Origin of the sequence: Acinetobacter sp. AOR43_HL, assembly GCF_027854635.1 — a bacterium.
Taxonomy (GTDB): domain Bacteria; phylum Pseudomonadota; class Gammaproteobacteria; order Pseudomonadales; family Moraxellaceae; genus Acinetobacter; species Acinetobacter pittii.
Genome location: NZ_JAKTHX010000032.1, coordinates 115,343 through 230,685, shown reverse-complemented (window position 1 = coordinate 230,685; position 115,343 = coordinate 115,343). Strand labels below are relative to the sequence as shown.

Below are 115,343 nucleotides of genomic sequence, written 5' to 3'. Positions count from 1 at the left end.
CGTGTCCGTGTTATGCCTCGCCATGCTATCGCTCGTTGGGGAACAGGTCGCTTACTAAGTGATGGTGGCGATGTATTTAGTGAGGCAGAGCCGACGAATCATCCTGAACTTCCGTTGCTTCATGGGCCGGTAAGTCAGTCAAAAATGATGATGCGACGCTATAATGAAATTAATCAATTATTCCATCCTGTTAATTTACGCTTAAAAGAGTTATATCTGACTGAGCGAATGACTTGGTTTATGCAATTTGATTCTGGTTTACGCATTATTGTTGACCAAGATCAAACAATGAATAAGTTGCAACGTTTAAGTCATCTGGCACAATCTGACTTAAAACCGGTGTGGTCGAAAATCTCAGCCATTGATTTACGATATCGTAATGGATTATCTATTCAATGGAAGAACGCAACACCACCTAAAATTGTGAATGGTCAGTTTGTTGTAACGAGTGATGACACAAGCATTGCAGGTGGAACAAAAGCAAAGCCATAATACGTGGCTTTAAAATAGGCAATTTGCCTGGTATTAAACAACAAAGAAATGGTATGAGTGATGAGTGAAGCTGTTCCCTCAGTTGTTGCGATTGACATTGGGACGCATAAAGTTTCAGTTTTGATTGGAAAAATTCATGCGCCGGATAACATTCAAGTTATCGGTATGGCAACTGCTCGCAATCGAGGCATGAATAAAGGAAAAATTGTAAGCCTCGATAAAGTCATTGCTGCGATTAAAAATGCTGTTGCTGAAGCGGAAAATATGGCCGAATGTCGCATTCATAGCGCATGGGTATCTATTCCGAGTACCGAGTTGCAAAGTTTTTATGCCTCTGGTCGCACACCAGTATCTAATCCAGCACATGTGATTACAACAAATGAAGTCGTGCGCGCGTTAGAATTGGCAAAAGCAAGTCATGTGACTTCTGATTACTATTTAGCAAGTGCAGTGCCGTTAGGCTTTGAATTAGGTGATTCTGCTGAATGGGTGCAGAATCCAATTAATATGACTGCCCATAGTATGACTGGACATTATCAGTTAATGATGATGCCTATAGCGACTATGCAAAACCTTGATCGTGCCATGAAAGGTGCAAATATCGGGGTTGAAAAAATGGTGGTGTCTTGTCTGGCAACCGCTGAGGCAAGCTTACTGAAAGATGAAAAAGAGTATGGTGTTTGTCTAGTTGATATTGGTGCAGGCATTACCAATCTTGCTGTTTATCTAGATGGCCGTTTGGCTCTAGCGCGTACGTTGCAGCGTGGTGGTGAACACGTTACACGTGATATTGCTGCTGTATTGCAAACCACGACAGAAGAAGCCGAAAGAATTAAAATTCTGCATGGTTGTGTCGATTTAAGTGCTGTTAAGCCAGATCACATGATTCAGGTAGAAGGAATTGATGGCCCTCAAACAATTAGCCGGATTGAGTTGTCAGAAATTATTATTGCCCGTTATGAAGAGATCTTTAGCCAGATTCGCGATGAACTCGAACAAAGCGGTGCAATTCATGGTTTATACCATGGTGTAGTATTGACAGGGGATGCTTGTCAAATAGAAGGTATGGTGAGTTTAGCTCGTCGTATGTTGGGTGTATCTGCACATTTGGGTAATCCGCCGTTACAGGTTTATGCTGATGATCAACATCAAGCAGCCTTACGTCGTTCTATGTATGCAACAGCAGCTGGTTTGCTCATGTTTAGCCAAAGTGAGTTGCAAGATGCTGTTGAAGAGCCTGAAGAGGCAAATGACCGTTCGGTATGGGAACGAATGGTAAATGGCTGGAATGCGTTTAATAGCAAATTAAAAGCCATTTTTTAGGATGTATGTATTTATTGGTAGAATTGTTAGGAAGTTGTAAGAGAAAACCGCTGTACTTGACAAGGTTGGTATTGCACAGCATTCTTAAAATTAGTTATTTTTGAAAATCAAGGCAGTATACGGGCTGAAGTGACTGCCATAATGTATTAGGAACCCTAAAGGTCATGGCCTCATTTGAATTTATAGAAGATGAACTAAACGATGGCAACGGTCAAGCCCGTTTCACTGTATTTGGTGTAGGTGGTGGTGGCGGTAATGCCGTTCAACATATGGTGCAGTCTGATATTCAAGGTGTTAAATTCGTTTGTGCCAATACAGACAAACAAGCACTGGACTGTATGAATGCACCTTTCAAAATTCAGTTAGGCGAGCAAAGTACACGTGGTCTAGGTGCTGGTGCTAACCCTGAAGTAGGGCAAGTTGCAGCAGAAGAAAGCCGTGAAATCATTCGTCACCACCTTGAAGGTACCGATATGGTTTTCGTTACCGCTGGTATGGGTGGTGGTACGGGTACTGGCGCAGCGCCTGTTGTGGCTGAAGTTGCCAAAGAAATGGGTATTTTGACTGTTGGTGTAGTTACAACTCCATTTAACTTTGAAGGCCGTCGCCGTTTAAAGTCTGCTGAGCGTGGTATTGAAGCACTTGAAGCACATGTTGATTCATTGATTATTATCCCTAATCAACGCTTATTAAGCGTATATGGTGATATTTCAATGAAAGATGCTTATAAAAAAGCTGATGACGTGTTGTTAAACGCTGTACGTAGTATCTTTGACCTGGTGGTTAACCGTGGTCACATTAACCTTGACTTCGCCGATTTGAAAACTGCAATGAGTACTCGCGGTTACGCAATGATGGGTGCTGGTTTAGGTCGTGGTGAAGATCGTGCGCGTCAAGCTGCTGAACAAGCGATCCGTAGTCCATTACTTGATAACGTAAATATTATTAATGCCAAAGGCGTGTTAATTAATATTACGGGTGGTGATGACATTACGTTACGTGAGACTGAAATCATTACTGATGTTGTGAACCAGATTGTTGACCTTGATGAAGGTGAAATCTTCTACGGTACAGTATTTGATCCAGATGCACGTGATGAATTACGCGTAACAGTGATTGCAACTGGTTTAACTCGTAATGCAGCAGATGCTGAACCGAGAAAACGTAATACGGTAAGCCATGCATCGTCTCAATCAGCTCAATCTGTTGATGAAGATGATGTTCCTGCAATCAATAAGCGTCAAAACGCTGATAATGAAGTCAGTAGCACAGCAAGTTCTACTCCGCGTTCTTCTCCAATGAGTATTCAAGATTACTTGAAAAATCAGCAACGTAAGTAAATAATCGTTAGATTTAATGAAAGGCAGTGTTTAAACACTGCCTTTTTTTATTTTTGATCAATGACTAAATATGCTAACGTATAGCGGTTTTAAAAAAGAAGTTACAAAGCATGGTGAAACAACGTACTCTCAATCGTGTGGTAAAAGCGAGTGGAATAGGTCTTCATAGCGGTCAAAAAGTGATGATCAATTTCATTCCACATACCGTGGATGGGGGTATTGTATTTCGCCGTATCGATTTGGATCCGCCAGTCGATATCCCTGCTAATGCATTGCTCATCCAAGAAGCTTTTATGTGCTCCAACTTGGTAACCGGAGATATAAAAGTAGGCACAATTGAGCATGTAATGAGTGCGATTGCAGGTTTAGGAATTGATAACCTGATTGTTGAGGTATCTGCTTCTGAAGTTCCAATTATGGATGGTAGTGCTGGTCCATTTATTTACCTCTTAATGCAAGGTGGATTGCGTGAACTGGATGCACCGAAAAAATTCATAAGAATATTAAAACCAGTTGAAGCACTCATCGATGATAAGAAAGCAATTTTTAGCCCTCACAATGGTTTTCAATTAAATTTCACGATTGATTTTGACCATCCGGCATTTGCTAAAGAATATCAATCTGCGACTATCGATTTTTCGACTGAAACGTTTGTTTATGAAGTCAGTGAAGCACGTACTTTTGGTTTCATGAAAGATTTGGACTACCTGAAGGCAAACAATTTAGCACTAGGCGCAAGCTTAGATAATGCAATTGGTGTAGATGATACAGGGGTCGTCAACGAAGAAGGCTTACGTTTCGCCGATGAATTTGTTAGACATAAGATTTTAGATGCAGTTGGTGATTTGTATTTGCTTGGTCATCAAATTATTGCCAAGTTTGATGGCTATAAATCAGGACATGCTTTAAATAATCAGTTGTTACGCAATGTTCAAAGTGATCCGAGTAATTATGAAATTGTAACATTTGATGACGAGAGTCAATGTCCAATTCCATATGTGAGCGTGACATAAGTCCTTGTCTTTACTTGGCTATGTTATAATGTAACATTTAAAAGTGTGATTATAATCACATAATAATAATGATTCTAATTAAGAAATAGAAAGCTCGTCATTTTTTATTGCTTGCCAAACGTAGTAAAGCTTGGCTAAGCTTAGGGTCGCTCACGAAGTCGGCTGCACTACGTAACATTTCTTGTGTTTCCGGGGGAATGGGTTTAGATGGCTCAGATGAGGGTACATTTGGAATATTTTTATTTCTCAATCGGACCTGAATTCGTTGTAAGTCTTTTAACCCTTCAAGCTGAGATAATTTAGATACATATTGGTTCTGTAAATAGCTGAGTTGACTAATCATTGCTTGATTTTCACCAGTAATGATTAAAGAGCCATTTTGATAACACACGACCTGCCATTGTTCCGGTTGGGGCAATAAGGGTTGGATAATTTTCGTAAGTCTTTGCCATTGCGCGACTTGCGTTGTTAGAAACGTAAGGTTTCCTGTTTTTATGTGTTTTCCGGTTTGTTGAAAAACGTTATCGGGTTTAGACATGGTCATTCTCGGATGGATTCTTGTCTTAATCTTAAGCGTTCATTTCAATCGATATCAAGGAAGAGATCATAAGGAACTTGAGTAAGAACAGTTTCAAGAGGTTTTTATGCACACGCGTCGTATTTTATTAGCGTTTTCACTTGCCGCTTCGGCAGCATCAGTTGCTTTTGCAGATTATCAAACAATTAACCAATCTACTGACTCAGATCGATTGGAACAGCTATCAAAAACATTATCTCAAGGTTCATATACTCATCCCGATGATTTAGATCTTCCGGCGAGTGCGAAAGTTTCAGTGACCTTACGCCAAAAAACAGTTGAACTCAACAATGAGTCGCTCGCAAAGAAGTACGGTAACACAACCGCAAAAAATTCTTTTAATGCCTCTTCTTCAAATCCTTACTCTTGGTTAGTTTCTCACCCTCTTCCTGATACTGTACGAGTTTCTTCAAACTTTGGTGGCCGCACTATGGGTGGTCGTGCAGAACATCATGGCGGATTAGATATGGCTGCTCCGAGTGGTACGCCAATCTATGCTACAGGCCCAGGTATTGTAACTAAATCTGGCTGGGGCACTGGCTATGGTCAATATGTTGAAATTAACCACGGCAATGGTTATTTAACGCGTTATGCTCATGCTTCACGTCTAATGGTGCGTGTAGGCGACCAAGTCTCTGCAGGTGAACATATTGCTAATGTAGGGTGTACAGGTCGCTGTACTGGTCCACATTTGCATTATGAAGTAGTAAAAGACGGTCAACGTAAAAACCCAACGACTTACTTGGCGATGCTTCCATAAAAGCATAGTTAAAAAAGTAAGGTTATTAAATTTATGAATCTAAAACTAAGCTAAACCTTTTTTAACGCAAAGATTGTATAAAAAAACGCCATTATTGGCGTTTTTTTGTTATTTTGTTTACTGCTCGGTCAATGACTATTCATTCAGAAAATAATAGGACCCCCTCACATTCACCCGAGGCAATAACTTGAAAGGGGTAAAACGTGGTAAAAATACAAAGTAGATTAGAGAACAAGGAACAGGTGAATTATGGCGTTTTACGGTGACTCCGACGCACAAGAAACCCAAGAATGGCAAGATGCATTCGATTCAGTTTTACAACATATGGGAACTGAACGAGCGGCATTCTTGTTGGAAAAACTTTACCAACAAGCAATTGCTAAGCATGTTCCAATTCAACGTCTCAATACACCTTACTTAAATACAATTTCTGTTGAAGAACAACCTGCAATGCCAGGCGACCAAGATATGGAACGCCGTATTCGTGCATTGATTCGTTGGAATGCCTTAGCAATGGTACTTCGCGCGAATAAAACAGGTGATGATTTAGGTGGACACTTGGCGAGCTTCGCATCAAGTGCAACATTATATGACGTAGGTTTTAACCATTTCTTCCGCGCAAACAGCAATAGCTTTGGCGGAGATATGATTTATTACCAAGGGCACTGTGCTCCTGGTATTTATGCACGTTCATTCCTTGAAGGACGTTTAACTGAAGAGCAGTTAAGTAATTTCCGTCGTGAAGTTGGCGGTAACGGTTTACCAAGCTATCCACATCCATATTTAATGCCTGACTATTGGCAATTCCCAACCGTATCAATGGGTCTTGGTCCAATCATGTCAATTTATCAAGCGCACATTCAAAAATATTTGATGAACCGCGGCTTGATCAAAGAAGAAGATCGTAAAGTTTGGGCTTATCTTGGCGATGGCGAGATGGATGAGCCAGAAAGTACTGGTGCTATTTCACTTGCTGGTCGTGAAAAGCTTGATAACTTGATTTGGGTTGTTAACTGTAACTTACAGCGTTTAGATGGTCCTGTACGTGGTAACGGTAAAATCATTCAAGAACTAGAATCTTTATTCCGTGGTGCGGGCTGGCGTGTTATTAAAGTGGTATGGGGCCGTCATTGGGATCCACTACTTGCAAAAGACAGCACAGGCGCTTTAAAAGCGGTAATGGAAGAGACAGTTGATGGTGAATACCAACGCTATCAAGTAAAAGGTGGTGCATACACACGTGAAAAATTCTTTGGCAAGTACCCAGAAGCTGCGGAACTTGTAAAAGATTTAAGCGATGAAGACATCGATAATCTTAACCGTGGTGGTCACGACCCTTACAAAGTGTTTGCTGCATATGCAGAAGCAATGAAAGCTAAAGGTCAACCAACAGTTATTCTTGCGAAAACTGTTAAAGGTTACGGTTTGTCTGAAGAAATTGAAGCGGTGAACAAAACTCACCAAATCAAAAAAATGCAGATCGACTCTTTGAAATATGTACGTGACCGTTTCAATCTTCCATTTACAGACGATAAGTTAGAAGAGCTTCCATTCTACCGCCCGAGTGAAAACTCGCCAGAAATGAAGTATATGAAGGCGCGTCGTGAAGCGTTAGGTGGTTACCTGCCTGCACGTCGTAAAGAGAGTGAAATTCTAGCGATTCCTGAATTATCTGTATTTGATGCTGTATTAAATGGTTCAGGTGGTAAAGAACAATCTACCACTATGGTGATGGTTCGTTTAATTGCTTCTTTACTCAAAGAAAAAGCGATTAAAGACCGCGTAGTACCAATCGTTCCAGATGAAGCACGTACTTTTGGTCTGGAAGGTATGTTCCGTCAGCTCGGTATCTATGCCGCTCACGGCCAAAAATATACTCCAGAAGACCAAGAACAGTTAATGCATTACCGTGAAGCAAGTGACGGTCACATGCTTCAAGAAGGGATTAACGAAGCTGGTGCAATGAGTGCATGGGCTGCGTTGGCAACAAGTTATTCAACGAATAACTTACCAATGATTCCGATGTACATGTACTACTCAATGTTCGGTTTCCAACGTATTGGTGATATTGCATGGGCTGCGGGCGATGCACAAGCTCAAGGTTTCTTGTTAGGTGCAACAGCTGGTCGTACAACGTTGAATGGTGAAGGTCTACAGCACCAAGATGGTCATTCACATATCTTGGCGAACACTATTCCAAACTGTGTATCTTATGATCCATGTTTTGGTTATGAATTAGCTGTAATCGTACACGATGGTTTACAACGTATGTATGTGAACCAAGAGCGTGTGTTCTACTACTTAACTGTAATGAACGAAAACTACGAGCATCCTGCAATGCCTGAAGGCGCTGAGGAAGGCATTAAACGTGGTATGTACTTATTCGAAAAAGATGAAAAAGCAACTGTCCAATTACTTGGTTCAGGTGTAATTCTTCGTGAAGTAATCAAAGCTGCGAAAATCTTACGTGATGAATATCAAATCCACTCAAACGTTTGGAGTGTAACAAGCTTCAATGAGTTGTCACGTGATGGTATGGCATGTGAAGAATATAACCGTTTACACCCACTTTCTGAAGAAGTGAAAGAATCTTGGGTATCTAAACAGTTACGTGGTACAGAAGGTATCGTTGTTTCAGCAACAGACCATATGCGTGCTTACAGCGAACAAATCCGTGCTTATCTTCCAGATGGTCGCCCATTTGTTGCATTAGGTACAGATGGATACGGTCGTTCAGATACACGTGCTAACTTACGTAGTTTCTTTGGTGTTGATGCTGCACATATCGTTGTTGCTACTTTGAAAAAATTAGCTGACGAAGGTGAAGTGGATGCACGTTTAGTTAAAGACGCAATTTCTAACTTTGAGTTAGATACTGACCGTCCAGTGGCATGGGCTCCTCAAGCGCATCCAGAAGTTCAGGCAGTTGCTGAATATAATGAAACGCAAACAGGTGAGGGGAACTAAGCATGCAAATTAAGACCCCTGATATTGGTGTAGATAAAGCAGTTGTTGCTGAAATTTTAGTAAAAGTTGGCGACAGCATTGCAGAAAATGACAGCCTTGTTTTGCTTGAGTCAGATAAAGCCTCTGTTGAAGTGCCTAGCACTTCAGCAGGGATGGTAAAAAGCATCTTAATCAAAGAAGGTGATAGCGTAACTGAAGGTACGGTATTGCTTGAACTTGAAGCTGAGGGTGCTGCACCAGTAGCTCAAGCAGAAGAAGCACCAAAAGCTGCACCAGCAGCTGAACAAACAGCAGCACCGGCAGCGGCTCAACAGCCTTCAACTGCTGCTCAACCAGCAACGGCAACCACTAGCCAAGTGGTTGAAGTTCAAGTTCCCGATATTGGTGTTGAAAAAGCACTAGTTGGTGAAATTTTAGTAAAAGTTGGCGAACAGATCGATGTTGAACAAAGCATCGTTGTGGTTGAGTCTGACAAAGCAACTGTAGAAGTACCAAGCAGTGTTGCAGGTACTGTAGAAAGCATTCAAGTTAAAGAAGGCGATACAGTTAAAGAAGGTGTTGTGCTCATTAAAGTGAAAACAACGTCTACATCAAGTGCGCAAGCAGAAGCTCCTGCTTCTACAACAGAAGCTCCAGCGGCAGCACCTGCACCAGCTCAGCAAGAAACTGTAGCATCGACTGCTGCTCAATCTGGACCGGTTGATATTAACGTTCCTGATTTGGGTGTAGATAAAGCAGTTGTTGCTGAAATCTTGGTTCAGGTTGGTGACAAAGTTGATGTAGACCAAAGCCTTGTTGTTGTTGAGTCAGATAAAGCAACTGTGGAAGTTCCAAGTACTGTTGCTGGTGTTGTGAAAGCAATTCACTTGCAAGCAGGCCAACAAGTTTCACAAGGTGTATTGCTGGCAACAATTGAAGCTGAAGGCCAAGCACCTGCTGCTGCACCAGCGACGAAAGCAGAATCAGCTCCAACTCCGCAGGTAGCAGCGCCTAAAGCAGCAGCTCCTGCTGCGACTCAGTCTGAGCCTGTACCGTCAACATCTGGTAATGATAAATTAACCAAAGAACAAGAAGCCGAAAACGCTAAAGTTTATGCAGGCCCTGCTGTGCGTAAGCTTGCTCGTGAACTTGGTGTAGTTTTATCTCAAGTTAAAACTTCTGGTGAACATGGCCGTGTTGTTAAAGAAGATATCTTTGCTTATGTGAAGACTCGTTTAACTGCACCGCAAGCGGCACCAGTCGCTTCGGCTGCACCAGCGGTTTCGGGTTTGCCAAAGCTTCCTGACTTTACTGCGTTTGGTGGTGTGGAAGAAAAAGTACTGACGCGTTTGCAGCAAGTATCAATTCCGCAATTGTCGTTGAACAACTTTATTCCGCAAGTCACCCAGTTTGATTTGGCTGATATTACTGAGTTAGAAGATTGGCGTAATGAACTGAAAGGCAACTTCAAAAAAGAAGGTATCAGCCTGACAATTATGGCATTCATTATCAAAGCGGTTGCGTATTTGTTGAAAGAAGAGCGTGAATTCGCAGGTCATCTATCTGATGACGGTAAATCAGTGCTCTTGCGCAATGAAATCCATATGGGAATTGCGGTAGCAACACCTGATGGTTTAACTGTGCCAGTACTTCGTAACCCAGACCAAAAATCAATTAAGCAAATTGCAGTTGAATTGGGTGTGTTAGGTCAAAAAGCGCGTGATAAGAAATTAACACCGAAAGATTTACAAGGTGCGAATTTCACCATTTCAAGTTTAGGCGCAATTGGTGGTACAGCATTTACACCTCTTGTGAACTGGCCACAAGTTGCAATTTTAGGTATTTCACCTGCAACAATGCAGCCAGTATGGAATGGTAAAGACTTTGATCCGCGTTTAATGTTGCCGTTGTCATTGTCTTATGACCACCGTGTAATTAATGGTGCAGATGCAGCTCGCTTTACAAATAAACTTACGAAACTTCTTAAAGATATTCGTACTTTATTAATCTAATATTTTTAAATGGATCATTAAAACCTCGCTTCGGCGGGGTTTTATTTTGATATTTAATTTAATTGGTTTTAAGTTAATCTAAAGACGAAAAATGAAGTGTCGAGAGAGGAGAAATTTCTCGTTAGTCGGTAAAGGAGAAAGAATAAATGGTAGGATTTTTAAAAATCATGGTGCCGATTCTATTAATTGTATTTTTATTAATGGGGTTGTGGGTCAGTGTTTTACACTTTCCTTGGGAATGGATGACTTACGTTGCAATGGGCTTGGAAGTATTTGTAGCAATGCTTATTTTGCCATTTGAATTTCAGTCTCAGCACGTAATTGGCATTAATCATTTTGGATTTATTAACTTAAGTATTTGTTTAGCTTTACTATTGGGTCTAGGACGATTGTTGATTTGGGTGTGGATAAAATTTTTTGCCTGAATGTTTGAAAAATAGAACTACTCGAATATAATAAACGCATACTTCATTGGGGAGTAGCCGCTATTCATTTCTAAATGAATAGGTGATGATCAACATAATTGTTCAACAGAACATGGTCATCATAGCTTAAACGTCTTATCGTTTCCGAGTTGGCAAGACCTTTGATTTACCACTCTGCAGATATTTGGCTAGCAGGAGGGGTAGGTCATGGGCATTTATGCTAGCCAGAGAAACGACATGCAAGAATTTCTGATTTCTACCTCGATTGTTGCCCTTGCTGAAATGGGCGATAAAACCCAATTATTGGCCCTTTTACTGTCTGCACGTTTCCGTAAGCCAATCCCTATTCTTATTGCGATTCTTTTAGCTACTCTAATTAATCATGGTATTTCTGCTGTACTTGGACAGTGGATTACGACCGTGTTGAGCCCCGAAATCTTAGTCTGGGTTCTTGCAGCTGGTTTCATTGGTATGGCGTTCTGGATGCTTATTCCAGATAAGCTCAATGATGAAACAGATAGTATTAATAGATGGCAAAAGTTTGGTGTTTTTGGCGCAACCTTTATTCTATTTTTCTTGGCTGAAATTGGCGATAAAACCCAAATAGCAACAGTCGCTTTAGCTGCACGTTACGACAGCATCTTTTGGGTGATGTTAGGTACAACCTTAGGAATGATGATTGCTAATGCACCTGCTGTATTTATTGGTAATAAATTAGCTGAACGTTTATCTATCTCTCTCATTCATAAAATTGGTGCTGCGATTTTCTTAATTGTAGGTATCTCTACTTTAGTACAGCATTACTTCTTCTAACGCATTTTAAGCTGCCAAAAAACGCACTCGAATCGAGTGCGTTTTTTTATAGGTCATTTTAGTAGTTAAATTTCACGGTAAAGTTAATTTGACGTGGATTACCTAAAGTCACCATATTTTCATTTAAGGCGCCTGCATAGTAATCTTTATCGAATAGATTACGGATCGCAAGTTGAGCACCCCAATGTCCTGCATCATAGCCAGCTTCTGTATCAAATACGGTATAGCCTGGAATATGGACATCTAGCTTATCCATAGTTTTATAAGTTTCACCTCGGAATCCACCGCCAACATACCAACCAAGTTTTGAGGCAGGGTCAAATTTATAACGAGCCGACAGGCTGTAAGCATGCTCAGGAATATTGTCGAGTGCTTTTCCTACATTGCTCGCGTTTGCATCTTTACTAATTTTTGCATCTGCGGTGTAAGTATAAGTTGCCGTAAGTTGTAAGCCATCTAATACATCTGCATTTAACTCAGTCTCAATACCGCGAGTTAACTGCTCACCGCGCTGTATTTTGAAAGTAGTATTACTAGTAGTTGGATCATTGACTAAAACATTTTGACGTTTTAGGTCATACCAGGCAATGCTACCTTGTATCCGCTGATCAGGACTTTGTAGTTTCATCCCAACCTCAACTTGTTTACCTTTTTCAGGATCAAAAGTATTTCCGGCAGAGTCTGAGCCGCTAGTTGGGAAGAACGAGGTGGCATAGCTGACATAAGGTGCAACTACATCATTAATTGTATATAACAATGAGGCATTACCCGTAAAAGCCTCTTCTGATTTTTTTGTATTGGTATTTTTAACTAAATCTACGGTTTGTGTTTGAGCCCAATCTTGACGACCTGCGAGATTTAAAATCACTTGATCATTGATCTGAATACGGTCACGTAAATATAACCCCATATACTTTAAACGGTTAATATCATGATTTGTGACTTTCTCTGGACAAGTAACGGTAGTCCCATATTCCGGTGAATATAGATTTAAATTTGTGGCAGTACAGCGATTATTCAGATAATCATTCTTATCTTGTAGGCCATCAAGTCCGATCGTTATTTGATGTGCCATATCTGCAATCTGAAAGGTCTTTTTAGCACTATTATCGATTGAGAAACTTAGGTTGCTGACATCCTGATAGCGAGCTTGACGTTTAAGTGTTGTATAATTCTTATCGGTCCAACCATTATAAAATACAGCAGGGCCAATCATTTCTGTTTTTTGAATTGCAAAGTTTTGCTTAAACTCCCAACCATTATTGAAAGCATGCCTAAAGTTATAACCTGTACGAAATACATCAGCATCATAAGCTCCGTAACTTGGTTCACCAATAAATAAGTCTTTAGGTAAACTTCCATTTGGATTGTCTTTTAATGTGCCAATTACAGGCAAACCTTGCTGTCGAATATATTCGCGGTGCTGATAGCTAGCGATGACAGAAAGATCAGTGTTATCCCCTAAGTCAAAGTTATAAGAGGGGGAGATGTAGTAATTTTTAAAATATACATAATCTGTTGGGTCATCTTGATCCGAGATACGGCCATTTAAACGGAAAGCACCTTTTTCACTATTATTAGGACTATAGTTTAAATCGAACGTTCCTTCTTTAAGGTTATAGCTGCCATAAGTCATAGTAGCCCGAGCAAAGCTTTCGGCTTGAGGGCGTTTAGTCACTAAATTGACCATACCGCCTGGTTGTACTAATCCAAAATTAACTGAAGCTGGGCCCTTTAAAATCTGTACCTGATCCATGCCTGATATTTCTGCGGCAACAAAGGTGTTTTGCTGAGCTTGGCGTAAACCATCTATAAAAATTTGATCAGAAGAAGTTTGCCCACGGATAATGAAATCATCCCAACCGCGACGACCAAGTTTCCCAGCTCCAACACCAGCAACACCTTCAAGTGCATCTGCTAGAGTTCTAGCTTGTTTCTGGTCGAGCTGTTCACGAATCACCACAGAAACCGATTGAGCAGTTTTAAATAAGGGTGCGTCTGATTTTAAGGCAGAGTTTGCTTTCGTTGCGACATAAGATGAAGTGCTGTCTTTTTGTGCTTTAACAGAAATCGTGGGGAGAACACTGGTCGAATTTTGTTGTTCTGTTATTTCTTCAGCGTGACTTGCTGTCATCGAAGTAAAAATAGCAACTGCTAACAATGTTTTTGATGTTGAAAAACGGAAGGGTTGATTCATGGGAGGCCTAAGCAGCACAAAAAGTAAATTTGATAATGAGAATTATTTTAATTTATTGTGGGTTAATTTTAAATAACATTATGATTCATTTATAAAATAAGAAAAGCAAAATCAATTTTAAAATATTATTAGAAAAATAAAGTAGTTTATTGCAAGAGTTACTGAATCCCTTTATTTTAGTATGGATATAAAAATATCTAATATTTAAAGTTTTTTTGGGGAATTGTATGGGGTTTGAAAAAACAACATCGCAGATATTATTTGATAATGGCGTACATAAATGTATTAGTTTTACCACCTTGGTTAAAGGGGAAGGCATCCAAGCCAATCAATTTTTAATTATTGACCATGAGCGCGCTGCTGTAATCGATCCGGGTGGCGATTTGACCTATGTTCCATTAACGATGGAATTAAATAAATATACACGTTTGAAAAATCTAGACTATGTGATGGCCTCGCATCAAGATCCGGACATTATTACTTCAATGCCACGCTGGCTGGTTTATACCGATGCTAAAGTCGTTGCATCAAAATTATGGGCACGTTTTTTACCGCACCTAAATTCCTCATTTATGAGTGAGCGTATGAAAGGGAATTGGGAAGATCGTCTTATTGAATTACCTGACCGCGGCCAAGTGATTACTCTAGGAGAATCCAAGCTTGTGGTAGTTCCCGCTCACTTCTTACATTCGGTGGGTAATTTTCAGTTTTATGATCCAGTTGCTAAGATTCTGTTTTCTGGCGATATGGGTGCCTCGATTGTTGAAGATGCTAATCAGCCTTTAAAAGATTTCGATACGCATGTCATGAAAATGAAGGCTTTTCACCAACGCTATATGTGTTCCAACAAAGTTATCCGTTTGTGGGTCAATATGGTGCGCCAAATGGATATTGAAATGATTGTGCCTCAGCACGGTAGTCCATTTATGGGTAAAGAAATGGTCAATCAGTTTTTAGACTGGATTGAGACCTTGCCATGCGGCGTAGATTTAATGACTGAGCAAATTTTTAGCTGTCCTACCTAAATATTATGACTAATGATCAACCCAGATAAAATTCTGGGTTGCAAAAACCTCGATTAAAAAATAACGTTAAAACTATAATAAGTGGGAATTATTTGGAGAAGCTCTATATCTATTGCTGAAAAAGGCAAAGATAATATGAAAATTGCATTGAAATTTGTTTATAATAGCTCACGGAATTTACCAGTGAGATTGTTATGCTGACCATCGTTCAAGAAGCGCTAACCTTCGATGATGTCTTATTACTTCCTGCCTACTCTACTGTTCTCCCAAAAGATGTCTCTTTAAAGACACGTTTAACTCGCGGCATTCATTTAAATATCCCATTAGTTTCAGCTGCAATGGATACAGTGACTGAGTCACGTATGGCGATTGCTATGTCACAAAATGGTGGTATCGGGATTTTGCACAAAAACATGGATATTGCTGCTCAAGCTGCAGAAGTACGCCGTGTGAAAAAATTCGAAGCGGGTATGGTGAAAGATCCTATCACTGTAACGCCTGAAACTACAGTACGTGAACTCATCGCAATTACCAGCGCTAATAACATTAGTGGTGTACCTGTTGTTAAAGACGGCAAGGTTGTTGGTATTGTGACAGGCCGTGATACGCGTTTTGAAACCAATTTAGAGCAACCTGTTAGCAACATCATGACAGGCCAAGATCGTTTAGTGACTGTACGTGAAGGCGAGTCTAAAGAAAATATTCAAGCATTATTGCAAAAACACCGTATTGAAAAAGTCTTGGTCGTTGGTGAGAGCAACGAACTTAAAGGCTTAATTACAGTAACTGACTTCCGCAAAGCTGAGAGCTATCCAAACAGTTGTAAAGATGATCTTGGTCGTTTACGTGTTGGTGCTGCGGTAGGTACTGGTGCTGATACACCAAGTCGTGTGGAAGCATTGGTTGAAGCTGGTGTTGACGTAATTGTTGTTGATACAGCGCATGGCCACTCTGCTGGTGTAATTGAACGTGTACGTTGGGTGAAACAAAACTTCCCTCAAGTACAAGTAATTGGTGGCAACATTGCAACTGGTGATGCTGCATTAGCATTATTAGATGCAGGTGCAGATGCTGTAAAAGTAGGTATTGGCCCTGGTTCTATCTGTACAACACGTATTGTGGCTGGTATCGGTATGCCACAAATTTCTGCGATTGACAGCGTTGCTAGTGCACTAAAAGATCAAATTCCTTTAATTGCAGATGGCGGTATCCGCTTCTCTGGCGATATGGCAAAAGCGATCGGTGCGGGTGCAAGTACGATCATGGTTGGTTCATTACTTGCGGGTACTGAAGAAGCGCCGGGCGAAGTTGAGTTTTTCCAAGGTCGTTACTACAAAGCATATCGTGGTATGGGTTCATTAGGTGCAATGGCGGGAGCAACTGGTTCTGCTGACCGTTATTTCCAAGATTCAAAAGCGGGTGCTGAGAAGTTAGTACCAGAAGGAATCGAAGGCCGTGTTCCATATAAAGGCCCAATGGGTAACATCGTTCATCAAATGATGGGTGGTTTACGTTCATCGATGGGTTATACAGGTTCAGCTGTGATTGAAGATCTTCGCCAAAATGCGAAATTTGTGAAAATTACTTCAGCAGGCATGTCTGAGTCACATGTTCATGATGTAACGATTACTAAAGAAGCTCCAAACTATCGTGTTGGTTAGATTTTCGTAACCAAAACAATGAAGAAAGCCGTCATTACACTGACGGCTTTTTGTTTTTGGTGTAAAGTAAATCTGACGAAAAGAGATATGGCGGAATTGCCATATATGAAGTAAGCCACGGCTGAAGTGGCGTAAAAATGAGATAAGCTATGAGTTATTTTGGAACGGATGGTATTCGTGGAAAATTTGGGCAAATGCCTATTACTCCAGAGTTTGCTTTAAAACTCGGTTTTGCTGCAGGGAAGGTATTAAAACGAACGAGTCCAAAAAATAAGCCACTTGTTGTATTAGGAAAAGACACTCGTTTATCTGGTTATATTTTAGAGTCTGCTTTGCAGGCGGGGTTAAACGCTGCTGGCGTATATGTTCATTTGCTTGGCCCATTACCGACCCCAGCAATTGCGCACCTTACTCGTGCTTTACATGCGCATGCAGGTATCGTGATTTCTGCATCACATAACCCATATTTTGATAATGGTATTAAATTTTTCTCAAGCGAAGGTAAAAAATTACCAGATGCTCTACAAGAAGAAATTAACCTCGAATTAGAAAAAGATTTGTTTATTGAGGACACGGCAAACTTAGGTAAAAGTGTTCGTGTAAATGATGCGAATGGTCGCTATATCGAATTTTGTAAATCTACTTTCCCTTACCACTTTGACTTAAATAATTTAAAGATTGTGTTGGACTGTGCTCATGGTGCGGCGTATAGCGTTGGTCCTTCGGTTTTCCGTGAGTTAGGGGCAAAAGTTGTTGCTTTATATAATGAGCCAGATGGTTTAAATATTAATGAAGGTTGTGGTTCAACACATCCTGAAAAACTACAAAAAGCTGTAGTTGAGCACGAAGCAGATTTAGGGATCGCCTTTGATGGTGATGCTGACCGTGTCGTGATGGTGGATAAGTTTGGTAACTTAATTGATGGCGACCATATCTTATATATTTTAGCGACTCAGGCTCAAAATAAGCCAGCAGGCGTAGTGGGTACTGTCATGAGTAACATGGCACTCGAAGTCGCACTTGAAAAAGCGAATGTTGGTTTTGTTCGTGCTAAGGTTGGTGACCGTTATGTATTACAAGCCCTAGAAGAAAATGGTTGGGTTACTGGTGGGGAACCATCTGGCCATATTCTAACTTTAGACAAGAGTACGACAGGTGATGCGATTATTGCAGCACTTCAAGTTTTAACCGTGATGGTCGAGCAAAATAAGGCTCTTCATGAACTGGTTCAAGACTTTAAACTATTCCCACAAATTCTTGTGAATGTACGTTTAGAACAAATGCTTGATCCGTATTCTATCCCTGCATTGGTTGCCGAGTTTGATAAAGCAGAAGCACAGCTCAAAGGACGTGGACGAATCTTGATTCGTAAGTCAGGTACAGAGCCTGTGATCCGAGTTATGGTCGAAGGTGATGATGAGCAAGAAGTGAATGCTTTAGCTCAGCATTTAGCAGATTCAGTTCGTTCACAAGCACAAGTCGCATAAGGTGCATGACATGAGTGATGTCATTAAAGATTTAAGTGAATTACGCTTAAGCTACGAGCAAGGAGAATTGCATGAGGGGCAGGTTGAATCTAATCCTCATCAGCAGTTTCTTGGTTGGTTTAACCATGCTCTAGCAGCCAATTTGCATGAACCCTATGCAATGTCATTAGCGACAGCAAGTGCGAATGGCAGACCTCATGTTCGAACAGTTTTGTTACGTGGGGCTACAGAGGCTGGGTATGATTTTTATACTAACTATGACAGTCAAAAAGGTATCGATTTGGCAGAAAACCCATATGCCGAATTATTATTTTACTGGCCAAGTCTAGAGCGTCAGGTGCGAGTTGGTGGTCATGTAGTCAAAATTGCTGAGCAAGAGTCTACAGATTACTATCGTAAACGACCACGTGATAGCCAGATTGCAGCGCATATCAGTACGCCGCAAAGTGGTAAGATTGAAAGCCGAGAGCTGTTACAGCAACGTTTTCAAGACTTACAACAGCAAGTTACAAGTCGTGAAGTGCTTGATAAGCCAGAGTTCTGGGGAGGTTATCGTCTGCAGCCAGATTACTATGAATTCTGGCAAGGACGACCAAATCGTTTACATGACCGCTTGAGTTATGAAAAAATCGACGGTCAATGGACGTTGCACCGACTGATGCCTTAAATGACAAAAATACAAATCAAACAAAGACCTTTATTGACACGCCCTGAACAGTTTCAGGGCGTGCCTCCGTTTATTGCCGAAATTTTGGCAAGGCGTGGGGTACAATCTGAACAGGAATTAGAATTAAAGCTTAAGAATTTATTAGCTCCACAGCTCAAGGGATTAGAAACTGCTGTGGCATTAATAGATCAAGCTATTGATGAGCAGAAAAAAATTGTTATTGTCGGTGATTACGATGCCGATGGAGCAACCAGTACAGCGTTAATGGTATTGGTGCTTCGCGATATGGGAGCACAAGTCGACTATTTGGTTCCAGACCGATTTAAATACGGTTATGGACTTACTCCAGCAATTGCAGAGCTTGCACATCAAACTTATCAACCCGATTTATTAATTACTGTCGATAATGGGATTTCCAGCCATGCTGGTGTTGATGCTGCACATGCACTGGACATGCAAGTGGTTATTACAGATCACCATTTAACCACTAAAGAAACACCGCTTGCAGAAGCAGTTGTAAACCCAAATCAGTTAGGTTGTGAGTTCCCAAGTAAGGCGCTTGCAGGTGTTGGCGTTGCATTTTATGTGCTGGCCAATTTAGCAAGTTTACGTAGTAAGCAAGGTAAAAGTACGAGTAAAGTCACTCAATATCTAGACTTGGTTGCTTTGGGAACGTATGCCGATGTTGCTGTCCTAGATTATAACAATCGCATTTTGGTTGATGCAGGTGTAAAACGTATTCAACAACATCAATGCCGAGTCGGAATATTGGCGTTGCTAGATATTGCTGGCCGTGAAGCTTCATCTTTGCGTGCACAAGATTTAGGTTTTGTTTTAGGTCCGCGTATTAACGCTGCTGGACGCATGGAGAGCATGCGTATAGGCATTGAATGTTTATTAGCTGACACTATGGAATCTGCCTATCCAATCGCGAGACAGTTAAATCAATTAAATATAGAGCGCCGTCAAATCGAAGGGGAGATGAAGCAACAAGCCTTGTCTGCTTTAAATAGCCTGCAGCTCTCAAAGGAAGACGTTCCTCCAGCTCTTGTACTCTTTGAAGAAAACTGGCATCAAGGCGTGATTGGGATTGTAGCGGGGCGTTTAAAAGAGCAGTTTCATCGTCCCACTATTGTGTTTGCACCTGATGAAGATGGTATTCATATAAAAGGGTCTGCACGTTCAATTGATGGGGTGCATATTCGAGATACGATTGAACAGGTTGCTGAACAACATCCAGAATTGGTGAGCCATTTTGGTGGGCATGCAGCAGCAGCAGGTTTAACCATACGTAAAGAAAACTTCGAAGCTTTTAAAACTGCATTTACCAATTGCATTGCAGCAATGGAAGAATCTTTGTTTCAAGCAACGCTATGGACGGATGGAGAACTCCCTGCTTCGGCTTTGCAACTAAATACATTAGATTGGATAGAACAGTTGGGGCCTTGGGGACAAAAATTCCCTTTTCCTCAGTTTGAGGGGCATTTTAAAGTTATTGATTATCGCTGGCTTAAAGAAACGCATTTGAAGCTTAAATTAGCACTCGACCAATACAGTTTTGATGCAATTGCTTTTAATGCAGCAGGCCGTTTTGAATTTGACCCAATGCGGGATTATGTACATTTAGTCTATGAAATAGATCGTAATGCATTTAATGGCAATGTGAATTTACAATTACGCATCGTACATTTAAACCAATAAAAAAATCCGCTCAATTGAGCGGATTTTTTATGACTTTAGGCTTGATTAGAAGCGGTATGCTGCACGAACACCATAAGTGTTGTCGTTATCACCAAATCCAACACGGCCTTCAACACTTACTTGCTGATTTAAGAATTTTTTAGCATTGATACCAAATTCATCTTTATCAGTTAAGTCGTTGTTGTAGTAATCAGCACCAACACTTAAAGTTTTGTCGATGTAGTAGTCACCACGAACTTTATATTCGTCTAGGTCACCGAACGCACCGAACGCTTCAAGGTTTACGTCATGTTGACCTACTTGAGTTACGTATTTAGCACGAACTGTTGGATCAGCGCCGTCTTTGCCGTCTTTTTCGTCGTAGCCTTTAACACCTAGAGCAAGTAATAAACCTGGAGCTGGTAAATAACCTACTTCAGCTGCATAAGTAGTTACTTTGCTGTCAATATTGGTATTGTCGACTTCACGCTCATTTCGACCTACATCACCACTAAGGTAGAAATCTGAGTTAGGAACGTAATATTCAACACCTACGCCATATTGAGTATCTTTTGTACCGCTGTTATCGCCATAGTTGATAAGGGCGTTAACGTTACTTGCACGGCTTAAGAAAGCTGCTTCAGCAAGTGGAGCGTTACGAGTTTGAACAGGATTAAAGTAATAAGTCCCGTCAACACCGAATTTACTTACGCTGCTACCGTTGTCTGGATCAAGATAATTGTAAGAACCACCAACTTCAGCTTGGTAAGCGTTTGCTGCGCCACTCACTGCGAGTGCAGATAAAAGAGCTGATGCAATTGCTAGTTTTTTCATGGAATCTCTCCCCTCTAAAAAGCGATTTTATAAATGTTTTGTTACAACTTTTAGTCTAGACGAAAAAGCTTTGTCGTCAATCTTGCGCAAGTAACCGTACTGTAACCGTGTGATATTTATGTAAAGTAATTTAATTTAAGATATTGATTTTAAAATATAAAAACATAATGTTTTATTTTATTAAAATTGAGGAGATTTTGTGTAGATCATAAAAAATGCTGTAAAAGTACCCAATTTTGTATGAGGATGTTACTAATTAATCTTAAGATAAAATGAAAAATGCCCAAGGAAAATTCCCTTGAGCATTCATATTTTTTAATAATAGATACTTATGGCTTAGAAACGGAATGTTCCATTAATACCAAAAGAGTCAGCATCATCAACAGTTGTATAAGTTAAGCCTACTGCTACTTGAGGTGTAAAGAATTTCTGTGCGCGAACACTAAAGATTGTATCTGAATCTTCTGCTGTTGAATCTGCAAAAGATGCTCCAATACTTAAAGTAGGATCAAGATAGAGATCTGCACCTAAACGATAAGTGGTTTCATCACCAATATAGGTTTGTCCTTCAAAATTAGTATAAAAACCTGAAATTTGAGTAACATACTTGGCGCGTAAAGTTACGGCAGTATCATCATCTTCACCAGTTACGGCTACGGCATTTGAAACCGTAGTAGTGAAGCCATATTTAGCGGCTTGTATTGGATCAAAGCTTTCAGATAAATCCGTTACACCAGCAGCCAATAACAAGCCATCGGTTGGTAGGAAACCGACCTCTACAGCATAGCCGTTGCCACTATCATCAACCGAACCAAAATCATTTGCAGAGACTTCGGTTTTTGTGCGGTTAAATGCGCCTGATAAATAGAGTGGGGTATTCGGAATAAAGTATTCACCTGTAATGCCTACAGAACTAAATTCGAGTTTTCCAAAGTCTTCATCATCTTCTAGTTTGCTATATGCATATCCTATTCCAATATTTGAAGATTTATTTAAAAAAGCAGCTTCAGCTAAAGGGAAAGTTTTTGCTTCCACAGGATTAAAATAATATTTACCGTTAATCCCGAAGCTATTATTTTCTCCACCATCCATATCTGTAAATTCGTACATTGTACCAACTTCAGTTTGATAGGCATTTGCGTTGAAAGCACATACAGTTGTGACAAGTGCAAACAAAAATTTTGATTTTTTCATGGATAAAGCTCTAGAGTAATATATGTTATAAAGTTATTAAGATTTAAGTTGTTAATTTTAATGCATTTTTAATGGGTAAATCAATAATATTATATTTATTTTTCATTAATGAGATATTGAAAATCAATATGTTTGAGGGCTTTTGTTTGAGTATGGCAAGCTATGCTAAAATAATTGACTGTTTATCTGCTCTTATGGGAACACTCGCGTGGAAATTAATCCTTATCTAAACCAATTGAAAGACTTAACTGATCGTAGCCAAACACTACGGGGGTATCTTTGACTACGATCTGAAAAAAGAACGTTTAGAAGAAGTTTTACGTGAGTTAGAAGACCCTGCGATCTGGAATGATCAAAGCCGTGCTCAGGCGATGGCGAAAGAAAAGGGCGAACTAGAAAACGTTATTAATGTATTGGATGGCTTATCTACACAGCTTGAAGATGCAAAAGCGATGTTAGATTTGGCTGTAGAAGCGGACGATGAAAGCCTGCTTGAAGATGTTCAGTCTGAGCTTGGTGCTGCCGAAGATGAACTGGCTAAACTTGAATTCCGTCGTATGTTTAGTAACCCGATGGACCCGAATCCTTGCTATGTCGAGATTCAATCAGGTTCAGGTGGTACTGAAGCACAAGATTGGGCGTCTATGCTTTTACGCATGTATATGCGCTGGATTGAACGTCATGGTTTTAAAGCAGAACTTATGGAAGTGTCTGACGGTGACGTAGCTGGTATTAAATCAGCAACGATTCGTGTTGAAGGTGAATATGCCTATGGTTGGTTACGCACAGAGTCAGGTGTACACCGTTTAGTTCGTAAATCACCATTTGACAGTGGCAACCGTCGTCACACTTCATTCTCTGCGGTATTTATTTCACCAGAAGTTGATGACAATATTGAAATTGATATTAACCCTTCTGATGTTCGTACCGATACTTACCGTGCGTCTGGTGCAGGTGGTCAGCATATTAACAAAACCGACTCGGCTGTACGTTTGACTCACATCCCAACAGGTATTGTGGTGGCATGTCAGAACCAGCGTTCGCAACATGCTAACCGTGACCACGCATGGAAACAGTTACGTGCGCGTTTATATGAATTAGAAATGCAAAAACGTAATGAAGCAGCTCAAGCTCTAGAAGACTCGAAGTCTGATATTGGTTGGGGAAGCCAAATTCGTTCATATGTATTAGATGATTCTCGTATTAAAGATTTACGTACCGGTGTTGAAAACTCTAATACAGGTGCTGTTCTTGATGGTGACCTTGATCGTTTTATCGAAGCGAGTTTAAAGCAAGGTTTATAAGAGTCTGCTGAACTTTTAGTTTAAATACAGTTCATCTATGAATATGTAGAACTCTTGGATTTTTAGCGATTAAAACGGCAAAGCAGTTCAGTTTTCGAATATTAATCGAAAAAATACGATATGAATATCGAAAAAAATAGATATGAATATCGAAAAAATGCGATATTATATTTTCGAAATGCTGAACAAAGCTTTGTTCGTTTAAAAGACGTGTTGAGCCTATGGATATTGATGCAATTAGCAAAGCCCTTTCCAATCCGCTCCGTCGGCAGATTTTGCAATGGTTGAAAGAACCTGCGCATTATTTACCGGTGGAAGAGTGTGGTGGTAGTTTTGAGAAGGGTGTTTGCGCAGGTCATATTGAACGTTTGGGTAAAGTAGCTCAGTCTACGATGTCTAATCATTTGTCTGTGTTACAACAGGCGGGGCTTATTCAGGTCCAAAAATATGGTCAATGGTCTTATTTTTCACGTAACGAAGCTTTGATTCAGCAATATATCGAACATTTAAAACAAACACTTTAAATTATTAAAAGTGTAAGTCGAGGCGATTATGGCTGAACTCAATACTCCTTTAACGGTTGGTGATTTTGAAATCAAAAATCGATTGGTAATGGCTCCATTAACGCGTGCGCGTAGTGGTGAAAGCCGAGTGCCTAATGATTTAATGGTTGAATACTATCAACAACGTGCAAATGCTGGCCTAATCTTGACCGAAGCAACAGTAATTGGTTCAAAAACTGTGGGTTACGCAGACACCCCAGGGTTATGGTCACAAGAGCAGGCACAAGCTTGGAATAAAATTATTGAGGCAGTTCATGCTCAAGGTTCAAAAATTGTAGCTCAACTTTGGCATGTAGGTCGTATTTCGCATCCTGAACTTTTAGATGGTGATATTCCTGTTGCACCAAGTGCAATCCAACCTGCGGGTGAAGTGAGTTTATTGCGTCCTAAACGTCCGTATGTAACACCGCGTGCACTTTCAATTGAAGAGATTCAAGAAGTTATTGCTCAATACAAACATTCAGCAGAACTGGCTAAAGCAGCAGGTTTTGATGGTGTTGAATTACACGCAGCAAATGGTTATTTAATTGACCAGTTCCTTCAAAGTAATACCAACCAACGTGATGATGAATACGGTGGTCCTGTTGAGAACCGTGCACGTTTATTATTAGAAGTCGTTGATGCATTTATTGAAGTGTGGGGCGCTGGCCGAGTAGGTGTTCATATTGCACCGCGTGGTGATTCACACGATATGGGTGATGAAAACCCATTAGCAACTTTTGGTCATGTAGTTGAACAACTTAACCAACGTAATGTTGCTTTCATTTTCTCTCGTGAATATGAAGCTGCTGACAGCATTAGTCCTAAACTTCGCGAAAAATTTAATGGTGTATGGATTGCCAATGAGAACCTAACACCAGAATCAGCAAAACGTATCTTGCGTGAAGGTCAGGCAGATGCCGTATCTTTTGGTAAAGCATATATTGCTAACCCAGATCTTTTACAGCGCTTAGAACAAGACTTGCCATTAAATGAACTTCAACCAACGACTTTATACGCTAAAGGTGCTGAAGGTTATACAGACTATCCAACGCTGGAAGCGTCATAATATCTTTGAGATTTCGATTTACTGACCTATTTCATTTCTTAAGTCAGTAAATCGCTTTTCTTGTAATGGTAGAGTTTAGGTATCGAAACTCTGCCATTTTTTCTATCTATGTTATATTTTCCCCAGTTTTAAATTTTGACTATTTGAGGCAAACCGCTTGGCGACCCCTTTTTGGTATAACACCGCACTCCATTTATTAAAACCTTTTTACCAATGGCGGATAAAAAAACGTGCAGAAAGCCAGGAATTATATAATCAGGAATGTCTGGAAAGATTTGGGCCGTTTGAATCTCCGAAAAATTTGAGAGCAATTTGGTTTCATGCTGTTTCGGTCGGAGAAACCAATGCAGCGCAGCCCTTAATTGAACATTATCTTAAACTTGGTCAAGCCGTATTAGTTACCAATACAACGAAGACTGGGCAGGCGCGTGCTAAATCGTTATTTTTAAAATCACCTTATTTAGATTTATTTCAAGCAGTTTATTTGCCGGTTGATCAAAAGCACCTCTTAAAGCAATTCTTTGAGTTGTACCAGCCAAAGCTTTTAGCATTGGTTGAAACTGAGCTTTGGCCAAATCTAATTGATCAAGCCAAGCTACAGCATGTACCTTGTTTATTATTAAATGCGCGGTTATCAGAAAAATCAGCGAAAGGTTATCGCCGCGTTTCAGGTCTAACAGCGGAAATGCTGAAACAAATTGACTGGGTGCTGGCACAAGATAATGCTACTCGGCAACGTTATATCGAACTTGGCTTAGATCAACAAAAAAGTCAGGTGGTTGGAAATATTAAATTTGATATTCACGCACCAGAAGTATTTATAAATCAAGCTGAAAAGTTACACCAGCTATGGTATTTGGGGCAACGCAAAATCTTAACAATTGCCAGTACACATGCACCTGAAGAACAACAAATTTTGCAAGCGCTCGAACCTTATCTAAAGTCAGATCCAAATTTAGTTTGTATTGTTGTACCTCGGCATCCTGAACGTTTCGATGAAGTTTTTGAAATCTGCCAAGACCTAGATTTAATTACTCATCGTAGAAGTTTGAATCAAAGTATTCATACGAGTACACAAGTTTATCTGGCTGATAGCATGGGTGAGCTTTGGCTATGGTATGCCTTAAGTCAGGTCTGTTTTGTTGGTGGATCACTTAACGAACCAGGCGGGGGACATAATATTTTAGAACCTATGGTTCTGAATGTGCCGACCGTAATTGGACCGCGTTATTTTAATTTCCAAACCATTGTTGATGAATTTATTGATGAAAATGGTGTACTGATTGCCCAAGACGCCGAGCAAGTTGTAGCAATCTGGATGGCTTGTTTAGCCGAGCCGGAAGAAGCAAAGCAGGTGGTTGAGCAGGCGCATAAAGTTTTGCAGCGTAACCAAGGTTCATTACAGAAACATATTGGAGTAATTAACCGGTATTTGGCCGAAAAACCATGAATATCGTTTTACTAGAATCTGAAGATGTTCAGTCAGAGTTGTGGTCAATCCGTTCAAAGCGCCAATTACAGCATTTGCGTGAACACCTTGATATTACGGTTGGCCAAAATCTAAAAGTTGGTATTCGTAATGGTGCACGTTATACCACTGAAATCGTTTCGATGAATGAGCAAGAAGTTTGTATACGGCCTATTCGTGATGAAGCAGTACCTGCAAAGCTTCCAGTACATTTAATCGTAGCTTTGCCAAGGCCCAAAGTTTTACGCCGTTTAATTATGGACAGTGTGACTTTAGGGGTTGAAAGAATTAGTTTGATTCATAGTTACCGCGTAGATAAAAGCTATTGGCAAACTCCATTTTTACAACAACTTGATAACTATGTGACTTTAGGTCTCGAGCAAGCAGGCGACACCATTGCTCCTGAAATTCAATTATATAAACGCTTTAAACCTTTTGTTGAGGATATCCTACCAAGCTTAATTTCAAAAGAAAGTCCCGCTTATGTGGCTCATCCTTATGCCGGGCAGAGCATGCCAGTTAATATTCCACATGCTTGTAGTGTAGTCGTTGGACCCGAAGGCGGCTTTATTCCGTATGAAGTTGATTTGCTCACAAAAAACGGCTGCCAAGCTGTGAGCTTAGGCAACCGTATTTTAAGAACTGAAACGTCTATTTCTTATATTTTAGGTCGTCTCTTTACTTGATAGTTCAGGGTTTAACGGTGGCTGATTTGCAGCCATTTTTAATTCCTGAATAGGGTAAGGAATATTAATGCCATTTGCATTGAACGCTTGTTTGACTTGAGCTTGAATAGTGCTCGTAGATGACGAAATGTCAGTTTCAGTGGTATCCACCCACCAACGGACAGTCAGGTTAACCGAGAAATCTGCTAAAGCTGTAACGTTAACCGAGAAGGCTGGCTGACTCAGTACATTTCGGTCATTATTAAGAATATCTAAAATAATCTGTTTGGCTTTTTGTTCGTCGTCATCATAACCAATTCCGACTACAAACTCACAACGTCGTTGTTGATAGGCAGTATTTACAGTTAATGCACTTGTATAAACAGTTGCATTTGGAATAACGATACGGCGACCATCGGGTGAGCGTAAGAATGTTGCACGAATCTGAATATCTTCAACAGTTCCTTCAAGTGAATTGACTACGATGGAGTCACCAATACGGAATGGCTCACTTAATAAAATCAAAATACCCGAAAGCAAGTTTTGGAAAATATCTTTAAATGCGAAACCAATTGCAACCGAACCGATTCCAAGTGCACTCATGAGTTGTCCTGGTGTAAACCCTGGAACCATGATGACTAATGCAATTAAGAAACCAAAAAATAAAATGGTCGTACTTCCTACACGATTTAGAACCAAAACTAGGTTTTGACGCGTGTAAGAGCGGTTTTCTAAAGTTTTACGAACAAAGAATTTAAATAATTTGGTCAGTAGCCAAAAAATAATAAAAACGATAATCGCGATACAAATATAAGGTACACGTTCCCAGAAGCTATCCACGATTTTATCAATAGTGGTATAGGCATCATGATACTTTTCGGTATGCGCTAGAACCGTTTGAGTGGTTTTAGTACCTGCTTCTTGCAAAAGTTCACCTGTATTTTTTGCAACATCCGTTAAGGAGTTTTGTTCATCAGCCACGACAAGTCTCTATTTAAAAAATGATGAAAGCGATGATTGGCTTTCATTATAGTAGGAGATAAAATGTGCGCCTACTATAATGAGTTCATCTAAATAATAAAGTGTTTTTTAATTAAAAGTATTCCGTTCCTTTTTGTAAGATTTGTGTCGGCGTTTCTATAGTATCGGTACCAGAGAAATAGTAAAAAAAGCCTGCGGTAGAAATAAGGCTAATTAAAATAGCGAATAAGATAAACCAAGCCATTAACTTTTCGATGAACGTTGATGATCGAGCTGGACCATATTGATTTGGACCTGCTGTACCTGAGGCAAGCAGTAAATAAATCATAAAAAAGAATTGAATAATAGGAATGAATAACAGCAACCCCATCCAGCCACTTTTATTTAGATCGTGCAAACGTCGTACTACGAGAACAACATTTAAATAAATCAGGAACAGCCAAAAAGCCCATACCACCAAAGCACTGAGGCCAGAAAGAGAGCTATAAAACTCAAAATTAAATAAATTACTTGAAAGTTGAAAACTTCCAAGAAGTGAGGACAAAATAAAATAGCCCACAATTGTGACTAAATAAATCAGTCCATACCCACCTAAATAACTCATACGGTTAAAACGGCCATGAATTGAAAAAGGGCTATCTTTTAAAGGGAGTTGTGGTGGACGTGAGGAAGTCGTTTGGGCAAACATATTATTTTATTCCTAGGTTGCATATGAGAGACAAAATAATCTTTGTTGATGATCAAAACCATCAAATATTGAAAAAATTATAAAAGTAAAAGCTATAGACAAATGTTTTAAATCAACTTAATTTTATAAAAATGTTCATAATTTCGTATGCTTGAGTAAGTGGTTAATATATGACCAAAGTCGCATTGTCTAGGCTTTGAAAGAGTCATCATACTGAAAAGGCATACAAATAAGATCCAGTAAAATAATAGCCACAGTCTCGAGATGGGATGCACAAGATCAAGGAAGTTGCGTATGAATGAGATCTATCCAGTACCAGAGGAATTTAAAAAGACAGCTCGTACTGTTGAAGCAGACTACTTTAAACGTTATCAACACTCTATCGAGAACCCGGATGAATTCTGGGCAGAGCAAGCTAAAATTGTCGATTGGATAAAGCCATTTACCCAAGTTAAAAATACCAGTTTTGACAAAGACAATTTCAAAATTGAATGGTTTGCTGATGGTGAGTTGAATGTATCAGCAAACTGCCTAGACAGGCATCTTAAAGAACATCCGCATAAACCTGCAATTATTTGGGAGGGTGACCATCCTTCTCGTCATAAAATTGTCTCTTATAAAGAATTACACGATGAAGTCTGCCGTTTTGCTAACGTTTTAAAGAAATATGGCATTGGTAAGGGTGACCGCGTTGTGCTGTATATGCCGATGGTGACTGAGGCTGCAATTGCCATGTTAGCCTGTGCACGTATTGGTGCTGTTCACTGTGTAGTGTTTGGTGGGTTCTCGCCAGATTCTTTGGCAAGTCGTATTGAAGACAGCCAAGCGAAACTGGTGATTACCGCAGACTCAAGTCTACGTGCCGGAAAACTATTACCACTTAAAGAAAATGTTGATTTGGCTTTAGCGTTGCCGGGTACTGAGTGTGTTGAAAATGTGATTGTGGTTTACCGTAATGCAAACCCAATTGAAATGAAGCCGGGCCGTGATTTGTGGTATCACCTCATTATTATGGAAGTGGATGCAGACTGTCCTCCAGAACCAATGAAGGCAGAAGACCCTTTATTTATTCTCTATACCTCAGGCTCAACAGGTAAACCGAAAGGTGTGTTGCATACGACAGGCGGTTATTTAGTTTATGTAACCAGTACCTTTAAAGAGGTTTTTGATTTAAAACAAGACGATGTGTACTGGTGTACAGCTGATATTGGCTGGATTACAGGGCATAGTTATCTAATTTATGGGCCGCTGGCAAATGGTACGACGACTTTAATGTTTGAAGGTGTGCCTCAATATCCAACATGGGCTCGTCTTGGTCATGTGGTCGATAAACATAAAGTTTCTATCTTATATACAGCACCAACTGCGATTCGCGCCATGATGCGAGAAGGCGATTCGTATGTACGCGAAAGTAACCGTAGCAGTTTGCGTTTACTTGGTTCGGTTGGTGAACCAATTAACCCTGAGGCTTGGAACTGGTACTACAATGTCGTGGGTGAAGGCCGCTGTCCAATAGTCGATACATGGTGGCAAACTGAAACAGGTGGTATTTTGATTGCGCCATTACCGGGGGCAACAGCGTTAAAACCGGGTTCGGCAACGCGCCCATTATTTGGTGTTCAGCCAGCGATCGTAGATGGTGAAGGAAATGAGCTAGAGGGTGCGGCTGAAGGTAATCTTGTGATTAAAGATTCATGGCCGGGCCAGATGCGTACTATTTGGGGTGATCCAGACCGCTTTATTGAGGCGTATTTCTCGACCTTTAAAAATACTTATTTTACGGGTGATGGTGCTCGCCGTGATGAAGATGGTTATTACTGGATCACAGGGCGTGTTGATGATGTCTTAAACGTTTCAGGCCACCGTTTAGGTACTGCTGAAATTGAAAGTGCTCTTGTTTCACATGAATCAGTAGCAGAAGCAGCAGTGGTGGGCATGCCGCATGACATTAAAGGGCAGGGTATTTGTACTTTTGTGACCTTGCAAGCGGGCGTTCCAGAGTCGGAAGAGCTGCGTAAAGAGTTAATCAACTGGGTACGTAAAGTGCTTGGACCTGTAGCTTCACCAGATGCATTACACTGGGCACCAGCATTACCTAAAACGCGTTCGGGTAAAATCATGCGCCGTATTTTAAGAAAAATTGCAGCGAATGAATTAGATAGTTTAGGTGACACTTCAACTTTGGCTGAGCCTGCTGTGGTAGATCAGTTAATTGCAACGGTTTATCCTGATAAGCAAAATTAATTTTAAAAAAAGCCCCAATGGGGCTTTTTTTATTGAGCCTTATTTAAGATTTCGCTAGAAAATCCGCAGTATTTTGTACATTTGCAAACGTACTCAGCGCAGTTAAAAAAGCAGTTTGTACGTCTTCAGCTTTTACAGTTTTTCCGTCATGACTTAAATCGCGAGTTGCGGTTGCATCTGCAATTAAGATGGGTTGATAGCCAAGTTCTTTAGCTGCACGTGTACCTGAATCAATACACATATGCGTCATCATGCCTGTAATCACGAGTTGCTCAATTTTATGTTCTTTTAAAAGCTCATCTAAATTGGTTTCTAAAAAACTGTTTGGATAATGCTTTGTCACGATTAATGAATTACTGCCAGCACTAAGTTCAGGATGAAGTAAAACCCCATCTGTATTTTCTTGGAAGAAACTCGCTTGTGGTGGATTAATATGTTGTACATAAATAATCGGTAAGTTTTTCGCTTTAAAATATTGTTCAAGCTGCTTTATTTTATCGAGCGCTTGCTCTGGTCCAACTAATTCCATTTTGCCATTTTTAAAATAATCATTTTGTACATCGATAACTAGTAGTGCTTGTTTCATGAGGTCACTCTTGTTGATATGAGATAAAACAAGATTATTCTCTGCTTGAAAAATCGGCTATAGTCAGATGAAAGCATTATCGCCAGTTTTCTTTCGCCATGAAAAATGAATATTGAATTAGACCCGATTGATCTAAAAATTATTGCATTGCTTAAACAAGATTCCCGTCTGACAAATAAAGAAATTGGGCAGCGTGTCTATCGAACAGGGCAGGCGGTGGGCGCTCGAATTGCTCAGTTAATGGATGCTGGTGTTATCAAAAACTACACCATTGCTGTTCAATATTCGCATAAACAATTTATTCACTTGCATTTAAATGAACAACGCGCATTTGAAGAAATTGAAAATTTGGTTAAGCAATATGAACAAATCGATGAATGCTTTAAAGTCATGGGCAATGCTTGCTATATGATTGTCAGCCATTTTGAACCCGCTGCCTTAAATGAATTTATCGAAAAACTTTCAAAATGGTGCCGTTACTCAGTTGAAACTGTGATTCGAGAAGTCGAGAAATCTTAAAAAATAAAGGCTCCAAGCCGAGTCTTGGAGCCAATAAATTCTTTATTTTTAATTTATTGTTTTTATTATCTTGCACTGTTTTAACTGTGGGGTGTTTAGGCTGATTTAGCTTGAATTTCTACCTCCTTTTCCTGTTGAAGTTCTAACTGACGAACGAGCGGCAGAACTTTTTCTCCGAAATATTCCACCTCTTCAATAAAGTGTAAAAATCCGGAAAGAATCAAATCAACACCTACATTTTTGAGTGCCACAATACGCTCTGCAATTTGCTGCGGCGTACCAATTAAATTGGTTTTAAAGCCATCGTTGTATTGCACTAAGTCTTCAAAACTTGATTTTGCCCAGTTACCTTGTTGCTCTGGTGAAGCAGCACCTGCTTCACGTGTAGCATCTCCAAATGCATTTACGGCTTCAGTGTTGGCTTTATCAATAATTTCTTGAAGTACCGCTTTTGCTTCTTCTTCAGTATCTCTAGCAATAATGAAAGCATTTACCCCAATTTTGACATAGTGATTATTTACTTTTGCTTTAGTACGAATGTCTTCTACTTGTTTTTGAATTTCTTCGACCGTATTGCCGTTGGTAAAGTACCAGTCAGAAACACGAGACGCCATGTCACGTGCAGCACGTGAACTACCACCTTGGAAAACTTCTATATAAGGCTTTTGCAGAGGTTTTGGTTTAAGTGTGTAGTTTTGGAACTGATAGTATTTACCATCGAAACTAAAGTTATCGGTGGTCCAGATTCCTTTTAGAGTGCGAATAAATTCTTCAGAGCGAACATAACGTTCATCATGCTCAGGCCACTCTTCACCAATGGCATCAAACTCTCCTCTAAACCAACCACTCACTACGTTAATCGCAATACGGCCTTGAGTTAAATAATCAATCGTTGCAAGTTGTTTAGCGGCAAGTGCCGGTTTCCAAGGGCCGGGGAGAATCGCCGCAATGACTTTCAGTTTTTCAGTTTTTGCTAGTAATGCATGACTGAAACTTACCGATTCATGTTGGTTTTCTGCCCCGTACCCCGCCGTAAAACGAATTTGGGTGAGCGCATATTCAAAACCATTGTTTTCGGCAGCCTGTGCAAGTCGAACATTGTAGTCATAACTCCAGTCTGTACGCTGTTCGATGTTACTCACTACAAGGCCACCGCTTACGTTTGGTACCCAATAAGCAAATTTAATTGGTTGTTGTAATTGCGTCATGGTTCGCTCTCCCCATTCGTTCTTTTTATTTAGCTACATTGCGCTTAGGCAACATGTGTTAATGATTTGCCAGACTTGTGATGCAAACGAGATTCTGCCGCATCAAGGTCTGGTACAGCCGCTGAAGGTAATACTTCTTCTTGTTCAATTTGCTTGTTAATACCAAGCTCTTGATTTGCTTGCTGTGATTTAGATTTAACCACTTCAGCGCGTTTACCTTTCGCTGGCGCCCATTCTAAAATTGGCAATGCGCGTGCCACTGCTAACGTAATCCGGTCTGATAGTTGCTCGCTTTTCACCGTATATTCCGGAGTAAAGTCACGATCTGTCGCATATACGCCAATTGGTAAAGTTTGTGCTTGGAAGAAACTGAACAATGGGCGAAGTTGATGTTCAAGTACAAGTGCATGACGATCACTACCGCCCGATGCTGCTAAAAGTACAGGCACATCGACTAAAGCAGTCTGTTCAACAAAATCGAAGAAATGTTTGAAAAGACCTGTAAAAGAAGCACGGTAAACGGGTGTACCTACAATTAAAGCATCAGCTGCTTCAACTGCTGCAAGGTCATCTTGTACACGCTGTGGAAGTTGGTTGCGATAAAATGCGCCGCCTAATAGAGGCCCGATTTCGCTTAATTTAATAAAGTGAACTTTAATATCGATTGCTTCTGATAATTCATCAAGAATGGCTTGAACCAGACTTTCCGTTTTAGATGGGGTATTTAAGCCACCAGAAACAGCAACGATATTTAAAGGTTTTGGTGATGTGATACCAGTCATAATTTGGTTCCTAAGCCTAAAACAAGAGATTGGACTTATTAATCAACAACGACGGTAAACTGTAAAATAACGAAATTGGTCAACCTTATCAGTTTTAAATATAAAAGATAAATAGTGGATTTTTATACTTTGTTTTTTTATTAAGTTGCTGTTTTTATTTTATATAATTATAGGTGATATATTTTTTATAATAAAAAGGAAGCTTATATAAAAAACAGATTAATTTTGATTAAAAGTTAAAAAACATCTGAAAATCTTGGCTAAGTTCTGCATTTATCAACATTTTGCATAAAAATGGATAAGATGAACGTATCTTTCATCTAAATAGTAGGGTTACAATAGGCCATACTTATGCTCAAGATTACTTTAATCGCTTATGAATATTTTAATCGTTGATGATCATCCTTTGTTTCGTCATGCTTTAATTCAAGCAGTACGTTATAGCCTGCCACAGGCACAAATTCATGAAACAGCCTCGGTTGATGAGTTTTATGAGCGTTTGGAAAATGGGGCAGAACCTGATCTAGTATTACTCGATTTAAATTTACCGGGTGCTTCAGGCTTTTCGGCTCTGGTTTATGTAAGAGCACAGTATCCATCTATTCCGATTATTGTTGTTTCTGCACATGAAGAAACTTCAATTATTCAGCGTGCAATTGCACATGGTGCAATGGGTTATATTCCTAAGTCGGCTCATCCAAGCCATATTGGTGAAGCGATTCGTCAAGTCTTAGAGGGTGATATCTGGTTGCCACCTAACTTGCCATCTAATCTTAACCTTGACCCAAGAGCAGCAGATGAAACTGCTTTAGCTGAACGTATTCAATCGTTAACACCTCAGCAATTCCGTGTTTTGATGATGGTTGCGGAAGGCTTGTTAAACAAACAGATCGCATACGAGCTTGATGTTTCAGAAGCAACGATTAAAGCTCACGTAACGGCTATCTTTAGAAAATTAGGTGTGCAAAACCGTACACAAGCCGTATTGGCAATTAGTGCACTCAATATTGAAGATAAGAAAATTTAAAAGAAAAAAAGACCTCGATTGAGGTCTTTTTTATGGGTGCTACTTAAGCAAGGCAATCTTGCTTTGGTGTTAAGCTGTCGCAGTACAATGGATTAAGCGCGCATTGCAAATCATCAATTTGTTCCTGAGTCACATAGCGTTTCATTTTTAAATATTCAGCCACGCGGTCATCACGCAAGCTTAAGAACGCCGCATCATAAACACCTAAATCAACAAATAGAGCAGCTGTTTCTAGGCTGTTGAATCTATCAAGGAAAATATCGTTGCCATACATTAAGAAGATGTGGTCGAGTTTTGCTTTTTCATCAACATGTAGACGTTCAGCAAGTTGATCTGGGTGCGTTTTAATAAAGAGTAAATCAGACAATTCATCAAACTGCGTCATATCTAACTGATTCTCGCCGAGTTTGACATGACCAAGCCAAGCTTTGAAAACGAGTACAGCACCGCCACGAAGTAGCATACTCCAGATTTGATGGCGTGTGTCATGGTCAAGATTTTCACTTTCAGCACTAAGAACTTTTAAGAAATTTTCTTCTTGTTGTGCCAATTTATCAAATAAACCTAAACCTTGGGGATGATAAGCCGCAGGTGCAAATACATCAAAATTTAGATCATGAAATACATTAAGTGCTAGCGGGACGGCACATTGATAAATTGTATTTAACGCTTTGATGTTTGCTTCATTGAGCTTGCTGTGAGGGAAAATACTTTGCCAATCTAGTTCAGGAAGTAAAGCATTGGCACTGTATTGGCGATAAAACTGTTGAGACGAAAGTTGGCCTTGTGGGCTGTTATCAGAAATATTCATGGCAATTGTCCTTTGCATTAATTCGTGAGCAGGGGTGCTTAATATGGAAATGGGTTATAAAAATGACTGTACATTTAAGAAATAGGTTTTGAATATTTATGTGTCAGGAAGAATGCAAGTAGAATACGACTAAAGTCTTATATGGTTGTTTTTGACTAATTATAATTTTAAAAAACAGTAATTTATGAAATTGTAACTAAGTATACAAGTGTTCACTTACAAAAAAGGTGAGCTTTGCCATAGAAAAAGATTCATTGGAAATTTTGGTCAATGATTTACTGGGTAAAAGTAGACTTTTTGAGCAGTTCTGCCTATTGGCTTAAATTAGGTCAATAATTTTTGCCAAAAATCTCTCCCAAACTTATTAAAAGGTTTGGGAGAGAAAATATTTAATCTACCTCACTGGCAATTTTAAGTCCCGATAACCATGCTCTTAGAGAAGCAGGCTTAAGTGGTTTTTTGAGTAAAACAATATTCAGTTCTTTCAATTGTTGAGGTAACTCAGGATGAGAGTCAGCAGTAATTAAAGCAACTGGAACATCATGCTGGCGATTTTGCATAATAAAATCGACACCGAGTTGGTTGTTGTTTAAATGCTGATCGATAAGCCAGACCTGAATATTTTCTTTTTGAATAATTTCAAGTGCTTGTTCAGGTTCAGTGGCTTTAAAAACCTCATACCCCCATCGACCTAATAAGCTACTCATACCCTCAAGAATGGTTTCATCATTGTCTAAACATAAAATCCGATAGGCTTTGGTTTTTAAAGGTACTGCCTGTACGGTTGGGGTTATCATTTTTGGAGCTTCTACCACCGGAACCTCAATCATAAAGCAGGAGCCTTTATCGAGTTGTGAATAGACATGGACTGGATAATTCAACAAACCAGTCATGCGTTGCACAATAGCAAGACCCAAACCTAAACCTTGCTCACCCCACGGTGATAAATGCCCACAGCGTTCGAATTCTTGAAATAGTTTAATACGTTGCTCTTCGGCAATTCCGGGACCTGTATCCCAGACACCAATTCGAATGTGTCCAGGTTTTTGTGCTGAACGTAATACACCAACAATCACTCGGCCTTTGGCTGTATAGCGTAAAGCATTACTTACAAAGTTTTGAATAATGCGTCGTATCCACTGTGGATCTGTGTCAATCCAGAATGATACATCGTGAACTTTTAATAAAATATTTCGCTGTGCAGCAATCGATTTAAACTGTAGTTCGAGGTCGCTTAATAAATCGTGCAGAGGATAAGGCTGTCTTTTGGGTTGTATGGTGCCGCCTTCCAAACGCGCAATATCGAGTAGAGCAGAGAGCATGCTTTCTGCACCATACAAAGCACGGTCAAGTTGCTGTAGAGTTTGACGGTCTTCTTCGGTCGCAATGCTTTGTTCAAGAACAGTACTAAACAGACGGGCAGCGTGCATTGGTTGTAATAAGTCATGACTTGCCGCAGCAATAAAGCGGCTTTTTGACATATTAGCCATATCGGCTTGTTCGCGCGCGAGCTGTTGCTCGGTTAAGGCATCGGCAAGTTGTTGGGTTCGGTCTTTTACACGGGCTTCGAGTATTGCCTCATTCGCACGGAAAGCAGTAATGTCAGCGAAGGTAGTTACAAAGCCTCCACCTGAAATAGGATTACCGCGCATTTGAATAACGCGTCCATCTTTACGGATTCGTTCAAATTCATGCGCACTTCCGACTTTCATCCAGTGCAAACGTTTGCGAACATGTTCTTCGACTGAACCGGGGCCGCATTCGCCACGTTCAGCGTTATAACGAATCAGATCGGCAATTGGACAACCCACATAAACTAAATCTTTAGGGTAGCCAAATAGTTTTAAATATTGGTTATTCCAAGCCACCAAACACATGTTTTTATCAACCACGCTCACCCCTTGAGTCATGTGGTCAATCATGGTCATCAGTAAGTTTTGATTAAAACGTTGCCATTGCGAGGCTTGGTCTAAAATATTGGCGACTTGGCCTAATGCCAAACCATTGTTAATCATTGCTGTGGTAAGTAACGTACGTGCAGAAGCAGCCCCAATAATGCCAGCTAGATATTGCTCGGTGAATCGCCACCACATCCCGTTGGCGATACTATTTGGATTAAGCGTGAGATGATTTTGCTCACAAAAGTTCTCGAACGCTTGTGTTGTGGGTTGCTCACCTGTAATTCTTTTAGCAAGGGCGAACAAATCGCCTACTTTTAAACGTGCAGCATCGTGCGGTAAATAAGTTAAGTCGGTAGAAGTGTGCGGTGATGGCAGGGGCTTAGTTTCGTAATAAAAAAAGCTTTCTGCCTGAATTTGTTCTGCCACACTTGGGCGGTAAAGTTTAGAAATCCAAATATATAAAACAATATTTAAACCGAGTGACCAGATTACACCGTGTGTAAGTGGTGCAAATGACTCAAAGCCAAAAAGTGACTCTGGACGTAAGGCGTTAATTCTAAAAGGGCCAAAAAGCAAAATACTTTGGGCTGTTTCTTGATAGGCTTCTGGTAAACTACGTAAGATGGTTGGAAATAGTAATGTGTAACTCCACATTAAAAAGCCAACAATAAGACCTGCATAAACGCCTTGGCGACTTCCACCTCGCCAATACAATCCTCCAATTAGTGCAGGAGCGAATTGAGCAACCGCACTAAATGCCAATAAACCAAATACTGAAAGCTGGTTAATATCATTAAAGAAATGGAAGAATAAAAAGCCAAGTAACATCACCGCGACAATACTAATACGACGGCTGAATTTAAGAACTTTAGGTAAATGTTTATCGTGACGTGATAGCAGCTTAAAACGCCATAGTGCGGGCATAATCAAGTCATTACTGAGCATGATAGATAATGCAACTGATGACACCAGTAACATGCCTGTTGAGGCAGAGAACCCACCTAAAAAGGCCAGTAGGGCTAACCATTCTTGGTTATAACTCAATGGTAATGAGAGTACTGCCACATCAGGCACAGTTAGGAACTTTGGCGCTGCATGCAAAGCCCAGCTTGCAATCGGGATAATAGCTAAAATCGTTAAAATGAGATAAGCCGCAAACCATTTACGTGCACCACGAATATGCTTTTCATCGCGTAATTCGACAACAGCCACATGAAACTGACGGGGTAAACAGATAATTGCCAGACCTGCCAATAATGTCTGAATCCAGAAAGTTTCAGGCACCCCGAATAACTGAACTTCTTGAAAGGTTTGGTTTACGTCGGCTGAGACTTGTACTAAGTTCGCGGGTGCTTCAAAAATAAAAAATAAAGCGACACAGATTAGGGCGAATAATTTTACAAAAGATTCAAATGCCACCGCTAACATGAGGCCACCATGCTGCTCAGTGTTTGCAATCTGCCTTGTACCGAAGATCATGGCTAAAATCGCAAGGACACTAGTTAAAAGCAAAACGCTATTGGTGGTCGTATGAATATGAGCATTTTGCTCCAATATGACTGATGTACTTAAGGCAATTGCGCGTAACTGTAGGGCAAGATAGGGAATAATCGCAATAACTGCCAAGATCGTAACCAGTGAAGCCAAGACGCCGCTTTTGCCATAACGTGCAGCAACAAAGTCAGCAATTGAGGAAATCGCGTGGTGTTGACGTACTCGGCCTAAACGTCGCCAGATATCGTAACCAAACCAAACAAATAACAGCGGGCCTAAATAAATAGGTAAGAAAATGACGCCTTCTCGGACGGCAGCTCCGGTTGCACCATAAAATGTCCAAGATGAACAGTAAACACCTAAGGTTAAGCTGAACAAAAACATGCGGCCACGTGTACTTAGGCGACTGGCATGCTTTTCGCCAAAAAAAGCACAAATGAATAAGAGTGCTATATAAAGTGTGAGTACCCCAATAATCAGCCAGCTGTTCATATGACCTACATGATTAAAACCTTGTGCCTATCATACCGCAAGCAGAAACAAAGCTATAAATTGATTAAATTTTAACGACCAAAGTCTAAGTTACGAATTACACGTAATTTTGCTAATTTGAATAATGAGAAACTACTATTAAAAAAGTGGCCAAGGTTGGGCACAGGGCAAGGAGTTTGGTTATGGATCAAAGCCAAGTAGAAAAGATTCTACACAATCCAAAGTTTCAGAAAATGGTCAAGAAAAAAAGTGCATTAAGCTGGACGCTCACAATCATTATGTTAGTGCTTTATGTGGGCTTTATGCTACTTGTTGGCTACAACAAAGAATTTTTGATGAGTTCATTTAGTGGTGGTGTAACGACATGGGGTATTCCACTAGGCTTAGGAATTATCGTTTTATCTTTCCTACTGTGTGGCGTGTATTCCTATATCGCAAATAATACCCTTGACCAGTTGAGTGAAGAAGCGTTGAAGGAAGTTGAAGCCATCACGCATGAGAAAGGATTACACTAATATGAAATGGAATTCATTAAAAGCGAAAGCCTTATTGGCAGCAGCATCGCTATATTCAACTGTTGCTATGGCTGGTCCAGATTTGGGTGAAGCCGAACAGCAAGCCACTAACTGGCACGCTATCATCATGTTTGTCATCTTTGTTGGTTTCACTTTGTTTATTACTAAGTGGGCTGCAAAACAAACTCAATCAGCACAAGATTTCTATACCGCAGGGGGCGGAATCAGCGGTTTTCAAAACGGATTGGCAATTGCCGGTGACTATATGTCAGCAGCATCTTTCCTTGGTATTTCCGCGATGGTGTTTAGTTCGGGTTTTGATGGCTTACTTTATTCTCTTGGGTTTATGGTAGGTTGGCCAATCGTTTTATTCTTGGTTGCAGAGCGTTTACGTAACCTCGGTAAATACAACCTTTCAGATGTAGTGTCATTCCGTCTCGAAGAAAAACCGGTCCGTACTTTAGCTGCCTTAAGCTCGCTTGTGGTTGTGGCATTCTACTTGATCGCTCAAATGGTAGGCGCGGGCCAGCTCATCAAATTACTATTTGGTTTGAACTATAACATCGCTGTTGTCATCGTTGGTCTATTAATGATGGCATACGTAATTTTTGGTGGCATGTTGGCAACGACATGGGTACAGATCATTAAAGCGGTTATGTTGCTTAGTGGTGCGACTTTCATGGCATTCATGGTGATGAAAGCGGTTGGTTTCAGCTTCAGCAACATGTTCACTCAATCAATTGAAGTATTCAGTAAAGTTCACAGCGTAAGCTTTGAAGAAGCTGCAAAAATTATGGGTCCGGGTAAACTTGCCGCAAACCCGATTGATGCATTGTCTCTTGGCTTGGCACTCATGTTTGGTACAGCGGGTCTTCCACACATTCTTATGCGTTTCTTCACTGTAAAAGATGCAAAAGAAGCGCGTAAATCAGTTGTGGTTGCGACAGGTTTCATTGGTTACTTCTATCTTCTAACTTTCATTATTGGTTTCGGTGCGATCCTTTTCGTATCAAACAACCCTCAATTCCTTGATGTTGCAAAAATGGCAGTATCAGGCAAGCTTGAACTTGTTGGTGGTAACAACATGGCAGCCGTGCATTTAAGTGATGCTTTAGGCGGTGACTTATTCATGGGCTTCATTTCAGCAGTAGCGTTCGCAACGATTCTTGCTGTTGTTGCTGGTTTAACACTTTCAGGTGCATCTGCAATCTCACATGACTTATACGCTAACGTATTCAAGAAAGGTCAAACGACTCCAGCTTCAGAACTTCGTATGTCAAAAATTGCGACACTTGGTTTAGCAATCTTTGCCATGATTTTGGGTATCTTGTTTGAAAAGCAAAACGTAGCATTCATGGTGGGCTTAGCGTTCTCTGTGGCATGTTGTGCAAACTTCCCAATTCTTGTTCTTTCAATGTTCTGGAAAGGTTTAACTACTCGTGGTGCAGTTATCGGTGGTGTGGTTGGTCTTGTAACAGCGGTAGTCCTTATTGTTCTGTCTAAAGCGGTTTGGGTAGATACTTTAAAAATCTCTGATACACCAGTTAACCCATTCAATGGTCCTGCATTATTTGCTATGCCATTGTCATTCCTTTGCTGTTGGTTCTTCTCGGTGACTGACAACTCTGCACGTGCTAAAAAAGAGCGTGCTGCATTCGATGCCCAATACGTTCGTTCAATGACAGGTATCGGTGCTTCTGGTGCCTCAGATCACTAAAATCAAAATGGATTAAATATCTATTTCATTAAAAGCCCTGCGGGGCTTTTTTTGTTGATCTCATACATTAAAGTGAAAGAAGCTCTTTAATAAAGAACAACTTGTTTGTCCTATTTTTTGTACAGTATGATTTCCTATAATTCAAAACATAATGAAAAAGGAAAATAATTAAATGCGATCTATTATGGACTTCTGGGCGAGCTTTCGACTGCTACCTTCTGCATGGTTGCTGCTTGTGCAATTTATCCTACTCATTTTGGCCATGCTCACTTTTCATGATGTATTTTACCGGACCCTAACGTGGGCTTTAGGAGTGCTTGCCTTACTTATTATTGCCAAGGTCATTCGTCAAACCCCAATGTTTACTTTTCTGGGATTAACTTTTGTCAGTGGAGCGATTATATCCTCAGTCTTTATTTTATTAGGCTATAACAATTTAACGATCCAGATTTTTGCCCATAGCTGTGAAGCGCTAGCTTACTTTTCGGCTGCTTACGGTTTATTTCGTTATATGTTTGCTGATCGATATTTAACAAGAGATGAATTATTTGCAGCCGCCGCGGTTTTTACTTTGCTTGCTTGGGGCTTTGCATTCCTCTACAACATTTGTCAGCTATTGATTCCGGCTAGCTTCCAAAACCCAAACAATGTTCATCATTTACAGACTTGGTTAGATCTATTGTTCCTGAGCTTTAGCTTACAGTCAGCAACAGGCTTATCTGATTTAATGCCACTTAGTCCACCAGCACGCGTTTTGGCCATGCTACAAATGTTTTGTGGCGTGATGTATCTTGCTTTGATTGTCACACGTTTAATTGCTCTACAGTACATTGCCCACCCAACAAAGAAAGATTCTGACAAATAAAGGAGAAGGTGTTTTAATTTTTTACACCTTTGTAACTGCAATATTATTTAAGTTTATTTAAAGTATTATCGGCTTTCTCTATTGAAAGATTTAACTTTGTTCATTCTGTGAATGTCTTTATTGGCTTTATGCCTGTCACTTTTCATTAAAATAACATGGAGGAGTTATGCCTTCCAAACAACCAGGTTGGTTCGCAAACGTTAATCCTAACGTATTTTTTGGTACGGTCATTATCATTGCTTTGTTCTTGGCAGTTGTGGTGATCGCCCCGAGTTCTTTTGAACTTCTAACGCAGCAATTAAAACAATGGATCATCGATTCATTTAGCTGGTTTTATGTTTTATCTGTAGCCTTCTTTCTCATTTTATTGATTTATATCGCCTGTTCATCAATAGGTCGAATTAAATTAGGACCTGACCATAGTCAGCCTGAATACAATAATGGGTCTTGGTTTGCCATGCTGTTTACAGCAGGGATGGGTATCGGTCTCATGTTCTTCGGGGTTGCCGAACCTGTCATGCATTATGTTAATCCACCAAGTGGAGATGCTCAGACTATTGAGGCAGCACAGCAAGCATTAAGGGTGACCTTCTTCCACTGGGGCTTGCATGCGTGGGCTATTTACGCAGTGGTCGGATTGGCATTGGCTTATTTTGCTTATCGACATAATTTACCGTTAAAGACCCGTTCAGCCCTTTATCCTCTCATTGGTAAGAAGATTTATGGGCCTTGGGGGAACAAGGTCATATAAAGAAGGAAGATAGGGAAAAGGTTAAAAGAAATGTAGCTAAACAACTAAAAAAATTGTATGCCAGAGCAACAGAAATTCAATGGCAATTTACTAATGGAAAAATAAGAAGAGAACCGATGTTTGAGGATCGCAAGTTGTATGAGGCTTTTTCCTGTCTTGAAATTGATCCAGAAGATGCAGACGAAATTATCTATTTACCTACAGAGGGATATCATAGGTCAATTTTTATAAATACTTCAGCATTAGATTATATTTTTATTCCTGCACATAAATTTAATTATGGTCGTTTAGAGAATTTAGAAGAAGAATTGGATGAATAATAATCAGGCTAGAGGTCATTTAACCTTCTAGCCTAGTTTAATTAAACTTTATTTCAACATCGGTTTTAAGAAACGACCTGTGTGGGAAATCTCAACCTCAGCTACTTGTTCAGGTGTACCTTCGGCAATGATCATACCACCGCCTGAGCCACCTTCAGGGCCTAAGTCCACAACCCAGTCGGCTGTTTTAATCACATCAAGGTTATGTTCAATTACCACAATGGTATTACCCTTGTTACGTAGCTCATGCAAAATATCGAGTAACTTGGCAATATCATGGAAATGTAGACCTGTTGTTGGTTCATCCAAGATATATAAAGTTTTACCCGTATCTCGTTTTGCTAACTCACGTGCGAGTTTTACACGTTGTGCCTCACCACCAGAGAGAGTGGTAGCAGCTTGACCTAAACGAATATAGCCTAAGCCCACCTGAGTTAAGGTTTCTAAGCGGCGGTGGATGACTGGAATGGCACTAAAGAACTCAGCAGCATCTTCAACAGTCATTTCTAAAACATCAGAAATATTTTTGCCTTTATAGCCAACTTCAAGCGTTTCACGGTTATAACGTTTACCATGACACGCATCGCATGGAACATACATGTCTGGTAAGAAGTGCATTGCGACTTTGATCATGCCGTCGCCTTCACAGGCTTCACAGCGTCCGCCTTTTACGTTAAAAGAGAAACGACCAGCACTATAACCGCGGGCTTTTGCCTCTGGTGTTTGTGCAAATAACTCACGGATTGGTGTAAATAGACCTGTGTACGTTGCGGGATTAGAGCGTGGTGTACGTCCAATTGGGCTTTGGTCAATATCAACAACTTTATCTAGATGTTGAAGCCCATCAATCGAGTCAAACTTTTCAGCTGTTAAGGTCGTTGCACCATTGAGCTGTGTAGCTGCTAATGGAAGCAAAGTACGGTTAATCAGGGTTGACTTACCTGAACCTGAAACGCCAGTCACACAAGTCATAATGCCGAGCGGAATTGTTAAATCGACATTTTTTAAGTTATGACCTGCTGCACCTGAAAGTTTGATAACTTCATCTGGACGTGGTGATTCAGTACGTTTTTTTGGCACTTCAATTTTGAGTTTGCCAGAAAGATACTGTCCTGTAAGAGAATCAGCATGTTTAGCCAATTCATCATACGTGCCTTCAGCAATAATCACACCGCCGTGTACACCAGCACCAGGACCGATATCAATAATATGGTCAGCAGCACGGATTGCATCTTCATCGTGTTCAACGACTAATACCGTGTTGCCTAAATCACGTAAGCGAATCAGAGTTTGTAATAAACGATCGTTATCGCGTTGATGTAGACCAATTGATGGTTCATCGAGCACATACATTACGCCCATTAAACCTGCACCAATCTGCGAAGCTAAACGGATACGCTGTGCTTCACCACCAGATAGGGTTTCGGCAGAGCGAGCTAGACTTAAATAGTTAAGTCCCACACTCACCAAGAAATGTAAACGCTCTCGAATCTCTTTAAAGATTTTATCTGCGATTTCGCCTTTAGCTCCTTCAAGATTTAAACCTTGGTAGTAACTTTCAGCATCACCAATCGACATACGAGTAATGTCAGCAATGGTTTTGTCTTTCACACGAACATGACGTGAAATTTCATTAAGACGTGAACCATCACATGCATCACATGCTGCATTAGAAAGGTATTGAGCTAAATCATCTCGTACATAGTTACTTTCAGTTTCACGGTAACGACGTTCAAGGTGCGGCAAAATTCCTTCAAATGGTTGCACGCGAGTGTGTTTACGGCCACGTTCGTCGATATAGCTTAAATCAACTTTTTCTTTGCCCGTACCTTGTAAGAATTTCTTTTGAGTGTCTTTATCTAGCTGGTTCCAAGGTGTATCAAGTTGAAAACCGAAATGGTCGGCAACTTTTTGCAGCATCGAATAATAATATGGACGCTGACGATCCCAACCACGGATTGCACCTTCACTAATCGCAAGGTCAGGATTTGGAATGAGCTTTTCAGAACTAAAATGACTGCGTGTACCTAAACCATCACAAACAGGGCAGGCACCAAATGGGTTGTTAAATGAAAACAAACGTGGCTCAAGCTCTGCAACAGCGCGATCACATTCAGGACATGAGTGCTTTGCAGAAAAAACACGATCAGGATGTTCGTCATTCATCCATGATAAAACTGCAATATCGCCACCTAAACGTAGTGCGGTTTCAAATGATTCTGCAATACGGTTACCTAAGTCTTCACGTACTTTGAAGCGGTCAACAACGACTTCAATGGTATGTTTTTTCTTTTTGTCGAGTTCTGGTGGTGTATCAATATCAATGATTTCGCCATCCACACGGGCACGAACAAAACCTTGGCCTTGTAGTTGTTCGAACAAGTTACTGTATTCACCTTTACGTTCACGAACCACTGGGGCAAGCAACATGAGTGCTGTGCCTTCTTCAAGCGTTTTTACCGCATCGACCATTTCAGAAACAGTTTGCGCGACCATCGGCAAATCATGTTCTGGGCAATATGGTGTACCGACACGTGCATAAAGCAAACGCAAATAGTCATAAATTTCGGTAATCGTACCAACCGTTGAACGTGGGTTATGACTGGTAGATTTTTGCTCAATGGCAATCGCTGGTGATAAACCTTCAATCGAGTCGACTTCAGGCTTTTCCATTTGCGATAAAAACTGACGGGCATACGCTGAAAGTGATTCGACGTAACGGCGTTGTCCTTCGGCGTACAGGGTATCGAAGGCAAGAGAAGATTTTCCTGAACCTGATAACCCCGTAATTACCACAAATTTGTCGCGTGGAATATCGAGAGACACATTTTTTAAATTATGGGTACGTGCGCCTCGAATACGGATATGACTTTGGCTCATAAAACATCTCAATTATATATTGATGAAAATTTAGGTGCTGATTGCTCAGTCGCAGAGAGGTGTGACTGGTTATAAACAACAGACCCTATATATGATAACGATTTAAAATTGTTCAAGTGGTACAAAATGATTTAAAGCGACAAATTGTGACGGTTAAACGACAATCGACAAAATTTGTTTAAATAAGCAGATTGTATTTTTAACATTCCTTACTTCAGATTTCTACTCTAAGCAAATTTTAACCAGCAACATAACTTTACTAGACGACTGGTCTAATAGTTGTTTATGATGTGTGCATGAAACGATTAAATAAAAGTGAAACCACGCGACAACACATTTTAGATACGAGCTTTGAGCTGGTACTACGTAAAGGTTTTGTCGGTGTTGGTTTGCAAGAAATCTTAAAGGCTTGTGACGTACCCAAAGGTTCGTTCTATCACTACTTTGCTTCGAAAGAGGCATTTGGCTGTGCATTGCTCGAGCAATATATGGCTGATTATAAAGTTCGTATGGAACAACTTTGGCAACGCAGTGAGCAAAGTGCCCATGCTCGTTTAATGGCCTTATGGCAGGCATGGATTGATGATCCTGTAAACGGTAGTTGGGCTGAAAACTGTCTGATTGTGAAGTTGGCGGCAGAGGTTTCTGACTTGTCAGAAGACATGCGTCAAATTCTCAATGATGGCGTGCACAAACTAACGCAACGTTTGGCTTTGCTACTCAAAGAAGGGCAACAAGAAGGATCAATTCCAAAACATATTGAGCCTTTAAAAACTGCGCAAGTCATGTATCAGTTATGGTTAGGTGCTGCTTTACTCACAAAATTGTCGCAAGACAAAGCACATCTACATCTAGCTTTAGAAACGACCCAACAACTCATAAAACCGATAGAGGAATAAAGCATGCGAAGTATTATCCATGGTAATTTTGGCGAACCTGTAGACGTTTTAGAGCAGGCGGATATGCCAAAGCCAGAACCAAAAGCAGGCGAAGTGCGTATTAAAACCATCATGTCTCCAATTCATAATCATGATGTATGGACAGTACGTGGAAGCTATGGCTACAAGCCGACCTTACCTGCAATTGGTGGTAGTGAAGCCGTTGGTATTGTTGATGCGTTGGGCGATGGGGTCACTCATCTACAAGTAGGGCAGCGTATTGCAGTTGCGGCTGTGCATGGCAGTTGGGCTGAATACTTTATTGCGCCTGCTCATGGGATTATTCCACTCAATAATGAAATTGATGATGAAACAGCAGCACAACTGATTGGTATGCCAATTAGTGCTCTCATGCTACTCGACTTTGTAAATGTTCAACCAGGTCAATGGCTCATTCAAAACACGGCAAATGGTGCAGTCGGTAAAACAGTTGCGATGATTGCACAGGCACGTGGCTTACCTGTAATTAATTTAGTTCGTCGTACTGATGCGATTGCAGAGATGCAAGCATTAGGTATTCAGCATGTTGTTGCGACTGATCAGCCTAACTGGAAAGAGCAAGTTAAACAGATTCACGGCGACCAACCTCTTATTGCTGGTGTGGACTCGATTGGAGGAAGTGCAAGTGGTGAAATGCTGAATTTACTCAGTGAAAATAGCTTGCTCGTTTCGTTCGGTAGTATGACTGGCGAAACCATGCAGATTTCATCGGGTGATTTGATTTTTAAACAAGCGACAGTAAAAGGTTTCTGGGCGAATGTAGTTAACAAAGAAATGCCTGCCGAACGTAAAAAAGAACTCATTGTTGAGTTATTAACGTTAGCAACTCAGAAAAAATTAATCCTTCCTGTAGAAGGTGTATTTAGTTTTGATGAGATTAAAACTGCCGCTCAAAGAGCAACGCAAGGTGCTCGTCAAGGCAAAGTGTTGTTAAAACCGTAACACATTAAAAGATCAGTCGAGAGACTGATCTTTTTTCATATCTTTAAAATAAAAAGGAAAATTGTATGATCGGACAAATTTTAATTGCACTTATCGCAATATTACATGTCTATATTTTAGTGTTAGAAATGTTTTTGTGGGACAAGCCTTATGGCATGAAAGCCTTTGGAAATAATGCCGAAAAAGCAAAACTCACTAAAGTCATGGCACAGAACCAAGGTCTTTATAATGGCTTTTTAGCGGCGGGTTTATTCTGGTCTTTATTGGCTGATGCACCGTTTGCGACATCAATTGCCAACTTCTTTTTAGGCTGTGTACTCATTGCAGGTATCTATGGTGGTCTGACTGCCAGTAAAAAGATTATTTATATTCAGGCAGTTCCAGCATTGATTGCTTTAGTCGCTGTTAATTTTCTTTAAAAAGCGCAAAATACAGCGTTTTGAAATGGAAATAACCAGATAGGATCAGCGCATGTGGGCGTTATTTTTAAAATGTATGTTGGGGGCTGGGGTTGTCCTCATTATTTCGATTTTATCGAAAAGTAAGGCATTTTATATTGCAGGTTTAGTCCCACTTTTTCCTACCTTTGCTTTAATTGCTCATGTGATTGTTTATCAGCAAAAAGGGGCGGAGGCATTACAAAAAACGGCTCTGTTTGGTCTATGGTCACTTATTCCCTATGCCATTTATTTAGTTGCTGTTTATGTGCTGGCAACACGCATGTCGATGTGGTCTTGTCTAGGATTAGCAACTCTATGTTGGGTCGTGGCTGCGGCAGGTTTGATTTATGGCTGGCAGTTATTTCAGCATTAAAAGATTAAGAGAAATCCCTTAATCTTTTAAATTGAACTATTTTTATGAATGCTCAACAACACGGGTTTTGAGCATACCTTCAACTAAATTAATCATCTTTTGGCGAGAAAGAATTCGGGGTAATTGAGACGTTAAATAATTTCTACATCCCACCACAACCGTTGATTTATTCTTATCTAATGCTTTAACCGTTGCAGACACAACGTCCTCAACTGTAGAGCTTTTCATACCACTCGTATCGGCATTTGCGACCTGAGTAAAATTGGTTTGGGTATTGCCCGGACAAACCGCCAGAAATTTAACTCCTGAAGAGCCGTATTCTCCTGCAAGAGCCTCAGTAAATTGCAATACATAAGATTTAGTTGCCCCATACACAGCAATATAAGGCAGAGGTTGAAACGCACCTGTAGATGAAATATTAATCATGATGCCTTTTTTGTTCGCAAGCATGTGGGGCAAAAATAAATAACATAAAGACGTTACACTACTGATATTTAGCGTAATCATTTCTTGATAAATAGATACAGATTGATCTAGAAATTTAGTCCATTTACCAAATCCTGCGTTATTAATTAAAATCTCTACCGATAATTTTCTAGCTTGCACTTCATCAAATAAGTTTTGAGCTGAATTGGGTTGAGCTAAATCTAAGACGATCACCTCAACATTCACGTTATATTTTTTTTTAAGTTCATCGGCTAAATCAGTCAGTTTCTGCTCAGAGCGTGCCGTTAAAATGAGATGAATTCCTAAAGACGCAAGTTCTTGAGCATAGGCTTTGCCTATTCCTGAAGATGCGCCTGTAATTAATGCTGTTGAATTTTTAAATGAAGAAAGGTGAGTGCTCATTTTATTGGTCCGTAATAAAAGAAGCTATTACCATAAACCTTGTCCCTAAGGGCAGAGTCAAGCACTCATTTTGAAAGCTATTTTCAAATTTTAATAAACTGTTTTAAGCAGAAATCTTATTGGTAATATAAGTTTGAATAATCTCATCTTCTAGTTGTTTTAAATCTTTTTGCAAACGGCTTAAATCTTCTTTCTGCTCAATAATTTGTTGGTTCTTTTTCTGAATAAGCTGCTGTGCAATTTCTACAGGAAAACGATTATTTTTATATTTTAAAGCTGACAGGTCATAAAGCTCGGAAAGGCTAAATCCAACAGCTTGTGCAAGGCGAATCATCTTAACCGATTGAACATCAATCTCTTCATAAATACGATAATTGCCTTTTCTTTTTGCGACTGGCAGTAAGCCTAATTTCTCATAATGCCGAATGGCTTTAGGAGTGGCACCAGTCAAAGCCGCTAATTCGCCGATATACATATCTGTCTCGTATTTTATTGAAAATCGATCAGGCTATTAAGTGCACTGACCGATTCTTTTGAAGTTTTAAATCTGATCTAAACCTAACCATTGTCTTTGGTGGTAGGCACTGTCCCAAAATAACCATTCAAGTTTTGCACCCATGGTGTAAGCGGCATGCATTTTTTCTAAAGTGTCGGCATCACAACGTGCGGCAACTTTATCTACCGTCGCAATCACATTACGAACAGCTGTATGGAACTCTTCACCTGCATAGGTATCAATCCATGCTTGGTAAGGGTTATTCGGAATTGATTTATTTACAATATCTTTGCCAACTTCGGCATAAATCCAGAAGCAAGGTAAAAGCGCAGCAAGTACAACGGGGTAGCTTTCAGACCAAGCAGTTGCTGTTAAAAATGAAGTGTAGTGGTGGCCTGCCAAAGTTAATGGTGTATTTTTAAATTCTTCTTTGGTTACTCCAAAGTTTTTCATGAAGTCATCATGCAAACTACGCTCCACCACAATCGCAATTTTAGCTGCATCTGAAAATTGCATAATATCGTCAGCCTCAAAGGCCTTTGCTGCTGCAACAGCAAGCACACGACCATAGGCCACTAAATATTGAGCATCTTGAATAACATAATGACAAAAAGCTTCTTTATCTAAAGTACCGTTAGCAAGTTCCTGATTAAAAGGCAGGTCTAGAATTTTCTGATATAAATTTAAATTACGTTGCCAAAGTTCTTGAGAAAAAAGCATAAAAACATTCCATTTAAATTAAGACAGCTGAACCAGATTTTAAATCAATTTTAAAATACAAAAATAATAATGATAGATATATCGAAAGAAAATATTTAATGCGATTAATGAGTTAATTAAATATTATAAATTTCTTTATTAAACAGAGAGATAAAGTAACGGGAATAACGGCACAAAACAACATCGTTTTGTGGTTAATTATCGATATAATAGCGACGGTTTTTAAGAAAGATTAAATTTATTCTTGGTATAGGTCTGATCCATGAAGCATTTCCGATTTTCGATATTTTTTACGGTGGTGTGTTTAGCACTATCCGCGTATTGGGGTTTTACCCATGGACCTGAAGCGGGCGTGTCTACCATGCTTAAAGCTTTAACAATTACGGCCATTTTAGCTGTAATGGAGGTCTCTTTATCTTTTGACAATGCTGTCGTAAATGCATCGGTTCTACGTAACTGGGATCCGTTCTGGAAAATGCTCTTTTTAACGGTAGGTATTTTAATCGCCGTTTTTGGTATGCGTTTAATTTTCCCGGTGGCGATTGTTGCCGTGACTGCGGATATGGGAATGATTGAAGTAGCTAAATTGGCACTCAATGATCCGAAAACCTATTCTGAACGTTTAATGGCACATCACGCTGAAATTTCGGCTTTTGGTGGAACATTCCTATTACTGGTATTCTTAAACTTCTTCTTTGATGAAGAAAAAGAAACCCATTGGTTCAGATGGCTTGAAGCTAAACTTTCTAGTTTAGCAAGCGTACCAGCAATGTCTGTCTTTATTGCTCTAATTGCGATGTTAATTATGGCAGCAAATGTTGATGAGTCGCAGCGTCTTGTGGTGACTATGGCTGGTATTTGGGGCATTGTGGTTTATATTGGCGTTGAAGTATTAAGTCATATGTTAGGTGGTGAGCCTGAAATTGACGAAGATGGCAATGCTATTATGAAAGATGGATCAGGCGCTGCTTCTGGCGTAGTTAAAGCAGGTATAGGTGGTTTCTTATATCTTGAAGTATTAGATGCATCGTTCAGTTTTGATGGTGTGATAGGTGCTTTTGCAATTACTAGCGACGTTGTTGTGATTATGCTAGGTCTTGCAATCGGTGCTATTTTTGTCCGTTCAATGACAGTTTATCTTGTAGAAAAAGGTACGCTAGATGCTTATGTGTTCTTAGAACATGGTGCGCATTATGCGATTGGTGCTTTAGCATTCATTATGATTGCAAGTGGTACAGGCGTACATGTACCAGAAGTTGTTACTGGTTTAATTGGTGTAGCGTTTATTGTTTGGGCGGTTATTGCTTCAATTCAATATTCAAAGCGCGAGCAACAGTCGCCTTAAGCTAATTTTCAGTAAAGTTCGATAGAATGAAGAGGCTAAATGCCTCTTTATTTTTTTAAGCCCAAATCGTTATTTTAAATAAGGTGTTCCGTATTTTTAGAAACGAATCGGCTTATAATTTACCTAGTTTGATAACGTGTATTGATATGATGAATGCTTTGGAACGTCGCTCAACTTTTGCCTTAAGTAGTATTTTCGCACTACGCATGTTGGGCTTGTTCATGATTATTCCTGTCTTTTCTGTAGTTGGACAGTCATATCAATATGCGACTCCAGCACTCATTGGTTTGGCTGTAGGTGTCTACGGCTTAAGCCAGGCGATTTTGCAAATTCCATTTAGCTTATTGGCAGACCGTTTTAGCCGTAAACCGCTTGTGGTATTTGGTCTATTACTGTTTGCGATTGGTGGGGCAATTGCAGGTTTATCCGACACCATTTATGGTGTAATTATTGGCCGTGCTATCGCTGGTGCTGGTGCAGTTTCAGCTGTAGTCATGGCGCTTTTAGCCGATGTGACGCGCGAAGAGCAGCGTACTAAAGCCATGGCTGCTATGGGCATGAGTATTGGCCTGTCTTTTGTGGTGGCTTTTAGCCTTGGGCCTTGGCTCACAAGCCTCGTCGGTATTTCGGGCTTATTCTTTGTCACGACCATTATGGGCTTGATTGCGATTGCGATGTTATTGCTTGTACCTAAAGTCACTCGCCATCATCGTAATTATCAGCAAGGCTACATGGCACAGCTTAAGCAAGTCATTCAAATGGGTGATTTAAACCGTTTACACGTTTCGGTTTTTGCATTGCATTTATTGCTGACAGCCATGTTTATTTATGTGCCTTCACAGCTCATCGAGTTTGCGCATATTCCTTTGGCGAGCCATGGTTTGGTGTATTTGCCGCTGTTAGTCATTAGCCTGTTCTTTGCATTTCCAAGCATCATCATTGCTGAAAAATATCGCAAAATGCGCGGGATTTTCTTAACAGCAATTACAGGGATTATTGCAGGTTTGCTGCTGCTCATATTTGGTTATCAATCCAAATATGTATTACTTGCAGGTCTAGGTATTTTCTTTATTGCATTTAATGTGATGGAGGCTTTATTGCCTTCTTGGTTGTCGAAGTCTGCTCCAATTCAGTCAAAAGCAACGGCTATGGGTGTAAATGCCAGTAGTCAGTTTTTAGGCGCTTTTTTTGGTGGCACGCTAGGTGGTCAATTATTGATGTTACATAATACTGCGATTGGATGGAGTGTCTTAGCAGGGATTGCTATAATATGGTTGCTAATTAGTTTTGGTTTAGCTCAGCCGCGGTATTTGTCATCGATTGTGTTGCCATTGCCGCAAGTGCAACAGGTGAATGAGTGGACCACACAGCTATTGGCAATTCGTGGTATCGAAGAAGTTGTGGTGATGCCTGACCAGCAAGTTGCTTATATTAAAGTCGATAAACAGTCTCTAGATGATGCTGCGCGACGTGATTTAACGCAGTTGTTCGGTAAAGAGGTAGCCATTTAAGCATAACTCTTATAAAGTAAAACATAGAAATGTATAGGATGAAGACAGCTAATGCGTGGTGTAAATAAGGTTATTTTGGTTGGTACTTTGGGTCGTGATCCTGAAACAAAAACTTTTCCAAATGGGGGCTCGTTGACCCAATTTTCAATCGCGACAAGTGAAGCTTGGACTGATAAAAATACTGGTGAACGTAAAGAACAAACAGAATGGCACCGTATTGTTTTGCATAACCGTTTAGGGGAAATTGCTCAGCAGTTCTTGCGTAAAGGTTCTAAGGTTTATATTGAAGGTTCACTACGTACACGTCAGTGGACAGACCAAAATGGCCAAGAGCGTTACACTACAGAAATCCGTGGCGACCAGATGCAAATGTTAGATGCTCGTCAACAAGGTGAACAAGGTTTCGCTGGTGGTAATGATTTTAACCAACCACGTTTTAACGCACCTCAACAAGGTGGTAATGGTTATCAAAACAATAACAACCAAGGTGGCGGCTACGGCCAAAACAGCGGTGGTTATGGTAGCCAAGGTGGTTTCGGTAATGGTGGAAGCAACCCTCAAGCGGGTGGTTTTGCGCCTAAAGCTCCGCAACAACCAGCTTCTGCACCAGCTGATTTAGACGACGATTTACCATTCTAATCAAAGTTTCAAAAAAGGCGAGTTTATCTCGCCTTTTTTATTACTCAATTCCAAGCAAACGTATAAGTGCCGTGCCGGCAGCTGCCAAGCAAATCACCAATAAAAGCGGTACTTTTTTCCAAACCAAGAACAGTGCTAAGCCAACACCAAATATACGCGCGAATCCCGCAAAATGTTGACCTTCAAAAAATGTTGTCGTCACTGCAATCGCACAGAGCAAAACAGTCGCACCGTTTGAGAGTAAAACTTGGTATTTTTCAGAAAAAGAGAACTTGGCACCCAAATGAAAACCAGCGAAACGAATCCCATACGTTCCAAGTGCTAGCAAGCCTATACCTAAAATAATTAGTAATTGTTGACTCATTTCTTTCTACCAAATATCAAGCCAAAAAGTGAAATCAGAATTGGAAGCCCTGAGGCCAAAAAGGGCGTGGTGATCAGCGCTAAAGTTGATCCGGCAAATGCAGCTTTTCGAGTGGTTTTATTCTTTAAAGCATTAAAAGTAAGTGCAATTAAAATCGCGGGGAAAATGGCATCTAAGCCGAATGTTTTTGGGTCTGGAATAGCACTTCCAATGAAATAACCCGTCGTTACACCCAGTGGCCAACTGAGCATAATGCATATACCACATAACCAGTAAGCAGCCTTTTTTGTTTCAAAATCGGGCTGTGCCATACCAAACAAAACGCTTTCATCGTTCATGATATGAGCCCCGAAATATCGAGAATATTTGCCACGGATTAGTTCATTGACCGCAATACCAAAAGGTAGATGTCTTAAATTGACGAGTAGTCCTGCAATCGCAGCTGCAATTGGGCTACCACCTACAGCCAAGAAACCAATAAAAATAAATTCAGCAGTTCCTGCGAGCACAAACACGGATAGACAAAGCGGGATCCAGAGCGCTAAGCCATAACTTGCAGCGAGTGAACCTAAAGACATACCAACGACACTCGTCGCTAGACATACAAAGAAAATCGAGCGGGTAGTGTCTTTACTTAGTTTTTTAATCAAAGAGTATGTGGACATAGCATGATATAACGAACGATTTTCCATTATAATGAATAAGTCTGATCGTTTTGTCAAAACGAACGATCGTTTTTTTTATAGAACGGATGTGGTGAATGTCTCAGCCAATTGAAATTATTGCCAAAGGTTTAACGCGTGAACGTCAAAGAGCAGGGCTTTCGTTGGCAGAGGTTGCTCGTCGTGCAGGTGTTGCTAAATCTACATTGTCACAATTAGAGGCAGGGCAAGGTAACCCTAGCATTGAAACCTTATGGGCACTTTGTGTTGCACTAAATATTCCATTTGCAAGGTTGATGGAAGAACCGAGTAATCAGGTACAAGTGATTCGCTGTGGTGATGGGCCAACAGTGAGCTCTGAGATTGCCAATTACAAAGCAATTTTGTTAGCGACTTGTCCGCCACATGCCCGTCGAGATGTGTATTTACTGATTGTTGAGCCGGGCGAAGACCGTCTTTCAGAGCCGCATCCAGTTGGTTCTGTGGAGCATATTATTGTGGTTGAAGGTAAAGCTTTAGTGGGCTTAATTGATGAAGCTGTTGAGCTTGGAGTTGGAGACTATATTTGTTATCCAGCTGACCAGAAACATATATTTAGAGCATTAGAAACTGGTACAAAAGCATTATTAATTTCTGAACAAAACTAAAGAAATTCAATCTGATTAAAATAAAAACTAAAAGCCATTTACCAGCATCCCCTACAAAAAGGGCCAATTTTGCGTATAAATTTTGCAATTGGCTCTCTCTTTTATTCCAAAAATGGCTCTCGTTTCTTGAGTGCCGAAACGACAAATTAAAGCTATTGGAAGTATGCATACGGAAGCGCCGGATAAGCTCAGTGAATTTTCTGTTTTAGGAATTGGGCAGAACGGCTAAATTTTTAGGGGATATTTTTTGGCTTCGGAGGATTTCCGAGACTAGCCGATATCCTCCATATATTAAGGAAAATGATATGGCAGCTCATCAAAATGGTTCTGAAGCCAATCACTCCCAAAGTTTAAAACATGGACTCAAATCACGCCACTTAACGATGATCTCGATTGCAGGGGTTATTGGTGGTTCTCTATTCGTGGGCTCAGGCAGTATTATTTACAATACTGGACCTGTAGTTTTCTTGACTTACGCTTTAGGTGGTCTACTCGTTTGGTTCATCATGCGTATGTTAGGCGAGATGGCCGTTTTAAACCCTGATAGTGGCTCTTTTTCAACTTATGCTGACCGTGCGATTGGCCGTTGGGCAGGTTTCTCAATTGGCTGGTTGTACTGGTGTACACTGGCCATGCTCATGGGGTGGGAAGCTTATGTGGCAGGTAAAATTCTAAACAATTGGTTCCCGTTTATACCGATCTGGGTCTATATGGTCGTAGTGATTGGTGCACTGGTTGTCGTTAATTTACAAAACGTGAAAAACTATGGTGAATTTGAGTTTTGGTTCGCCCTCATCAAAGTCATCGCGATTGTTATTTTCCTTGTGATTGGTAGTTTAGCCATCATGCATTTGTGGCCTTGGGGTAATCCAGCTGCTTCTGGTATTAGTAATTTAACTTCTCAAGGCTTTATGCCAAATGGCGGCTCATCCGTTATCACAGCTTTGCTTGGAGTCATGTTTGCCTACATTGGTGCTGAAATTGTTACGGTAGCGGCAGCAGAGTCGGCAAATCCATCGAAAGAAATTCGTAAAGCATCAAACTCGGTGGTTTGGCGAATTATTTTATTCTACGTTGGTTCAATGTTCGTTGCGGTATGTTTGATTCCCCACAACAATGAACTTTTGAAAGATTCAACTTGGGGAACCTATAGCGTAACGTTGTCTGCACTAGGCATTCCTGGCGCGCGCCATATCGTAAACTTCGTGGTTCTAACCTCAGTATGTAGTTGCTTTAACTCAGCTCTTTATACGTGTTCACGTATGTTGTTCTCTTTAGCTAAACGTGGTGATGCACCGAAAAGTTTTGGCTCTGTAAACAGTAAAAGTAGTCCTTGGGTAGGCGTGATTGTGTCATGCTTCTTCTCTGTGATTGCCGTAGTTTTAACTGCAACCGAGAGTATGAATGTTTATGACTTTTTCATGTTAACAACAGGTGCAGCAACACTGTATGTTTACCTGACTATTGCTTATTCTCAGCTTCGTATGCGTAAAAAGTTAGAGGCTGAAGGCGTGAAAATTGACTTTAAAATGTGGATGTTCCCTTATCTAACTTATGTGGTGATCTTTGCAATTATTGGTGCAATTCTTACCATGTTGATTGAAGGCACCTATTTTAAAGAAGTGATTTACACCACAGCGCTGTTCGGCATTATTGTGTTCTTCGGTTTGCTGTCTGAAAAGCTAGGTTGGGGTAAAGATCGTAGAGCGACCCATTTAACTCATAGTCATGAAGAAAAGTTAGTTTAAATTTTTAAATAGAAAAGAGCCTCACTGTGAGGCTCTTTTTTTGTTTGTTTTGATACGAGAGAATAGTTAATTCAGCGTAGGTACGCCTGCTTCACGTAAGCATTGAAGCAAGACCCCAAAAGCCATCACCATATCTTTTTCATTTACACAGGCAAAGCCCATGAGCAGTCCACGTTCGGCATGTGCATGCGACTGCATGTAGTATTGTGAAAGAGGGCGAACTTTAACACCACGTTCAAGTGCTGTGGCTGCAATGGCGACATCATCGCAAGAGTTTGGTAGTTTTAAAACCAGATGTAATCCTGCCGCTTCATCATATTCATGAATAAATTCGGGACCAAGATAACGTTGAATTAAGCTCACCAAGTAGTCGCGGCGCTTGCCATAAAGTAGGCGCATACGGCGAATATGTGCTTCATAATGGCCTTCACGAATAAATTCAGCTAGGGCTTTTTGCTCAAGCAAGTGCCCACCACGATAAAGCTCGGCTGCCACAATGCGTAATGGCGAGAATAACGGCTTAGGTACGACTAAATAACCAATTCTTAATGATGGATAAATAGTTTTACTAAACGTGCCCATGTACAGCACAGGCGCATCATTTTCTAAACCTTGTAAAGATGGATAAGGCTGACCCGAGAAACGGAACTCACTGTCATAGTCATCTTCGACAATCCAGCTATTGTGCTGACGGGCAATCTCAATCAATTTACGTCGGCGGTTTAGGCTTAAATGAGAGCCAAGCGGATATTGGTGTGAAGGTGTGACAAAAATGAGTTTAGGCGGCTTTGCTGGATTTTCCTCAGGAATAATACCTTCAGCATCGACAGGCATCGGTTGAATATCGAGACCATTTATACGTAACGTATTACGCATTCCCCAATAAGCAGGATCTTCAATCCAGATTTTATCTCCCATATCACTGAGCGCACGCGAGACTAAGTCGATCGCTTGGTGGATGCCTTCGGTAATAATAATCTGGTCTGCATCGCACTGGACTGAACGCGCAACACGTAAGTAATCTGCCAATGCACTTCGAAGCTCAATACAGCCACCAGCATTGCTATAAATCAGGCGATTAATGTCGGGTTCGCGGCTCAAGCGTGCTTGAATACGACTAAAAATATGATGCGGAAACTCAGTCACATCTGGTGCTCCCGGCACAAAAGCTCCCCATTGATGCGGCGATGCTGCGGCATAGCCTAATAAGTTCGAGCCACGCTGTGAGAGGGCATAAGAGTTTTGAACTTTCGGGCTTGAAACTACTTTTTTCTTGTTTTGTGTATTTAAAAAACTCTCTGGTAATTTTTCGGCAACCCATGTGCCATGTCCTGTCCGTGCTTCTAAATAGCCTTCAGCTTGTAGTTGTTCATAGGCACTAAGCACCGTATTTCTTGAAACATGAATTTCACTGGCTAAGTCGCGTGACGCAGGTAGACGAGTCTTGGGCTGGATGACTCCATCAATAATGGCACCACGCAGGCAACGGAAAAGGCGTTGATGTAGTTTCCCTTCAGTGTCCTGTTGGAGTCGTTGCAGCAAATGATCTCCAAGTAAACTACGCAATTGGCTCTCTCCTACAGTTAAAAAGTGGCTCTCGTCAGTTGGCATCAGACGAGCGAAATTACATGCATAGGCAGTCGTTGTAAAGCACCCTGAAAATTAAGCACAGGATGCAAGAAACCAAAGCTGCAACTGATGATGAAAATATGAGGGAATCAAATGGATAATCAACATTCTGCACTTAACGCACGTAAACAGCAAGCAACTCCACGTGGTGTAGGCGTGATGTGCCAGTGGTATGCGGAAAAAGCTGAAAATGCTACGCTTTGGGACAAGGAAGGCAACCAATTTATCGACTTTGCTGGTGGTATTGCTGTTTTAAACACAGGCCATCGCCACCCTAAAGTCATTGCAGCGGTGACTGAGCAACTCACTAAATTTACGCATACTGCCTATCAAGTAACACCATATGAAAGCTATGTGGCTTTAGCTGAACGTATTAATGAACGCGCGCCAATTGCTGGTCCTGCAAAGTCTGCTTTTTTCACTACAGGTGCAGAAGCAGTTGAAAATGCGGTGAAGATTGCTCGTTCTTATACAGGTCGTCACGGCATTATCACTTTCGGTAACGGTTTCCACGGTCGTTCATTTATGACGATGGCAATGACAGGTAAAACGGCTCCTTACAAACGTGATTTCGGCGTAATGCCAGCGGGTGTTTTCCATGCACGTTACCCAGTGCCTGCTAAAGGTATTTCAGTAGACGCGGCAATTGAAAGCGTTGAAGATATTTTCAGTGAAGATATTGCACCACATGATGTTGCTGCAATTGTGCTTGAGCCAGTACAAGGTGAAGGCGGTTTCAATGTTGTGCCAGCTGAGTTCTTAAAACGTTTACGTTCAATTTGTGACAAGCACGGCATTTTATTGGTTGCTGACGAAGTACAATCAGGTTTTGCCCGTACTGGTAAATTGTTTGCAATGAACTATTACGAGACTAAAGCAGACCTCATCACTATGGCGAAAAGCTTGGGCGGCGGCTTCCCAATTTCAGGTGTTGTTGGCCGTGCAGAAGTGATGGATGCACCAAACCCAGGTGGACTAGGCGGTACTTACGCAGGTAGCCCGATTGCGGTTGCAGCTGCGCACGCGGTGATTGATGCGATTGAAGAAGAAAACTTATGCGACCGTGCAAATGAATTAGGTGCAGAGCTGGTTGTTGCACTTAAAGATATTCAACAAGCAACAGGTGACATCGTAACTGATATTCGTGCATTAGGTTCAATGGTTGCAGTAGAGCTTGAAACGGCTGAACAAGCAAAAGTTGTACAAAACTATGCAATGGAAAACGGGTTGTTACTTCTTACTTGTGGTAAATACGGTAATGTAATTCGTTTCTTATATCCATTAACCATTCCTGCTGAGCAATTCCGTCAAGGTCTTGATATCTTGAAACAAGGTTTTGCGACACTAAAAGCAGGTAGTGCAAAAGCAATGGAGCAATCTGCATGATTCAAAATAATTTGCAGTATTTATTAAAACATCCTGATATTTCATTAGAAGCACCTGCTTCAAATGATTATATCAAGGTTAATGATGCTGCTACGGGTGAAACTTTGGCATGGGTAAAAACCTATGGCCGTGCAGGGGTTGAAGCCGCAATTAATCGTTCAGCAAAAGCGCAGACTGCTTGGAAAAAGCAAACTGCCTTGGCTCGTGCTGATGTGTTATTGGCATGGTACAACCTCATGCTTGAGCACAAAGAAAATCTGGCTCAGATTTTAACAGCTGAGCAAGGTAAGCCCTTGGCAGAAGCACGTGGTGAAATTGGTTATGCAGCATCATTCATTCGCTGGTTTGCCGAGCAAGCACGCCGTGTTGATGGTGAAGTATTAACACCGACCTTGCCAAACCAACGTTTGCTCGTGATTAAACAAGCGATTGGTGTTACTGCTGCAATTACGCCGTGGAACTTTCCTGCTGCCATGATTACGCGTAAAGCAGGTCCAGCGATTGCTGCGGGTTGTTCAATGTTGGTTAAACCAGCAGAGCAAACGCCGTTAACCGCTTATGCGCTTGAAGTATTGGCATTACAGGCAGGTTTACCAGCTGATGTTTTAATTAACATTAGTGGTGATGCGGTTGAAGTGGGTAAAACCCTATGTGAAAGTGATATTGTTCGTAAGTTAAGCTTCACAGGTTCAACCCAAGTGGGTCGTATCTTGATGCAGCAATGTGCGCCAACCATTAAAAAACTTTCACTTGAACTCGGTGGTAATGCACCAGTTGTGGTATTTGATGATGCCAACCTTGAACAAGCCGTTCAGGGCATCATGGCAAGTAAATATCGTAACAGCGGTCAAACCTGTGTGTGTGCTAACCGTATTTATGTTCAAGATGGCATTTACGATGCGTTGGCAGAGCGTTTGGTTGAAGCTGTGTCTAAGCTTAAAGTTGGCGATGGCCGTCAAGAAGGTTCAACTCAAGGGCCTTTAATTGATGAAGATGCGATTGCTAAAGTGCAGTCTCATATTGCTGATGCTACTGAGAAAGGTGCGACAGTTCGTATTGGTGGTCAACGCTCGGCACTTGGTGGCACATTCTTTGAACCGACTGTGTTAACTGGCGTAACGCAAGACATGAAAGTGTCTAAAGAAGAAACTTTTGGTCCGCTTGCCCCATTGTTCCGCTTTAAAACTGAAGATGAAGCAGTGGCAATGGCGAACGATACCGAGTTTGGTTTAGCTGCTTATTTGTTTACTCAAAGCACAGCTCGTCAATGGCGAGTAGGGGAGGCACTTGAGTACGGTATGGTCGGCATTAACACGGGCGCGATTTCAAATGAAGTTGCTCCGTTTGGTGGCGTAAAACAGTCAGGTCTAGGTCGTGAAGGTTCAAAATTCGGCATCGAAGAATATGTCGAAATGAAATATCTCTGCGTAGACTTATCTGAGTAAGGAATAAAGCGAGTTCGTTTTGTTCTGAACGAAAACATACAGTTATGCTGTATGTGATGTTTCACAAAAAACCGGTCATGCCCATTCATGACCGGTTTTTTATTTTAAGTCGATAGATAGCCATCACGACTTTCAGGCAAACGCCTGAGTTCATCAATCAGCGTTTCAATAAGTTTTTCAACCACAAGACGTTGGCCTTTTCTCGAAACATAAACCAATTGCAGCGTACCAATATTCGACTTCCAGTCAGGAAGAATATGGATAAGCGTACCTTTACGAATTTCAGATTCGACGGTTAAAAAAGGAAGGTCGGCAATGCCTAAGCCATCCATCACGGCATAATACACACCAGCCAAATCATTACTTTTGATTCTTGGTTGATAGGGCACATCAACCGATTCGCCGTTACGAATATTGCATAAATGCCAAATAGGATTTTGCTTTTGCGTACCTAAGCTAATACTTGGAAAGTCCTGTAATTCTGAATAATTTTCAATGATCCGACCTTGAAGTAATTCAGGCGAAGCCACCAAACAATGATCGGTTTTAATCACATCACGAACAATTAAATTCGAATCTTCATTGGGTTCAAAATTGGTACGAATCGCGAGGTCGATATCATCATGCAAAATATCTACTCGACGGCTTGTTAGCTCGAGTGCGATCTCAACTTTGGGGTAGGTTTTTAAAAACTGATTTAAAATTTTTCTAATTTGAAAATGCATCATCAGAGGTGGGCAACTTACTTTGACCAATCCTTGAGGCTCACTTTTTTGCTTTAATAACACGTTTTCTGCACATTCAACTTGAGTAATAATCTTGCAGCATTCCTCATAAAACTCTTGGCCTAAATCGGTCACCTTAAAATGACGTGTTGTCCTTTGAATCAGGCTGACATTACATTTATTTTCAAGGTCAATAATGCGTCGGCTGAGCTTAGATTTACTAATATTTTCGGCTTCACTAGCTGCACTAAAGCCGCCGTGTTTTACGACTAAATAGAAATAATAAAAATCATCAAAAGAACTTATCAATGTCCGATCAATCCATTTAAATTTAAGATTAGAGCGCTTAAGCACTCTAATCTTGGCAATTGAACTTATTTTTGGCTAGTGTTGTGATTGTAGCTTGAAATCAGGTTACGGTAGTCAGGAATGTGATTTGAGAACAATGTACCCAAACCTTCGATGTCGTTACGCCAGTCACGGTGTAATTCACATGCCATACCAAACCACGTCATAAGCTGAGCACCTGCTTTTGACATACGGTCCCAAGCAGCATCACGTGTTAATTCGTTGAAAGTACCAGAAGCATCAGTAATCACAAATACTTCAAAGCCTTCTGCGAGTGCAGATAAAGCTGGGAATGCCACACAAACCTCAGTTACCACACCTGCAATAATTAGTTGTTTTTTACCTGTCGCTTTAACCGCTTTTACGAAGTCTTCATTGTCCCATGCATTGATTTGGCCTGGACGAGGGATGAACGGCGCATCTGGATGAATCTCTTTTAACTCAGGAACTAAAGGACCGTTTGGACCAGTTTCAAAACTGGTTGTCAAAATCGTTGGAAGGTTGAAGTATTTTGCTGCATTCGCAACAGCAAGTACGTTGTTTTTAAATTTATCTGGATCGATATCTCGAACTAAAGAAAGCAAACCTGCTTGGTGGTCAACTAAAAGAACCGCAGCATTATCCTTGTCTAAACGCACGTAATCTTGAGCCATTTTTTATGTCCTCGTGTTATCAAAATAAATAATCAAAAATTATTGAGTAGGTCGTTATTGCCTAAAATTATGCTAGTTGAGTTTTATGTCGTGATTAAGTCTAAAAAATAGGATTAAGAATTTTAAAAATAGGACGATCTTAAAAAGAGCACATTAAATTCTATGATTGTCTCATAGATGAAATAATGTGTTGCTAATCCTGATCTATAAACTGCAATTATTGAGGCGTAAAATCAATACCAGTTCAAGAAAATCCTACATATATAGGAGAGATCATATGAAGAAATTTCTTGGTGCATATCAAAATAACCACATGCATTGGGTGGGTGATGGTTTCCCTGTATATAACCTATTCTCTTATGACCGTTTAGGCCAAACCCTAAGCCCATTTTTGCTACTCGATTATGCAGCGCCTTATACATTCTCGCCAACGACTGAACAGCAAGGCGTAGGTTCGCATCCTCACCGTGGCTTTGAAACAGTGACCATCGCCTACCAAGGTGAGGTGACTCATAAAGATTCAAGCGGCGGCGGCGGAACCATTAAAACTGGTGATGTACAGTGGATGACTGCGGGCGCAGGCGTGTTGCATGAAGAATTCCATTCTCCTGAATTTGCAGAGCATGGTGGTCTGTTTGAAATGGTGCAATTGTGGGTAAATTTACCTGCTCATTCAAAAATGACGCCTGGAAAATACCAAGCGATTGAAGCGAAAGATATTCCAGACATTGCACTAGACGAGCACGGTAGTCATTTACGTGTGATTGCAGGTGAATATGCAGATGCAAAAGGTGCTGCAACTACATTTAGTCCATTAAATGTATGGGACGGTAAATTGGTTAAAGGCCAAAAACATACCCTCTATGTACCTGAAGGTCACACCACGCTTGTTGTGATATTAGATGGCGCGGTTGTTGTTAATGATGCAAATCGTCTTGAAGGTAAAACCGTTGCGATTTTGTCTCGTGAGGGCGTTGAGTTTAGTTTAAATGCAGAAGAAGACACTAAATTCTTAGTGTTGACTGGACAACCACTCAATGAACCAATCGAAGGTTATGGTCCATTCGTAATGAATACCAAAGCTGAGATTATGGAAGCGATTAATGATTTTAATCGTGGAAAATTCGGTTCAATCATGCAAGAAGCATAAATTGCCGAATTGCATTTGAATAACCTCTAAAAACAAAGTAATAAAAAGCCCGCTATCAAGTGTGAATAGCGGGCTTTTTCGCTGTAAAGATTCTGTTTTTATGATGGTTTTCATTGTTGTTGCGGCATTGTTTTATGTGATTTGCTTCTCATTATTATGAGTTAATAATATATTAAAAAAAGATTCTTGTAAAACAAATGATATAAAAATAGTTAAATTATCTTATTTTATTTAAAAGATTTTTTTTAAATTTTTAAAAAATATAGATTTTTATACACTCATCCTCTTTTGTAAAATTTTATGAAAAACTTTTGGGCGGATCTGTTAAATTTTTTCTATATAAATTGATGCAAAAAATAAAAATCTGGTAGTTTTTAATACGGTGTTTTTTTAGGGTATGAGTGATAATCAAAAAAATTCTCGAAAAATGGGACATCATTTTGAATATCGCAATTATTGGCAGTGGAATGGCAGGGCTTGCGGCAGCAAGAATTCTGAAAGATGCAGGGCATACGATCACGATATTTGAAGCACTTCCTGGCCGGGGAATGGATAGCCATAGCATTGAGTTCGATGGTGGAATTATTGATGCACCGCTACGTGTGATGAATCCTCACTTATGGAAAAATACACTTAGCCTTGCTGCTCATTTAGGCATTAAAACTTTCCCAGTTCGTACTTATATGTCTTGTAGCTGGTTATTCGAAGATCGTACGGAAACATGGTTAACGACTTCTCGTAGCCGTATTGGTAATTTCCCGATTATTAATAACCGTAAAGGCATCCAGCAATATGGCTGGCGTCTTGTGAAAGGGATGTTGCAATTAAAAACTGCGATTCACCAGTTTTTCAAATCTAAAAATCAAGATATTACCCTCGCTGAATTTATTAATCAGAACGATATTGAAGAAGTATTCTGGCATGGGGTGGTCATGCCGGTGCTCTACACAATCTGTACATGTAATCCAAAAACAATTGGCGATTGGCCTGCAAAAAACTTACTTGAGTTTTTACGTCACTTAACTGATGGCGACATGTTGTTGCGCATGAAAGGTGGCACACCAGCATTTGTAGATAGCTTGATTAAAGGTATCGATATCCATAGCGGATCGGCAATTAAGAAAGTTGAGCAACAAGGCGAAAAAGTACTGGTTGAAAACAGCCAAGGTGAACAGAACTTATTTGATCGAGTGATTGTTGCAACGCCAACCTCTAAAATCGATGAGTTTTTAAATCCTGAACAGTTTGCAGAAGATATGAACCTGCTTAAGCAATTCCGCTTTGAGCAAGGCGATCTTGTCATTCATACCGATGCGACCGTCATGCCACCACGCCGTAAGGACTGGTCAGTTCTGAGCTACATGATGGACCGTAAGTTTACGCGTCAGCAGTTTACAGTTTGGATGAATGCGGTTGAGCCAACACTCGTGGGTAAAAATCCTGTATTCCAAACTTGGCGTCCAGTGGTTGATATTGACCCTAAAAAAGTTATTTCAAAAGTGACTTTAACGCGTGCAGTTGTAGACTCACAAACGGTTGCTTTAAACAAAGAATTGCAACAACGTCATTTAGACCCAAGCCGTAAAGTATTCTACTGTGGTTCATGGTCGTGTGATGGCTTGCCAATTTTAGAGTCAGCAGTGACTTCTGCCATGCATATTGCTGAAATTTTAGGTGCACCTTTACCATTTGTAGGCTTAAAACCTAAGGTGGAAGTTGCCCCAGAACTCGGCTACTAAAATTGTGAAAACAAAAGTTCGAGCAGCTCTCTCTCGATTCATTCCTCATAAATATGCAATTGATGCATCAAGCTTAGGGGATGATCAAGAGCTTGCTTGGACAAATTTGGGTTTTTGGAAAAATACTCAAAACTACCGTGAAGCTTGTTGCCAATTGGCTGACCATTTGGCACAAGCTGTCAATTTAAATTCAAAAGATCATCTCTTAGATTTAGGCTGCGGACAGGGCGCAAGTTTGTTGCACTGGTTACAGCATTATCAGCCTAAAAGCCTCAGTGCAGTTGAATTGCAAACCCAATGTGTTCATAAAATTCAAAAGCTTATTCCCGAAATAAGCCAGATTTTTTGCGGTTCATTTTTAAATTTAAAACAATTTGAATTTAAACAATACTTCGATGTGGTGATGTGTATTGATGCCGCTTATCACAGCAATTTAAATTCATTTCTAGATTCCATCGCTCCAGTTTTAAATTCAAAAGGACGATTAGGTTTTCACTACCTAATGCGTGCCGATTCATGTCAAAACATGACCACTCTACAAGAACAAAAGCATCGTTATTTACTCAAAGCAGCAAATGTCGCTTGGGATACTGTGCCAAATGAAAAAATGCTCAGAGCTACCTTGGAACAACAAGGTTTTGTCGATATTCAAATTGAAGATTTATCTGAGCAAGTGTTACTCGGTTTTTCGAAATATATTCAAAATCAACAAGGACAAAAGCAAAGCCGAGGATTGGCAAATTTTAAAATTCAAATGACTGCAAAGTTATGCCAACAACTCTACCAAAATGGATATGTACGTTATATTCAAATCACAGCAATAAAAAAATAGGATGAGCTATGTCAGCCAAATATCAAGGATCGTGTTTATGTGGAGCTGTGAGCTACCAAAGTGAAGCAGAGCCACGTTATAGCTTTAATTGCCATTGCCGAGATTGCCAAAAGGCAACAGGTTCAGCATATGCACCAATCGCTTTTTTTCACCAGTCTGAATTGAAAGTAAGTGGTGAGCTGAAATATTTTGAGACTTTGGGATCTTCTGGTCGAGCTATTAAAAGAGCATTCTGCCCGACGTGTGGTTCTCAGCTTTTTGGCTTACCTGAAATTGCACCTGAAATGATTTCAATACGTGCAGGTACGCTTGATGACCCGAGTCTCTATCAGCCTAGAGCAGAGGTGTTTGTGAGCCAAGCCTATGCATGGGATACCCTGAACCCAAACCTTAAACACTTTGAAAAAATGATAGAGAAGAGCAAGAAATAAGGCTTAATTAAAGAAGCCAAATATTGCCAAAGTACAGATTAAAGTAAAGCTGACAATGGCGAAAAATAATATGGTTTTTCTAAATTTTAGCTGAGGCATTTTACTTACAATGAAAATAAGGCATGTAAGTATGGTCACTAAAGGTTGAAAAAGATTTGATGGCAAAGTAAACATCTCGTTCATTGTTGTTTTTAAATTTATTCTAGAAATAAAGTAATAAACTCATTATATCGTTTTCTTATTTAATTGACGAACAGAACTTGTTTATAAATTCATATTTTTATTTCAATGATAGTAAATCAAGTTTTAAATTTAAAAGAACCATGTACGCTTTTTCGTACATACATTCGGGAAATTGGCGTCTTTTTATGACGTGATGAATTGCCTATGATGAACTCATCAGGAACAGGAAGTTCCGAAACGTAAAACAACAATAATAAGTTTAAGCATCAGGACGTGAGGTATTACAGGAAGTGTACCTAGTAACGAAATACGAAAAAAGCCCAACAGGATGCTGGGCTTTTTTCATTTCTTATTAACGAATTTCTTTACCGCCTAAGGCAGCACAGTTAAAAGGTGTATTCCATTTCACAGCAGTACCTGTGAGTACTGGGCGAACAATACGCCAAGGCCAGAAGCCAAATCTTTGGCTTTGGTGATAATTAATTACCACATCTGCACCATATTTACGGGCAACGGTAGCTAATTTAGGTTTTACTTCTTCAAAACCACCAAAGGTTCCTTTCGCGGCTTTAATACGTTTAATAGATTTATAGTGCTCTGCTGAAGGAGTACCCTCAATTAAGCAAATAGGTGGATTTGCAGTAGTTTGAATTTGAGGTTGAGATGTAGTTTCTTGAGCATATGTTGTTAAAGGGAATGCTAGAAATAAAGCAGGTAAAATAAAACGAAGTTTCATACTTCTCCGTATTGGTATCTTAATGAATTAAAGTTTATAAAATAGGTCTTATTTATATGACCTTATTTGGTGGCGCATTATAATGCTATCTTTTTCATATTTCTTATTTTAAAAATATATTTTTTTATAAATTAATAACGTATATTTTTCTGTTAAAACAATAAATTGGTTTTAGAAAAATATTTTGAAGCTCGAGTTTATAATAAAATTTTAGGTAAATACCTTCATTCAAAACAGTATGAATATACTATGCCTAAAACCACAGACAACAAAAAACCCCATAAATCAAATATTCATGAGGTTTAATGATGGTGCCGGCACACGGATTCGAACTGTGGACCTACTGATTACAAGTACGAACAAACGCCTATATTTTTTATATTAAAAACAATGAGTTGAGTCTAAGAGTTGATGGGAAATTCAATAAAATCAATTAGACCGTTATATTTTTGCTAAGGTATTGAAAGTTAAGGAAGGAGGTGGATGGAGGACAAAATCTCCTGCAAAATGATGATGGCTAAGTACAAGAAAAGTAACAAGCATACTGACCAATAGACCATTACAAGACCATATCTTTTGGGGTATACCATTGATGGACCGTAAACAGAAACTTGCAGAAAACTAACACTTTTCAGAGAGTACCGCAGTGGACCTTGGCTGGAGTAAGGAACTTCTAAGATGAATGAGACAGTACCGTATGCTAAACCTATTCATTTGCCATAGGAGGGTCTTGAGACTTTATCTCCCCTCAACTGAAGAATAGTAAAAAAGCAAAACACCACCTACGAAATGCATAAAGTGGAAGAAAACAAAAAAAAGCTCAACAAACAACAAAAGCCTCAAATTTTCCCCCTGACTCCTACATCATCTTTTTTTCCTGCAGCTAACAGCGCTGCTAGTGAACACCACTAGACTAGACACTAGCAAGATGCTTAGATGTAGGAAAAATTAAGGCTGATCAAATAGATAATGTGATGTATGAATAGTTGCAAGGTTAGTCAAAAGTCTCAAGCAATCACATTGAATAACAGACACAATAGGCTGCTATTCCTACGCTATTTTTTGCATAAGTAGTCGCTCTTTTCTCACAGTTATTCACCTAAGAAAATAATTGTTATCAGAGTCAATATACATTCAAGAAATTTATAGATAATTTACATTAAATAAAAATTATTTTTTGTTCAGGATTTTCTCTTATTGTTCTACTATAAGGGGAAATTTTGATTTATATTGATTTAGTATGCCTTCCGAAGAACTTCAACATCGCTATCCTCTTAATATTGGGAAAAAAATTGGTGATTTTGAGCTGTTTCAAACACAGTTAACTACGTTAAACCAGTTTTCTGAGCATGGAATTTTATCAAAAAAGGATTTTGGAAAATGGCGCACCCAAAAATGTGATGCAATAATTATTAGTCGAACTCCTTTTTTGAGAACAATAGCTATTGGCGAGGATAAGTCGACAGGAAGAATTACAAATAGAAACTGGAAAAAACTATCAAAGGATCTTTTGGAGTCAAAACTTAATCCTACGGATACAAAAATTGGTTATTTGACAGATGGTGCAACAACTTATTGGATTGCTGGTGGATTTGATGAGGTCAAATTAATTACCAGAGATGATAATAAAGCTTTACCAGTAAAAATTGATTTTAATGATAAAACTTTTGTATCGGAGTTTACATATATAGTGAATAACTATGATCCTGATTCAGGAGTAGTGAAAAGCCCTACAAATGTAAATCCGCATGCTCTAGCTAAATCAGTATGGCAAACAATTTGGCGTTTAAAGGCCGATAGACCAGAGGACTGTTTAGCTACATTTGTAGAGTTGTTTGTATATAAGTTCTTGAACGATCTGAATTTAATGCAGAGGGATCATATAGGAACTGATGTTTCGATTGATTATCTTTTATCCTTAGATAAAGAGTATTGTTTTCAATATTATATGAAAAATATACGTCCATATATAAAGCACCTTTTCCCAGAGGGAGAAGATGGATTAAGTATTATTAATGGTATTGTTTTTCAACCTACGAATAAAGATCATAACTATATTTTTCATGAGTTGTTGAAGAAATTTATTAAATTTGGGTCCTTAAAAAATACAGATCCAGAGTTTAAAACTAAATTGTATGAATCTTTTTTACAGGAAAGTGATACAACAACAACTTTTGGACAATTTTTTACTCCGAGGAAAATTGTAGGCGCTATATATGATATGGCTCAAGTGGGGCGCCTTTCACATGGAAGAGAAATTTGTGATCCAGCTAGTGGCGTGGGTGGCTTTATTCTTGAGCAAATGGCAAGGGATTTACAAGGACAATGGGTTTTATCAGATGATCAAATGGAGCCTATTCATAAGTGGAAAGCTTTAGAAATTGTTCCAAAAACAGCTATTTTAGCGAAAGCAAATGCTTTAGTGCATTGTGGTGATTTATTAGCTGATCAACCAAGTCGTGTACCAGCATTTGCAAAGTGGCTCAATGAAGTCTTTAACTGTAGATCAGATACCTCCTTGGGTGCTTTAGATGATTTATCTAAAGATAAGTATGATTTAATAATAAGTAATCCGCCTTATGTTGTTTCAGGATCTGCTGATATTGGAAAGTTGATAAATAATTCACCTGTGAGAAAAGAGTATTTTGCTCGTAAATATAGTGGAGTCGAAGGATTATTTGTTCAATTTATAGTGCAGGCATTGAAACCAAATGGGGATGCTTGGGTATTGTTACCTGAGACGTTTTTTATGAGAACTACTGATAAAGTATTACGTGATTGGGTTTATCAAAATTGTGAATTAGATCTTCTAGCTTTATTACCAGAAAGAACGTTCTTTAATACGCCAAAGAGAGTAGTAGTTGCACATTTAAAGAAAAGACCTGTGCAGCTATCCCCTGAAGCACTAAAGAAAAAGTTAGAAAAAGAAAATGTATTGCTCTTCGCTGTAAGTGAAATAGGTGAAAGTAGAGATGCTAGAAGATTACCTATTGCTGAAAATGATCTAGAAGATTTAATAACTGCATATAAGTTGCATTCTGTAGGCGCTCCTATAGATCCCAACGTGCGTAGGGCTGTTATTACACAGTCTATCAATTTATATCAAAGTAAGTCGATAAATATTCGTCATTATTGGGATAAATCAGTAGCTCAGGAGCTAGGTTTATTAACAGAAGATGAAGATCCTGTTACAGCAAAAAAAAGCTTAGACCGAAAAATGGAAAGTTTAGAATCTCTTATTGTTAAATGGCAAAAAGAACAAGCGAGTTACCCATTACCAAAAACTGTTAAAAAGTTTAAAAAGGTAAAATTAGGTCAAGAGGAAATTTTTGAACTTAGAATTGGGAAACGAGTACTAAAAAAAGATATTTATCAAAAACAAACGGGTATTCCTTTATTTAGTGCTAATGTCAGAAAAACATTTGGATTTGTAGAAGAAGCAAATGCAGGGAATTTACTGTATGGTGGCGCTTTATGGAGTATTGATAGTGATTTCGATTCTGTGGGTGTTGCTCCTGGAGAAGTTTATTCAATTACAGATCATTGTGGGCAAGTGGAAATTTTAGTTGAGGGAATTGAACCTAGATATCTAGCTCAAATGATAAAGCAGGCTGGTAATGATATGGGGTTAAATAGAGATTTTAGAGCCTCTCTACAAACTATGGCTGATTTAGAAATAGAATTACCTGTCTTAGAGGATGGTAGTTATGATTATGAAACTATGTCTGAATGGTCTGATTTTCATGAGCATTTGTATAAAACAGAGAAAGAACTTAAAAAGCTTCTTCTGAATTAATTGTTTAAAGAGATGTTAAGTTCAGCAAATATAGAGCATGGAATAATGTTAGCTTCACTAAGGAGCTGGCATTATTTTTTCTTATTATTTTAGCTATTTTAGTTTTATGCAGAATAACAAGTCAAAATAAATCAAAAACCAAAGAGATAGTAATTCTAGTATTCTTTCTGACATTGTTGGTTTGCTGCTATCATACTGAAAGTAACTAATTCGTTATATGAAAGATGTATTTGTACCTTAAAAACTAAAGGCAGAATTGAAATTGACAGATAACCCATACCACTTGCATTTTGGGAGGGGTAATGGTGCTTCACAGAAAAAATAATAAAAAAACAAAACACCACCTTGCCAACGGATAAAGCCGAAGAAAACAAACAAAAAACTCAGCAAAAAGAAAAGGCTCAGATTTCCCCCCTCACTCCTACATCATCTTTTTTGCTACAGCTAACAGCGCTGCTAGTGAGCATCACTAGACTAGACACTAGCCAGATGCTTAGATGTAGGAAAAAGGTCAGGGCCATCAAATAGATGACCTGACATATACAATCAAGACTGAATGGCAATTCCAAGAAAATCAAATGTTGAAGAAGTGATTAGATGAAATGAAACTGTATGTTACCTCTTTCATTAGTTAGGCATCAGAATAGTCCTATAGTCTTTAAAACCCATTAGTTTTAATAATTTTGATCATTTCTTGTATTGATGTCGCTAAATCACTTGAATCAAAGGTATTAGAATGCATGAAAGTATTTTCGGGATGGTGAATATGATTTCTAATAAAAGTCATTAATGTTACAGATTTAGGTGGTAAAGCTGTTCCATTTCTATCTCGAATCCATGTTTTACTCGTTGGGCATCCTTGACTATTTAACCATGACTCAAATGTATTTTCTGAATAGCTTTGGGACTTTTCCTGTAAATACCCATATAACTCATTATGTAAATCAACGGTTGGCAAATTATAAGCTTTATAGTTAATCTCTCCCCATGTAGGGCTCCATGGGAATAAATAATCCATATTAGCTTTTGAGATTATATTTTTATGGTCCTCTTTTTTAAATATAAAAATTCCCACATTCTTTAATGATGGTGAGTTAAGAAAATAAGGAGAATGTGTTGTGACGAATATCTGTTTATGCTTGGATAACTCCATAAGTGCTTCACATAACTTCATTTGTCCCATTGGGTGCAAACATATTTCTGGTTCATCAATGAATAAATAGAATGGTCTGGTTGATTGTTTATCTTGATCGAATGCAATTTCTTCTGCATAAATTTGAAGTAAAGCTAAAGCAACAGAACGCTGCATTCCATTACCCTTCTCATCCATTCTTACTTCTATTCCATCATTAATGTGTATGGATGATCCTTTAAAAAAAGATTCAATTTTAGGGAAATCAAATTGGAAATTTAAAGAGGCACTACCAAACTGATTAGTAAAAATAGAATTCAATCTGTTTTCAATTTTAGAAATCTTCTTTCGTAGTTCTGAGGAATGAGAGTTAAATACATCATTAAATTTCTTTGAAAAATCAATAAACTCTTCAGTTTTGGTGTGTTCTGCTGCGATTTCCTTTAGTAGTGTTCCGCATAAGGTTGATGTTCCGAAAGAAGCTTCATCATTAGGATTAGTATCAGCCCAGATAAAATTAGTTTCAAAGAGCTTTTTTATTGTTCCATCAAGTCCACCAGTATTAGTGAATATACCGCTATCTTTATTGAATGTTTTGAGTGTTCTAATATCAGAGGTTGATCTTGAAATTTTGAAATAAGATTTTCCTTCAGTACATTGATAGACTACTTGTTTGAATGGTTCTGCTTTATTCTCTTGGGCAAAGGTTTCGATGATATTAATTACGGCTCCAGTGAATTCTAATTCAACTGTAGCTTCTTCTGCGAAATCTCCAGTTATCTTTTTATGATGAATTATTTCCAAGTTCTTTTTGGTACTATTTCTAATGAAATCAATAGCCTCTAATACGGTGGATTTCCCGCTGTTATTTTCTCCAATAAAAATATTTAGACCACTTCCTTTTTCACCATTTGGAATATTAAAAGTTAAAAAATTACTCTCTTCAGAGAATCCTTTGAAGTTGTTTATTTTAAGGCTGTTTATATGCATAAGTAATCTTATATCTTGTTAAAACAATGAGTTGAAAATATATATATTTAATGTATATTATGCAATGGAATCTCTCTAAATCTTCCCCATAACAAAGCAAGGGCTTAAATGGGTGTTAGTTCCTTTAACTAACGTAATTAGATAGGGAGTTAAGACATGACCAAGAAATTAGTCAATGTACGAGCTTATAAACGCTATCGTTTAGGTGCTTGGGAGCATGTGTGTAAACACAAGCGATCTTATCCTAAACGTTAATTTATATAGAGAGATTCCACTCTAATATTGTATTAAATGTATGTATGCTTTTCTCTTACTAATAATATTTTTGATATAGAACATTAATAGTCCCTTTAAGGATAACACTTCACAAAGATGCCCATTAATTTGTGAAAAGGGCTTAAAGTAGAAGAAAACAGGATTATTCTTCTCTCCTCTGGGGGAGGGTATGGATCGTGCGCCAAAGAAAAAAATAGTAAAAAAAGCAAAATACCACCTCATCAGTGGATAAAGCCGAAGAAAATAAACAAAAAACTCAGCAAAAAGGAAAGGCTCAAATTTTCCCCCTCACTCCTACATCATCTTTTTTGCTACAACTAACAGCGCTGCTAGTGAGCAACACTGGAGTAGACTAGCAAGATGCTTAGATGTAGGAAAAAGGTCAGGGTCATCAAATAGATGACCCTGACACTTCCTAAACAGATCGAATCAAGCATTATGCTACCTGATCTAATCCTTCACCTTCACCTTCACCTTCACCTTCACCTTCACCTTCGATTTCATCTTCATCCTCTACTTCGTCGAAATAGTCTGGCTGATCAGAAGGAGTGATAATCTTAAACGGAGATTTAGGCCCTGAGATCAAAACACCTGTAACAGGGTTAAAGATTCGCTCCCCTAATTGGAACTCTTCTAGAGGTTTTAAATAAGGTTGCTGATACTTAGCGATTGCAAGGAATTGATAATTTTCGTAAGCAATTCCCGTAAATTCTAAATAGCGTGATGCAGGTTTTTTAGCATTACGGTCATTCACAGAAAAATATTTAGCGAAGAAGTTTGCAGCTTTACTTGGGTCGATACTGACTTCTTTGGTCTTAGAGTCTACTTTAACTCCAGATACAAGTTTATCTTTTATTACCTTCTTGAAAGGAATGGCAGTCTCTTTCTGAACCTGTTTAAATCCCTTTAATAGCCAATCAGCTGCATCGTTAGGAGTTAATTGAAATCCGTTATCTAAGTAGCGTTCTGGGTAATAGCGATAAAACCGCTTAATGAAATAATGTACGACGACATTTGACTTATAAGCTCTAGCGATACCCATAACAGTGCTAAACTGTTTTTTCTCAATGATTGTGTAGATATCGTTTAGATTACCAATCACTGTAGACAGATGTGCAATTTGCAGTAGAATTTCTACAGTAACTGCATGAGAGGGGACATCATATTGAGCTACAAGCTGCTCAATGAATTGCTCATCTTCTTCTTGTCGACGAAGAATACTTGTACCAATATCTTTAAGCCTTAACGAGCTATTGTGAGCCTGACTCTTCTTTTTTTTCTTTGAAGCACCATTTGTTCCTTCATTTTTTTGACTAGAGCCTTTAGAAATATTATCTGTTTGATCACTCTCCTGACTAGGTTTTTCGTCAACGTTGACAGCTACCTTACTCTCATTACTAGGTTCTTCTGCTCCTTCATCTTTTTGACTAGATTCTTCAGCAGTACCATCAGTTACTTTGTCCTCTGTACAAGGTTCCTCGGTCGCATCATTAGCTATTTCTTCTCCTTGATCAGATTCCTCGCTAACATCTTCTGTTATTTGGTTTTCATGACAAGGTTCTTCGATAATATCTTCATCAGTCATGTCCTCATCTTCATTATGCACTTCGACAGCACTTTCAGTTTCCTGAGAATCCTCGATATCATCCTCATCAAAAACATCGACTGGTTCACCAGTTGTATCTGCTACCTTCACTACTTCATTTTCAATCACCATAGTACGTTTATTGTCTGATTGATCGTTAGCACCCTTCTCAATAGGACACGGGATAGTTGATGACTGCATTCTCTCTTTCTTCAGCTTTTCTTTAAGCTTTTGGAATGATGTAGGGGGCTCTTTTTTATGCTTTTCATTAGCCTTCTGGTCATCATCCTCATCAAAAACATCCTCTGTTTCAGCATTTGCATTATGTACCTTAACAGCTTCATTTTTAATGAGCATAGTGCGTTCATTGTCTGAATGATCATTAGCATCCTTCTCAATAGGACATGGGACAGTTGATGACCGCATTTTCTCTTTCTTCAGCTTTTCTTTAAGCTTTTGGAATGATGTAGGGGGCTCTTTTTTATGCTTTTCATTAGCCTTCTGGTCATCGTCCATTTTATTATTTGGGATGATTCCCTGCTGTTTTAGCGCTGCTATGCCGCTCTTAGCGGGTTTGTTTTCTTTTTCAGGTTGCTTAGCATTTTCTTCTACTTGAGTTTTCTCGTCAGACTTTTCGCTCACATTGTCAGTAACTTCTTTATCCTGACTGGTATTATCAGTACTTTGACCTGCTACTTCAGCTTTTTGAGCTATAATCGGACTAATGTCATCAAATTCAGCCTCCAAATCAATTTCTACATAAGAGATTTTTTTGGCCTCTAAAAAAATTTCAAATGCTGGAACAATACTCGCCTTATAAGCGTCATCACTGGCTTTCTTCTCTTCGTCTAAAAACTCTTTAATATAGCTAGGCAAAGTACAATCGTTAATAATACGGTGCTTCACTGTACATGTTGGCAAAAGCTCTGTTACACGCTCTTTGAAAAGATAAAAGTTAGAATAACAATTGGACTTATCCATACGATAATAATTGGCAGCAATACTGGCGATATTATGAACAGCTTTGCCACAATGCACTGCAAACAGCTTAGCTCCTGATAATTCGTTAAATGTCTCATTCAGATATGTGACACGTTTATAGATACTTTTAACCTCTTCTCCTACTTCCTCTATATCCAAATCATAGTCGTCCATAAGTTCTGACAAAAGATTAGCAATTTCGGTTAAACGATTAATAAACCGCTCATTCTTCTCTAATTTCTTTTGCTTTAACGCATGCATATCTACGATATGGTTAAGTTCAATACCTGTATGGTTCACCATAAAACAAGGTACTGCTGTTTTACGTAAACGACCAAGAAACTGGACTAATTCCTCTGGGTGAGCATCTGTTCCAATCACAAAAACAGAATCTAGCTCATCATTTAAATTGTTGATGTTGACTGCTTCATCCATAATTGAAGTACAAAATACAACGTCTACATCACTCGGGATTTTTTGAGCCGTAAAAAAGTTCTGGACCTCAGTCGTATCTTTATTCTTGCTATGAATAGTTAAAGTATGAGCGTTGTGAAATCTCTCCAACAGTGCTGCAACACGTTCACATTTGGTACGGTGGTTAAGACGTATAATAATTTTCTTCCGTGTACCTTGTTCCTGCATTTTCTTGAGGCGTTCAATAACAAAAGGAATGAAACTAAATTGATTGCCTTTATCAATCAATAACATTTCTAGAGACCGCTTAAGGCCGACTTCTTCAAGATCAACCTTATAGATGTAATCCAGAGGTAGTTTTAGAGTTTCCCAACAATGATCAGTGAAAGTCGCTGTTAGAAAGAGGACAGTTCTGAATCCTTTCTTATGATTAATCCGAAAAATAATAGAGTTAATGGCATCATCCCGATAACTTCCTGCTGCATAGAGCTTATGACATTCATCAACCACCAATAACGTACTCTTACGTTGAGCAATAGATAACTTACTCACAATTGCTTCCATTTTGTCGTAAGTTGCAACGACAACAAGTCCATTCTGTTGACTGAGTTCATCTTCAGTCGGACTTTTTTTGTCGTAATAAAAGCGATATTGAATGGAACCAGAAACATCTCCATAAGTTGTCTCTAGCTCTTTCACTTTCAGAACTGATGGCACAAGCATAACAATGATGGGGTGCTGCTTCGGATAATCCTCCATAATGGTTGTCGTCTTACCAACCCCAGTACCCGCTTGAATAAGGGTGAACTTATTTTTTTGAACAGGCAGTGATAAATTACTTAAATATTGCCCTTTTTTTAGGGTCAAAGTACTTATTTTAGACATGAGTAGGCTCCTTGGATGTAATTGCTTACACCCAGTTCTAATTTTGTTAATACGTTTCTAGTTAGGCTGCATGACTACTTTGAGCACGAATGGCAGCAGCAACATCCTCTGAGGCTTGTTTTAAGGTGCTGGACTGCAAATGTGCATAGCGTTGGGTAGTCTGTGGTGATGCATGACCCAATAAATGTTGTACGACATACAGGCTTTGACCACTATTCACAGCAATGCTTGCAAAGTTATGCCGTAAGTCATGGATTCGAATATTCCGAATCGAAGCAGCTTTCATGATGCGTTGAAAGGTCTTTCGCATGTCGTTAAACGGTTGACCTGTCATCGGGTTCGCAAAAATAAATGCATGTTGTCGTGGTAAGGAATGCAGTATTGCAAGTGCATCCTGATTCAACGTAATACGTCGAGCCTTACCAGACTTGTTTTCACCTAGAAGCCATACACCTGTAGTGAGATCAACATCAGTCCACTTCATGTCCATTGCTTCACGCTTTCGGACTCCCGTAAGTAGTAAAAACTTGACGATAGCGACAATAATCAAGTTGTCTATGCCATGCTGATGCGGTGAATTCAACACATCCATTAAACGCTTGATCTCTTGAGCATTGAGATAACGCTCAATCTGATTGTTTTCCTTAAACTTAGGCACCTTGCTTACAGGGTTAACCTGTATCAAGTCATGATTAATTGCCATATTAAACATGACCGAGAGTAGCGCCCAAACCCGATTGATTGAGGCATTGGTTAAGCCCTTTGAACGTAACTCGGTCAATAGCTTATTGAGCATTCCAGCATTGATATCCTCAAATGGATAATCTCCAATGACTGGCAAAATATGCATTCGTAATTTTGCTTCATCATCCTTATAGGATTTTTTACGCATCTCAGCACTTGGCATATAGATCGATAAAGCAAACTCACGCAATGTATTTGCAGGTTTTACCACATCATCGAATGGTGCTAGGCCTTGAGCGATTCGTTGATGAAATCCCTGCATCTGAGAGAGTAGTTTCTCTAAGTTTTGGTCAAAATCAGCATGAGAAAATGTACCTAAACTTTTTGAGATTTTCTTACCTTGAAAGGTTAAGCGAGCTAGAGTACGGACATGCTGTGCCGTAATCACAAAGCGTAATCCAGTTACCTTGAGGTCTGGACGATACTTGCGAATATCAAATTCTTTACCAGATTCAAAGTCAATAAGAGTAGGGGCTTTACTTGAAGCCTTAATAGATGAGTTGGCCATATTCTTGATCCTCTTGATTTAACAATCAAAAAAAGAATATGTGCCTAAAAAAGTATTTAAACACGCATAGCTATACACCCTTTTATCTTTAGGGCATCGTATTGTTGGGATGTCCATCGGGGAATTTGTTGACATATCTGACTCCTTATAGCTTTAAAAGGCGTAAGAATCCCTGACCCGTAATAAAGGTCATAAATTTGAAGGGGGATAGTTACGAGAGTTTCTTCTATAAAAAAATATCTGACTGTAATCGAATTAGATTACGGTCAATGTCTTGGTATCCCTTCCGGACGGGATTCCCAAATACTCAGCATTCACTACGTTATGCTGGAGATAACATCATAATGAGGTATATCAATTAGCTTAAAAGTTTGCCTGTACGAAACTTTTGTGAGTAGTTCAATTCTAAAGAGTTTTGTCTTTTGCTATTTGCTCAAGACTACTAATTTAATAATTCAGAGTAAATAATTAGGCCAACTCGCTGATTCTGGATTGAATTCTTGAAAGCTCTTTAGGGGAAGCATTTCATTAATGTTTAATATCTGCTTAGAGTTACCGTTATAGTGCTCCAAATCAAGAAGACGAATTATCACAAGACCTTTAATTTTAGCCTCGTATTCAATGGAATATACACCTATAAGTGCATTATCTAAATTTCCCTGTTTTTTGAGTGATGAAACGATAATAGCTGCTCTTGCTCTATAAACATGGCAGAAAAATTCAAATTGCCCTTTTTCGATATCTTTCTTAGTAAAAAGGATTGGGCAATTTTTTAGGATTCGGTTTTTAGGATCTAAAATAGGTGGAATAGACATACAGAAATCATTTTGATTAAGTCTAGCCATCCCTTTGAGCATTTCCTCTAATTTGAAAACACAGAGTTCTTTTTTTGAAACTTGTTCCAAAAAGTCTGGACTAATTTTGTTTATTTCACTCTTAGAGCGTCCGCGGAAATCTGCATAATACGTTGCGATTGAATATTCGCTCGAATTTACGGGAATTGTTAGGGCCGGATCACGATAATGGGCTACACAATTTTGCTTATCAAATTTAAAAAAATTCGTAACGTGACCTAATGTGCAAAGATCTGATTGATCCATGATAAATCTCCATAAATATAGTGATTAAATAGTGGTCTTAAACTCAATGTGGAGGCATCTTATGAGAAGATTTATTTGGATGCAATAGGGAGGGATTCGGCTAAATTATGTATTTTAAGAGCATATTTACGTGTATTTTGATCGGTGTGTATATGTCATCGGGTTGTGCTGGTGAGATATTTTAAAAAACCATAAGTTATTGTAATTAATTAATTATTTATTTTTTACCAAATGGTAAAAATAGCTTTCTCCCTATAAGTCCTTGCCGAAATGGGGAATGGATGATTCGAAAAGGATATTCAGGAGGAAGAGGTGAAAATTACCAAAATGACCTGATAAATGTCAGCTACTTTTTACCCTGTTTTTTGTGTATTTTTCAACTATTTTTGGGGGTGAATTTTTATATCGAATGATTCTTTTTTGATCAAAATCGGACCCACAGACTAGTAGAGAGAGGAGCAGTAAATCAAAAAAAGCTATCATCTGTTGAGTGTGTTCAAAAAGAAAAAAGATACCGTATAGCTCATTTTGCTATACGGTCTATTTACGGTTTTTTGGTCAGGTCAGTAATCTATGGGGAGTAAAATTGTGGTGATAGATCGATCAGCTTCGGTAATCACCCAGACTTTTTCATTACCAAAATCGTAGCTTGAGAAAATTCGATGATCCTCAATTAGAGCCTGTTTGTTTGCTTCTTGGTCAGCTTTATTTAAATCACCCCAGTCACCATGTTGATGACGATGGAGTAAATCCAAAGGGGGAATATCGTGCTGATTCATGAGCTCTAGTGCATTTTTAGTAGCCACGACTTGTCCCAAAGCGAATAAGATATGCCTTGTCATAAAATAGCCTTAGATAAAAATTAGAAAGAGGTTTGGTAGGAAAGGGTGCTGTAAGCAGCTTTAGATCGCAGTCAAAGAATAATTGAGTAATATGTCATTAGGAACATAGATTAATATACCCTCATTGTCATTGAGCAATACATAGATCTCGTACCACTCCTCTTTCTTATCAACATACTCCACCTCACCTAAGTGAAGTTTTTCACTAAGGCTAAAGGTCAGATGGGCAAGTGGTTCTGATAAATCAGATTCATTGTCACAAATAATAAACCACCCATGAAGGGTGGCTTGATAAGGTTCATCATATTGCTGCTCTAAAGTCAGCATGTGGTTAGAGATACTATCTTTAATCGCTTCATTATACAGATGCAGTAAATCATCTTTGGTTTTAATGCACTTCATCATGCGCTTGTTCCTCAAGTTCGGCTTCGATAGATTGATTCTTAGGTTTCGGTCCACGTTTGGTAGGAATCTTGGTTTCTATCGTTTCTTGAACATCAGTTTTACCCACTATTTCTTCAAGGCGAAGAGGCCATAATTCGTATTCTTCGATCACCTCCAGTAAGCGGGCTGTTTGAGGATGTAAGCGAATAACTTGTTGATCAACTAAAGCAGCACCCAAGAAACTATAGTTGTTGACTGATTTCCCAATAAATAACCCCTTCAATGCAGTTGCATGAAATGGCTTTCCTGACTGTAATAACACCTTTATCGTTTTAAGGATGTCATCCACCTTGATCAGTTCAGAGCTAAATCCACCTGATGATTCATTGTGGCTTAAAGCAATACCTAGAGATAAATCATCATTGTCTTGCCAAAGTTGATAATGCAATTGACCTTTAGAGCGATCAGAAAGCTTGTTGCAAATAAAGGTCTTGATGAGGGTTTGATTCACTTTGTCGAATACACGTTGTTGCATGTTGAAATTCCTTAGAAATAAAAAAATCCCGATGACCTGTGAAGATCATCGGGACTGATAAGTTGAGAGGAGATATATTTAGAACATGGCCTTACATGATGCTATGTCTTTCGCTACAGTTTTAATGCTGTGCGGATTAGGAGTGAAGGTTGTTACCTTCTTATTGTTCACGAAGACATCAATTTTCTTGGCCTTAGCAATGCCGTGAGAAAAATCATACCAAGCATTTGCTCCATTTCGCCATTTGGTTGAACCCGCAGGGGAAACAGAGGTTTTGCCATCCAATAAGAAAGATAAAGGGTATTTAGAGTCAGTATTCTCATACCGATTTTTCTTGGTTTGTAGATGTGCAGAATGATCATAATCATCACCTGCACCATCATTACAGACAACCCAAAGTGTATTGCCCTTGGTATCTTGAATAGAATATTCAATAAAGCCTTGAGCATAGCTTGATTGCCATACATTCGGTGCTGCATGTGCAAAGCTAGTAAAAGTAAGTAGTGAAACAAGTAATAATTTTTTCATTGGTATTCTCGAAAAGAATTTTTGAATTAAGGTGATTCTCTCATCTGGTCGTTCAGCTTACTTTGCTTTAGATTGAGTCCGTTTGCATGGTCGAATACTTTGAATGTATTGACCGTCTCCCGTGTCCTGAAAGAAACCATGTTTAGATTGGACTTCCAGACATTGACCCTTTTTAAATGGTTTAATCTGTTTAGCCACTCTTTCAGGAAGAGCATACATATTGAGGATGACTTCTCCCTTAGTCGTGTTGAATATCACAGCTTCTTCACCGAAACCGATATTTTGCTTTAAAGTGATTTTTTCAGTTTTCGCCGTTGCAACAGAGCACATCAATAAACTAAATAAGCCACAAGTGAGTAGCCGAACCATTTTGAAGGTCTTCATGAGTGTTCTTCCTTATAGATAAATGAAAGTTAGTCTGTGATGAGCTATCTGCGCTGTTCTACCTTTTGTACTTCACGCTGTGCGCATGCATTCCATTGGGGAGAAGCTTCAACATATTGAGAACAGTTCATCAGAGCACCCATAGAAGCCTGTTGCATGGTGCCAAGCATTTGCCCGTATGCATCAATATCAGCAATTGAAACATCACCTGCACGCTTGGTTTGAGTCGTATACTGACGTTGGGTAGCTTGTTCAGCTTTCCTTTGTTGCTCCAATGCTTGTTGAGCACGAAGTTCCTGTTGCTTCAATACTAAATATTCTTCCTTAGTATTAAAGTCAGCGAAGCCAGTAATTTCTCCAGCAGCGTTGTATTTCAAAGCCCGCCATACTGTTTTCCCTTTTTCAGTTACAGGGATAATGCCATCAGGTGAACTCATGATTCGTTGAGCCATTTCCTGTTGTTGCTGAGCCTGATAAGAAACCACCAACTCATTGGCTGAGTTAGCAACTTGTTGAACATCTGGATTACCAGAGAATGTAGCAACTGCAGTAAGTGCAGAGCTAAGTAGATTTGAAAACCCCATCTTTATGCACCTTATATTTTCTCGTTAGAAAGTGAAGACTTAGTTCTGATTTCAGGAATAGTTACACATTACATGTATCTATATTGGGTACAAAATATATTGTATCGATAATAGGTACATGACAGCAAGTATCAATACCCCAGAAATGCAGGCTTTAACTAAGTGGTTGAAGCAAATGCGGGAAGAACAACATCTCACTATGCGTGCATTAGCCGAACGCATGGGTAAACCACACTCGTATGTTCAAAAGGTTGAACAAGGTGAGCGTCGGTTAGATGTTGTAGAATATGTATGGTATTGCCGTATACTTGAAATTACCCCAGAAGAGGGGTTGGAGCAGATCAAACAAGCGATTCCAGCATCAAGAGATTGATATAGATCATAGTAACCATAAGAAGGGAGTTACTTGTTTTGCTCTTGGGGATCAAGGTCAATTAAGCGAATACCCTGATGAGGGTCAATGTTCAAGGCTTGGCAATAATAAATAAACTCAACGACCTCCAAGCGATAATCACCATGCTCCACATCTTCAATGTATTGCAAAGGTTTCCCAAGCTTATGAGCTAATTGCTGCTGAGTTAGATCATTGAGTTCACGTTGCTGTTTCAGCCATTCTTTCAATGCTTTCATTTTCACCTCCATGTATTAAATAATAACCCCAACTACAGCATGTAGCTTAGTGAAGACATGCGTGTCTTGGTCATTGCAGATACGAATCGCATGTGCAATGGATTGGATTTGAGGGTGAGGAATTGATGCAAGGATATCGGAAACTGTATCAAGTTCGGGAAAGTATTTCTTCATGGTCACTCCTATGTAAATAGACCATGTAGATAATATCTATGCAAATTGAAGGCAAATACAGAAGTCGTTCTCTTCCTCCATAAAAGCTAAGCAATTTGGCCCCGCAAAAAAGGGGGATATTTTAACAAAACTCCCCATAACCATCAGGCATTCCCCCTAGATGTCCAGTCCGAAACAGGAAATGTAAGGAACCTTAAAAATGCCTCTTTAAATATCATATTCATAAGCTTCAAATTCTTCTTTTATAACTTATTAGATTTTATTGTGTTGGTCTTTTTACAAGCAATGTCTTTCAAGAGAATAGAGTTGACCTAATTTATTAGAAGGAAGAGTTTCTTAGTAGAATTTCTTAGAAAATTCCTATATTTGTCTAGACTAATTATATAAAAAATAAATTATTGGTAAGATTAATTTACAATAATTTCTAATTGAGCTTGATGAAGATAGTATAGTTAAGCCTTGTTGATATAATTAATAAATATCTTTTAACCGAATCAAGCAACTTCCGATTTTATAAGGTTTTCAAGGTTGATTAGTTTTTTGATGTAAGACCATGTTTTCTCTGGATTAATTAGAGATTTGTTGACTGTGCCATCAATAATAAGACCATCGACAATATTAAGAAATAGACTTGTTAAACCAGCCGCATCTTCCACTTTTAATTTTATTACAATTGAAAAAACTAAATTATAAATCCATGCACGATAATCATTGATAGGATTTTTTACAGATGGATACGTTTGAATAATTTCCATTGTTGCTTTCTTGAATAGACAGCCATTGAAATCGTCAGTATGAATCCAGTTAATATACCAATTAAATACACTTTGTAACTGAGTTAAAGGTAGATCATTAGCGTTTACTTTTTCAAGAATAGCCTGTTGTATGTCACTATTTCTTTGATATAGACATGCTTCAATAAGGTTTTCTTTTGATGGGAAATACTTATAAAAAGTCATTTTAGCAACATTGGATTCAGCTATAATTCTATCAACTCCTATAGAGTTGTAGCTTTTCTGGTTAAAAAGCTTTAATGCTGTTGTTATAATAGTATCTTTTTTTGACATTGATTGCCCCATAATAAATCTTTTTAAAATAGTATACTCTATTAAGATAGAATAGTTATATCAAATCACTCTGTATTGTATCAATAATGTTTCTTTAATTCAATAATTTAGCTATATATAAATATGAATTTTTTGTGAAAATAGTCACACTAATTTTTTATTAAGAATAAGATGAAAACATAGATTGATTTGTAGTAATAATAAACCTAATATCAGATTGTTAAGGATGAGCATATAGTCTTCTTTTTTAGCAATTGGATGCAAGGGTGAAATAAAGGGGGCTCATAACTTAGCCATAAGAAAAAACCTAGTTATTGAGAATGAATATGTCTAAAAAATTCGAAGATTTTAATAATCCACGGCAAAAAGCATTACAGGGGATGAGGAATAGTATTCCTGCAGAACAGTGGGAGGAAAATCTCCTGTTTCTCCAACAGTTACGTAATAAAATAGCAGCGTTGCCAGTGTGTAAACATCCTGCAATTGAATTGTTAAATAATGGAAAGATTGATAAAGCTTCATTAACAAAAATCCATTTGGAATATCGTCATGCCATTGTGCAGATTTTTACTGATGCGTTATTAATGGCTCAATTCCAGACAAAACAACTAGAGCCATCTCTCCCATCTGGATCAAAAATGTTTCCACGGGTCTTATTGAGTTTGAATATACTTGATGAGTTTGGTTTCCGACCAGGATTAGATTCAGAAGGTTATTATCTTGGTAATCCTGAATATGCACATTATCCTCTATATGAGGATTTACTAAACGATTATGGTTTGAGTGAGCAGGATCGTCGAAATTTTCAACCCTCGCAAATAGCAGACAAAGTAAGAACCTTTTTAGAATCATCTTATGATAGCTATATTAATGTAGTTGCACTGCTTGCCGTCGCAGAAGAAGAGGTAATCCTCTTTAGCCCACCTTTACGAGAAGCAACTAAAGCTGTCGGTATTGATATCGAAGGTGGAGGGTATTATCACGTTCATGGTGTATCTACGGATGAAACTTCTGAAGCAGCAGATGATGACCATGAAGATGATTTATGGTTTGCATTGGCACAAGCAATAACGAAAGATAACTATGAAAGTTTGACAACGTTGTGTATTGAATACTGCGACTTATGGAATAAGTTCTGGGATAAACAGGTAGCTGATTTAAGCTATATTGAAGAGAAAAAACTCGCCTGATTTCACTCAAGTAAGTAAGTGAATATATTCATTCATATCTAAGGCTAATAAGAACCTATTAATCATAATAGGTTTTTTTATTATCTTTCTGGAAGTAATTAGAATTTTATTTATTCTTTCCAATTGGTATAAGTAATCTAATACAATCAATAATATCGCCAATAAAAACAATATTTATTTTACGAAAATCCCCATAACCATCGGGCATTCCCCCTAGATGTCCAGTCTGAAACAGGAAATGCAAGGAACCTTAAAAATCCCTCCCTAAAAGCTACTCTAAAAAAATATCCATCAACCAAAGCAAAAAAATCCCCTATTAAACTACTCAATTACAGGGGAAGTACTTTGATCATAGATGGGATAAATGAGGGTTGATTGAAATGTAGTCCTGCCAGTCAATACCGAGAGAATTGGCAAGATTTTGGTGATAATTTTTTAGAATCTGATTCTTTTCATTTTCAGAAGCATCAATGAATTGCAGTACTAAATGGTTGGTGTCGATACCTAACTGGGTTGCATGTTCAACGAATCGTTGATTCATGACTTGTGAGTGAAGTGTTTCAACCGTAGTGCCTATACTTTCTGCTTCATCAACTGTAATACAGGCAAGCTCTTTTTGTAGGGCAGGATTTTGTGCAAGAAAAGAAGCCACAGCTTCACGGAAATATTCTGAATAGTCTTTCATGTTAGGTACTAAATAAAGTTTTTTTGAATAAACGCATCATAGTTGGAAAGTTTGGAGAAAAAAATATAAAGGGGATGTATTAAGTGTTTGTAGAGGATTTGGGGTATTGTCCAGAAGGGGCATAGCATAGTGTTACGGATAGGTTCATATAAAGCAAAACTCCCCAGAACTTTCAGGGGCCTAGCCTAGATGTCCTGTTTGAAACAGGAAATGCAAATAACCTTGGAAATTCCCCTACGCCTTAAGTTTTCCAAGCGTCCTGCTCTGTGTAGCGATAGCAACTCTGAAAAGTTGATGTATCGACATCGCAATACGCATGGAAAGCCAAAGAGCTGAAAACGGTATGGGGAACATGTTGGGTTGGGAATGGAAGTAGGTCCAATGACCTATTTAGACCATCAGACTATCGATCAAATGGACCACAAAATAGTCCGTTGGGCCAGAACTGAACCAACTTTATGGGCAACAAAAAACCCCATAAATCAAATATTTATGAGGTTTAATGATGGTGCCGGCACACGGATTCGAACTGTGGACCTACTGATTACAAGTCAGTTGCTCTACCAACTGAGCTATGCCGGCGATGTGGAGTGAATTTTACAGTTTCTTAAAAAAATTACAAGCCAAAAAATGAGCATTTAAATTTTTTCATATCATTTTTAAATGCTTATAGGGGCTAGCCTGAAAAAGTTAGAGTTTTACTACATTAATGTGCTTTGGCATGTGAAGTATAAACCGCTAAAAATATTCCAATTAAAGACAAGACCACGGTTAAACCTACAATGGCACTCCAACCACCGTGCAACCAGAACCATCCGCCTGCTGAGCCGACAATACTTGAACCCATATAGTAAAAAAGTAAGTAGAGTGAACTGGCATGGGCTTTAGCTTGTTTGCTTTCAGCGCCCACAGAACTACTGGTAAGTGAGTGGGTAATAAAGAAACCTGTGGTAATAAATGCAATACCAATAATAATGCCGAAAAGCGAGCTGAGTAGGGTCATGAGGCTCCCTACAATCATTAAGGCAAAACCACCCATCATCATGGTTTTTTTACCAAAGCGATCCGCTAAGCTACCTGCCAACGATGAAGAAACCATGCCAAAGCTATACGACAAGAAAATAAGGCTAATTTGTGTCTGACTGAGTGAATAAGGTGCTCCACTTAAACGGAAAGTGGCATAGTTAAACAAAGTCACAAAAACACTAGTCAGCAAGAAACCAATCGCAAATAGGCGTAATAATTTTGTATTGCTTAAATGAGCGCGCCACATTTGCATGTGAAAATCTAAATTTAGCCCTTTTTTCTGCAAAAAATTACGCGATGCGGGAAGTAATTTTAAAAAGGCAATTGAGCAAACAAAACAGATTGCCCCAAGTAAGCCTAAGGCGGTGCGCCACGAAAAATATTCAACCAAAATACCCATGCCGACACGGCCCATCATGCCACCAAAAGCCGTACCTGCAATATATAAACCCATAGTTTTACCTAAGTGCTCAGGTGCGATTTCTTCGGCAATCCAAGCCATCGTCACTGCGGGTACACCACCAAGTAGTAAACCTTCTAAAGCGCGCGCCATCAATAAACTGTGCCAGTTCGGTGTGAACATAGAGACAATATTAAGAATTGCTGCACACAGCATTGACGTAAAGATTACACCACGACGGCCAAGGGCTTGTGAAAAGGCGCTTGATAGCACAATCGAAATCGCTAAAAAAGCAGTCGTTAACGACAGTGCCAAAGAGCTACTCGCAGGGCTAATCCGGAAGCTTTGGCTAAATGCGGGCAGGAGTGGCTGTACACAATAAATCAGTGAGAAACTTGCAAAACCTACGAGGAATAAAGCGAAGCCAGCATGTTTATAGGCTTTAGTCCCTTTGTGAATCCACTCACGGGAAAGAACAGAAGTCGCCTCAATGCTTAAGGTACTGGGTGTAGATGAAGAGCTCATATCATGACCATGACAGAAAGAAAGAGCAGTGCCTAAAGGCATGCTGCATCGAGAAAATTCGATAAATTAAAATTAGCAATTTGAGTGGTATTTTTCTAATATATTTAACAATAGATCATGATATGTTTTATATATAGCAATGGAACTAAGACATATACGCTACTTTTTAGCGGTAGCAGAAGAAAAAAATTTTACCAAAGCTGCGCAACGCTTAAACATGAGCCAGCCACCTTTAAGCATGCAAATACGAGATTTAGAAGAAGAGCTGGGTGCAGATTTATTTATTCGTTCGCCACATGGGGTGGAGCTGACCGAAGCAGGGTTTGCCTTTTTAAGTGCAGTTCAGCCTGTACAGCAGCGTGTAGAAGATGCAGCGAGCTTAGTTAAACAAGTGGCAAATGGCGAAGTGGGCCAATTGCGATTAGGCTTTACAGGCACTTCAATGTTGAACCCTTTAATTCCTAAATGCGTTCGCTATTTTCAGCAACAATATCCGAAAGTGAATTTAAAACTTGAAGAAGCCAACACCCTACTGCTCATCGATTTGTTGCTTGAAGATCGCTTAGATGTCGCGATTATTCGCTCACCCCGCAACATTCCAGATAGTTTAATTATTCAAGAATTATTAGCAGAACCCCTCATTGCTGCGTTGCCTTATGAGTCTTTTCAACTCGACGATGCATCACCAGAAATTGATTTAACTGCGCTACGAGAGCTTGATTTTATTGTCTCGCCACCATCCATTAGTGCAGGGCTTTTTGATGCGATTAAACAAGCCTGCTATGAGCGTGGCTTTGAACCGAAAATTGGACAAAATGCTCCGCAAATTGTGTCGATTTTATCGTTAGTGTCTGCAAATTTGGGGGTGTCTTTGGTTCCCGAGTCGACCAAACAATTGCAAATACAGGGTGTGGCTTATCGCTCTTTGAAAGCGCCTGTTCCTACGGTGGGTTTAGGGCTTGCTTATAAGAAACATGCCCCTTCACAAATGGCGATTAACTTTGCCAGTGTGGTGCAAGTCGCTTGTCACCACGCCAACGAAATAAATGAAATCAGCTAGTTTGATTTCGACGCTCTGTTCATTAAAAAGATGCCTGAAATAATAAAAATCGCGCCATATAAAAATGATAAAGTCGGCTGTTCGTGAATGAAAACCCAAGCCATAAGTGCTGCAAAAATCGGTTCAGAAAGTTCGGTCACTTGTACCTTTGCCGCACTCATATAAGACAATGCTTTAGTGGTACAGAAAAAGCCGAGTATGGTCGGCAGAACAGCTAAACCAATCAAGCCTAAAACAATGTCACTATTAAAATTAATACTGTGAAAATTAATTAAAAACGGAACAGCAAGATAAACACTGCCAAATAACAATAAATACTTGGTAAGAAAGAGCCCGCCGTTTAATTTGAACTTTTTAACTAAAACCGAAAATAAGCCATAACCCGTACCGGCAATAGAAGCATTGATTAGCATTAAAAGGCTATTTTCACCTTTCCATGAAATAATACTAATACCAGCAACTGCTAATAATGTTCCAATAAGCGAATGAATGTAGATGCTTTCTTTTAAAATGAACCGACCAAAAAATAGGGCAGAGATGGCAGCCGAAGCCATGAGTACCACCACAACATTCGCCGCAGCGCCGTGGTTGTAGGCAATGGTCTCGAAAAAGAATAAAGAGAAGATTCCTAGAAAAGCACATATGGCAATTTGAGTAAAAACGCTGAGTTTACTTGGCGTGCTGCTAATAAAAGCAAGCTTTTGGCGAACAGGGACTTTGAATAAAAAAACACTTAAAAAGAAAAAGGCGATAATGGTTTTTAAAAAGGCAATGTCTTGTGGGTTTAAACCACTGTGCATGAGTAATTTGCTAATCACACCAATAGAGGCATTTAAAGCCGCTGCACAAAGTGCAAATAGGGTTCCAATAATTAAATTATTCACGCTTATAATTCTTCCTAAGTTTTACGCATGCAGTCTACAATATTTTTTGGATGAATATTCAACAAAAATAACCAATTAACGCTTAATATTCTCCACGATTTATTCTGAATTAATTTAATAAACTTTATAAAAATCTAAACGCTTCTAATAGAGTTTTGTTTCAGAGAATTGTGATTTATAGAGCTTGCTCATATTATATAATTAGTTAATTATTAAAGAATTTTAAAAATGATTAAATCGATTATTTCAGGTTGTGCGGTTCTCACACTTTCAGCATTGGCGGTGACTCATGCAGAATTTTCTTATGAACAAGAATTACAACAAGGCTGCAATAAAGTGAAGCAATATGCGAGCTTAGGTAAGAAATTCTACGACCAAAAACAATATAAAAAGGCACTCGAAAATTTCCAAAACCAAGCGTCTTGGACTGCATTTTGTAAAGCCAATCAAGATGAAACTACAGGTAAATTTACTGACCGTGATATTGAAGTTGCCAACAATAATGTGGGCTTAGCCTATGCTAAATTAGGTCAACCACTTTGGGCAAGATCATGGTTTATGCTTGATGAAAAATCAAAGTCGAGTCAGTTTAATCTTAAGCAATTACCTGCGCCTAAAGCCTCAAATGATTTATCAGGTGAATATGTCCGTTACTCTGGTTTTGGTGAGTGGGATCACATCACGGTAAGTCGTAAACAGGGCCAATATGCAATCAGCTATGCCGGTTTATATATGGGACTTAGAAGCTTAATTTATGGCCCAAACATGGGTGAGTTCGACACCAAAATGCCGACTAATAAAAAGCAAACGGTTTATAAAAATGAAGACTGCCGCATTCAGCTCGATTTTAAATCTAACGCGAAATTAGGAAATTATATTCAAGTTAAACAAAGCGAAGGCGAGTCGGGCTGTGGCTTTGGACATAACGTTTATGCCGATGGAACGTATTTAAAAGTTGAGTCTGGAAAATAAAAACGATAGGAACACAATAATGAAAAATATATTTGCGCCTTTACTACTTCTTTCGACGGTTATTTTTTCTGCTCACATTTATGCAGAACCAACCAGCACCTGTAAAGAAGTGAAATTCCAAAAAGCTGACGAGGCTTGGAGTGGGCACTATTATTTAAATGGCGTGATGGAAGTTGGTTCGGAACTTTTACTTCAACCAAACGGCAAGTTTCAATGGATGCTCGCTGTTGGTGCTTTAGATCAATATGCTGAAGGCACATGGTGGAAAAACGGGGACTGTATTGGTTTAAAACCAGACTCTAAATTTAAAAAGGATTTAAGTATTTTTCCTGAAAGCCTAACGATTTCTGATAAATCGTTAGATGCGATCTGGGAAGGTGGGCGCCAACAGGGTACATATAGCAAAGACTAAATAAAAAAGTCCGACACTAAGTCGGACTTTCTTATAGCTTAGATTTTAGTGGTTCACCGCAGCAAGTTGCTGAGCGTTATAGCGTGCGCCCATGTTTGGATATCTCGCGATAATCGCGTCGATTTCTGCCAAATCTGCCGCTGTTAAATGAAGGTCTACAGCGCCAGCATTTTCAACAAGTCGCTCGATTTTACGCGTACCCGGAATTGGAATAATGTCATCACCTTGCGCCAAAATCCAAGCCAAAGCTAGTTGAGCAGCTGTCGCATTTTTGCTTTGGGCAAACTCGCTAAATGCTTGCGCTAGGCTTTGGTTATTTTTCCAGTTATCGCCTTGATAGCGTGGCAACTGACGACGGAAATCGTTTTCATCTAGGCTACCCACATCAAGCGTATTGGTGATTAAACCACGCGATAGCGGTGAATATGGCACAAGGCTAATACCTAACTCACGAATGGTTTGCAAATGGGTTTGGTCAAACTCACGAGTAAGTAGGGAGTATTCATGTTGAACCGCTGCAATTGGGTGAATCGCATGTGCTTTACGAATGGTTTCAGCCGACGCTTCACTGAGTCCTAAATAACGAACTTTACCTTGTTTGACCAAGTCCGCCATTGCGCCAATGGTGTCTTCAACCGGAACATTTGGGTCAATGCGGTGCGCATAATACAAATCAATCACGTCTGTATTTAAACGTCTTAAACTGTTTTCGACCGCAACTTTAATCCACTCAGGAGAACCGTCGATATAAGACTCTAAAGAGTTTTGTGGGTTAAGGTTGTCTTCTTTATAACGGAAGCCAAATTTGGTCGCCAAGAACACTTTGTCGCGGTTTTTCTCTAAAACTTTTGAGAGCAAAACTTCGTTTGCACCGTTGCCGTACATGTCGGCAGTGTCCCAAAAATTAATGCCGAGGTCTAAGGCCTTTTCTAGAGTGGCAATGCTTTGTGTGTCGTCTGAGGCACCATAGGCAAAGCTCATTCCCATGCAACCTAAACCAAGTGCTGATACTTTTTCGCCTGTTTGTCCTAAAGTTCTATATTTCATTTTTCATACTCTTTTTTGCAAAATCACTTGAGTAGGAAAACTATAAAATGCTTTGGCTTAAACTGACGTATAACATTCAAACCAATAATTATAAAATTCAAACAATCTGTTTTTAGACCACACAGTCTTCACGGAACTTTTTAGGCGAAAAACCCGTATTTTTCTTAAAGAAGTTGGTGAAATACGCTGAATATTCAAAGCCTAAGCTATAAGCTATTTCAGAAATATTCCAACTGGTATGTTGTAGCAATGCTTTGGCTTCTTGAGTAATGCGCGAACTAATATGTTCAGAGGTGGTTTTGCCTGTGGCCTCTTTTACAGCGCGGTTTAAATGGTTTACATGCACGGACAAACCATAAGCATAATCATTTGCCGTTTTGAGTTTAAGTTGAAAATGTGGCGAGTCGATGGGGAACTGACGCTCTAATAATTCAAAGAACAAATGGCAAATCCGAACCGCAGCATTACTATGTTTTTCAAACTGTTGGGTCGGTTGCATTTTCATGGCTTCATGCACAATCAGGTGCAAATAGTTTCTTAAAACGTTGTATTTATGCATATAGTCTGAATTTATTTCACTTATCATCTTTTTGAAAATAAATGAAATTTCTTCAACTTGTTGATCATTTAAAAAATATAGTGGATCGCCGTCGACTTTAAACAGCGGTGAGTCTTTTAAAAAGCTTTGTCTTGATTCTTGGTTTACAAACTCTTCGGTAAATAGACAAAACCAGCCAGCTTGTTCGGGCGAATTAATTTCCCATGCATATGGCACCATTGGGTTTGAAAACAGTAAAGCAGGGCGGTCGACTCGTATCCAGCGGTTGGCGTAGTGAAGTTCGCCTGTGCCTAAAACCAGTGAAATTTTATAATAATCGCGCCGGCTATAAGGCGTGAGGAACGAGCAGGCATCGCGTTGGAACACGTTAAAATGTCCAAACGAAGTGGATGGAACCGAGTAATTGCTATCTCTGGTTAAAGAAAAGCGGCGATAAAAATCATGTATGGTTTCCATGTTTTTGCCTGCATGCGTTATCAATTTATTTAAAGTTATAAAATTCAAACTTTATTTACTGTAGCTTTTATTTATAGCGCGATCAATCAGGTCATTTAAACAGGTTTAAAAATGAATGATAAATTAACAATGAAATGACCAGACAAACTAAACTTTAAGAAAATATATTCTTAAATCACTAGGCCAATGAAAAATAAAAATAATCTTTATAAATGAATAGCCAATATCACATTGACACTTAAAAACACGCGGATTATCCTTTGGCTGCTGGCCACATTGCCAGCCGGTTTTAGCAGACCGCGGTACAGTGCATCAGATTTAATCCTTCTGAGGATGGAATCTGCTTGTATTCCACTCGTCTCCCTGACGTTACGTTATGGTAGGGCGGAGGGGGGACACCTTCGGGTGTGCTGGTTCTGTACCCAGTCTGCTAACCCCCCTTCGTTCTGCCACCATCTTTTAGCAGAGATTGGCAGAATCCTTATTTGTACAGGAATCCGTCATATGCGTACTATTTTATCTCTCTCATCGGCAACTATTGCCAAAATCTTTGACTCTATACCCAACTGGTCTTTAAAACGGTTTAACCGAATCTAGGTTTTAAGCCATAGGTCATTACGACTAAAAAATCATAGCAACAATAAAACCTGAGATAGGCGAGCACAACTTTTTGTGCGGCTTTTGCATGCCTGTATTTAGCGCTCAATTTAAGAGTGACGGCATTTCTATCTCTTTTATTTACAACAAAAAATTATTTTAAACGGTATACATGAAAAATTTAGAAGCTTCCTTTCGAGCAACGCGAGCGCTATACACAGCAGCAGAGTTATTTAAACAACATGGCTTCAACAAGGTCGGGGTGGACCGAATTGTTAGTGAGGCCAAAATGACTAAAGCCACCTTTTACAACTACTTTCACTCCAAAGAAAGGCTGATTGAAATGTGTTTATTGGTTCAAAAAGAGCAGTTAAAAGAAAAAGTGAGGGCGATAAGCGAAGCTCGTCAATATCCAGATTTGGTTCATCAACTCAGGCAAATTTACCTTTTACATGCCGACTTAAAAGGTGCGTACTACCTTTTGTTTAAAGCGATTTTTGAAATTAAAAAGCTTTATCCAAGTGCGTATCAAACTGCACTCAGATATAGGCGCTGGCTTAAAAATGAAATTTTCTGGGTGCTGAGAGAATCTAAAAAAAGAGCCACATATGAAGAGTCTGATATTTTTGTATTTATGATTGATGGCGCGATTTTTGGACTTTTAGGTTCAGATCAAGCAAAGGACAGAGACACATTACTTGAGTATTTTTTAAAGCGGGTTTGATAGGGGGAAGGCCCGACGGGAGTGGGGCTTTCTACAGAAAATTAATAGAAGTTTTTTAACCCTATTTTATATATGAATTAGATTATTTAATTACTATAGAGGTTAATAATACGATAGTTTTTAGCCAACTCATGAACTAGATTTAGAATATATTTTTCAGGATTATTTTTAATAATTTCATCAAAAAAATTAGGACTATTTTTTAGAATTTCAGGTATTTGTGTTGTGTCAGATTGTCGTTGTAGAGCTAATAAAATAATAAGTAATTCATATGTATAGTCTGGTTGAGCGTCATCTTTAAGAAGCTTTAGAATATGTGAAGAAAATTCAAAAGCTTCTGCTGCTGATAGCGTATAAACATTTTCATCAATGAAAGTAGATAAGTACCATTCGTCTAATTCTTCTGTTGAAGCTAATTTTTCAAAAAAGCTAGATAAAGCCTCTATAAACATTTTTATCCTTTCAATTTTTATAAACTAGCATACTATACTGTTCTAGTTTATCTATCACACTTTATAAGTAATCAAAGATTATTAGTTTTTGATAATAAAATTATTTTGCTCTCTCCTTAAAAGGAAAGTTTCTAATGAAGCATAAATTAATATTTATTTTCTCCATTATTTTTATACTTACAGGCTGTGGGAAAAAATATACGATTATTCCCGAGGATTTGCCTGCTGCTCATATTAATCAAGAATACCAACAAATTATTAAGATTTCTGGTGGGAAAGTTATTGATAAATACGCTGAATTAGAAACTAATATTCCCGAAGACCTAGGCGTAACAGTTAAACCTGTTGATGACTTGGATGGATATAATGTTATACAAATCAAAGGAACCCCTAAGCACAAAGGAGAATATAGAATTCATATAAGAGCTGATTTCTATGCAGGTGGTGATGCTGAAATTGACAAGACATATAGCTTTATTGTCCAAGATTAAAATTATCGCAGAGTCGGGAAATAGCAAAATAGAGAAGTTGGTAATGACGGTAAAATTTAGACAATATTTCTTAATTTTTATTTTTGGATTACTACTTTCCGCTTGTCAGCCAACTGCAAAGCATGATGAAAATTTGACTTTGAATCAGCAAGCCTACACTTTGCATATGGGTGAACAAGGTATTCAAGATTTTTCAAAATATAGTGATGGCAATGTCGATAATCATCCAGCTGGCGTTAGCTTTAGAGAACTTCAATTTTCTCCTCCTAACTTAGGAAAAATAACTATAGAGAATGGTTCTAACACTTTATCGATTGAGCATGTTTTCTCTGTTTTAGGAACTCAATATGATAAAAATGAAGGGATCCAAGTTTTAGATATTGATGCTGGCCTCACAAAAGAAGAATTTGCTACCCCAGAGCAGGTTTATCAAAGCTATGTAGCTTTAATGAAACGTATTAATCAGGCTGGTTGGAAAAACTATTTCTTTACAGATGCTCCGCGTATCGCTAAAGAAGATAATATTAAACATCTATCGAAAAGTCATGATGTCATTGACCCAAGCTATATTTTTAGTTTTGAAGAATGGAAAAATATAATAAATAATATTCCTACAAAGTCATTGGGTTATCGTCTATATGCTAATGGGGTCATTTTAGATATCAGTTTAAAAAGAACAGGTAAGAATGAGCGTAATGAAGACCAATATATGCTTAGATTTAGCTTTCAGAGTGTTCGATACAATGAAAGAGACTCAATTCCTGACTCTGATAAAATGACACCTAGTGAATTCGAGCAAGCGTTTAAAAAAAGATTAATTGAAAATAAAAAATATCGGGAAAAGGAAGAAAGAAAAGCTAAGGCTGAGGGTTATCATATCGATGAAGAATATATAGATCCTGATGTTTGGCCTTATGTTAAGTAATTAATTTTTAAGTTTAAAATAATGAAAAGGCTTAAATTTAAGCCTTTTCGAATAACTCTAATTACCGCTCATTTAAAACCAACTGTTTAATCTTAACTGCCTTCTCGAAGTGATCTAGCTTGTGTACCATAATCCACCAATGCGCTGCTTCCATCAGTAACTCAGGGTTATCATTCTTATTTTTAAAAAAAGCATAAAAAGATAGACCGACATTGTCTCCCTTCTTTTCAATTTTCTCGTCGCATCCCTTAATAAAAATTTCTCTTAATTCATTTCTCATATTTAGTATCACTTCAAGTCTATAAAATTAAGAATTCATATTCCGCTCGCCCCATTGGCACATCATATCTAACAAAGGAATTAAAGATTGTCCTCTTTCTGAAAGACGGTACTCAACTTTAGGTGGAATTTGAGGATATTCCTTACGAATAATAAGCTTGTCTCTTTCTAACTCTTTAAGTGTATTGCTGAGCGTTCTAAACGAAATATTGCCAATGCAGCGTTGCATCTCATTAAAACGCATGACATTTTTTTCATACAGCCAATACATAATAATCATTTTATATTTGCCATTAATCAATGAAAGAGTGTAGCCAAAACCTGTCTCTTCTAATGGCGTATGTGATGGAACGCATTCAGTCATTTTTAAAATCTACACTATCTTTTAGTATAGTATATAACATAAATTACCGTACTTATATTTAGGAAAGCACACTTCTATAATCGATTTATCAACTTTTCGATAAGAGTGTTTTCATAATGAAAAAGACATTAGTCATTGTTACTCATCCTCACATAGACCAGTCCGTTGTAAATAAAAGATGGGTAGAGGAATTAGAAAAACACCCAGACCAGTTTACGGTTCATCAAATTTATCAGGCCTACCCAGACGGGGTGATTGATGTTGCTAAAGAGCAAGCACTGGTCGAAGAACACGAAAATTTAGTTTTTCAATTTCCAGTGTATTGGTTTAACTGTCCACCGCTTTTGAAACAATGGCTTGATGAAGTTTTGACTTATGGTTGGGCGTACGGTTCAACAGGCGACAAGCTTAAAAATAAGAAATTTATGTTGGCTGTGTCTGCTGGTGTGAAAGAAAAAGTTTATTCAGAGTATGGTGAATACAAGCTTTCTTTAGAGCAGATTTTTACTCCATTTAAGCTAACGGCTTTATATGTTGGCGCGGATTATCAACCGCTTCATGCATTTTATGGTTTAGACACAAACCCTTCAGAAGATGATGATGTTCCGACGCACCAAGATATAGAAAATAATGCGGTTCAGTATGTTCAGAAGTTAGTCGCGTTGTCTAAGTAAGTTTTAAGAGGAGGAGACCTAAGCGTGAGGTTTGGGTCTTTCCTTACAAATAGATAGTTTTAATGTAAGGTATCATTATGATTTAAATAATTATTATTTTTTCAATTAAGCGACAAGGAAAATTTAGAGGAGTAAAATTACAGCTTCACTTATAGATTATTAAAAATTCAATTATGTTTAGTTCAGATTTAACAGATTACGTCATTCGGCAATTAGGACGTACTAAAAATAAACGTTATGAAGCATATGTAGTTAGTCGAATTATTCATTTACTCAACGACTTTACTTTGAAATTTGTCACTCAACAGTTTGTTAGATTATCAAATAAGAAAATTGCTTTAACTGATTTATATTTTCCTCAACTTGGTATTCATGTCGAAGTTGATGAGGGGCATCACTTTTTAAAAAATAATAAAATGGAGTATTCATTTAACCTAGTAGATGAGCCAATTTATAGTATTTCTCAAACAGAAAGTGATGCTATGAGAGAGGAAGATATTATTAATATTACTGGTCATAAAATTTTTAGGGTAAATGTTTATAAAAATCAGGAGGGCGAACCCCAAAACTTAGAGAGTATTCATCAACAAATTGATAAAATTATAGAAGAAGTAAAAACTGCAAAGAATAAGCTAGTAGAAAAATCTAAGTTCAAAGAGTGGAATATAGAAACAGAATATAACCCTCAAACTTATATTGATTTAGGAAGCATCAGTCTAGCCGACAATGTAGTGTTAAAAACTACAAAAGATGTTTGTAATTGTTTTGGCTATAACTATAAAAACTATCAGAGAGGTGGAGCTATTCATCCGTATCAAGAAGATACTTTGATTTGGTTTCCTAGACTTTATGAAAATAATGATTGGATTAATACCATATCGTCTGATGGCTTAACGATTACTGAAAAGTCGACGGATGAATCTATTACACTGAAAAAATTAGAAGAGTGGAAAAATGGTCCACAGAAACGAATTGTCTTTGCAAGAGTTAAAGATAATTTGAGTAGTCGAGCTATGTACCGTTTTATGGGCCTATATGCATTTCAAAAAGCGGATTTAAAGGATGGGGCGGTATGGAAACGGGTAGCATGTGAAGTGGAAACGTATTCTCCAAAGGAAGGTAAATGCTAAAGTCTAGAATCTTTATAACTATCGGACTACTTATTGTTGGACTATGTTTATTTGCAGCCTTTAAATCATACGAGAAAAACGCTAACGTTGAAAAAGAACAAGCAAGTCGAGCTGCTATTTCCTTTTTTAATTCACTTTCTAATGGAGACGTAGCCACAGCATATAAATATGTTTGGTTAGGCGAGAACTTAAATATTCGAAATGCTGAAATACCCCAAATTTATAAAGATTCAAAAGTTATAGAAGTGTTAAAAGTTCGTTACGACTCGGCAAAAAATAGACCTGATTATTATCAACAATTTTATAAAATGATTTTACTCGTCATAAAGATAAAAACAGTACATGCAGATCTTGCTGGTAATCCTGCTGGAACCTATATTGTGTTTGTAACTGTTGTACAAAAAGATCCGAAATCTAATTGGCTTGTTACTGAGTTAGGTAGTGGGGCTTAATTGGGATAATAAAATATTTAGCCAATAAAAAAGACCCAAATCTAAACGATTTAGGTCTTTTTTGAATTCTGGCGGTGAGAGAGGGATTCGAACCCTCGATACGCGCAAACGTATACACACTTTCCAGGCGTGCTCCTTCAGCCACTCGGACACCTCACCAAGGCGTGCGATAGTAACTAAAAAAACGAGTCCTGCCAAGATTTAAGACGAGCATTACAGAAAAAAAATAATAGAGGTGATAAGATTGCGCTAAAAATCATATTGGTTTAATTACACAATGCAAAATACGGCCAAAAAAGCGACCTTGCCTGCCACGGCTTTGGCAGCTCTTGGAGTGGTCTTTGGAGACATCGGAACAAGCCCGCTCTATGCCTTGAAAGAATCCTTCCATGCAGCACATGGGTTGGGTATTCAGCCTGAAAACGTATTAGGAATTTTATCTATTATTTTTTGGTGCTTAATGCTGATCATCAGCATCAAGTATGTCGCCATTGTCATGCGTGCAGACAACAACGGCGAAGGCGGGATCATGGCCTTACTCGCATTGAACTTACGTAAAGCCAAAATTGCCGACAACAAAAAAATCTACATGATTGCCATTGGATTTATCGGCGCATCGCTGTTTTTTGGTGACGGTATTATTACCCCAGCCATTTCGGTATTGTCAGCCGTTGAAGGCTTGTCTATTGCCACCGATGTGTTTGACCCATTCATCATGCCGATTGCGATTACCATTATCATCTCTTTGTTTTTAGTACAAAAACACGGCACGGCCTTTGTCGGTAAGTTTTTTGGCCCAATCACGATGGTATGGTTCTTATCTTTAGGACTATTAGGTCTTCATAGCGTCATTCAGACTCCTGTGGTGTTAGGCATGTTCAGTCCGCACTGGGCTATTCAGTTTATCTATCACCATCCAATCATGACATTCTTTGTGATGGGTGCTGTAGTGTTAACGGTAACTGGTGGTGAAGCACTTTATGCCGATATGGGCCATTTCGGACCAGTGCCGATTCGTTTAGCTTGGTTCTTTGTAGTGTTGCCGTGTTTGGTTTTAAACTACGCAGGACAGGGCGCATTATTGCTTAGAGACCCAGCGGCAATTGAAAACCCGTTCTATTTATTGGTTCCGCAATGGGCACTTTACCCAATGATTATTATGGCGACCATGGCAACGGTAATTGCCTCTCAAGCTGTAATTTCTGGGGTGTTTTCTCTTGCACGCCAAGCGATTCAATTGGGTTATTTACCACGTTTAAGTATTAAACATACGTCTGAGTCTGAAGAAGGCCAGATTTATATTCCTTTCTTAAACTGGTTACTTTTAATCGCAATTATTATCCTAATCTTGATCTTCAAAAGCAGTTCGAACTTGGCAAGTGCGTATGGTTTAGCTGTGACCTTGACCATGCTCTGTGACACGATTTTGGTTGCCGTATTTATCTACTCGGCTTGGAAGTGGAGCCTGCCAAAAGTGCTGCTCCTGATTATTCCATTCTTTGTTTTAGAGTCGGTATTGGTCGGTGCAACTTCACTTAAAATCTTGTCGGGCGGTTGGGTGCCATTACTCATTGGTGCGATTGCCGTGACCATTTTAATGACATGGAAACGTGGTCGTGAGCTTACTTTTGCTAAGCTTGAACATGACACTTTGGCTCTAGATTTGTTTGTGAAAAGTATTGGTAATAGCGTGCACTGGGTGCCGGGTGATGCCGTCTTTATGACAGGTACACCGAACGTTGTTCCACATGCCATGCTGCATAACATCAAGCACAACAAGGTACTGCATCAGCGTAATATCTTGGTCACTGTAGTGATTGAAGATGTACCATTCGTTGCGCCAGAAGAGCGTATTACGACTGAAACTTTAGCTGAACATTTCTTCCGTATTAAAATCTTCTACGGTTTTAAAGATGAAATGAATGTACCAAAAGCATTGATGCAAGCCTATGAACAGCTCGGTCTTGAATATGACTTGATGCACATCAGCTTCTTTATTTCCCGTGATCGTATTGTTCATTCGGTGGGCGATGGTATGTCTCCATGGAGAGAAAAACTGTTTATCTCTATGCAGCGTAATACCAGTCCGGTGAGTGACTTCTACCAAATTCCAACCAACCGTGTGGTTGAGTTAGGTAGTCAAATCGAAATATAAAAATTGATGTAATAAAAAAACCAAGACATAAGTCTTGGTTTTTTTATGGCTCTGATTATTGAGCTTGTTGCATAGGTGCATCTGCTGGTAAAGCACCGTCTTTTGCCATCGGGTCTGCCGACTGACTTGGATCTGCCGGAGGCGGTGGAGTGTTCGGATCTTGTGGCGCTGGAGGCGCTTGGTTTGGTGCAGGTGGTACTGCATCAGTTGGTGCTGCTGGAGGTGCCATTTCACCGCCTGCTGGAGGTGCTGGTGGAACGTCTGCTGGAATAGGAGCACCTGTAGGCGCTGCATTTGTTGGTGCAGCAGAAACTTGCTGTACTTGTCCGCTATTGACTAAATCGCTAATAGAGCCTGGTTGGCCATTTACGGTTGTGGTTACTTTTACTTTAGACAAACTTTCTAAAGTATCTCCTGGCTGCACTGCTGGCTCAGCCAAAGCGGCCATACTACATAATCCCGTGATTACGCCAATACCAATAATCTTTGAATGGATCATTAAGTGGACTCCGATTATATTTTTATCCAAATTTGTGGAGCTAACCATGTCATAAGCAATCAGTGTTTTTCAACGAAAGATACGCAATTGGCGCAATTCAATAGCCAAAGGCTCTCATAATTCCAACAGATTGTTACGTAATGGGTAATGGAGTTACAAAAAAGATGACCATGTTTTAACCATTTGAAAGATAAGAGATATACTTAAAAAAGCAGGATTGTTAAGCTGCGTGTGGACAGTGGTATTGATAGAAACATGGCAAGTAAAAAACGTAGTAAAGGTACAAACTCATTCTCTATAAGTCAGCATTTTGGCAAGATTATTCTTGCTTGTATTGCTGCGGGAAGTTTTGCGATTGCTTTTGGTAGTGAAAAGATTTCGCAATGGTTTTCACCTTTAACGACTAACTCGACTTGTCTTAATCAGTTCTATCGTGAAGTTCCACCTGCTTTAAATAAAGATAGCCTAAAAAAAGACAGTTATCCGCTGTGTTTTAATGGGTTTAACGTTTTGTATTCAGGCATTTCTAAAACGCCGTTATGGTCGGCAGAGCATTTAAATGCAGAACGTTTGAGTACCAAAATTAAGCGTGAAGATAACTTCCATGAAGAAACCCGTGTTGCTCAAAAACATCGGGCACTGTTAAGTGACTATCGCGGTTCAGGCTATGACCGTGGGCATATGGCACCAAATGGTGATATGCCAAATAAAGAATCCCAATCTGATAGTTTCTCGCTCAGTAACATGGTGCCTCAAGCCCCTAAAAATAACCAAGAAGTCTGGCGTAAGCTCGAAGAAGCGACCCGTGCTATTGCCACTAAACAAAAACAAGATGTTTATGTAGTGACAGGTCCTGTTTTTGAAGGCAAGCGTCTTAAGACGATTGGGCAGGGTGTAATTGTACCAACCGCAGTTTATAAAGCGGTATATATGCCAAAAACTGGCGCAATCGGCGCTTATTACGCACCTAACAATAATTCTCTACAAGTGAAGGTTGTAAGTGTTTGCTACCTTGAGGAGCGTTTAGGCGTCAACCTGTTCCCGCAGTTAACCGAGCAACAAAAGCGTAATGTCTATCGTCTACCTTTAACAGCGAGCCAAGTTAAGCCAAATCAAAAGCTAGACTATTTACACTGGGATGGCGAAAGTCAGTGTGAGCAAGACTTAAACGCTGACCAAATTCAAGCGCTACAAGACCAATTTAAAAAGCAAAAAACTGGTTCTTCGGAGCCAATGGAAGCAAAAGTTCCAACAATTGACGAAGAAACGAGAAAGGCGATTGTGAAACAATTGGTAGAAGCCTTAGTGAACTATTTCTTGCAAATAATGAAATAAGCAGCTTTTTTTGATTGTTATTGCAACACTGTAATTGATTAAAATAGAATCCATAGACAGATCTGTCTACGGATCTTATTTTAATAAGGACAATAACAATGTTTGCCTCGATGTTTCTTTTTTCATTTGCAATGTCTATAACCCCAGGGCCAGTAAACACTGTCATTTTATCGACCAGTTTAAATCACGGTTTAAAAAGATCGCTTCCCTATATTTCAGGCGCCACAATTGGTTTTACCTTGCTTTTAATTTTTATGGCATTTGGTCTTCAGAGTTTATTAACTCAGTTTCCTGTTGTATTAAAAATTCTTGCAGTTTGTGGAACGCTATTTGTTTGTTATATCGGGATTAAAATTATTCTTTCTGCCGCAAATATTTCTATTTCCAGTGTTCCTGTAGAGCAAATGATTATTCCCAATTTTAAAGATGGGTTCTTATTACAATGGCTGAATCCCAAAGCGTGGTTGGCTTGTGTGTCAGGCATTACCATGTTTACTAGCATTGAAAACCCGCAGTTGTTGCCGATCTTTATCGTTATTTATTTTTTCACTTGCTACGCGTGTTTGTTCTTTTGGGGGTTCTGTGGTGATAAATTTTCAGTAGTGATCAATCAGGGCAACCGTTTGAAATATTTTAATATCTTGATGGGCGCTTTTTTAATTTTATCGGCTCTTTTAATTTTGATCGATTTTTTTTAAATTGATCGTATTACACTGTGAAGATATAACAACGAGATAAGACCTATGTTTAAACCATTTGAAAAGGGTACAGAGTCTTCATCAATTGAAGATTTAACATTAGAAAATGATGTCGATTGCGTCAGCATTTACGGCAACTTGCAAATTACCAAAGACAAAGTCGGGTTAGAACAGGCAAAGGCATTGCAGAGCTTTGTAAATGATGTCGTTGCGGCTTTGGAAAAAGAAGAATTGCCTGAGAAAATTGAACGTCCAGCTGAACAAGAAATTAATAATCCGTTTTTATAATTTATGCATGCTATGCGTGATATTTAGTATGGTCATGCTGCCATACAGTCTTTAATACCACGTTAGACTTTATTGAATGTGTATAGACATTTTTTACTTTTGAAAGCCCAAAAGTAAACAAAAGGCTTTGTTGATCAGAGGGTACATCCATGTACCCCTGCTCAACAGGTGACTTCCATGTCACCTTTCGCGATAGTAGATTGAGTCTAAGAAGAGTTAATCTTTATCGCCAGCTACCACCTTATAAATAATTGCCCCAATCACAGCCCCTAGAATCGGTGCCACCCAGAACAACCACAATTGACTTAACGCAGCCGTTTCAGCAAAGAACGCAACACCTGTACTACGTGCAGGGTTTACTGAAGTGTTCGTCACCGGAATACTGATTAAGTGAATGAGTGTTAAGCCCAAACCAATTGCAATAGGAGCGAAGCCAGTAGGCGCACGGCGATCAGTTGCACCTAAAATAATGATTAAGAAGAAAGCTGTAAGAACCACTTCAATAATGAAAGCAGAACCTAAGCCAAACTTGTTTGGTGATAAGTCACCAAAACCGTTGGTAGCAAAACCACCAACACCGCTAAAGCCCGTTTGGCCTTGAGCAATAATATAGAGAACAAATGCAGCAGCAGTCGCACCGACCACTTGAGCAACAATATAGGGAATTAAATCTTTAACATCGAAGCGGCCACCGACCCAAAGGCCAACACTTACCGCGGGATTAAAATGTCCACCTGAGATATGCCCTAGAGCATAAGCACCTGTGAGTACGGTTAAACCAAAGGCAAGGGCTACACCTGCAAAGCCAATACCAAGTTCAGGGAAAGCTGCGGCTAAAACTGCGCTACCACAACCACCAAAGACTAGCCAAAACGTACCTAGGAATTCAGCAAAATATTTATTCATTGTGATTACTCATCTATTGATGTATTTTTTAATTAGTGTGAAATATGTCACAAAAAATTAAGCATGTGACTATATGAAATTTTTGTTTTCAGTGTTGTTTTAATCAAGAAAAGATTTGTAAGTTTTGGTTGATTATTCTTTGTCTAAAAATTGATCCCTCCATTGCTGGGGTGTTTGATTGGTCCAATGTTTAAATGCTCTTTGAAAGGCACTTTGTTCTGAATAACAAAGTAAAAGTGCGATCTCTTGTAAGCTTAAATGCGGATCTTTTAAATACTCGGTTGCGAGCATAAAGCGCACTTGCTGAACGCGTTCCTGAAAGGTGGTGTCTTGTTGTTGTAAGTGTCGTTGGAGTTGTCGAACTGATAGGCCTAATTGAGCGGCAATATGTTCAATTTGATATTGATTCTTTTGTAGCCCAGTCAAAATTGAATGCTGTAAACGCTGATCAAGTTGGGTCGAATTTGGTAATTGCTCTAAAAGCGCTTGTGCTTGCTGAACCAATAGTTGCTGTAAGGTATGGTCGGCGCTACTAAGCGGCTTATGAATTTCTGTAATTGGAATGAGTAACTCTGTACGTGGTTGGCTAAAACGAACGGGACATTGAAAATATTGTTCGTAGACTCTGATATTTTTAGGAGCAGCATTTAAGAAACGTACTTCATGTAAATGCACGTCTTCATGAGACATAAAAAGACGTAAGAACTGAATCACCAACGCAATCGCGATTTCATCGGTAAGCTGGGTAGGGTGTAGCTCAGTCGCTTCCCAGCGAATAGAACCATATCTCCCTTGTAGCTCAACCACTAATGGGCTACCGTCATAAATCAGACGGTGAAAATCATGATAGCGAATTAAGGCTTCACCTAAGTTGTCGCAAGAGAGCGCGAGGTAAGCAATAATCCCTAAGTGTTTGGGTTGCACATATTTGGCAATTTCTAGCCCTAAACCTGGCTTCGGGTCTAGTTTATAAATCACTTCTAATAGGTCACGCCAAACGACGTAGTCAAAGCGTTCCAGATTTTGAACTTGTTCTAATTGTTCAGGAATAGCTAACTGATTGGCTTCACAGTAAGCCTTTAAAAGATGCCCCAGTCCTCCATACACTGAGCCTGTATAATTTTTTAATTGTGGCATCCCTAACCACCTCTTTCTTGTCGTGATTTGTCAATGAAACCATAAATTCTGGTCAATACCTAGCATAACGAATTTTATATGCTGAATAAAAAGAAAAAGGAGTAAAGCGATGTTAAAAGGGTTTATTGCCGGAATTGCAGTTGCGAATGCATTTGAATGGGTAGCACACAAATATATTTTGCATGGTGTACACCGTGCTGGAAAACCACGTTATAGCCCAGTACCAAAAAGTATGGAATCTCATTGGGCACACCATCGTGAAGTCCGCAAACAACAATTTCATGATGATTGCTATGTTGAGGGCGTTGGTAACTGGCGTACTAAAAATGAGTTAATTTCGCTTGCTGTGGTGGCAACCGTTTCAAGCGCAATTTTCTATCCATTTTCAAAAGGCATGGCACTCGCAGCTTGGTACAGTGCAGGAAATTATTATTATATTCATCGCCGTGCACATTTAGAACCTGAATGGGCAAAGCGTAAAATTCCATGGCATTACGACCACCACATGAACTCTAATCAAGACGCCAATTGGTGTGTGACCAAACCTTGGTTTGACTATGTAATGGGAACACGTGTGGTGTCTTCAGCAGATTTAAAAGAACAAAACCCTTCGGGTATTCGGTTGCCTACTGCACTTGCTAGACCATTGTCTCAAGCTGTAGAAAAAATCTTTCCAGCAAAATGGGTCGAGAAAAAAGAAAAACTAGAACTTCCTAGTGAAGTGAAAGAAATAGATGGTGCGGCATAAAAAATAAAGGGGCATATTGCCCCTTTAATTATGATTAAGCTTACAAGCGCATTTCGATGCCTTGTTCAGCCAAATATTGTTTAGCTTCTGGAATCGTATATTGGCCAAAGTGGAAAATACTTGCTGCCAATACTGCATCGGCACCCCCTTGTAAAATACCATCTGCAAGGTGTTGTAAGTTACCTACACCGCCTGAGGCAATGGTTGGAATGGTAACGCGGTCATTAATGGCACGCATTAAAGCAATATCATAACCCGCTTTAGTACCGTCGGCGTCCATACTGGTAATCAGCAACTCACCCGCACCGTAGTCAGCCATTTTTACAGCCCATTCAATGGCATCAATACCAGTTGGTTTACGGCCACCGTGAGTAAAGATTTCCCATTTGTTGTCGCCAGTTTTTTTGGCATCAATCGCAACCACAATACATTGTGCGCCAAAATGCTGAGAAGCTTCTTGAACAAATTCTGGATTAAATACGGCAGCCGAGTTAATACTCACTTTATCTGCACCTGCATTTAATAACGCACGAATATCTTCAACCTTACGTACACCACCACCGACAGTTAATGGTACAAATACAGTCTCGGCCATACGCTCAACAGTACGGTAAGTGGTATCGCGTCCATGATGTGTAGCGGTAATGTCTAAGAAAGTAATTTCGTCTGCACCTTGTTCGTTATAGCGACGTGCCACTTCAACAGGGTCGCCAGCATCACGAATATCGAGGAATTGAACGCCTTTAACTACGCGTCCGTTATCAACGTCTAGGCAAGGAATAATACGTTTAGCAAGCATAGCTTTTTCCAAAAATAATCGCCGTTGGTGAAAGTTCCTACACAGGCGCTACACCTTCATGGAGGGAAGAGGTATTCTATCAAACTTCACAGATGTTTTTTGCAGGTTTTCCATGTCGGTTTATACCCCGTTGAGTTTAGATGAAGTTCGCACCTTTGCTGCACCTTATGGATTAGAGGTGTTGGAGCTGAACCCAATTCAGGGAGGTATTCAAAACACCAATTATTTTCTGGTTGATGTAAACCGCAAACAATATGTACTCACCGTGTTTGAAGAGTTAGATGCACAAGGGGCGGGCGAACTTATTCCTGTACTTGAGCAATTAGGGACTCATGATGTACCCGTTGCAGTGCCACTAAAACACAGCGGACAAGCGGTTCATGTGATTGCAGACAAGCCTGCACAAATTGCACCACGTTTAATGGGTCACCATCCCATGCAAACCACAGTAGCGCAAGTTGCAGCGATTGCCGATGCACAGGCGAAACTGCATGTGGCTTTACAAGACTTTCCACTTGAGCGTGAATATCGACGTGATCATCAATACTGGACAGGCGTTGCAGAGCAGCTGAAACCAAGCATGACTCAAGATGATCAAACGTTACTTGAGCAGGTCTATCAAGCTTTTAATGCGAAAACAGCGAAGTATTCAAACCGACCAACAGGTTTTATTCACTCTGATTTATTCCGCGACAATACTTTGTTTGAAGGTGAGCAATTACAAGGTATTCTAGATTTTTATGAGTTAAATCAAGATGAATTACTGTTTGATATTGCGATTACCATCAATGATTTTTGTACTGAATATCCAGCAGCATATTTAAACTCAGACAAAGTAGTTGCTTATTTAAAGGCATACCAAAAAGTTCGTACACTTACATCAGATGAGCTTGCATGTTTAGATGTATTCTTGGCAATGGCAGCGTGCCGTTTTTGGTCAATGCGTTTGCAAGTTGCTCAAAAAAATAAAGAAGAAGGACGTACCGGCGATGACATTTTGCAAAAAGACCCGCAAGAAATGCGAGCAATGATGCAAGACCGTTTAAGTCATGTAAAAGCATAAAAGGGAATAAAGATGCGAGATCAGGGGCGTTTAGTCGAATGGTTCGACGAAAAAGGTTATGGCTTTATTCAGCCGGATGATGCTGAAAAAGAGCGAGTCTTTTTGCATATCAAAGATTTTGCACGCCCCGGACCTCGGCCAATTATTGGCTGTGCACTGGAATATCGGGTGATTCTCGATGAACGAGGCCGTTTTCGTGCTCAGCAGGTCACCTATTTAAAAGCATCTCAAACCCGAAAAGCGTCAAAGCCCGTAAAAGCAGAATCTTCTTTTCAAGCCAGTCCATGGTCTGCAATGCAAATGGGGATCGTATTTTATTTCGTTTTAATGGGAATTATGAGCTTTATTCATATCTTGCCCGCCTACACCTTGTTATTTGTTTTAATGATGAATGCCTTAAGTTATTGGCTTTATTCTCAAGATAAAGAAGCCGCACAATTGGGTAATCGCCGTGTACCTGAACAAACATTGCACATTGTTAGCTTTTTAGGAGGTTGGCCAGCTGCATGGTGGGCACAACAAAAACTGAGACATAAAACACAAAAACAACCCTTTCGTAAGATTTATTTTTGTACCATATTCTTTCATTTACTTTTGATTTTGTGGCTAATTTCTCCCTTAAACGTATTGCGGGGCTCATAAAAGTAAATCGTTTTAATAAACTTGAGAGGTATAAAAATGAATAGTTCTATCGACCAAGATCCAAATCGTACTTTAACACTTATTTTATATGTACTTTATATTGTTGCCATTTTTACAGGTGGCTTACTTGCGGTTATTGCTTTAATTATTAACTACGTAAAACGTTCTGATGTACAAGGCTCGATTTTCGCGAGCCACTTTACATGGCAAATCAGAACATTCTGGTGGTATCTGGCTTGGAATATTATTGCCTTTCTGCCGTTTATTTTCCTGTTCTTTACGGGCGAAAATACTAATCTATTTGCAGGCGTTGCCGTTTCATCGACCGTATTCTGTGTGAGCGTAATTGGTGCTGCGTGGATCTGGATTGTATATCGTGCAATTCGCGGCTTGATTGCGCTAAATGATAACCGTCCGATGTATCAACCTTAATAAATAAAAAAGAGAGCGTTAAGCTCTCTTTTTTTATTCTCGAATTCTTTTAGCTTTTTTAATTGGTAACTTAATTTTTAACTCACTGACTAAAACGCCTAAGACTACTAAAGCACCGCCAAAAAGGGCAATCATTGGCAAACGCTCACCTGCAATTCGGCCAATAATGCCTGCCCAAACAGGTTCGCCAGCATAGATAATTGCAGCACGTGAAGGATCAACCACACGTTGAGCCCAGTTCATAACAAATTGAATGAGTGCACTCGCTAAACCTAATGTAATAGCAATCAGTACTAGGGGCCATGAAAATGCTGGAATTGTATGTTCACCCACCACAGGCATGATGGCGAAAGAAAGTAGAGAAGCGACACCAAGTTGAATGATTGTGACGCGGCGTAAATTTACCTTTCCAGCAAAGTAGCTAATAAAAATAATTTCTAAAGCAATCGCAAAGGCACCCAAGATTGTTAACAGCTGCCCAAAACTTAATGAAATTTGCTCAAAACCATTTCCCGTTAAGAAAACAAGGCCAGCAAACGCAAGAGCAGCTCCCACCCAAGTCATAATATGTGGAGTTTTTCTAAAGATGAGCCACATTAAAATAGGAACAAGCGGAACATATAGCGCCGTTAAAAAAGCGGATTCACTACTCGGAATGGTTTGTAGGCCAATGGTCTGGGTGCCGTAGCCTGCCGCAATCACAAGGCCAATCGCGCTACCAGCGCCTAAATCTTTTAAAGTAACACCTTTCATACTTTTTAATGAAATAAGAAGCAAAGTAAGAGCTGCTACAGCAAAACGACAGCCTACAAAAAACATAGGTGATGCAAAATTCAGCGCATACTGCACAGTAAGGAATGTTCCTCCCCAAATGATCGTAATCAGAATCAGGGCTAACTGTGGAGCTTTGCTTGAACTCAGAGAAATTGGCGACATACTCAAATTAACATAAATTGTGCAATATACTGCACATATTGCGCTATTCTTGTATTTTGTGCAATATATTGCTCAAATTTTCTTGCTAATCCATTTTATGAGCCAGTCGAATACCGTTTTACAGCACGTAGGCACAAATATTCGTTTATTAAGAGATGAACGAGATTTGAGTCAACAAGATTTGGCAGATCAGGCAGGTGTGAGTAGACGAACCATTGCTGCTTTGGAAACTGGGCAGGTCAATATTAGTTTGGCCAAACTCGATGCGATTGCAGCAGTGTTTGGTGTGGATTTTAAAACGATTGTGAGTGCACCTGAGCATAAAGAACATGCTGTAGTAAATGCACTCGCTTGGCAGGGTAAAGATGAAGAAAGTAAAGCAACCTTGCTCGCTTCAGTTCCATCTCGTTCCCAAGTTGAGCTTTGGATATGGTCTTTGGCAGTGGGAGAGTCTTACGTGGCGGAAGCAGATGCAGACGGATGGCAGGAAATTATTTACGTATTAGAAGGTGAGTTGACCATACAATTTACTGACAGCAAAAAAATAATACCAGCTGGTTCATCTTTTATTTTTGAAAGTTCTGTTACTTATACCTATATCAATAGTGGTAACCAAGTGCTTAAATTTACTCGTAATGTGGTGTATTGATTTGGAA

At 39.3% G+C, this 115,343-nt stretch carries 111 protein-coding genes, 2 tRNA genes, 1 pseudogene and 1 riboswitch (1 of these 115 cut by a window edge); of the genes and pseudogenes, 64 read left to right on the top strand and 50 right to left on the bottom strand.

Annotated features, from left to right (window positions below; all coding sequences use genetic code 11):
* The 4 genes from MKL33_RS16300 to lpxC form a co-directional block, all read left to right on the top strand.
* Window positions 1–492, top strand: partial view of a cell division protein FtsQ/DivIB gene (locus MKL33_RS16300; RefSeq protein WP_002122049.1) — the 3' portion only. It extends 363 nt beyond the left edge of the window; only the last 492 of its 855 coding nucleotides appear in the window; its start codon lies off the left edge, out of view; the stop codon is at window positions 490–492.
* A gap of 60 nt (window positions 493–552) precedes the next feature.
* Entirely contained in the window at window positions 553–1,815 is a 1,263-nt protein-coding gene (gene ftsA / locus MKL33_RS16295) for a cell division protein FtsA (protein ID WP_002122057.1), read from the top strand.
* Between the two features lie 164 nt (window positions 1,816–1,979).
* On the top strand, window positions 1,980–3,155 hold the full coding sequence (ftsZ, locus tag MKL33_RS16290; RefSeq protein ID WP_002121912.1) for a cell division protein FtsZ: 1,176 nt from the start codon (window positions 1,980–1,982) through the stop codon (window positions 3,153–3,155).
* 110 nt (window positions 3,156–3,265) lie between these two features.
* Window positions 3,266–4,168, top strand: a complete 903-nt coding sequence (lpxC, locus tag MKL33_RS16285) for a UDP-3-O-acyl-N-acetylglucosamine deacetylase (protein ID WP_002121967.1) — start codon at window positions 3,266–3,268, stop codon at window positions 4,166–4,168.
* Window positions 4,169–4,265: 97 nt separating this feature from the next.
* On the opposite strand, the gene MKL33_RS16280 is transcribed toward lpxC, so the two are convergent.
* Window positions 4,266–4,712: a DciA family protein gene (locus tag MKL33_RS16280; RefSeq protein ID WP_017387570.1), complete on the bottom strand. Its 447-nt coding sequence runs from the start codon at window positions 4,710–4,712 to the stop codon at window positions 4,266–4,268.
* Window positions 4,713–4,812: 100 nt separating this feature from the next.
* On the opposite strand from MKL33_RS16280, the gene MKL33_RS16275 reads away from it, so the two are divergent.
* The 5 genes from MKL33_RS16275 to MKL33_RS16255 all read left to right on the top strand — a co-directional run bounded on the left by MKL33_RS16275 (window position 4,813) and on the right by MKL33_RS16255 (window position 11,701).
* On the top strand, window positions 4,813–5,505 hold the full coding sequence (locus tag MKL33_RS16275; RefSeq protein ID WP_130173098.1) for a M23 family metallopeptidase: 693 nt from the start codon (window positions 4,813–4,815) through the stop codon (window positions 5,503–5,505).
* Window positions 5,506–5,754: 249 nt separating this feature from the next.
* The gene (aceE, locus tag MKL33_RS16270) at window positions 5,755–8,472 is read left to right on the top strand and encodes a pyruvate dehydrogenase (acetyl-transferring), homodimeric type (RefSeq protein WP_002121885.1); all 2,718 of its coding nucleotides are present in this window, start codon (window positions 5,755–5,757) and stop codon (window positions 8,470–8,472) included.
* Between the two features lie 2 nt (window positions 8,473–8,474).
* Window positions 8,475–10,463, top strand: a complete 1,989-nt coding sequence (locus tag MKL33_RS16265) for a 2-oxo acid dehydrogenase subunit E2 (RefSeq protein WP_270907349.1) — start codon at window positions 8,475–8,477, stop codon at window positions 10,461–10,463.
* A gap of 146 nt (window positions 10,464–10,609) precedes the next feature.
* On the top strand, window positions 10,610–10,888 hold the full coding sequence (locus tag MKL33_RS16260) for a hypothetical protein (RefSeq protein ID WP_161282664.1): 279 nt from the start codon (window positions 10,610–10,612) through the stop codon (window positions 10,886–10,888).
* Window positions 10,889–10,924: 36 nt separating this feature from the next.
* Window positions 10,925–11,110, top strand: a riboswitch (yybP-ykoY riboswitch).
* Window positions 11,111–11,125: 15 nt separating this feature from the next.
* Window positions 11,126–11,701 carry a TMEM165/GDT1 family protein gene (locus MKL33_RS16255; protein ID WP_161282760.1) on the top strand — a complete coding sequence of 192 codons (576 nt, stop codon included), beginning with the start codon at window positions 11,126–11,128 and terminating at the stop codon, window positions 11,699–11,701.
* A 58-nt stretch (window positions 11,702–11,759) separates the two neighbouring features.
* Here MKL33_RS16255 and MKL33_RS16250 read toward each other — a convergent pair whose 3' ends face one another.
* A complete protein-coding gene (locus MKL33_RS16250) occupies window positions 11,760–13,898 on the bottom strand; it encodes a TonB-dependent siderophore receptor (RefSeq protein ID WP_270907348.1) in 2,139 nt (712 codons plus the stop codon).
* Between the two features lie 227 nt (window positions 13,899–14,125).
* Here MKL33_RS16250 and MKL33_RS16245 point away from each other — a divergent pair, with 227 nt between their 5' ends.
* From MKL33_RS16245 to recJ, 5 genes are all read left to right on the top strand, one after another.
* A complete protein-coding gene (locus tag MKL33_RS16245; RefSeq protein WP_270907347.1) occupies window positions 14,126–14,923 on the top strand; it encodes an MBL fold metallo-hydrolase in 798 nt (265 codons plus the stop codon).
* A 194-nt stretch (window positions 14,924–15,117) separates the two neighbouring features.
* The gene (guaB, locus tag MKL33_RS16240; protein ID WP_002121951.1) at window positions 15,118–16,584 is read left to right on the top strand and encodes an IMP dehydrogenase; all 1,467 of its coding nucleotides are present in this window, start codon (window positions 15,118–15,120) and stop codon (window positions 16,582–16,584) included.
* 149 nt (window positions 16,585–16,733) lie between these two features.
* Entirely contained in the window at window positions 16,734–18,071 is a 1,338-nt protein-coding gene (glmM, locus tag MKL33_RS16235) for a phosphoglucosamine mutase (RefSeq protein ID WP_032004989.1), read from the top strand.
* Window positions 18,072–18,081: 10 nt separating this feature from the next.
* Window positions 18,082–18,738 (top strand): pyridoxamine 5'-phosphate oxidase, encoded by a 657-nt coding sequence (gene pdxH, locus MKL33_RS16230; protein WP_044099834.1) that lies wholly within the window; start codon window positions 18,082–18,084, stop codon window positions 18,736–18,738.
* Window positions 18,739–20,439, top strand: coding sequence for a single-stranded-DNA-specific exonuclease RecJ (recJ, locus tag MKL33_RS16225; RefSeq protein WP_270907346.1), 1,701 nt, complete (start codon window positions 18,739–18,741; stop codon window positions 20,437–20,439).
* Window positions 20,440–20,484: 45 nt separating this feature from the next.
* Here recJ and MKL33_RS16220 read toward each other — a convergent pair whose 3' ends face one another.
* On the bottom strand, window positions 20,485–21,252 hold the full coding sequence (locus MKL33_RS16220) for a putative porin (protein WP_005078653.1): 768 nt from the start codon (window positions 21,250–21,252) through the stop codon (window positions 20,485–20,487).
* A gap of 336 nt (window positions 21,253–21,588) precedes the next feature.
* On the bottom strand, window positions 21,589–22,446 hold the full coding sequence (locus tag MKL33_RS16215; RefSeq protein ID WP_068614271.1) for a putative porin: 858 nt from the start codon (window positions 22,444–22,446) through the stop codon (window positions 21,589–21,591).
* Between the two features lie 208 nt (window positions 22,447–22,654).
* Here MKL33_RS16215 and prfB point away from each other — a divergent pair.
* From prfB to MKL33_RS16190, 5 genes are all read left to right on the top strand, one after another.
* A protein-coding gene (gene prfB / locus MKL33_RS16210; RefSeq protein ID WP_099475557.1) for a peptide chain release factor 2 occupies window positions 22,655–23,750 on the top strand; the annotation gives its coding sequence in 2 pieces (ribosomal slippage) (window positions 22,655–22,726 and window positions 22,728–23,750; 1,095 coding nt in all).
* A 221-nt stretch (window positions 23,751–23,971) separates the two neighbouring features.
* Window positions 23,972–24,274, top strand: a complete 303-nt coding sequence (locus MKL33_RS16205) for an ArsR/SmtB family transcription factor (RefSeq protein ID WP_002121891.1) — start codon at window positions 23,972–23,974, stop codon at window positions 24,272–24,274.
* Window positions 24,275–24,302: 28 nt separating this feature from the next.
* Window positions 24,303–25,361, top strand: coding sequence for an alkene reductase (locus MKL33_RS16200; RefSeq protein ID WP_206218697.1), 1,059 nt, complete (start codon window positions 24,303–24,305; stop codon window positions 25,359–25,361).
* 157 nt (window positions 25,362–25,518) lie between these two features.
* Complete coding sequence (locus MKL33_RS16195; protein ID WP_270907345.1) at window positions 25,519–26,811, top strand: 3-deoxy-D-manno-octulosonic acid transferase; 1,293 nt, start codon at window positions 25,519–25,521, stop codon at window positions 26,809–26,811.
* The gene (locus MKL33_RS16190) at window positions 26,808–27,515 is read left to right on the top strand and encodes a 16S rRNA (uracil(1498)-N(3))-methyltransferase (RefSeq protein ID WP_262442040.1); all 708 of its coding nucleotides are present in this window, start codon (window positions 26,808–26,810) and stop codon (window positions 27,513–27,515) included. The genes MKL33_RS16195 and MKL33_RS16190 overlap by 4 nt, the downstream gene beginning before the upstream one ends.
* Here the strand turns inward: MKL33_RS16190 and MKL33_RS16185 are convergent.
* Both MKL33_RS16185 and MKL33_RS16180 read right to left on the bottom strand, forming a co-directional pair.
* Entirely contained in the window at window positions 27,495–28,475 is a 981-nt protein-coding gene (locus MKL33_RS16185; RefSeq protein ID WP_086264730.1) for a mechanosensitive ion channel family protein, read from the bottom strand. The genes MKL33_RS16190 and MKL33_RS16185 overlap by 21 nt on opposite strands.
* A 112-nt stretch (window positions 28,476–28,587) precedes the next feature.
* Entirely contained in the window at window positions 28,588–29,163 is a 576-nt protein-coding gene (locus tag MKL33_RS16180; protein ID WP_270907344.1) for a DUF805 domain-containing protein, read from the bottom strand.
* Window positions 29,164–29,457: 294 nt separating this feature from the next.
* Here MKL33_RS16180 and acs point away from each other — a divergent pair, with 294 nt between their 5' ends.
* A complete protein-coding gene (gene acs, locus MKL33_RS16175; RefSeq protein ID WP_270907343.1) occupies window positions 29,458–31,407 on the top strand; it encodes an acetate--CoA ligase in 1,950 nt (649 codons plus the stop codon).
* Window positions 31,408–31,450: 43 nt separating this feature from the next.
* On the opposite strand, the gene MKL33_RS16170 is transcribed toward acs, so the two are convergent.
* Entirely contained in the window at window positions 31,451–31,993 is a 543-nt protein-coding gene (locus MKL33_RS16170; RefSeq protein ID WP_057068968.1) for a cysteine hydrolase family protein, read from the bottom strand.
* A 105-nt stretch (window positions 31,994–32,098) separates the two neighbouring features.
* Here MKL33_RS16170 and MKL33_RS16165 point away from each other — a divergent pair, with 105 nt between their 5' ends.
* Window positions 32,099–32,512 carry an Lrp/AsnC family transcriptional regulator gene (locus tag MKL33_RS16165; RefSeq protein ID WP_270907342.1) on the top strand — a complete coding sequence of 138 codons (414 nt, stop codon included), beginning with the start codon at window positions 32,099–32,101 and terminating at the stop codon, window positions 32,510–32,512.
* Window positions 32,513–32,607: 95 nt separating this feature from the next.
* Here the strand turns inward: MKL33_RS16165 and sfnG are convergent, their stop codons facing one another.
* Both sfnG and msuE read right to left on the bottom strand, forming a co-directional pair.
* Window positions 32,608–33,720 (bottom strand): dimethylsulfone monooxygenase SfnG, encoded by a 1,113-nt coding sequence (gene sfnG, locus MKL33_RS16160; protein WP_270907341.1) that lies wholly within the window; start codon window positions 33,718–33,720, stop codon window positions 32,608–32,610.
* 44 nt (window positions 33,721–33,764) lie between these two features.
* Window positions 33,765–34,502 carry an FMN reductase gene (msuE, locus tag MKL33_RS16155; RefSeq protein ID WP_005066848.1) on the bottom strand — a complete coding sequence of 246 codons (738 nt, stop codon included), beginning with the start codon at window positions 34,500–34,502 and terminating at the stop codon, window positions 33,765–33,767.
* 376 nt (window positions 34,503–34,878) lie between these two features.
* Between msuE and MKL33_RS16150 the strand changes: the two genes are divergently transcribed.
* Complete coding sequence (locus MKL33_RS16150) at window positions 34,879–35,529, top strand: response regulator (protein WP_002122041.1); 651 nt, start codon at window positions 34,879–34,881, stop codon at window positions 35,527–35,529.
* A 43-nt stretch (window positions 35,530–35,572) separates the two neighbouring features.
* Here the strand turns inward: MKL33_RS16150 and MKL33_RS16145 are convergent, their stop codons facing one another.
* Window positions 35,573–36,340, bottom strand: coding sequence for a hypothetical protein (locus tag MKL33_RS16145; protein ID WP_064784689.1), 768 nt, complete (start codon window positions 36,338–36,340; stop codon window positions 35,573–35,575).
* A gap of 389 nt (window positions 36,341–36,729) precedes the next feature.
* Window positions 36,730–40,227: a hybrid sensor histidine kinase/response regulator gene (locus tag MKL33_RS16140; protein WP_270907340.1), complete on the bottom strand. Its 3,498-nt coding sequence runs from the start codon at window positions 40,225–40,227 to the stop codon at window positions 36,730–36,732.
* Between the two features lie 182 nt (window positions 40,228–40,409).
* Here MKL33_RS16140 and MKL33_RS16135 point away from each other — a divergent pair, with 182 nt between their 5' ends.
* From MKL33_RS16135 to MKL33_RS16115, 5 genes and pseudogenes are all read left to right on the top strand, one after another.
* On the top strand, window positions 40,410–40,742 hold the full coding sequence (locus MKL33_RS16135) for a DUF485 domain-containing protein (RefSeq protein WP_016142785.1): 333 nt from the start codon (window positions 40,410–40,412) through the stop codon (window positions 40,740–40,742).
* Between the two features lies 1 nt (window position 40,743).
* Window positions 40,744–42,459 carry a cation acetate symporter gene (locus tag MKL33_RS16130; RefSeq protein ID WP_032004976.1) on the top strand — a complete coding sequence of 572 codons (1,716 nt, stop codon included), beginning with the start codon at window positions 40,744–40,746 and terminating at the stop codon, window positions 42,457–42,459.
* Window positions 42,460–42,631: 172 nt separating this feature from the next.
* Entirely contained in the window at window positions 42,632–43,324 is a 693-nt protein-coding gene (locus tag MKL33_RS16125; RefSeq protein ID WP_032004975.1) for an ion channel, read from the top strand.
* A gap of 166 nt (window positions 43,325–43,490) precedes the next feature.
* Window positions 43,491–44,069: pseudogene (locus MKL33_RS16120) on the top strand (BCCT family transporter); the annotation flags it as partial.
* Window positions 44,054–44,395, top strand: coding sequence for a hypothetical protein (locus MKL33_RS16115; RefSeq protein ID WP_270907339.1), 342 nt, complete (start codon window positions 44,054–44,056; stop codon window positions 44,393–44,395). The pseudogene MKL33_RS16120 and the gene MKL33_RS16115, both read left to right, overlap by 16 nt.
* 48 nt (window positions 44,396–44,443) lie before the next feature.
* On the opposite strand, the gene uvrA is transcribed toward MKL33_RS16115, so the two are convergent.
* A complete protein-coding gene (gene uvrA, locus MKL33_RS16110) occupies window positions 44,444–47,275 on the bottom strand; it encodes an excinuclease ABC subunit UvrA (RefSeq protein WP_075383222.1) in 2,832 nt (943 codons plus the stop codon).
* Window positions 47,276–47,571: 296 nt separating this feature from the next.
* Between uvrA and MKL33_RS16105 the strand changes: the two genes are divergently transcribed.
* The 4 genes from MKL33_RS16105 to MKL33_RS16090 all read left to right on the top strand — a co-directional run bounded on the left by MKL33_RS16105 (window position 47,572) and on the right by MKL33_RS16090 (window position 49,968).
* The gene (locus MKL33_RS16105; RefSeq protein ID WP_005804456.1) at window positions 47,572–48,174 is read left to right on the top strand and encodes a TetR/AcrR family transcriptional regulator; all 603 of its coding nucleotides are present in this window, start codon (window positions 47,572–47,574) and stop codon (window positions 48,172–48,174) included.
* A 3-nt stretch (window positions 48,175–48,177) separates the two neighbouring features.
* Entirely contained in the window at window positions 48,178–49,155 is a 978-nt protein-coding gene (locus tag MKL33_RS16100) for a zinc-binding dehydrogenase (protein ID WP_270907338.1), read from the top strand.
* Between the two features lie 65 nt (window positions 49,156–49,220).
* Entirely contained in the window at window positions 49,221–49,574 is a 354-nt protein-coding gene (locus MKL33_RS16095; RefSeq protein WP_000580165.1) for a DUF1304 domain-containing protein, read from the top strand.
* Window positions 49,575–49,626: 52 nt separating this feature from the next.
* Complete coding sequence (locus MKL33_RS16090) at window positions 49,627–49,968, top strand: GlpM family protein (protein ID WP_004789991.1); 342 nt, start codon at window positions 49,627–49,629, stop codon at window positions 49,966–49,968.
* 42 nt (window positions 49,969–50,010) lie between these two features.
* Here MKL33_RS16090 and MKL33_RS16085 read toward each other — a convergent pair whose 3' ends face one another.
* From MKL33_RS16085 to tenA, 3 genes are all read right to left on the bottom strand, one after another.
* Window positions 50,011–50,817 carry an SDR family NAD(P)-dependent oxidoreductase gene (locus MKL33_RS16085; RefSeq protein WP_270907337.1) on the bottom strand — a complete coding sequence of 269 codons (807 nt, stop codon included), beginning with the start codon at window positions 50,815–50,817 and terminating at the stop codon, window positions 50,011–50,013.
* Between the two features lie 103 nt (window positions 50,818–50,920).
* Window positions 50,921–51,292: a MerR family transcriptional regulator gene (locus tag MKL33_RS16080; protein ID WP_262448401.1), complete on the bottom strand. Its 372-nt coding sequence runs from the start codon at window positions 51,290–51,292 to the stop codon at window positions 50,921–50,923.
* Between the two features lie 66 nt (window positions 51,293–51,358).
* On the bottom strand, window positions 51,359–52,033 hold the full coding sequence (tenA, locus tag MKL33_RS16075; RefSeq protein ID WP_057086125.1) for a thiaminase II: 675 nt from the start codon (window positions 52,031–52,033) through the stop codon (window positions 51,359–51,361).
* 262 nt (window positions 52,034–52,295) lie between these two features.
* Between tenA and MKL33_RS16070 the strand changes: the two genes are divergently transcribed.
* The 3 genes from MKL33_RS16070 (at window position 52,296) to ssb (ending at window position 55,528) form a co-directional block, all read left to right on the top strand.
* Window positions 52,296–53,378: a DUF475 domain-containing protein gene (locus MKL33_RS16070; protein ID WP_005066886.1), complete on the top strand. Its 1,083-nt coding sequence runs from the start codon at window positions 52,296–52,298 to the stop codon at window positions 53,376–53,378.
* A gap of 146 nt (window positions 53,379–53,524) precedes the next feature.
* Window positions 53,525–54,889, top strand: coding sequence for an MFS transporter (locus MKL33_RS16065; RefSeq protein ID WP_005078603.1), 1,365 nt, complete (start codon window positions 53,525–53,527; stop codon window positions 54,887–54,889).
* Window positions 54,890–54,940: 51 nt separating this feature from the next.
* Complete coding sequence (gene ssb / locus MKL33_RS16060) at window positions 54,941–55,528, top strand: single-stranded DNA-binding protein (protein ID WP_005804461.1); 588 nt, start codon at window positions 54,941–54,943, stop codon at window positions 55,526–55,528.
* Between the two features lie 40 nt (window positions 55,529–55,568).
* Here the strand turns inward: ssb and MKL33_RS16055 are convergent, their stop codons facing one another.
* The gene (locus tag MKL33_RS16055; RefSeq protein ID WP_002117414.1) at window positions 55,569–55,892 is read right to left on the bottom strand and encodes an AzlD domain-containing protein; all 324 of its coding nucleotides are present in this window, start codon (window positions 55,890–55,892) and stop codon (window positions 55,569–55,571) included.
* Window positions 55,889–56,584: an AzlC family ABC transporter permease gene (locus MKL33_RS16050; RefSeq protein WP_005078600.1), complete on the bottom strand. Its 696-nt coding sequence runs from the start codon at window positions 56,582–56,584 to the stop codon at window positions 55,889–55,891. Before MKL33_RS16050 ends, MKL33_RS16055 begins: the two co-directional genes overlap by 4 nt.
* A 68-nt stretch (window positions 56,585–56,652) precedes the next feature.
* On the opposite strand from MKL33_RS16050, the gene MKL33_RS16045 reads away from it, so the two are divergent.
* On the top strand, window positions 56,653–57,201 hold the full coding sequence (locus tag MKL33_RS16045) for a helix-turn-helix domain-containing protein (RefSeq protein WP_002117406.1): 549 nt from the start codon (window positions 56,653–56,655) through the stop codon (window positions 57,199–57,201).
* 305 nt (window positions 57,202–57,506) lie between these two features.
* Complete coding sequence (locus MKL33_RS16040) at window positions 57,507–58,949, top strand: amino acid permease (protein ID WP_002117418.1); 1,443 nt, start codon at window positions 57,507–57,509, stop codon at window positions 58,947–58,949.
* Between the two features lie 66 nt (window positions 58,950–59,015).
* Here MKL33_RS16040 and pdxR read toward each other — a convergent pair whose 3' ends face one another.
* Window positions 59,016–60,515, bottom strand: coding sequence for a MocR-like pyridoxine biosynthesis transcription factor PdxR (pdxR, locus tag MKL33_RS16035; protein WP_025469774.1), 1,500 nt, complete (start codon window positions 60,513–60,515; stop codon window positions 59,016–59,018).
* A gap of 156 nt (window positions 60,516–60,671) precedes the next feature.
* On the opposite strand from pdxR, the gene gabT reads away from it, so the two are divergent.
* Together gabT and MKL33_RS16025 are read left to right on the top strand one after the other, a co-directional pair.
* Window positions 60,672–61,964 (top strand): 4-aminobutyrate--2-oxoglutarate transaminase, encoded by a 1,293-nt coding sequence (gabT, locus tag MKL33_RS16030; protein WP_270907336.1) that lies wholly within the window; start codon window positions 60,672–60,674, stop codon window positions 61,962–61,964.
* A complete protein-coding gene (locus MKL33_RS16025; protein ID WP_270907335.1) occupies window positions 61,961–63,409 on the top strand; it encodes an NAD-dependent succinate-semialdehyde dehydrogenase in 1,449 nt (482 codons plus the stop codon). Before gabT ends, MKL33_RS16025 begins: the two co-directional genes overlap by 4 nt.
* Before the next feature lie 104 nt (window positions 63,410–63,513).
* Here MKL33_RS16025 and MKL33_RS16020 read toward each other — a convergent pair whose 3' ends face one another.
* Together MKL33_RS16020 and ycaC are read right to left on the bottom strand one after the other, a co-directional pair.
* Window positions 63,514–64,488, bottom strand: a complete 975-nt coding sequence (locus MKL33_RS16020; protein ID WP_270907334.1) for a LysR substrate-binding domain-containing protein — start codon at window positions 64,486–64,488, stop codon at window positions 63,514–63,516.
* Window positions 64,489–64,508: 20 nt separating this feature from the next.
* Window positions 64,509–65,135, bottom strand: a complete 627-nt coding sequence (gene ycaC / locus MKL33_RS16015) for an isochorismate family cysteine hydrolase YcaC (protein WP_000046156.1) — start codon at window positions 65,133–65,135, stop codon at window positions 64,509–64,511.
* Between the two features lie 277 nt (window positions 65,136–65,412).
* Here ycaC and MKL33_RS16010 point away from each other — a divergent pair, with 277 nt between their 5' ends.
* The 4 genes from MKL33_RS16010 (at window position 65,413) to MKL33_RS15995 (ending at window position 69,287) form a co-directional block, all read left to right on the top strand.
* Window positions 65,413–66,285 (top strand): pirin family protein, encoded by an 873-nt coding sequence (locus MKL33_RS16010; RefSeq protein ID WP_130173077.1) that lies wholly within the window; start codon window positions 65,413–65,415, stop codon window positions 66,283–66,285.
* Window positions 66,286–66,725: 440 nt separating this feature from the next.
* Window positions 66,726–68,024 (top strand): FAD-dependent oxidoreductase, encoded by a 1,299-nt coding sequence (locus MKL33_RS16005; RefSeq protein WP_005066911.1) that lies wholly within the window; start codon window positions 66,726–66,728, stop codon window positions 68,022–68,024.
* Window positions 68,025–68,028: 4 nt separating this feature from the next.
* Window positions 68,029–68,856, top strand: a complete 828-nt coding sequence (locus MKL33_RS16000; protein ID WP_270907333.1) for an SAM-dependent methyltransferase — start codon at window positions 68,029–68,031, stop codon at window positions 68,854–68,856.
* 8 nt (window positions 68,857–68,864) lie between these two features.
* Window positions 68,865–69,287: a GFA family protein gene (locus tag MKL33_RS15995; RefSeq protein WP_005066916.1), complete on the top strand. Its 423-nt coding sequence runs from the start codon at window positions 68,865–68,867 to the stop codon at window positions 69,285–69,287.
* A gap of 535 nt (window positions 69,288–69,822) precedes the next feature.
* Here MKL33_RS15995 and MKL33_RS15990 read toward each other — a convergent pair.
* Complete coding sequence (locus MKL33_RS15990) at window positions 69,823–70,206, bottom strand: hypothetical protein (RefSeq protein ID WP_270907332.1); 384 nt, start codon at window positions 70,204–70,206, stop codon at window positions 69,823–69,825.
* Between the two features lie 165 nt (window positions 70,207–70,371).
* Here MKL33_RS15990 and MKL33_RS15985 point away from each other — a divergent pair, with 165 nt between their 5' ends.
* Both MKL33_RS15985 and MKL33_RS15980 read left to right on the top strand, forming a co-directional pair.
* Window positions 70,372–70,512, top strand: a complete 141-nt coding sequence (locus MKL33_RS15985; RefSeq protein ID WP_270907331.1) for a hypothetical protein — start codon at window positions 70,372–70,374, stop codon at window positions 70,510–70,512.
* 934 nt (window positions 70,513–71,446) lie between these two features.
* Window positions 71,447–74,002 carry an N-6 DNA methylase gene (locus MKL33_RS15980; RefSeq protein ID WP_005066918.1) on the top strand — a complete coding sequence of 852 codons (2,556 nt, stop codon included), beginning with the start codon at window positions 71,447–71,449 and terminating at the stop codon, window positions 74,000–74,002.
* A gap of 658 nt (window positions 74,003–74,660) precedes the next feature.
* Here MKL33_RS15980 and MKL33_RS15975 read toward each other — a convergent pair.
* The 10 genes from MKL33_RS15975 to MKL33_RS15930 form a co-directional block, all read right to left on the bottom strand.
* Window positions 74,661–76,124 carry an ATP-dependent nuclease gene (locus MKL33_RS15975; protein ID WP_005066920.1) on the bottom strand — a complete coding sequence of 488 codons (1,464 nt, stop codon included), beginning with the start codon at window positions 76,122–76,124 and terminating at the stop codon, window positions 74,661–74,663.
* Between the two features lie 712 nt (window positions 76,125–76,836).
* The gene (locus tag MKL33_RS15970) at window positions 76,837–80,265 is read right to left on the bottom strand and encodes a DEAD/DEAH box helicase family protein (protein ID WP_116772705.1); all 3,429 of its coding nucleotides are present in this window, start codon (window positions 80,263–80,265) and stop codon (window positions 76,837–76,839) included.
* Window positions 80,266–80,326: 61 nt separating this feature from the next.
* Entirely contained in the window at window positions 80,327–81,517 is a 1,191-nt protein-coding gene (locus MKL33_RS15965; protein WP_270907330.1) for a tyrosine-type recombinase/integrase, read from the bottom strand.
* A gap of 455 nt (window positions 81,518–81,972) precedes the next feature.
* Window positions 81,973–82,617, bottom strand: coding sequence for a hypothetical protein (locus MKL33_RS15960; RefSeq protein ID WP_005066928.1), 645 nt, complete (start codon window positions 82,615–82,617; stop codon window positions 81,973–81,975).
* A 563-nt stretch (window positions 82,618–83,180) separates the two neighbouring features.
* The gene (locus MKL33_RS15955; protein WP_005066930.1) at window positions 83,181–83,459 is read right to left on the bottom strand and encodes a hypothetical protein; all 279 of its coding nucleotides are present in this window, start codon (window positions 83,457–83,459) and stop codon (window positions 83,181–83,183) included.
* A gap of 60 nt (window positions 83,460–83,519) precedes the next feature.
* The gene (locus MKL33_RS15950) at window positions 83,520–83,861 is read right to left on the bottom strand and encodes a hypothetical protein (protein ID WP_025469776.1); all 342 of its coding nucleotides are present in this window, start codon (window positions 83,859–83,861) and stop codon (window positions 83,520–83,522) included.
* Window positions 83,848–84,378 (bottom strand): hypothetical protein, encoded by a 531-nt coding sequence (locus tag MKL33_RS15945; RefSeq protein ID WP_005066933.1) that lies wholly within the window; start codon window positions 84,376–84,378, stop codon window positions 83,848–83,850. Before MKL33_RS15945 ends, MKL33_RS15950 begins: the two co-directional genes overlap by 14 nt.
* A gap of 78 nt (window positions 84,379–84,456) precedes the next feature.
* Window positions 84,457–84,906 carry a hypothetical protein gene (locus MKL33_RS15940; protein ID WP_005066936.1) on the bottom strand — a complete coding sequence of 150 codons (450 nt, stop codon included), beginning with the start codon at window positions 84,904–84,906 and terminating at the stop codon, window positions 84,457–84,459.
* Between the two features lie 57 nt (window positions 84,907–84,963).
* On the bottom strand, window positions 84,964–85,290 hold the full coding sequence (locus MKL33_RS15935) for a hypothetical protein (RefSeq protein ID WP_005066939.1): 327 nt from the start codon (window positions 85,288–85,290) through the stop codon (window positions 84,964–84,966).
* 44 nt (window positions 85,291–85,334) lie between these two features.
* Window positions 85,335–85,874 (bottom strand): hypothetical protein, encoded by a 540-nt coding sequence (locus tag MKL33_RS15930; RefSeq protein WP_005066940.1) that lies wholly within the window; start codon window positions 85,872–85,874, stop codon window positions 85,335–85,337.
* Window positions 85,875–85,992: 118 nt separating this feature from the next.
* On the opposite strand from MKL33_RS15930, the gene MKL33_RS15925 reads away from it, so the two are divergent.
* The gene (locus MKL33_RS15925) at window positions 85,993–86,247 is read left to right on the top strand and encodes a helix-turn-helix domain-containing protein (RefSeq protein WP_004735509.1); all 255 of its coding nucleotides are present in this window, start codon (window positions 85,993–85,995) and stop codon (window positions 86,245–86,247) included.
* Window positions 86,248–86,276: 29 nt separating this feature from the next.
* Here the strand turns inward: MKL33_RS15925 and MKL33_RS15920 are convergent, their stop codons facing one another.
* The 3 genes from MKL33_RS15920 to MKL33_RS15910 form a co-directional block, all read right to left on the bottom strand.
* The gene (locus MKL33_RS15920; RefSeq protein WP_004735507.1) at window positions 86,277–86,504 is read right to left on the bottom strand and encodes a helix-turn-helix transcriptional regulator; all 228 of its coding nucleotides are present in this window, start codon (window positions 86,502–86,504) and stop codon (window positions 86,277–86,279) included.
* Window positions 86,505–86,519: 15 nt separating this feature from the next.
* Window positions 86,520–86,678 (bottom strand): hypothetical protein, encoded by a 159-nt coding sequence (locus MKL33_RS15915; protein ID WP_004735505.1) that lies wholly within the window; start codon window positions 86,676–86,678, stop codon window positions 86,520–86,522.
* Between the two features lie 494 nt (window positions 86,679–87,172).
* The gene (locus tag MKL33_RS15910; RefSeq protein ID WP_025469777.1) at window positions 87,173–87,745 is read right to left on the bottom strand and encodes a TetR/AcrR family transcriptional regulator; all 573 of its coding nucleotides are present in this window, start codon (window positions 87,743–87,745) and stop codon (window positions 87,173–87,175) included.
* 326 nt (window positions 87,746–88,071) lie between these two features.
* Here MKL33_RS15910 and MKL33_RS15905 point away from each other — a divergent pair, with 326 nt between their 5' ends.
* Entirely contained in the window at window positions 88,072–88,935 is an 864-nt protein-coding gene (locus MKL33_RS15905; RefSeq protein WP_005066945.1) for an iron-containing redox enzyme family protein, read from the top strand.
* A 349-nt stretch (window positions 88,936–89,284) separates the two neighbouring features.
* Here MKL33_RS15905 and MKL33_RS15900 read toward each other — a convergent pair whose 3' ends face one another.
* From MKL33_RS15900 to sxtP, 3 genes are all read right to left on the bottom strand, one after another.
* The gene (locus MKL33_RS15900) at window positions 89,285–89,620 is read right to left on the bottom strand and encodes a DUF6388 family protein (RefSeq protein ID WP_005066947.1); all 336 of its coding nucleotides are present in this window, start codon (window positions 89,618–89,620) and stop codon (window positions 89,285–89,287) included.
* 506 nt (window positions 89,621–90,126) lie between these two features.
* Window positions 90,127–90,202: transfer RNA gene (locus MKL33_RS15895), tRNA-Thr, on the bottom strand.
* A 124-nt stretch (window positions 90,203–90,326) separates the two neighbouring features.
* Window positions 90,327–91,571, bottom strand: a complete 1,245-nt coding sequence (sxtP, locus tag MKL33_RS15890; RefSeq protein WP_270907329.1) for a multidrug efflux MFS transporter SxtP — start codon at window positions 91,569–91,571, stop codon at window positions 90,327–90,329.
* Between the two features lie 139 nt (window positions 91,572–91,710).
* On the opposite strand from sxtP, the gene sxtR reads away from it, so the two are divergent.
* Window positions 91,711–92,631, top strand: coding sequence for a multidrug efflux pump transcriptional activator SxtR (gene sxtR / locus MKL33_RS15885; protein WP_270907328.1), 921 nt, complete (start codon window positions 91,711–91,713; stop codon window positions 92,629–92,631).
* Here sxtR and MKL33_RS15880 read toward each other — a convergent pair.
* The gene (locus MKL33_RS15880) at window positions 92,628–93,515 is read right to left on the bottom strand and encodes a DMT family transporter (protein WP_270907327.1); all 888 of its coding nucleotides are present in this window, start codon (window positions 93,513–93,515) and stop codon (window positions 92,628–92,630) included. The two genes, sxtR and MKL33_RS15880, sit on opposite strands and share 4 nt — an antisense overlap.
* 228 nt (window positions 93,516–93,743) lie before the next feature.
* Between MKL33_RS15880 and MKL33_RS15875 the strand changes: the two genes are divergently transcribed.
* Window positions 93,744–94,487, top strand: coding sequence for a hypothetical protein (locus MKL33_RS15875; protein ID WP_270907326.1), 744 nt, complete (start codon window positions 93,744–93,746; stop codon window positions 94,485–94,487).
* 19 nt (window positions 94,488–94,506) lie between these two features.
* Window positions 94,507–94,899, top strand: coding sequence for a hypothetical protein (locus MKL33_RS15870; protein WP_005078572.1), 393 nt, complete (start codon window positions 94,507–94,509; stop codon window positions 94,897–94,899).
* Window positions 94,900–94,944: 45 nt separating this feature from the next.
* Here MKL33_RS15870 and MKL33_RS15865 read toward each other — a convergent pair whose 3' ends face one another.
* Window positions 94,945–95,946, bottom strand: coding sequence for an aldo/keto reductase (locus tag MKL33_RS15865; RefSeq protein WP_270907325.1), 1,002 nt, complete (start codon window positions 95,944–95,946; stop codon window positions 94,945–94,947).
* A gap of 112 nt (window positions 95,947–96,058) precedes the next feature.
* Window positions 96,059–96,961: a helix-turn-helix domain-containing protein gene (locus tag MKL33_RS15860; protein WP_270907324.1), complete on the bottom strand. Its 903-nt coding sequence runs from the start codon at window positions 96,959–96,961 to the stop codon at window positions 96,059–96,061.
* 769 nt (window positions 96,962–97,730) lie between these two features.
* Between MKL33_RS15860 and MKL33_RS15855 the strand changes: the two genes are divergently transcribed.
* Window positions 97,731–98,282, top strand: coding sequence for a TetR/AcrR family transcriptional regulator (locus tag MKL33_RS15855; RefSeq protein ID WP_233733934.1), 552 nt, complete (start codon window positions 97,731–97,733; stop codon window positions 98,280–98,282).
* 86 nt (window positions 98,283–98,368) lie between these two features.
* Here the strand turns inward: MKL33_RS15855 and MKL33_RS15850 are convergent, their stop codons facing one another.
* Complete coding sequence (locus MKL33_RS15850; RefSeq protein ID WP_133481275.1) at window positions 98,369–98,734, bottom strand: hypothetical protein; 366 nt, start codon at window positions 98,732–98,734, stop codon at window positions 98,369–98,371.
* A gap of 134 nt (window positions 98,735–98,868) precedes the next feature.
* On the opposite strand from MKL33_RS15850, the gene MKL33_RS15845 reads away from it, so the two are divergent.
* Both MKL33_RS15845 and MKL33_RS15840 read left to right on the top strand, forming a co-directional pair.
* Entirely contained in the window at window positions 98,869–99,225 is a 357-nt protein-coding gene (locus tag MKL33_RS15845; protein ID WP_270907323.1) for a hypothetical protein, read from the top strand.
* 43 nt (window positions 99,226–99,268) lie between these two features.
* Window positions 99,269–100,150, top strand: coding sequence for a hypothetical protein (locus MKL33_RS15840; protein ID WP_270907322.1), 882 nt, complete (start codon window positions 99,269–99,271; stop codon window positions 100,148–100,150).
* Between the two features lie 61 nt (window positions 100,151–100,211).
* Here MKL33_RS15840 and MKL33_RS15835 read toward each other — a convergent pair whose 3' ends face one another.
* Both MKL33_RS15835 and MKL33_RS15830 read right to left on the bottom strand, forming a co-directional pair.
* Window positions 100,212–100,430, bottom strand: coding sequence for a DUF6500 family protein (locus tag MKL33_RS15835; protein WP_086264758.1), 219 nt, complete (start codon window positions 100,428–100,430; stop codon window positions 100,212–100,214).
* Window positions 100,431–100,457: 27 nt separating this feature from the next.
* Complete coding sequence (locus MKL33_RS15830) at window positions 100,458–100,793, bottom strand: winged helix-turn-helix transcriptional regulator (RefSeq protein ID WP_086394762.1); 336 nt, start codon at window positions 100,791–100,793, stop codon at window positions 100,458–100,460.
* A gap of 116 nt (window positions 100,794–100,909) precedes the next feature.
* Here MKL33_RS15830 and MKL33_RS15825 point away from each other — a divergent pair, with 116 nt between their 5' ends.
* The 3 genes from MKL33_RS15825 (at window position 100,910) to MKL33_RS15815 (ending at window position 103,049) form a co-directional block, all read left to right on the top strand.
* Window positions 100,910–101,467, top strand: a complete 558-nt coding sequence (locus MKL33_RS15825) for an NAD(P)H-dependent oxidoreductase (RefSeq protein ID WP_270907321.1) — start codon at window positions 100,910–100,912, stop codon at window positions 101,465–101,467.
* Window positions 101,468–101,640: 173 nt separating this feature from the next.
* Complete coding sequence (locus MKL33_RS15820; RefSeq protein WP_270907320.1) at window positions 101,641–102,597, top strand: AbaSI family restriction endonuclease; 957 nt, start codon at window positions 101,641–101,643, stop codon at window positions 102,595–102,597.
* A complete protein-coding gene (locus MKL33_RS15815; RefSeq protein ID WP_270907319.1) occupies window positions 102,591–103,049 on the top strand; it encodes a hypothetical protein in 459 nt (152 codons plus the stop codon). Before MKL33_RS15820 ends, MKL33_RS15815 begins: the two co-directional genes overlap by 7 nt.
* 69 nt (window positions 103,050–103,118) lie before the next feature.
* Here the strand turns inward: MKL33_RS15815 and MKL33_RS15810 are convergent.
* A tRNA-Ser gene (locus MKL33_RS15810) sits at window positions 103,119–103,208 on the bottom strand.
* 118 nt (window positions 103,209–103,326) lie between these two features.
* On the opposite strand from MKL33_RS15810, the gene MKL33_RS15805 reads away from it, so the two are divergent.
* Window positions 103,327–105,204: a potassium transporter Kup gene (locus MKL33_RS15805; RefSeq protein WP_044099756.1), complete on the top strand. Its 1,878-nt coding sequence runs from the start codon at window positions 103,327–103,329 to the stop codon at window positions 105,202–105,204.
* A gap of 55 nt (window positions 105,205–105,259) precedes the next feature.
* Here MKL33_RS15805 and MKL33_RS15800 read toward each other — a convergent pair whose 3' ends face one another.
* Window positions 105,260–105,703, bottom strand: coding sequence for a hypothetical protein (locus MKL33_RS15800; RefSeq protein WP_005066985.1), 444 nt, complete (start codon window positions 105,701–105,703; stop codon window positions 105,260–105,262).
* A gap of 255 nt (window positions 105,704–105,958) precedes the next feature.
* Here MKL33_RS15800 and MKL33_RS15795 point away from each other — a divergent pair, with 255 nt between their 5' ends.
* From MKL33_RS15795 to MKL33_RS15785, 3 genes are all read left to right on the top strand, one after another.
* The gene (locus MKL33_RS15795) at window positions 105,959–107,038 is read left to right on the top strand and encodes a DNA/RNA non-specific endonuclease (protein ID WP_016805921.1); all 1,080 of its coding nucleotides are present in this window, start codon (window positions 105,959–105,961) and stop codon (window positions 107,036–107,038) included.
* Window positions 107,039–107,136: 98 nt separating this feature from the next.
* A complete protein-coding gene (locus tag MKL33_RS15790; RefSeq protein WP_270907318.1) occupies window positions 107,137–107,736 on the top strand; it encodes a LysE family translocator in 600 nt (199 codons plus the stop codon).
* A 45-nt stretch (window positions 107,737–107,781) separates the two neighbouring features.
* On the top strand, window positions 107,782–108,024 hold the full coding sequence (locus MKL33_RS15785) for a hypothetical protein (protein ID WP_005804495.1): 243 nt from the start codon (window positions 107,782–107,784) through the stop codon (window positions 108,022–108,024).
* 10 nt (window positions 108,025–108,034) lie between these two features.
* Here MKL33_RS15785 and MKL33_RS15780 read toward each other — a convergent pair whose 3' ends face one another.
* The 3 genes from MKL33_RS15780 to MKL33_RS15770 form a co-directional block, all read right to left on the bottom strand.
* Window positions 108,035–108,175 carry a hypothetical protein gene (locus MKL33_RS15780; RefSeq protein ID WP_270907317.1) on the bottom strand — a complete coding sequence of 47 codons (141 nt, stop codon included), beginning with the start codon at window positions 108,173–108,175 and terminating at the stop codon, window positions 108,035–108,037.
* 65 nt (window positions 108,176–108,240) lie between these two features.
* Window positions 108,241–108,930 (bottom strand): aquaporin Z, encoded by a 690-nt coding sequence (gene aqpZ, locus MKL33_RS15775; protein WP_270907316.1) that lies wholly within the window; start codon window positions 108,928–108,930, stop codon window positions 108,241–108,243.
* A 132-nt stretch (window positions 108,931–109,062) separates the two neighbouring features.
* A complete protein-coding gene (locus MKL33_RS15770; RefSeq protein WP_270907315.1) occupies window positions 109,063–110,067 on the bottom strand; it encodes an AraC family transcriptional regulator in 1,005 nt (334 codons plus the stop codon).
* A gap of 109 nt (window positions 110,068–110,176) precedes the next feature.
* Here MKL33_RS15770 and MKL33_RS15765 point away from each other — a divergent pair, with 109 nt between their 5' ends.
* Window positions 110,177–110,815 (top strand): hypothetical protein, encoded by a 639-nt coding sequence (locus MKL33_RS15765; RefSeq protein ID WP_206216712.1) that lies wholly within the window; start codon window positions 110,177–110,179, stop codon window positions 110,813–110,815.
* 40 nt (window positions 110,816–110,855) lie between these two features.
* On the opposite strand, the gene hisF is transcribed toward MKL33_RS15765, so the two are convergent.
* Window positions 110,856–111,614, bottom strand: a complete 759-nt coding sequence (hisF, locus tag MKL33_RS15760) for an imidazole glycerol phosphate synthase subunit HisF (protein WP_000880078.1) — start codon at window positions 111,612–111,614, stop codon at window positions 110,856–110,858.
* Window positions 111,615–111,726: 112 nt separating this feature from the next.
* Between hisF and MKL33_RS15755 the strand changes: the two genes are divergently transcribed.
* From MKL33_RS15755 to MKL33_RS15745, 3 genes are read left to right on the top strand one after another with little or no spacing between them, the layout of a single operon-like run.
* Complete coding sequence (locus MKL33_RS15755) at window positions 111,727–112,677, top strand: homoserine kinase (protein WP_069037165.1); 951 nt, start codon at window positions 111,727–111,729, stop codon at window positions 112,675–112,677.
* Window positions 112,678–112,689: 12 nt separating this feature from the next.
* Window positions 112,690–113,319, top strand: coding sequence for a DUF1294 domain-containing protein (locus MKL33_RS15750; protein ID WP_014207865.1), 630 nt, complete (start codon window positions 112,690–112,692; stop codon window positions 113,317–113,319).
* 36 nt (window positions 113,320–113,355) lie between these two features.
* Window positions 113,356–113,751 (top strand): DUF4870 family protein, encoded by a 396-nt coding sequence (locus MKL33_RS15745; RefSeq protein WP_014207864.1) that lies wholly within the window; start codon window positions 113,356–113,358, stop codon window positions 113,749–113,751.
* Window positions 113,752–113,784: 33 nt separating this feature from the next.
* Here the strand turns inward: MKL33_RS15745 and MKL33_RS15740 are convergent, their stop codons facing one another.
* On the bottom strand, window positions 113,785–114,687 hold the full coding sequence (locus tag MKL33_RS15740; RefSeq protein ID WP_270907314.1) for a DMT family transporter: 903 nt from the start codon (window positions 114,685–114,687) through the stop codon (window positions 113,785–113,787).
* Between the two features lie 97 nt (window positions 114,688–114,784).
* Between MKL33_RS15740 and MKL33_RS15735 the strand changes: the two genes are divergently transcribed.
* Window positions 114,785–115,336 (top strand): helix-turn-helix domain-containing protein, encoded by a 552-nt coding sequence (locus MKL33_RS15735; protein WP_270907313.1) that lies wholly within the window; start codon window positions 114,785–114,787, stop codon window positions 115,334–115,336.
* Window positions 115,337–115,343: the final 7 nt, after the last annotated feature.

What these genes read in the sequence shown, in the direction of transcription:
- MKL33_RS16080 (WP_262448401.1), bottom strand. Translation starts at nt 51,292, where the DNA reads ATGTATATCGGCGAATTAGCGGCTTTGACTGGTGCCACTCCTAAAGCC.
- MKL33_RS15930 (WP_005066940.1), bottom strand. Translation starts at nt 85,874, where the DNA reads ATGGGGTTTTCAAATCTACTTAGCTCTGCACTTACTGCAGTTGCTACA.
- MKL33_RS15795 (WP_016805921.1), top strand. Translation starts at nt 105,959, where the DNA reads ATGGCAAGTAAAAAACGTAGTAAAGGTACAAACTCATTCTCTATAAGT.
- MKL33_RS15750 (WP_014207865.1), top strand. Translation starts at nt 112,690, where the DNA reads ATGCGAGATCAGGGGCGTTTAGTCGAATGGTTCGACGAAAAAGGTTAT.
- MKL33_RS16090 (WP_004789991.1), top strand. Translation starts at nt 49,627, where the DNA reads ATGTGGGCGTTATTTTTAAAATGTATGTTGGGGGCTGGGGTTGTCCTC.
- acs (WP_270907343.1), top strand. Translation starts at nt 29,458, where the DNA reads ATGAATGAGATCTATCCAGTACCAGAGGAATTTAAAAAGACAGCTCGT.
- MKL33_RS16200 (WP_206218697.1), top strand. Translation starts at nt 24,303, where the DNA reads ATGGCTGAACTCAATACTCCTTTAACGGTTGGTGATTTTGAAATCAAA.
- glmM (WP_032004989.1), top strand. Translation starts at nt 16,734, where the DNA reads ATGAGTTATTTTGGAACGGATGGTATTCGTGGAAAATTTGGGCAAATG.
- MKL33_RS15770 (WP_270907315.1), bottom strand. Translation starts at nt 110,067, where the DNA reads ATGCCACAATTAAAAAATTATACAGGCTCAGTGTATGGAGGACTGGGG.
- MKL33_RS16205 (WP_002121891.1), top strand. Translation starts at nt 23,972, where the DNA reads ATGGATATTGATGCAATTAGCAAAGCCCTTTCCAATCCGCTCCGTCGG.
- MKL33_RS16170 (WP_057068968.1), bottom strand. Translation starts at nt 31,993, where the DNA reads ATGAAACAAGCACTACTAGTTATCGATGTACAAAATGATTATTTTAAA.
- ycaC (WP_000046156.1), bottom strand. Translation starts at nt 65,135, where the DNA reads ATGGCTCAAGATTACGTGCGTTTAGACAAGGATAATGCTGCGGTTCTT.
- MKL33_RS16085 (WP_270907337.1), bottom strand. Translation starts at nt 50,817, where the DNA reads ATGAGCACTCACCTTTCTTCATTTAAAAATTCAACAGCATTAATTACA.
- MKL33_RS15900 (WP_005066947.1), bottom strand. Translation starts at nt 89,620, where the DNA reads ATGAAAGACTATTCAGAATATTTCCGTGAAGCTGTGGCTTCTTTTCTT.
- MKL33_RS15980 (WP_005066918.1), top strand. Translation starts at nt 71,447, where the DNA reads ATGCCTTCCGAAGAACTTCAACATCGCTATCCTCTTAATATTGGGAAA.
- MKL33_RS16135 (WP_016142785.1), top strand. Translation starts at nt 40,410, where the DNA reads ATGGATCAAAGCCAAGTAGAAAAGATTCTACACAATCCAAAGTTTCAG.
- ftsA (WP_002122057.1), top strand. Translation starts at nt 553, where the DNA reads ATGAGTGAAGCTGTTCCCTCAGTTGTTGCGATTGACATTGGGACGCAT.
- tenA (WP_057086125.1), bottom strand. Translation starts at nt 52,033, where the DNA reads ATGCTTTTTTCTCAAGAACTTTGGCAACGTAATTTAAATTTATATCAG.
- MKL33_RS15800 (WP_005066985.1), bottom strand. Translation starts at nt 105,703, where the DNA reads ATGATCCATTCAAAGATTATTGGTATTGGCGTAATCACGGGATTATGT.
- guaB (WP_002121951.1), top strand. Translation starts at nt 15,118, where the DNA reads ATGCTGACCATCGTTCAAGAAGCGCTAACCTTCGATGATGTCTTATTA.
- MKL33_RS16215 (WP_068614271.1), bottom strand. Translation starts at nt 22,446, where the DNA reads ATGAAAAAATCAAAATTTTTGTTTGCACTTGTCACAACTGTATGTGCT.
- MKL33_RS15995 (WP_005066916.1), top strand. Translation starts at nt 68,865, where the DNA reads ATGTCAGCCAAATATCAAGGATCGTGTTTATGTGGAGCTGTGAGCTAC.
- MKL33_RS15835 (WP_086264758.1), bottom strand. Translation starts at nt 100,430, where the DNA reads ATGAGAAATGAATTAAGAGAAATTTTTATTAAGGGATGCGACGAGAAA.
- gabT (WP_270907336.1), top strand. Translation starts at nt 60,672, where the DNA reads ATGGATAATCAACATTCTGCACTTAACGCACGTAAACAGCAAGCAACT.
- MKL33_RS16070 (WP_005066886.1), top strand. Translation starts at nt 52,296, where the DNA reads ATGAAGCATTTCCGATTTTCGATATTTTTTACGGTGGTGTGTTTAGCA.
- MKL33_RS15940 (WP_005066936.1), bottom strand. Translation starts at nt 84,906, where the DNA reads ATGAAAAAATTATTACTTGTTTCACTACTTACTTTTACTAGCTTTGCA.
- lpxC (WP_002121967.1), top strand. Translation starts at nt 3,266, where the DNA reads ATGGTGAAACAACGTACTCTCAATCGTGTGGTAAAAGCGAGTGGAATA.
- uvrA (WP_075383222.1), bottom strand. Translation starts at nt 47,275, where the DNA reads ATGAGCCAAAGTCATATCCGTATTCGAGGCGCACGTACCCATAATTTA.
- MKL33_RS16220 (WP_005078653.1), bottom strand. Translation starts at nt 21,252, where the DNA reads ATGAAAAAACTAGCAATTGCATCAGCTCTTTTATCTGCACTCGCAGTG.
- MKL33_RS16260 (WP_161282664.1), top strand. Translation starts at nt 10,610, where the DNA reads ATGGTAGGATTTTTAAAAATCATGGTGCCGATTCTATTAATTGTATTT.
- MKL33_RS15780 (WP_270907317.1), bottom strand. Translation starts at nt 108,175, where the DNA reads ATGGATGTACCCTCTGATCAACAAAGCCTTTTGTTTACTTTTGGGCTT.
- MKL33_RS15755 (WP_069037165.1), top strand. Translation starts at nt 111,727, where the DNA reads ATGTCGGTTTATACCCCGTTGAGTTTAGATGAAGTTCGCACCTTTGCT.
- MKL33_RS15745 (WP_014207864.1), top strand. Translation starts at nt 113,356, where the DNA reads ATGAATAGTTCTATCGACCAAGATCCAAATCGTACTTTAACACTTATT.
- MKL33_RS15735 (WP_270907313.1), top strand. Translation starts at nt 114,785, where the DNA reads ATGAGCCAGTCGAATACCGTTTTACAGCACGTAGGCACAAATATTCGT.
- MKL33_RS16165 (WP_270907342.1), top strand. Translation starts at nt 32,099, where the DNA reads ATGAATATTGAATTAGACCCGATTGATCTAAAAATTATTGCATTGCTT.
- MKL33_RS16275 (WP_130173098.1), top strand. Translation starts at nt 4,813, where the DNA reads ATGCACACGCGTCGTATTTTATTAGCGTTTTCACTTGCCGCTTCGGCA.
- msuE (WP_005066848.1), bottom strand. Translation starts at nt 34,502, where the DNA reads ATGACTGGTATCACATCACCAAAACCTTTAAATATCGTTGCTGTTTCT.
- MKL33_RS16050 (WP_005078600.1), bottom strand. Translation starts at nt 56,584, where the DNA reads ATGGAAAATCGTTCGTTATATCATGCTATGTCCACATACTCTTTGATT.
- MKL33_RS15785 (WP_005804495.1), top strand. Translation starts at nt 107,782, where the DNA reads ATGTTTAAACCATTTGAAAAGGGTACAGAGTCTTCATCAATTGAAGAT.
- MKL33_RS15970 (WP_116772705.1), bottom strand. Translation starts at nt 80,265, where the DNA reads ATGTCTAAAATAAGTACTTTGACCCTAAAAAAAGGGCAATATTTAAGT.
- sxtP (WP_270907329.1), bottom strand. Translation starts at nt 91,571, where the DNA reads ATGAGCTCTTCATCTACACCCAGTACCTTAAGCATTGAGGCGACTTCT.
- MKL33_RS15945 (WP_005066933.1), bottom strand. Translation starts at nt 84,378, where the DNA reads ATGCAACAACGTGTATTCGACAAAGTGAATCAAACCCTCATCAAGACC.
- MKL33_RS15935 (WP_005066939.1), bottom strand. Translation starts at nt 85,290, where the DNA reads ATGAAGACCTTCAAAATGGTTCGGCTACTCACTTGTGGCTTATTTAGT.
- MKL33_RS15975 (WP_005066920.1), bottom strand. Translation starts at nt 76,124, where the DNA reads ATGCATATAAACAGCCTTAAAATAAACAACTTCAAAGGATTCTCTGAA.
- MKL33_RS16055 (WP_002117414.1), bottom strand. Translation starts at nt 55,892, where the DNA reads ATGAGTCAACAATTACTAATTATTTTAGGTATAGGCTTGCTAGCACTT.
- MKL33_RS16025 (WP_270907335.1), top strand. Translation starts at nt 61,961, where the DNA reads ATGATTCAAAATAATTTGCAGTATTTATTAAAACATCCTGATATTTCA.
- sfnG (WP_270907341.1), bottom strand. Translation starts at nt 33,720, where the DNA reads ATGACGCAATTACAACAACCAATTAAATTTGCTTATTGGGTACCAAAC.
- MKL33_RS15950 (WP_025469776.1), bottom strand. Translation starts at nt 83,861, where the DNA reads ATGAAGTGCATTAAAACCAAAGATGATTTACTGCATCTGTATAATGAA.
- MKL33_RS15765 (WP_206216712.1), top strand. Translation starts at nt 110,177, where the DNA reads ATGTTAAAAGGGTTTATTGCCGGAATTGCAGTTGCGAATGCATTTGAA.
- MKL33_RS15910 (WP_025469777.1), bottom strand. Translation starts at nt 87,745, where the DNA reads ATGTCAAAAAAAGATACTATTATAACAACAGCATTAAAGCTTTTTAAC.
- sxtR (WP_270907328.1), top strand. Translation starts at nt 91,711, where the DNA reads ATGGAACTAAGACATATACGCTACTTTTTAGCGGTAGCAGAAGAAAAA.
- MKL33_RS15740 (WP_270907314.1), bottom strand. Translation starts at nt 114,687, where the DNA reads ATGTCGCCAATTTCTCTGAGTTCAAGCAAAGCTCCACAGTTAGCCCTG.
- MKL33_RS16250 (WP_270907348.1), bottom strand. Translation starts at nt 13,898, where the DNA reads ATGAATCAACCCTTCCGTTTTTCAACATCAAAAACATTGTTAGCAGTT.
- MKL33_RS16100 (WP_270907338.1), top strand. Translation starts at nt 48,178, where the DNA reads ATGCGAAGTATTATCCATGGTAATTTTGGCGAACCTGTAGACGTTTTA.
- MKL33_RS16180 (WP_270907344.1), bottom strand. Translation starts at nt 29,163, where the DNA reads ATGTTTGCCCAAACGACTTCCTCACGTCCACCACAACTCCCTTTAAAA.
- MKL33_RS15790 (WP_270907318.1), top strand. Translation starts at nt 107,137, where the DNA reads ATGTTTGCCTCGATGTTTCTTTTTTCATTTGCAATGTCTATAACCCCA.
- MKL33_RS16245 (WP_270907347.1), top strand. Translation starts at nt 14,126, where the DNA reads ATGGGGTTTGAAAAAACAACATCGCAGATATTATTTGATAATGGCGTA.
- MKL33_RS15920 (WP_004735507.1), bottom strand. Translation starts at nt 86,504, where the DNA reads ATGAAAGCATTGAAAGAATGGCTGAAACAGCAACGTGAACTCAATGAT.
- MKL33_RS15990 (WP_270907332.1), bottom strand. Translation starts at nt 70,206, where the DNA reads ATGAAACTTCGTTTTATTTTACCTGCTTTATTTCTAGCATTCCCTTTA.
- MKL33_RS15875 (WP_270907326.1), top strand. Translation starts at nt 93,744, where the DNA reads ATGATTAAATCGATTATTTCAGGTTGTGCGGTTCTCACACTTTCAGCA.
- hisF (WP_000880078.1), bottom strand. Translation starts at nt 111,614, where the DNA reads ATGCTTGCTAAACGTATTATTCCTTGCCTAGACGTTGATAACGGACGC.
- MKL33_RS16255 (WP_161282760.1), top strand. Translation starts at nt 11,126, where the DNA reads ATGCAAGAATTTCTGATTTCTACCTCGATTGTTGCCCTTGCTGAAATG.
- MKL33_RS15815 (WP_270907319.1), top strand. Translation starts at nt 102,591, where the DNA reads ATGCTAAAGTCTAGAATCTTTATAACTATCGGACTACTTATTGTTGGA.
- MKL33_RS15905 (WP_005066945.1), top strand. Translation starts at nt 88,072, where the DNA reads ATGTCTAAAAAATTCGAAGATTTTAATAATCCACGGCAAAAAGCATTA.
- MKL33_RS15820 (WP_270907320.1), top strand. Translation starts at nt 101,641, where the DNA reads ATGTTTAGTTCAGATTTAACAGATTACGTCATTCGGCAATTAGGACGT.
- MKL33_RS16280 (WP_017387570.1), bottom strand. Translation starts at nt 4,712, where the DNA reads ATGACCATGTCTAAACCCGATAACGTTTTTCAACAAACCGGAAAACAC.
- ftsZ (WP_002121912.1), top strand. Translation starts at nt 1,980, where the DNA reads ATGGCCTCATTTGAATTTATAGAAGATGAACTAAACGATGGCAACGGT.
- MKL33_RS16040 (WP_002117418.1), top strand. Translation starts at nt 57,507, where the DNA reads ATGGCAGCTCATCAAAATGGTTCTGAAGCCAATCACTCCCAAAGTTTA.
- MKL33_RS15925 (WP_004735509.1), top strand. Translation starts at nt 85,993, where the DNA reads ATGACAGCAAGTATCAATACCCCAGAAATGCAGGCTTTAACTAAGTGG.
- MKL33_RS16140 (WP_270907340.1), bottom strand. Translation starts at nt 40,227, where the DNA reads ATGAACAGCTGGCTGATTATTGGGGTACTCACACTTTATATAGCACTC.
- ssb (WP_005804461.1), top strand. Translation starts at nt 54,941, where the DNA reads ATGCGTGGTGTAAATAAGGTTATTTTGGTTGGTACTTTGGGTCGTGAT.
- recJ (WP_270907346.1), top strand. Translation starts at nt 18,739, where the DNA reads ATGACAAAAATACAAATCAAACAAAGACCTTTATTGACACGCCCTGAA.
- MKL33_RS16045 (WP_002117406.1), top strand. Translation starts at nt 56,653, where the DNA reads ATGTCTCAGCCAATTGAAATTATTGCCAAAGGTTTAACGCGTGAACGT.
- MKL33_RS15870 (WP_005078572.1), top strand. Translation starts at nt 94,507, where the DNA reads ATGAAAAATATATTTGCGCCTTTACTACTTCTTTCGACGGTTATTTTT.
- MKL33_RS15955 (WP_005066930.1), bottom strand. Translation starts at nt 83,459, where the DNA reads ATGACAAGGCATATCTTATTCGCTTTGGGACAAGTCGTGGCTACTAAA.
- MKL33_RS16145 (WP_064784689.1), bottom strand. Translation starts at nt 36,340, where the DNA reads ATGAATATTTCTGATAACAGCCCACAAGGCCAACTTTCGTCTCAACAG.
- MKL33_RS16190 (WP_262442040.1), top strand. Translation starts at nt 26,808, where the DNA reads ATGAATATCGTTTTACTAGAATCTGAAGATGTTCAGTCAGAGTTGTGG.
- pdxH (WP_044099834.1), top strand. Translation starts at nt 18,082, where the DNA reads ATGAGTGATGTCATTAAAGATTTAAGTGAATTACGCTTAAGCTACGAG.
- MKL33_RS15855 (WP_233733934.1), top strand. Translation starts at nt 97,731, where the DNA reads ATGAAAAATTTAGAAGCTTCCTTTCGAGCAACGCGAGCGCTATACACA.
- MKL33_RS15860 (WP_270907324.1), bottom strand. Translation starts at nt 96,961, where the DNA reads ATGGAAACCATACATGATTTTTATCGCCGCTTTTCTTTAACCAGAGAT.
- MKL33_RS15830 (WP_086394762.1), bottom strand. Translation starts at nt 100,793, where the DNA reads ATGACTGAATGCGTTCCATCACATACGCCATTAGAAGAGACAGGTTTT.
- MKL33_RS15850 (WP_133481275.1), bottom strand. Translation starts at nt 98,734, where the DNA reads ATGTTTATAGAGGCTTTATCTAGCTTTTTTGAAAAATTAGCTTCAACA.
- aceE (WP_002121885.1), top strand. Translation starts at nt 5,755, where the DNA reads ATGGCGTTTTACGGTGACTCCGACGCACAAGAAACCCAAGAATGGCAA.
- MKL33_RS15965 (WP_270907330.1), bottom strand. Translation starts at nt 81,517, where the DNA reads ATGGCCAACTCATCTATTAAGGCTTCAAGTAAAGCCCCTACTCTTATT.
- MKL33_RS15845 (WP_270907323.1), top strand. Translation starts at nt 98,869, where the DNA reads ATGAAGCATAAATTAATATTTATTTTCTCCATTATTTTTATACTTACA.
- MKL33_RS16265 (WP_270907349.1), top strand. Translation starts at nt 8,475, where the DNA reads ATGCAAATTAAGACCCCTGATATTGGTGTAGATAAAGCAGTTGTTGCT.
- MKL33_RS16010 (WP_130173077.1), top strand. Translation starts at nt 65,413, where the DNA reads ATGAAGAAATTTCTTGGTGCATATCAAAATAACCACATGCATTGGGTG.
- MKL33_RS16130 (WP_032004976.1), top strand. Translation starts at nt 40,744, where the DNA reads ATGAAATGGAATTCATTAAAAGCGAAAGCCTTATTGGCAGCAGCATCG.
- MKL33_RS16095 (WP_000580165.1), top strand. Translation starts at nt 49,221, where the DNA reads ATGATCGGACAAATTTTAATTGCACTTATCGCAATATTACATGTCTAT.
- MKL33_RS16065 (WP_005078603.1), top strand. Translation starts at nt 53,525, where the DNA reads ATGATGAATGCTTTGGAACGTCGCTCAACTTTTGCCTTAAGTAGTATT.
- MKL33_RS15840 (WP_270907322.1), top strand. Translation starts at nt 99,269, where the DNA reads ATGACGGTAAAATTTAGACAATATTTCTTAATTTTTATTTTTGGATTA.
- MKL33_RS15805 (WP_044099756.1), top strand. Translation starts at nt 103,327, where the DNA reads ATGCAAAATACGGCCAAAAAAGCGACCTTGCCTGCCACGGCTTTGGCA.
- MKL33_RS15825 (WP_270907321.1), top strand. Translation starts at nt 100,910, where the DNA reads ATGAAAAAGACATTAGTCATTGTTACTCATCCTCACATAGACCAGTCC.
- MKL33_RS15865 (WP_270907325.1), bottom strand. Translation starts at nt 95,946, where the DNA reads ATGAAATATAGAACTTTAGGACAAACAGGCGAAAAAGTATCAGCACTT.
- aqpZ (WP_270907316.1), bottom strand. Translation starts at nt 108,930, where the DNA reads ATGAATAAATATTTTGCTGAATTCCTAGGTACGTTTTGGCTAGTCTTT.
- MKL33_RS15915 (WP_004735505.1), bottom strand. Translation starts at nt 86,678, where the DNA reads ATGAAGAAATACTTTCCCGAACTTGATACAGTTTCCGATATCCTTGCA.
- MKL33_RS16150 (WP_002122041.1), top strand. Translation starts at nt 34,879, where the DNA reads ATGAATATTTTAATCGTTGATGATCATCCTTTGTTTCGTCATGCTTTA.
- MKL33_RS15960 (WP_005066928.1), bottom strand. Translation starts at nt 82,617, where the DNA reads ATGGATCAATCAGATCTTTGCACATTAGGTCACGTTACGAATTTTTTT.
- MKL33_RS16105 (WP_005804456.1), top strand. Translation starts at nt 47,572, where the DNA reads ATGAAACGATTAAATAAAAGTGAAACCACGCGACAACACATTTTAGAT.
- MKL33_RS16125 (WP_032004975.1), top strand. Translation starts at nt 42,632, where the DNA reads ATGCGATCTATTATGGACTTCTGGGCGAGCTTTCGACTGCTACCTTCT.